Annotated in this window: 105 protein-coding genes, 1 tRNA gene and 1 riboswitch (2 of these 107 only partly in view); of the genes, 56 read left to right on the top strand and 50 right to left on the bottom strand. The window is 58.6% G+C overall.

The annotated features are described in order from the left end of the window. On the bottom strand, positions 1-290 hold the 5' portion of the coding sequence (locus H586_RS0102075) for an MATE family efflux transporter (RefSeq protein WP_011368284.1). Its footprint begins 1,126 nt before the window's first position; 290 of the gene's 1,416 nt are visible here — the first part of the coding sequence; the start codon lies at positions 288-290; the stop codon falls past the left edge of the window. Positions 291-439: 149 nt separating this feature from the next. Between H586_RS0102075 and H586_RS0102080 the strand changes: the two genes are divergently transcribed. Together H586_RS0102080 and H586_RS17810 are read left to right on the top strand one after the other, a co-directional pair. Next, a complete protein-coding gene (locus H586_RS0102080) occupies positions 440-1,108 on the top strand; it encodes a phosphatase PAP2 family protein (RefSeq protein ID WP_011368285.1) in 669 nt (222 codons plus the stop codon). Continuing rightward, a complete protein-coding gene (locus tag H586_RS17810; RefSeq protein ID WP_051363815.1) occupies positions 1,095-3,164 on the top strand; it encodes a glycosyltransferase family 39 protein in 2,070 nt (689 codons plus the stop codon). Before H586_RS0102080 ends, H586_RS17810 begins: the two co-directional genes overlap by 14 nt. A gap of 142 nt (positions 3,165-3,306) precedes the next feature. Here H586_RS17810 and H586_RS17815 read toward each other — a convergent pair whose 3' ends face one another. From H586_RS17815 to rpmB, 4 genes are all read right to left on the bottom strand, one after another. Next, complete coding sequence (locus tag H586_RS17815; protein ID WP_051363816.1) at positions 3,307-4,344, bottom strand: rhomboid family intramembrane serine protease; 1,038 nt, start codon at positions 4,342-4,344, stop codon at positions 3,307-3,309. 3 nt (positions 4,345-4,347) lie between these two features. Further along, positions 4,348-4,923, bottom strand: a complete 576-nt coding sequence (locus tag H586_RS0102100; RefSeq protein ID WP_027181246.1) for an FxsA family protein — start codon at positions 4,921-4,923, stop codon at positions 4,348-4,350. Positions 4,924-5,151: 228 nt separating this feature from the next. Further along, a complete protein-coding gene (locus tag H586_RS17820) occupies positions 5,152-6,042 on the bottom strand; it encodes a DMT family transporter (RefSeq protein ID WP_011368289.1) in 891 nt (296 codons plus the stop codon). A 112-nt stretch (positions 6,043-6,154) separates the two neighbouring features. Then, positions 6,155-6,364, bottom strand: coding sequence for a 50S ribosomal protein L28 (gene rpmB / locus H586_RS0102110; RefSeq protein ID WP_011368290.1), 210 nt, complete (start codon positions 6,362-6,364; stop codon positions 6,155-6,157). Positions 6,365-6,560: 196 nt separating this feature from the next. Between rpmB and H586_RS0102115 the strand changes: the two genes are divergently transcribed. The 22 genes from H586_RS0102115 (at position 6,561) to recQ (ending at position 28,841) form a co-directional block, all read left to right on the top strand. Continuing rightward, on the top strand, positions 6,561-7,100 hold the full coding sequence (locus H586_RS0102115; RefSeq protein WP_011368291.1) for a YceD family protein: 540 nt from the start codon (positions 6,561-6,563) through the stop codon (positions 7,098-7,100). A gap of 60 nt (positions 7,101-7,160) precedes the next feature. Then, positions 7,161-7,343, top strand: coding sequence for a 50S ribosomal protein L32 (rpmF, locus tag H586_RS0102120; protein ID WP_011368292.1), 183 nt, complete (start codon positions 7,161-7,163; stop codon positions 7,341-7,343). Continuing rightward, positions 7,333-8,376 carry a phosphate acyltransferase PlsX gene (plsX, locus tag H586_RS0102125; protein WP_027181247.1) on the top strand — a complete coding sequence of 348 codons (1,044 nt, stop codon included), beginning with the start codon at positions 7,333-7,335 and terminating at the stop codon, positions 8,374-8,376. The genes rpmF and plsX overlap by 11 nt, the downstream gene beginning before the upstream one ends. A 63-nt stretch (positions 8,377-8,439) precedes the next feature. Beyond that, positions 8,440-9,432 carry a beta-ketoacyl-ACP synthase III gene (locus tag H586_RS0102130; RefSeq protein WP_011368294.1) on the top strand — a complete coding sequence of 331 codons (993 nt, stop codon included), beginning with the start codon at positions 8,440-8,442 and terminating at the stop codon, positions 9,430-9,432. 128 nt (positions 9,433-9,560) lie between these two features. Beyond that, positions 9,561-10,304: a 3-oxoacyl-[acyl-carrier-protein] reductase gene (fabG, locus tag H586_RS0102135; protein WP_027181248.1), complete on the top strand. Its 744-nt coding sequence runs from the start codon at positions 9,561-9,563 to the stop codon at positions 10,302-10,304. A 65-nt stretch (positions 10,305-10,369) separates the two neighbouring features. Further along, the gene (gene acpP / locus H586_RS0102140) at positions 10,370-10,600 is read left to right on the top strand and encodes an acyl carrier protein (protein WP_011368296.1); all 231 of its coding nucleotides are present in this window, start codon (positions 10,370-10,372) and stop codon (positions 10,598-10,600) included. Positions 10,601-10,775: 175 nt separating this feature from the next. Then, entirely contained in the window at positions 10,776-12,023 is a 1,248-nt protein-coding gene (gene fabF / locus H586_RS0102150; RefSeq protein WP_027181249.1) for a beta-ketoacyl-ACP synthase II, read from the top strand. Positions 12,024-12,093: 70 nt separating this feature from the next. Continuing rightward, positions 12,094-13,332: a serine hydroxymethyltransferase gene (gene glyA / locus H586_RS0102155; RefSeq protein WP_011368298.1), complete on the top strand. Its 1,239-nt coding sequence runs from the start codon at positions 12,094-12,096 to the stop codon at positions 13,330-13,332. A gap of 98 nt (positions 13,333-13,430) precedes the next feature. Next, positions 13,431-13,898 (top strand): deoxycytidylate deaminase, encoded by a 468-nt coding sequence (locus H586_RS17825; RefSeq protein ID WP_011368299.1) that lies wholly within the window; start codon positions 13,431-13,433, stop codon positions 13,896-13,898. A gap of 2 nt (positions 13,899-13,900) precedes the next feature. Then, positions 13,901-15,022: a bifunctional diaminohydroxyphosphoribosylaminopyrimidine deaminase/5-amino-6-(5-phosphoribosylamino)uracil reductase RibD gene (gene ribD, locus H586_RS0102165; protein ID WP_027181250.1), complete on the top strand. Its 1,122-nt coding sequence runs from the start codon at positions 13,901-13,903 to the stop codon at positions 15,020-15,022. A gap of 5 nt (positions 15,023-15,027) precedes the next feature. Beyond that, positions 15,028-15,702 (top strand): riboflavin synthase, encoded by a 675-nt coding sequence (locus H586_RS0102170; RefSeq protein ID WP_011368301.1) that lies wholly within the window; start codon positions 15,028-15,030, stop codon positions 15,700-15,702. Between the two features lie 72 nt (positions 15,703-15,774). Then, a complete protein-coding gene (locus tag H586_RS0102175) occupies positions 15,775-16,998 on the top strand; it encodes a bifunctional 3,4-dihydroxy-2-butanone-4-phosphate synthase/GTP cyclohydrolase II (protein WP_011368302.1) in 1,224 nt (407 codons plus the stop codon). Between the two features lie 126 nt (positions 16,999-17,124). Beyond that, entirely contained in the window at positions 17,125-17,595 is a 471-nt protein-coding gene (gene ribH / locus H586_RS0102180; protein ID WP_011368303.1) for a 6,7-dimethyl-8-ribityllumazine synthase, read from the top strand. A 3-nt stretch (positions 17,596-17,598) separates the two neighbouring features. Next, the gene (gene nusB, locus H586_RS0102185) at positions 17,599-18,063 is read left to right on the top strand and encodes a transcription antitermination factor NusB (protein ID WP_011368304.1); all 465 of its coding nucleotides are present in this window, start codon (positions 17,599-17,601) and stop codon (positions 18,061-18,063) included. Positions 18,064-18,111: 48 nt separating this feature from the next. Further along, positions 18,112-20,601, top strand: a complete 2,490-nt coding sequence (gene leuS, locus H586_RS0102190) for a leucine--tRNA ligase (RefSeq protein WP_027181251.1) — start codon at positions 18,112-18,114, stop codon at positions 20,599-20,601. Next, positions 20,585-21,142: an LPS assembly lipoprotein LptE gene (lptE, locus tag H586_RS17830; RefSeq protein ID WP_011368306.1), complete on the top strand. Its 558-nt coding sequence runs from the start codon at positions 20,585-20,587 to the stop codon at positions 21,140-21,142. The genes leuS and lptE overlap by 17 nt, the downstream gene beginning before the upstream one ends. A 96-nt stretch (positions 21,143-21,238) precedes the next feature. Continuing rightward, entirely contained in the window at positions 21,239-22,213 is a 975-nt protein-coding gene (locus H586_RS0102200; protein ID WP_027181252.1) for a DNA polymerase III subunit delta, read from the top strand. 136 nt (positions 22,214-22,349) lie between these two features. Further along, positions 22,350-23,027 (top strand): RadC family protein, encoded by a 678-nt coding sequence (radC, locus tag H586_RS0102210; RefSeq protein ID WP_011368309.1) that lies wholly within the window; start codon positions 22,350-22,352, stop codon positions 23,025-23,027. Between the two features lie 40 nt (positions 23,028-23,067). Continuing rightward, entirely contained in the window at positions 23,068-23,343 is a 276-nt protein-coding gene (locus H586_RS0102215) for an acylphosphatase (RefSeq protein ID WP_027181253.1), read from the top strand. A 120-nt stretch (positions 23,344-23,463) separates the two neighbouring features. Beyond that, positions 23,464-25,878, top strand: a complete 2,415-nt coding sequence (lon, locus tag H586_RS17835; RefSeq protein WP_011368311.1) for an endopeptidase La — start codon at positions 23,464-23,466, stop codon at positions 25,876-25,878. A 46-nt stretch (positions 25,879-25,924) separates the two neighbouring features. Then, entirely contained in the window at positions 25,925-26,485 is a 561-nt protein-coding gene (locus H586_RS0102225) for a hypothetical protein (RefSeq protein WP_027181254.1), read from the top strand. A 100-nt stretch (positions 26,486-26,585) separates the two neighbouring features. Next, entirely contained in the window at positions 26,586-28,841 is a 2,256-nt protein-coding gene (recQ, locus tag H586_RS0102230) for a DNA helicase RecQ (RefSeq protein WP_234702924.1), read from the top strand. A gap of 38 nt (positions 28,842-28,879) precedes the next feature. Here recQ and H586_RS17840 read toward each other — a convergent pair whose 3' ends face one another. The 3 genes from H586_RS17840 to H586_RS0102245 all read right to left on the bottom strand — a co-directional run bounded on the left by H586_RS17840 (position 28,880) and on the right by H586_RS0102245 (position 33,114). Next, complete coding sequence (locus H586_RS17840) at positions 28,880-31,477, bottom strand: putative bifunctional diguanylate cyclase/phosphodiesterase (protein WP_051363817.1); 2,598 nt, start codon at positions 31,475-31,477, stop codon at positions 28,880-28,882. A gap of 101 nt (positions 31,478-31,578) precedes the next feature. Next, positions 31,579-32,826, bottom strand: coding sequence for an AI-2E family transporter (locus tag H586_RS0102240; protein ID WP_027181256.1), 1,248 nt, complete (start codon positions 32,824-32,826; stop codon positions 31,579-31,581). A gap of 105 nt (positions 32,827-32,931) precedes the next feature. After that, on the bottom strand, positions 32,932-33,114 hold the full coding sequence (locus H586_RS0102245; RefSeq protein ID WP_027181257.1) for a hypothetical protein: 183 nt from the start codon (positions 33,112-33,114) through the stop codon (positions 32,932-32,934). A gap of 153 nt (positions 33,115-33,267) precedes the next feature. On the opposite strand from H586_RS0102245, the gene H586_RS0102250 reads away from it, so the two are divergent. Both H586_RS0102250 and H586_RS0102260 read left to right on the top strand, forming a co-directional pair. After that, positions 33,268-33,495 carry a hypothetical protein gene (locus H586_RS0102250; protein WP_011368317.1) on the top strand — a complete coding sequence of 76 codons (228 nt, stop codon included), beginning with the start codon at positions 33,268-33,270 and terminating at the stop codon, positions 33,493-33,495. A gap of 177 nt (positions 33,496-33,672) precedes the next feature. Beyond that, positions 33,673-33,876, top strand: coding sequence for a hypothetical protein (locus tag H586_RS0102260; protein WP_011368318.1), 204 nt, complete (start codon positions 33,673-33,675; stop codon positions 33,874-33,876). 63 nt (positions 33,877-33,939) lie between these two features. On the opposite strand, the gene H586_RS0102265 is transcribed toward H586_RS0102260, so the two are convergent. From H586_RS0102265 to H586_RS0102275, 3 genes are all read right to left on the bottom strand, one after another. After that, entirely contained in the window at positions 33,940-34,917 is a 978-nt protein-coding gene (locus tag H586_RS0102265) for a hypothetical protein (protein WP_155891331.1), read from the bottom strand. 235 nt (positions 34,918-35,152) lie between these two features. Continuing rightward, a complete protein-coding gene (gene mazG / locus H586_RS0102270) occupies positions 35,153-35,959 on the bottom strand; it encodes a nucleoside triphosphate pyrophosphohydrolase (protein WP_011368320.1) in 807 nt (268 codons plus the stop codon). A 59-nt stretch (positions 35,960-36,018) separates the two neighbouring features. After that, entirely contained in the window at positions 36,019-36,486 is a 468-nt protein-coding gene (locus H586_RS0102275; protein ID WP_011368321.1) for a CvpA family protein, read from the bottom strand. Positions 36,487-36,772: 286 nt separating this feature from the next. Between H586_RS0102275 and H586_RS0102280 the strand changes: the two genes are divergently transcribed. The 5 genes from H586_RS0102280 (at position 36,773) to H586_RS0102300 (ending at position 41,111) form a co-directional block, all read left to right on the top strand. Further along, positions 36,773-37,969 (top strand): HDOD domain-containing protein, encoded by a 1,197-nt coding sequence (locus tag H586_RS0102280; RefSeq protein WP_034618415.1) that lies wholly within the window; start codon positions 36,773-36,775, stop codon positions 37,967-37,969. Continuing rightward, the gene (locus tag H586_RS0102285) at positions 37,962-38,876 is read left to right on the top strand and encodes a PAS domain-containing protein (RefSeq protein ID WP_011368323.1); all 915 of its coding nucleotides are present in this window, start codon (positions 37,962-37,964) and stop codon (positions 38,874-38,876) included. Before H586_RS0102280 ends, H586_RS0102285 begins: the two co-directional genes overlap by 8 nt. An 80-nt stretch (positions 38,877-38,956) precedes the next feature. Further along, positions 38,957-40,033, top strand: coding sequence for an HD domain-containing phosphohydrolase (locus H586_RS0102290; RefSeq protein ID WP_011368324.1), 1,077 nt, complete (start codon positions 38,957-38,959; stop codon positions 40,031-40,033). Next, positions 40,030-40,254: a MoaD/ThiS family protein gene (locus H586_RS0102295; RefSeq protein ID WP_011368325.1), complete on the top strand. Its 225-nt coding sequence runs from the start codon at positions 40,030-40,032 to the stop codon at positions 40,252-40,254. The genes H586_RS0102290 and H586_RS0102295 overlap by 4 nt, the downstream gene beginning before the upstream one ends. A 2-nt stretch (positions 40,255-40,256) precedes the next feature. Further along, positions 40,257-41,111 (top strand): ThiF family adenylyltransferase, encoded by an 855-nt coding sequence (locus H586_RS0102300; RefSeq protein WP_081701743.1) that lies wholly within the window; start codon positions 40,257-40,259, stop codon positions 41,109-41,111. A 377-nt stretch (positions 41,112-41,488) separates the two neighbouring features. On the opposite strand, the gene H586_RS0102310 is transcribed toward H586_RS0102300, so the two are convergent. Continuing rightward, positions 41,489-43,222: an aldehyde ferredoxin oxidoreductase family protein gene (locus H586_RS0102310; RefSeq protein ID WP_011368327.1), complete on the bottom strand. Its 1,734-nt coding sequence runs from the start codon at positions 43,220-43,222 to the stop codon at positions 41,489-41,491. Positions 43,223-43,468: 246 nt separating this feature from the next. Between H586_RS0102310 and H586_RS17845 the strand changes: the two genes are divergently transcribed. Beyond that, complete coding sequence (locus tag H586_RS17845) at positions 43,469-44,056, top strand: hypothetical protein (RefSeq protein WP_051363818.1); 588 nt, start codon at positions 43,469-43,471, stop codon at positions 44,054-44,056. 83 nt (positions 44,057-44,139) lie between these two features. On the opposite strand, the gene H586_RS0102320 is transcribed toward H586_RS17845, so the two are convergent. Continuing rightward, complete coding sequence (locus tag H586_RS0102320) at positions 44,140-44,703, bottom strand: hypothetical protein (RefSeq protein WP_011368329.1); 564 nt, start codon at positions 44,701-44,703, stop codon at positions 44,140-44,142. Between the two features lie 201 nt (positions 44,704-44,904). On the opposite strand from H586_RS0102320, the gene H586_RS0102330 reads away from it, so the two are divergent. Both H586_RS0102330 and H586_RS0102335 read left to right on the top strand, forming a co-directional pair. Next, positions 44,905-45,231: a hypothetical protein gene (locus H586_RS0102330; protein WP_011368330.1), complete on the top strand. Its 327-nt coding sequence runs from the start codon at positions 44,905-44,907 to the stop codon at positions 45,229-45,231. A gap of 46 nt (positions 45,232-45,277) precedes the next feature. Then, positions 45,278-45,658, top strand: a complete 381-nt coding sequence (locus H586_RS0102335; RefSeq protein WP_011368331.1) for a hypothetical protein — start codon at positions 45,278-45,280, stop codon at positions 45,656-45,658. 294 nt (positions 45,659-45,952) lie between these two features. On the opposite strand, the gene H586_RS0102340 is transcribed toward H586_RS0102335, so the two are convergent. After that, positions 45,953-47,500, bottom strand: a complete 1,548-nt coding sequence (locus H586_RS0102340) for an NAD(P)/FAD-dependent oxidoreductase (protein WP_027181262.1) — start codon at positions 47,498-47,500, stop codon at positions 45,953-45,955. Between the two features lie 463 nt (positions 47,501-47,963). Then, positions 47,964-49,553, bottom strand: a complete 1,590-nt coding sequence (gene murJ / locus H586_RS0102350; RefSeq protein WP_027181264.1) for a murein biosynthesis integral membrane protein MurJ — start codon at positions 49,551-49,553, stop codon at positions 47,964-47,966. Between the two features lie 320 nt (positions 49,554-49,873). Further along, positions 49,874-49,981: riboswitch (SAM riboswitch) on the top strand. A 184-nt stretch (positions 49,982-50,165) separates the two neighbouring features. On the opposite strand from murJ, the gene H586_RS0102355 reads away from it, so the two are divergent. Next, a complete protein-coding gene (locus H586_RS0102355; RefSeq protein ID WP_011368334.1) occupies positions 50,166-50,438 on the top strand; it encodes a hypothetical protein in 273 nt (90 codons plus the stop codon). Positions 50,439-50,535: 97 nt separating this feature from the next. Here H586_RS0102355 and H586_RS0102360 read toward each other — a convergent pair whose 3' ends face one another. The 5 genes from H586_RS0102360 to H586_RS0102385 all read right to left on the bottom strand — a co-directional run bounded on the left by H586_RS0102360 (position 50,536) and on the right by H586_RS0102385 (position 57,557). Continuing rightward, positions 50,536-51,051 (bottom strand): HAD family hydrolase, encoded by a 516-nt coding sequence (locus tag H586_RS0102360; RefSeq protein ID WP_027181265.1) that lies wholly within the window; start codon positions 51,049-51,051, stop codon positions 50,536-50,538. A 589-nt stretch (positions 51,052-51,640) separates the two neighbouring features. Then, a complete protein-coding gene (gene groL / locus H586_RS0102370) occupies positions 51,641-53,287 on the bottom strand; it encodes a chaperonin GroEL (protein WP_011368336.1) in 1,647 nt (548 codons plus the stop codon). A 48-nt stretch (positions 53,288-53,335) separates the two neighbouring features. After that, a complete protein-coding gene (groES, locus tag H586_RS0102375; RefSeq protein ID WP_011368337.1) occupies positions 53,336-53,623 on the bottom strand; it encodes a co-chaperone GroES in 288 nt (95 codons plus the stop codon). Positions 53,624-53,992: 369 nt separating this feature from the next. Beyond that, on the bottom strand, positions 53,993-55,318 hold the full coding sequence (locus tag H586_RS0102380; protein WP_011368338.1) for a Na+/H+ antiporter NhaC family protein: 1,326 nt from the start codon (positions 55,316-55,318) through the stop codon (positions 53,993-53,995). A gap of 301 nt (positions 55,319-55,619) precedes the next feature. Then, on the bottom strand, positions 55,620-57,557 hold the full coding sequence (locus tag H586_RS0102385; protein WP_027181266.1) for an ATP-binding cassette domain-containing protein: 1,938 nt from the start codon (positions 57,555-57,557) through the stop codon (positions 55,620-55,622). Positions 57,558-57,710: 153 nt separating this feature from the next. Here H586_RS0102385 and H586_RS0102390 point away from each other — a divergent pair, with 153 nt between their 5' ends. Next, positions 57,711-58,115, top strand: a complete 405-nt coding sequence (locus H586_RS0102390) for a hypothetical protein (protein WP_027181267.1) — start codon at positions 57,711-57,713, stop codon at positions 58,113-58,115. Positions 58,116-58,219: 104 nt separating this feature from the next. On the opposite strand, the gene H586_RS0102395 is transcribed toward H586_RS0102390, so the two are convergent. Beyond that, positions 58,220-58,711, bottom strand: a complete 492-nt coding sequence (locus tag H586_RS0102395) for a YajQ family cyclic di-GMP-binding protein (protein WP_011368341.1) — start codon at positions 58,709-58,711, stop codon at positions 58,220-58,222. Positions 58,712-58,800: 89 nt separating this feature from the next. Beyond that, entirely contained in the window at positions 58,801-60,228 is a 1,428-nt protein-coding gene (locus H586_RS0102400; protein WP_011368342.1) for a DEAD/DEAH box helicase, read from the bottom strand. Positions 60,229-60,391: 163 nt separating this feature from the next. On the opposite strand from H586_RS0102400, the gene H586_RS0102410 reads away from it, so the two are divergent. Continuing rightward, positions 60,392-61,360, top strand: coding sequence for a phosphotransferase (locus tag H586_RS0102410; RefSeq protein ID WP_027181268.1), 969 nt, complete (start codon positions 60,392-60,394; stop codon positions 61,358-61,360). Positions 61,361-61,463: 103 nt separating this feature from the next. Next, positions 61,464-62,105 carry a peptide-methionine (S)-S-oxide reductase MsrA gene (msrA, locus tag H586_RS0102415; protein WP_027181269.1) on the top strand — a complete coding sequence of 214 codons (642 nt, stop codon included), beginning with the start codon at positions 61,464-61,466 and terminating at the stop codon, positions 62,103-62,105. Positions 62,106-62,323: 218 nt separating this feature from the next. Here msrA and H586_RS0102425 read toward each other — a convergent pair whose 3' ends face one another. The 3 genes from H586_RS0102425 to H586_RS0102450 all read right to left on the bottom strand — a co-directional run bounded on the left by H586_RS0102425 (position 62,324) and on the right by H586_RS0102450 (position 67,926). Next, positions 62,324-63,643 (bottom strand): NYN domain-containing protein, encoded by a 1,320-nt coding sequence (locus H586_RS0102425; protein ID WP_011368346.1) that lies wholly within the window; start codon positions 63,641-63,643, stop codon positions 62,324-62,326. Positions 63,644-64,188: 545 nt separating this feature from the next. Beyond that, positions 64,189-66,969, bottom strand: a complete 2,781-nt coding sequence (gene uvrA / locus H586_RS0102440) for an excinuclease ABC subunit UvrA (RefSeq protein WP_027181272.1) — start codon at positions 66,967-66,969, stop codon at positions 64,189-64,191. A 270-nt stretch (positions 66,970-67,239) separates the two neighbouring features. Next, positions 67,240-67,926 (bottom strand): DUF554 domain-containing protein, encoded by a 687-nt coding sequence (locus H586_RS0102450; protein ID WP_011368348.1) that lies wholly within the window; start codon positions 67,924-67,926, stop codon positions 67,240-67,242. A gap of 371 nt (positions 67,927-68,297) precedes the next feature. Between H586_RS0102450 and H586_RS0102455 the strand changes: the two genes are divergently transcribed. Then, a tRNA-Leu gene (locus tag H586_RS0102455) sits at positions 68,298-68,384 on the top strand. A 153-nt stretch (positions 68,385-68,537) separates the two neighbouring features. Here H586_RS0102455 and H586_RS0102460 read toward each other — a convergent pair. Then, on the bottom strand, positions 68,538-69,434 hold the full coding sequence (locus tag H586_RS0102460) for a LysR family transcriptional regulator (RefSeq protein ID WP_034618416.1): 897 nt from the start codon (positions 69,432-69,434) through the stop codon (positions 68,538-68,540). A 115-nt stretch (positions 69,435-69,549) separates the two neighbouring features. On the opposite strand from H586_RS0102460, the gene H586_RS0102465 reads away from it, so the two are divergent. After that, entirely contained in the window at positions 69,550-70,395 is an 846-nt protein-coding gene (locus H586_RS0102465) for a DUF169 domain-containing protein (RefSeq protein WP_027181274.1), read from the top strand. 67 nt (positions 70,396-70,462) lie between these two features. On the opposite strand, the gene H586_RS0102470 is transcribed toward H586_RS0102465, so the two are convergent. Continuing rightward, on the bottom strand, positions 70,463-70,972 hold the full coding sequence (locus H586_RS0102470; RefSeq protein ID WP_011368361.1) for a DUF2179 domain-containing protein: 510 nt from the start codon (positions 70,970-70,972) through the stop codon (positions 70,463-70,465). 1,082 nt (positions 70,973-72,054) lie between these two features. On the opposite strand from H586_RS0102470, the gene H586_RS0102475 reads away from it, so the two are divergent. Then, positions 72,055-73,800: a SulP family inorganic anion transporter gene (locus tag H586_RS0102475; protein ID WP_027181275.1), complete on the top strand. Its 1,746-nt coding sequence runs from the start codon at positions 72,055-72,057 to the stop codon at positions 73,798-73,800. Positions 73,801-74,029: 229 nt separating this feature from the next. On the opposite strand, the gene H586_RS0102485 is transcribed toward H586_RS0102475, so the two are convergent. The 4 genes from H586_RS0102485 to greA form a co-directional block, all read right to left on the bottom strand. Further along, the gene (locus H586_RS0102485) at positions 74,030-74,809 is read right to left on the bottom strand and encodes a THxN family PEP-CTERM protein (RefSeq protein WP_011368363.1); all 780 of its coding nucleotides are present in this window, start codon (positions 74,807-74,809) and stop codon (positions 74,030-74,032) included. Between the two features lie 468 nt (positions 74,810-75,277). After that, positions 75,278-76,069 (bottom strand): THxN family PEP-CTERM protein, encoded by a 792-nt coding sequence (locus H586_RS19815; protein ID WP_011368364.1) that lies wholly within the window; start codon positions 76,067-76,069, stop codon positions 75,278-75,280. Between the two features lie 273 nt (positions 76,070-76,342). Next, positions 76,343-77,131 (bottom strand): THxN family PEP-CTERM protein, encoded by a 789-nt coding sequence (locus tag H586_RS19820; RefSeq protein WP_081701744.1) that lies wholly within the window; start codon positions 77,129-77,131, stop codon positions 76,343-76,345. A gap of 397 nt (positions 77,132-77,528) precedes the next feature. Continuing rightward, positions 77,529-78,020: a transcription elongation factor GreA gene (greA, locus tag H586_RS0102500; RefSeq protein WP_011368366.1), complete on the bottom strand. Its 492-nt coding sequence runs from the start codon at positions 78,018-78,020 to the stop codon at positions 77,529-77,531. A gap of 331 nt (positions 78,021-78,351) precedes the next feature. On the opposite strand from greA, the gene H586_RS0102505 reads away from it, so the two are divergent. Then, positions 78,352-79,653, top strand: a complete 1,302-nt coding sequence (locus tag H586_RS0102505) for a DUF401 family protein (RefSeq protein WP_011368367.1) — start codon at positions 78,352-78,354, stop codon at positions 79,651-79,653. A gap of 3 nt (positions 79,654-79,656) precedes the next feature. Here H586_RS0102505 and mtgA read toward each other — a convergent pair whose 3' ends face one another. Next, complete coding sequence (gene mtgA, locus H586_RS0102510) at positions 79,657-80,367, bottom strand: monofunctional biosynthetic peptidoglycan transglycosylase (protein WP_011368368.1); 711 nt, start codon at positions 80,365-80,367, stop codon at positions 79,657-79,659. A gap of 510 nt (positions 80,368-80,877) precedes the next feature. On the opposite strand from mtgA, the gene H586_RS0102515 reads away from it, so the two are divergent. From H586_RS0102515 to H586_RS0102530, 4 genes are all read left to right on the top strand, one after another. Continuing rightward, positions 80,878-83,094: a diguanylate cyclase gene (locus tag H586_RS0102515; protein WP_162147939.1), complete on the top strand. Its 2,217-nt coding sequence runs from the start codon at positions 80,878-80,880 to the stop codon at positions 83,092-83,094. Between the two features lie 100 nt (positions 83,095-83,194). After that, positions 83,195-83,416 carry a TraR/DksA family transcriptional regulator gene (locus H586_RS0102520; protein WP_011368370.1) on the top strand — a complete coding sequence of 74 codons (222 nt, stop codon included), beginning with the start codon at positions 83,195-83,197 and terminating at the stop codon, positions 83,414-83,416. Positions 83,417-83,530: 114 nt separating this feature from the next. Beyond that, entirely contained in the window at positions 83,531-84,466 is a 936-nt protein-coding gene (locus H586_RS0102525) for a YitT family protein (RefSeq protein WP_011368371.1), read from the top strand. Positions 84,467-84,498: 32 nt separating this feature from the next. Beyond that, on the top strand, positions 84,499-85,170 hold the full coding sequence (locus H586_RS0102530) for a D-lyxose/D-mannose family sugar isomerase (RefSeq protein WP_011368372.1): 672 nt from the start codon (positions 84,499-84,501) through the stop codon (positions 85,168-85,170). Positions 85,171-85,448: 278 nt separating this feature from the next. Here the strand turns inward: H586_RS0102530 and H586_RS0102540 are convergent, their stop codons facing one another. Further along, entirely contained in the window at positions 85,449-86,351 is a 903-nt protein-coding gene (locus H586_RS0102540) for a carbohydrate kinase family protein (RefSeq protein WP_027181278.1), read from the bottom strand. Between the two features lie 97 nt (positions 86,352-86,448). Between H586_RS0102540 and H586_RS0102545 the strand changes: the two genes are divergently transcribed. Together H586_RS0102545 and H586_RS0102550 are read left to right on the top strand one after the other, a co-directional pair. Beyond that, positions 86,449-87,108, top strand: a complete 660-nt coding sequence (locus tag H586_RS0102545; RefSeq protein ID WP_027181279.1) for an HAD family hydrolase — start codon at positions 86,449-86,451, stop codon at positions 87,106-87,108. Positions 87,109-87,227: 119 nt separating this feature from the next. After that, complete coding sequence (locus H586_RS0102550) at positions 87,228-87,863, top strand: nitroreductase family protein (RefSeq protein WP_027181280.1); 636 nt, start codon at positions 87,228-87,230, stop codon at positions 87,861-87,863. A 395-nt stretch (positions 87,864-88,258) separates the two neighbouring features. On the opposite strand, the gene H586_RS0102560 is transcribed toward H586_RS0102550, so the two are convergent. Next, positions 88,259-89,137, bottom strand: a complete 879-nt coding sequence (locus H586_RS0102560; RefSeq protein ID WP_027181282.1) for a methylenetetrahydrofolate reductase — start codon at positions 89,135-89,137, stop codon at positions 88,259-88,261. A gap of 318 nt (positions 89,138-89,455) precedes the next feature. Between H586_RS0102560 and H586_RS0102565 the strand changes: the two genes are divergently transcribed. Then, positions 89,456-89,698 carry a hypothetical protein gene (locus H586_RS0102565; RefSeq protein WP_011368377.1) on the top strand — a complete coding sequence of 81 codons (243 nt, stop codon included), beginning with the start codon at positions 89,456-89,458 and terminating at the stop codon, positions 89,696-89,698. An 89-nt stretch (positions 89,699-89,787) separates the two neighbouring features. Beyond that, a complete protein-coding gene (locus tag H586_RS17865; RefSeq protein ID WP_155891333.1) occupies positions 89,788-90,888 on the top strand; it encodes a phosphodiester glycosidase family protein in 1,101 nt (366 codons plus the stop codon). Between the two features lie 505 nt (positions 90,889-91,393). On the opposite strand, the gene argH is transcribed toward H586_RS17865, so the two are convergent. The 3 genes from argH to argF all read right to left on the bottom strand — a co-directional run bounded on the left by argH (position 91,394) and on the right by argF (position 95,008). Next, the gene (gene argH / locus H586_RS0102585; RefSeq protein ID WP_027181283.1) at positions 91,394-92,776 is read right to left on the bottom strand and encodes an argininosuccinate lyase; all 1,383 of its coding nucleotides are present in this window, start codon (positions 92,774-92,776) and stop codon (positions 91,394-91,396) included. Between the two features lies 1 nt (position 92,777). Beyond that, positions 92,778-93,980, bottom strand: coding sequence for an argininosuccinate synthase (locus H586_RS0102590; RefSeq protein ID WP_027181284.1), 1,203 nt, complete (start codon positions 93,978-93,980; stop codon positions 92,778-92,780). 125 nt (positions 93,981-94,105) lie between these two features. Then, a complete protein-coding gene (gene argF / locus H586_RS0102595) occupies positions 94,106-95,008 on the bottom strand; it encodes an ornithine carbamoyltransferase (RefSeq protein ID WP_027181285.1) in 903 nt (300 codons plus the stop codon). A gap of 184 nt (positions 95,009-95,192) precedes the next feature. Here argF and H586_RS0102600 point away from each other — a divergent pair, with 184 nt between their 5' ends. The 3 genes from H586_RS0102600 to H586_RS0102615 all read left to right on the top strand — a co-directional run bounded on the left by H586_RS0102600 (position 95,193) and on the right by H586_RS0102615 (position 97,937). Further along, positions 95,193-95,570 carry a response regulator gene (locus H586_RS0102600; RefSeq protein ID WP_027181286.1) on the top strand — a complete coding sequence of 126 codons (378 nt, stop codon included), beginning with the start codon at positions 95,193-95,195 and terminating at the stop codon, positions 95,568-95,570. Positions 95,571-95,758: 188 nt separating this feature from the next. Then, on the top strand, positions 95,759-96,736 hold the full coding sequence (locus H586_RS0102610; protein WP_155891334.1) for a glycosyltransferase: 978 nt from the start codon (positions 95,759-95,761) through the stop codon (positions 96,734-96,736). A gap of 403 nt (positions 96,737-97,139) precedes the next feature. Next, positions 97,140-97,937 (top strand): UPF0280 family protein, encoded by a 798-nt coding sequence (locus tag H586_RS0102615; protein ID WP_027181288.1) that lies wholly within the window; start codon positions 97,140-97,142, stop codon positions 97,935-97,937. 77 nt (positions 97,938-98,014) lie between these two features. Here H586_RS0102615 and H586_RS0102620 read toward each other — a convergent pair whose 3' ends face one another. Beyond that, entirely contained in the window at positions 98,015-98,959 is a 945-nt protein-coding gene (locus H586_RS0102620) for a MerR family transcriptional regulator (protein WP_027181289.1), read from the bottom strand. A 280-nt stretch (positions 98,960-99,239) separates the two neighbouring features. On the opposite strand from H586_RS0102620, the gene H586_RS17870 reads away from it, so the two are divergent. Further along, complete coding sequence (locus H586_RS17870; RefSeq protein ID WP_051363822.1) at positions 99,240-99,869, top strand: TetR family transcriptional regulator; 630 nt, start codon at positions 99,240-99,242, stop codon at positions 99,867-99,869. A gap of 1,282 nt (positions 99,870-101,151) precedes the next feature. Here H586_RS17870 and H586_RS0102635 read toward each other — a convergent pair. From H586_RS0102635 to H586_RS0102690, 11 genes are all read right to left on the bottom strand, one after another. After that, the gene (locus tag H586_RS0102635; RefSeq protein ID WP_027181291.1) at positions 101,152-102,873 is read right to left on the bottom strand and encodes a hypothetical protein; all 1,722 of its coding nucleotides are present in this window, start codon (positions 102,871-102,873) and stop codon (positions 101,152-101,154) included. Between the two features lies 1 nt (position 102,874). After that, positions 102,875-103,306, bottom strand: a complete 432-nt coding sequence (locus tag H586_RS0102640; protein ID WP_011368389.1) for a hypothetical protein — start codon at positions 103,304-103,306, stop codon at positions 102,875-102,877. Continuing rightward, complete coding sequence (locus H586_RS0102645) at positions 103,297-103,893, bottom strand: hypothetical protein (RefSeq protein WP_027181292.1); 597 nt, start codon at positions 103,891-103,893, stop codon at positions 103,297-103,299. The genes H586_RS0102640 and H586_RS0102645 overlap by 10 nt, the downstream gene beginning before the upstream one ends. After that, a complete protein-coding gene (locus H586_RS0102650; protein ID WP_027181293.1) occupies positions 103,893-105,995 on the bottom strand; it encodes a phage tail protein in 2,103 nt (700 codons plus the stop codon). Before H586_RS0102650 ends, H586_RS0102645 begins: the two co-directional genes overlap by 1 nt. Continuing rightward, positions 105,992-106,606, bottom strand: coding sequence for a phage connector family protein (locus H586_RS0102655; protein WP_027181294.1), 615 nt, complete (start codon positions 106,604-106,606; stop codon positions 105,992-105,994). Before H586_RS0102655 ends, H586_RS0102650 begins: the two co-directional genes overlap by 4 nt. 158 nt (positions 106,607-106,764) lie before the next feature. Beyond that, entirely contained in the window at positions 106,765-107,163 is a 399-nt protein-coding gene (locus tag H586_RS0102665; protein WP_011368393.1) for a hypothetical protein, read from the bottom strand. A gap of 53 nt (positions 107,164-107,216) precedes the next feature. Then, a complete protein-coding gene (locus H586_RS0102670; RefSeq protein WP_011368394.1) occupies positions 107,217-108,131 on the bottom strand; it encodes a major capsid protein in 915 nt (304 codons plus the stop codon). Between the two features lie 9 nt (positions 108,132-108,140). Then, positions 108,141-108,809 carry a hypothetical protein gene (locus H586_RS19825; protein WP_051363823.1) on the bottom strand — a complete coding sequence of 223 codons (669 nt, stop codon included), beginning with the start codon at positions 108,807-108,809 and terminating at the stop codon, positions 108,141-108,143. Continuing rightward, entirely contained in the window at positions 108,806-109,270 is a 465-nt protein-coding gene (locus tag H586_RS17880) for a hypothetical protein (RefSeq protein WP_211232552.1), read from the bottom strand. The genes H586_RS19825 and H586_RS17880 overlap by 4 nt, the downstream gene beginning before the upstream one ends. Beyond that, complete coding sequence (locus tag H586_RS0102685) at positions 109,263-110,912, bottom strand: portal protein (RefSeq protein ID WP_027181296.1); 1,650 nt, start codon at positions 110,910-110,912, stop codon at positions 109,263-109,265. Before H586_RS0102685 ends, H586_RS17880 begins: the two co-directional genes overlap by 8 nt. A gap of 2 nt (positions 110,913-110,914) precedes the next feature. Then, the gene (locus H586_RS0102690; RefSeq protein WP_011368398.1) at positions 110,915-111,145 is read right to left on the bottom strand and encodes a hypothetical protein; all 231 of its coding nucleotides are present in this window, start codon (positions 111,143-111,145) and stop codon (positions 110,915-110,917) included. Between the two features lie 308 nt (positions 111,146-111,453). On the opposite strand from H586_RS0102690, the gene H586_RS17885 reads away from it, so the two are divergent. Then, complete coding sequence (locus H586_RS17885; protein WP_051363824.1) at positions 111,454-113,007, top strand: MltF family protein; 1,554 nt, start codon at positions 111,454-111,456, stop codon at positions 113,005-113,007. 512 nt (positions 113,008-113,519) lie between these two features. On the opposite strand, the gene H586_RS0102705 is transcribed toward H586_RS17885, so the two are convergent. Continuing rightward, on the bottom strand, positions 113,520-113,861 hold the full coding sequence (locus tag H586_RS0102705; RefSeq protein ID WP_011368400.1) for a hypothetical protein: 342 nt from the start codon (positions 113,859-113,861) through the stop codon (positions 113,520-113,522). Positions 113,862-114,274: 413 nt separating this feature from the next. Here H586_RS0102705 and H586_RS0102715 point away from each other — a divergent pair, with 413 nt between their 5' ends. After that, on the top strand, positions 114,275-115,343 hold the 5' portion of the coding sequence (locus H586_RS0102715) for a hypothetical protein (RefSeq protein WP_027181297.1). It continues 449 nt past the right edge of the window; the window shows 1,069 of its 1,518 coding nt (coding positions 1-1,069); it begins with the start codon at positions 114,275-114,277; the stop codon falls past the right edge of the window.

Genomic DNA, 115,343 nt, shown 5'->3' on the forward strand with positions numbered 1-115,343 from the left:
CACAAGGCGGCACCCACACGGGCAGGCGCAGCCGACCCGCAGTACTGCGCTATGAAAACGTTGGCATATCCGGCAACGCCTGTAAAAAACAGCAGAAACAGCAGGTTGACAATGGCAGCAGGCAATGCAGCCGCAATGGCGTCCACGGAATAATGGCTCAGAAAAAGCCGGTCGGTGAACTGCATCACAGTGGACGAGGCCATGCTGATAACAAGGGGCAACCCCACGCCGAGCACATCGCGATAGCCGTTGGGCATGCCCCAACGTGCACGCAGGGAAGAAAAGAACATCAGGATACTCCGGAACAGAATTAGATGACTAGTATACGGAAAGGAACTTGAATGTGTAATCACACTCACAGGGCAAGTCAATCACTCGCAACCGCAAAACCGCACCGGCTCAGGCTTCACTTATGGCGTGTTTCAGCCTATAAGGCGGCATGCGTACCAGCCATTCCGCACTTGTATACGCGCTCTGTCTGCTGCCCATGATGATCATGCTGGCAGCCGTGGCACTGTGCATCGGCACCGGTGAGACAGTGACGACGTTTTTCAGAGCTTACAGATACCAGCACCCCGATCTGACGTACTGGCTAACCATACTCACAGACTGGGGCAATCCCTTTTTATATCTGGTGTACGGCACCATCTATGCCCGTGCGGCCAAAGGCTCTGTTCTGGCCGCGCGCAATCCGCAGGAAGCCCGCAGCAGACGCAATTTCGTGCTGGCCTGGATAATAGCCCAGCTGCTGGTGGCGTTTCTGCTTGTGCGCATTTTCAAAATAACCATAGGCAGCCCCCGGCCCAATGCGGACGGCACATTTCAGCCGTTCTCCTTCAACTCCGGGCACAATTCGCTTCCCTCCGGACATACCACTGAAATCGTGGGGTCTGTACTGCCGCTGGCCTGCGCCGCAAAACGGCGCGCCGGAATATTGCTTTCCGCGCTGCTGGCAGTATACGCCGCACTGGTCGGCTTCAGCCGCATATATCTGGGACAGCACCATGCGAGCGATGTTTTTTTCGGCACGCTTACGGGTGCTTTTTCCGCTTTACTCATGCACACCGTCTGGACGCACCTGAACAGGAAAAACAATGACGCAAACTGAAAACACTCCCGATGCCGGTCAGCACGATCTGCACTCACAGACCGTCACGCCCGACGCTTCGACTGAAGCGGCACCGGCCGCACCGCAGCGTACAGTCTGCGAACGCATTCTGGATATTCTGGCTTTTCAGCCCCTTATTCCGCTCACCATTCTTCTGGCGCTGCAGACCGTGTTCATGCTTGACGCACGCGCGCTATGGTATTCCGACGAAGTCCGCTATGCCAACGTGTTCGAACACGTGGTCAATGCCGGTAAATGGATTGTGCTGCACCTGAACGGTGTGCCCTACCCCGACAAACCCCCTGTCTACTTCTGGCTGCTGGAAGGCATCAGGCAGGCTATGCAGGCTGCCGGTATCGCCGGTGACGCTCCGCAGGGCATCGGGCCGCGCCTGTTCTTCAGCGGTGCGGCTGCTTCTGCCCTGTTTTATATCTGGGCCACATACGCACTGGCCCGGCGTGTGGCAGCCGCAGACAAGCGCACGGCTCTGGGAGCCGGACTTGTACTGCTCAGCGTATTCTACTTCATCGGTGTGTCGCACTATTCGCGCATGGACCTGCTCTTCGCCGCACTGATCACGCTCAGCCACATATGCCTTTTCACCGGCTGGAAAAAAGAAAAATCCACTTTCTGGATTGTCTGCGGTTTCGCCTTCGCCGCGCTGGCTACCCTGACCAAAGGCCCTCTGGGGCTTGCCTTTCCGCTTGTCACATCGGTGCTCTTTCTGCTGTGGCGCGGCAAACCGCGGCGGCTGGCAGGTGCAGATGTGGCGGCCGGTGCCGGTGTCATGCTCTTTATCCTGCTGGCCTGGGTCATGGGCGCGTATCTGACGGAACAGCCGGACTTTCTTTACAACATCTTCCATGACCAGATATACCGCAGGGCCACCCATACATGGCACCACTCGCAGCCGTGGTGGCACTATATGGCAACTCTGCCCGCCGCCTGGATGCCGTGGACCCTGCTGCTGCCCGTGCTGCCTTTCGGCTTTCTGCTGAGTAAAAAAGGGGCCCGTGCCGTGGCCGCTTCGCGCACTCCGGAAAAAGAAGGCATGGCCTATCTGTGGATAGCTTTTCTCAGCGGATTCGCCATTCTTTCGGCCGTCAGCATCAAAATCATCATCTACCTGCTGCCTCTTTTCGCTCCCCTGGCGGTGCTTACCGCAGGCGGCATACTGTCCCTTTCACGCGCACGCGCCAAATGGCTCATGCGGCTGATGGCACTGCTGCTGCTGGCGCTGGCCGCAGCGCTGGTCACCCTGCAGCTGGGGCAGATGTTCGGCTGGGAATGGCTGACCAAAGCCGTCCGCTGGCCGCTGGCTCTGGAAGGATTGTGGATTCTTGCCGCAATCAGTGCAGCAGGAGCGGCAATCATGTGGGTTGCGGCGCCTGCCGCCGGCGGGGCCGGTGCGCTGCTGCTGGCAGTGCTGTTCACCACCGTATGGATTCAGCCGCTGGGACTTATCACTGCTCCCTCCATGGATAACGTGATGAGCCCGCGCATGCAGGGTGAGCTTATCGGCAGCTACATAGAAAAAGGCTACACCCCCGTGACCTATAAAGTCTATTCGGGCACTTATACGTTCTACGCCGGTGCCGACCTGCTGGAACTGGACGAATGGGCCGATGTGGATGCCGCCGTGTCAGCCCACCGGAAAACCGTGGTCGCCATGCGCACCAAACACTGGGACACATGGGAAAACAAACCCGCAGACATGCGGGAGGTAAGCCGGCAGTGGATTGTAGATCAGGAATATGTCGTTGCCGTACGCGAGACATCCTCCCCCGACCAAACAGAGGTCTCTGCCCAAACAGAGGTCCCTGCGAAGTCCGGTCAAACCGGTGAGCCTGCTGACCTGCCCGCAGATTCAGCCACCGCGCCGGTTCAGCTTCCCGCTGCCAATGCCACCAACAGTACGGCAACACAGCAATCAGCCATAACGCCCTCTGCCGACATGCCTGCGGACGACGCTCCCCAAGCGGACAGCGCCGCAGAAGAGGGGCATGAGACATCCCCTGCAGATGCTCCCGCGCAGGGCAATGCCACCACCATCTGACAGACGGTGTACAATCCATGAAAAAACACGGCGGCGGAACACAGGTTCCGCCGCCGTTCTGCTGTGCGCGACTGCCGCACAAAAAATTCCGGCATATGATGCAACATACTGCCGGTACAGATGAAAGATAAAACCACAGCCGCTACATATACACAGCCAGAGCGCAGCCCCAGGCGGCGCCTGTCAGCAGCACTGCGGCCAGTCCGCAGCATGTCTGCATCCACCTGCGGCTGACAACGGCGGCCCCCCCGGGATGCAGCAGGCCTCCGCTCAGCCTGCCCGCGGCAAAACCGCACACAAGTCCGGCCACATGTGCTGTAATGTCGGTACGTTCTCCCTCCATGCCCAGCATGGCAAGCAGCCCCAGTCCTGCAGCAATGACCGCAAAAGCCTTCACACGGCCCTGCCTGCCCTCCAGAGCCAGCGTTATGCCGCACAAAGCCCCCACAGCGCCGAAGACACCTGTGGAGGCCCCCATACTCAGATAGTCATAGCCGGAAAACAGAACACTGCAGACATTGCCGGCGGCACCGGCCAGCAGCACAAGCAGCCAGCCCGCACCGGCACCGGTGCGACGGCAGAGCAAAGGCATAAACACACCGCCGGAAACAACATTGCCCAGCAGATGGCCGCTGTCGGCGTGCAGAGTAAGCGCGGTCACAACGCGGAACCACTCGCGGTCCACCAGCACACGCATGCCGTCCAGACGTCCGGCTTCGGCCCATTGTTCCGCAGAAAGCCCGCCAACAGCTGGTAAAAAATGATTGAGCCACGGCCACCAGTGCATACGCACGCCGTGCCAGACGGCCAGACAGAGCAGCACCCAGTAAGTGACTGCCGCAGTTGGAAAAACCGGTGCGGGAAGCGGCACCGCTGCGGCGGGGGTATTTTCATGTTCGGCGCGGAGTATTTCCGCGGCAGCCAGACGCTCATAAAGCAGCGGCACATACAACGCCGCCCCCCATGAACGGTGCTGCAGCCGGTAGGGAATACCCCGCGATGCCAGCACCAGCGGCCATGCCGGAGCTACTCCGGCCCGCACACGCAGTCCGGAAGCCGCCAGCAGAGGCACCACATCGCACCACCAGCGCGAAGCTCCGCGCCGGACCATGCGGTGTCTGCCTGTCCCGGTCGTCCCGCCCCGCAGAATGGTACCTGAACGTCCGGCAGAAATGGCCACAGGCTATTTCCGCCGCGGACCATCCGCATCGCAATCGATGACGCGGGGGTCATCCTGCGAACCGTCCTCCGCGGCTTCACAGTCTATGACAACAGTCCTGCGCGGCTCTTCCTGTGCTTCGGGACCGAACCCGCCGGAATAGTAGGTACGGGAATAAAATGTTCCGCCGCTGCCGAACCCGCCGGAAAACTGCGAGGAGCGGGCTGCCCCGTGCACCTGCACCGAGCTGGCGAAACTCCGCCGCAACCGGCGTGCCAGCGGCGCTCTGGTAAGCGGGAAAAGTAATACAAGTCCCAGCGCATCGGTCATGAGACCCGGTGTTATCAGCAGAATACCGGCCACAAGAATCATCAGGCCCTCAACCATCTCATCAGCAGGCATGACACCTTTATCCAGCGACTGGCGCACCTTGAACATGGTGCTCAGCCCTTCCGTGCGGGCCAGCCATGCACCGGCTATGCCCGTAAGTATGACCAGCAGTATGGTTGAACCGGCACCGATGGCGCTGCCGACCTGAATGAGCAGATACAGCTCGATGAAAGGGATTATGGTAAACAGCAGTAAAAGGCGTAGCAGCATGGTGACCCCTGTTATGGCCTGTTATGGATTGATTGCCGGTTTTCCGGCCATGCACTGGTACTAAGCATTCCGCGACAGTTGTAAAGCGCAGTCATGCTGCGACCGGCAACAGCACGGCAGACCGCACATTGAGTCAAAGTACCGCCCATGGCAAGCGGCCGGTGCGGCACGGCACGGCAGGAACATACAGGGACAAACGGGCACAAAACGAATCACACAGGCCGGACATCACCCCGCAAGGGCTATCATCGCAGCACCGGCCCCCATGACACAGGCACCGGCAGTTCGCCACAGCGTTACCCGCTCGCCGAAAACCAGACGGCCGAAGACAACGGAAATGATCCCGTTGAGCCGCTTGACCGCTATCATATACGCGGCCGCCACCAGCGTGATAGCAAGATAGTGAAAGACAATCTGGCCGAACATGCATACCCCCAGCGCGGCACCGGCAAGAGGCCGTTCACGCAGACAACGCGGACTGACGCGGGTAAAACCGAAGATAAGCAGAAGCATCAAGGTGTTATGAATGGCGAAAAACATGGCCGCGGTGTACATGGGGGTTCCCAGCAGGGCCAGTTTTTTAGATAAGACAGCGGTCAGGCTCCAGATGAAAGCCGCCAGCAGCATAAGCATGCTGCCTTTTTCGCGGTATACCGCGCGGAACGGTTCCAGCAGGGCCGCACCGGCGCCGCAGGTTCTGCCTGAAGCGGCAGGAGCGCGGTTAAGCAGCCAGCTGCCGGCCACAATGCATGCAATACCCGCCACGCCCTGCGCCGGTATCGCCTCACCCAGAATAACGTAGCCGGTGCCCAGCATGAACGCCGGTGTAAATGAAAGAAAAGGAACGGTGAGCGAGATGGGGGACAGCCTGATGGCCCATGTCTGTATAAGAAACGCCGCCATATTGAGGGGCAGCATGACAGCCATGACGCTCCAGAACCCCTGCTGCACCTCGGGTGCATCGGACAGCAGCAGATATCCTGCAAACAGGGGCAGGCTCCAGGCCATGGGCCAGACAATCATCTCGTACGGCGGCCTGTCGCCGAAAAAGCGCTTGAAGAGCACAGCTTCACCCGCAGAAAAAAAGGCAGTGGCCAGAGCCAGAACAAACCACAGCATGACAGGCACCCCCGTTGACTCGGTTCAGTTACACCTTACTTCTTTACGGGCAACGAAAAAAGGCCCGGACAGTATTCTGCCGGGCCTTTTGCGGTCGTATGCGAAACCAACCTTATGCGGTCTTCTTTACCACAGGCTTTACCACAGCACCGGAGCGCAGGCAGCGGGTGCACACGCTGACGGTCTTAATCTGACCGGTAGGCAGCTGATGGCGGGCGCTCTGCAGGTTGGGCATGAAGCGGCGCTTGGTCTTGATGTTGGAGTGGCTCACATTATTGCCGGTCTGGGGCTTTTTGCCGCAGAATTCACATTGCTTTCCCATGACGACTATCCTCCATATATGAAAAACAGAATACGTTTCGCGAGTTTTGGACCCCTCCCGGCGATCCGCTGCTTGCACGCGAGGACGGAACGGCCAAGGAAGGAGGGTTTCTTATAACGACACTTAAAAAAAGGCAACCCTTTTCTTGACAAACAAAGAGATACACATGTAGAAATCGCCTTCCGCGAGGACAATTATGCCTGAATTTTGGATCCTGATAAAAGACATTCCCGCCGGGGGCAAGGAATTTTCCTTCGACGAACCGGCCATCTGGGAAAATCCCATAGCGGAATTTTCCCTGCCCTATGCAATCCGGCGTCCCCTGACTGCGCAGGTCTTTCTGCTTGCCCAGCAGGACGGTGTTCTTGTAAGAGGACGCATCACCGGCCAGATAGCGGTACCCTGTGACCGCTGTGCCGAAGATGCCGTCATCGACATCGACCACCAGTTTGATTCTTTTGAACTGCTGCCCGGCGATGATACAGAAGACACCGGCGACGACGAAACCATTATCGGGCCCGCTCCTGACGGAGCCGGTGCCGGCATGGAAATGGGGCGTTTGCTGTGGGAAGAATTCATTGTATCGCTGCCTGCCAAGCCGCTTTGCGCCTCCGGCTGCAAAGGGCTGTGCCCGGTATGCGGAAAGAATCTCAATGACGGGAAATGCGGCTGCGACACAGAGCAGTACGACCCCCGTCTGGCCGCTTTGCGCGGCCTGAAAGTAACAAAGCACTAAACGCCTTTACGGCTCACTTCCGCGCCGTCCGCGCGGACGACAAAGAAAGAGAGGATAGTCATGGCTGTTCAACAGAACAAAAAATCCAAGTCCAGAAAGGGTATGCGTCGTTCTCACCACCGTGTGGCCGTTCCTTCGGTTGTGTACTGCGCCTGCGGCGAACCCGCACTGCCCCACCGTGTGTGCAACAGCTGCGGCTCCTACAACGGCCGTCAGGTGCTCAGGCAGGACGATGAGCAATAGCGTTCCGGTGATCGCCGTGGACGCCATGGGCGGGGATCACGGTCCCTCCATAGTTGTTCCCGGCGCCGTTCGGGCCGCCCGCGAAAACAGTCTGAAGCTTATCCTGGTAGGCGACAAGGACGCAATCAGCGCGGAACTCAATAGGCTGCCCCTTGACGGGGTGGCCTATGATATTGTGCACGCCAGTCAGGTGGCGGGCATGGAGGAAAAACCCTCCGACATCCTGCGCCGCAAAAAGGATGCCTCCGTACAGGTGGCATGCAGGCTGGTGCGTTCCGGTGATGCAGACGGCATCGTCAGCGCCGGCAACTCCGGTGCCACAGTGGCATGCGGCATGTTCATCATGGGGCGCATTCCCGGTGTGGAGCGTCCGGCACTGGCATCTGTGATGCCCACGGAAAAAAAGCCCTGCGTTCTTCTGGACGTGGGCGCCAACGTGGACTGCAAACCCTATCACCTTTTCCAGTTCGGCCTGATGGCCGAAGCCTTTGCCCGCGACCTGCTGGAAATCGAAACACCCCGCGTGGGTCTTTTGAGTATCGGCGAAGAGGAAGGCAAGGGTAACTCTCAGGTGAAGGAAGCGTACGAATTGCTGCGCGAAGCCAAAAATATCAATTTTGTCGGAAACATAGAAGGGCGCGACCTGTTTACCGGCAATGTTGATGTCGCCGTGTGCGACGGCTTTGTAGGCAACGTTGCGCTGAAGCTGAGCGAAGGGCTTGCCAGCTCGCTTGCCCGTCTGCTCAAGCGCGAACTGCTTACCGGCATCAAAGCCAAGATAGGCACTTTTCTGGCGCGTGACGCGTTCCGGCGCTTTGCCCGCTTTGTGGATTACGCCGAATACGGCGGCGCGCCCCTGCTCGGCTTGCAGGGTATCGCCATCGTGTGCCATGGTGCTTCCAATGAAAAGGCCATCGCTTCTGCCGTAGGCATGGCGGGCACCTTCGTTTCCAAGGGCACCTACCACCACCTTGTGGAGACCATCAGTGCCAACGAAGAGCTGACCAGCTACGGCAAGGCCGTCAAGCAATAACTACCGACCCGTGACGGCGGCGCGTTACCTGCGTCGCCGCTTCATGTTTCACGGACCCTGCCAATGACCACAAAAAGCTACATTCTCGGATTCGGCTCCCACGCGCCGGAGCGGATTCTCACCAACACCGACATGGAAGCGTTCGTGGACACCACGGACGAGTGGATCACCACGCGGACCGGCATAAAGCAGCGCCACATAGCCGCCGAAGGCGAAACGACATCCGACCTTGGCGCAAAAGCCGCGCTGCAGGCTCTGGCAAATGCCGGACTGCATGCCGACGCACTGACCCACATTCTTGTGGCCACCTGTACCCCCGACGCCATGTGCCCCAGCACAGCCTGCCTCATCGAGCACAAGCTCGGTGTTTCCGGCCTGATGGCGCTCGATCTAAACGCCGCCTGTTCCGGCTTTCTGTACGCTCTCAACATGGCACAGGGCATCGTGGCTCTGACCCCCGACGCCAAGGTGCTTGTTGTGGCTGCAGAAGTGCTGAGCAGGCGCATCAACTGGAACGACCGCTCGACATGCGTTCTGTTCGGCGATGGCGCCGGCGCCGTCATCGTGGGCAGTCACCCCAACGAGGGACGTGCCGTGGAAGTGGCAGACAGCCTGCTTTCTTCAGACGGTGCGTTGGGTGATCTTCTGCTCATCAGCGGTGGCGGAACCAGCGTTCCCTACAAACACGGCCAGCCCGTGGGTGACGAATTTTTCGTCCGCATGGAAGGCCGTGAAATATTCAAACACGCCGTGCGCAGCATGGCACGCGTGTGCGAAGAACTGCTTGAGCGCAACGGCATAGCCCGCGAAGACGTGGATATGCTGCTGCCCCATCAGGCAAACCTGCGCATTATCGAAGCGGTGGGAAAAAAACTGGGTATCCCTGCCGATAAAGTATTTGTGAATCTTCAGGAATACGGCAACACTTCCGCTGCATCGGTGCCTCTGGCACTGGCCGATGCGGACAGTAAAAACCTGCTGCCCCCCGGGCGCACGGTACTGCTGACCACATTCGGAGGCGGATTCACATGGGGTGCAGTGCTGCTGCGCACCTGAAAAAGCGTGTATAACCGGTAACCTTCCGGAATATAAGATACTCGCTGCCGAAATTCACAATTGAAGTTACACTGTCTTTACGGTATAAAGCGGTGCCTTCCGGTAAAGAAGAGAAAAAGCGAACCAAAATGAGCGAACTTATCTCCACCGCACTGGTCACGGGCGGCTCACGCGGCATCGGCAAATGCATTGCCGAAACACTGGCCGCGCAAGGTTTTCAGGTACTGCTTACCTATGTGAGCAAACCTGAAGAAGCCGAAACCGTGGCCGAGTCCATCCGCACTGCGGGCGGACAGGCAAGGGCCCTTCGTCTGAATGTGGGCGACCCCGAAGAGGTGGCCGCATTCTTTAAAAACGAAGTGAAGGACAAAGTCCGGCTGGATGTGCTGGTGAACAACGCCGGCATAACCAAAGACGGGCTGCTCATACGCATGAAAGATGAGGACTTTGCACGGGTTATCAGTGTAAACCTGCAGGGCGCCTTTTCATGCAGCCGCGAAGCGGCCAAAATAATGAGCAGACAACGCTGCGGCCGCATCATCAACATCACCTCGGTGGTGGGCCAGATGGGCAACGCCGGACAAGCCAACTACTGCTCCGCCAAGGCCGGTCTTATAGGACTTACCAAGTCCGCCGCCAAGGAGCTTGCAGCGCGCAACATCACCGTAAACGCCGTGGCACCCGGTTTCATAGAGACCGACATGACCAGAGCGCTTGCCGACAATGTGCGCGAACAGTACCTTTCCGCCATTCCGCTGCGCCGTCTCGGCAGTGCACAGGATGTGGCGGATGCCGTGGCCTTTCTTGCTTCTGACAAGGCTGGCTACATTACCGGGCAGGTCATCGCCGTCAACGGCGGTCTGTACACCTAGCCCGCCTGCGGACAGGCCGCTGCCTGCCTGCGCTTCAGCTACAAATAACACCGATTGGAGGGAATATGTCCGTCGAAGAAAAAGTCAAAAAGATCATCATGGACCAGCTCGGCGTTTCCGCCGAAGAAGTAAAGCCCGAAGCTTCCTTTGTGGAAGATCTGGGTGCTGACTCCCTGGACCTGACCGAACTGATCATGGCCATGGAAGAAGAATTCGGTACCGAGATTGATGACGACGACGCTCAGAAAATTCTGAAAGTCAAAGACGCCATCGACTACATCGCTGGCAAGCAATAGTCTTCACTCATCATTCCAAATACATGCAAGCAGGCGTCTTATGACGGAGTCATAAGGCGCTTTGCCCTTTTCTTCCGGCTGCTGCGAAAAAGGCTTTTTTCCGCCCCTGCCACCGGCCAGACCGGACACCGGACGGACGGCTTTTACGCCGCGTTATGCCCACGAGGAACATAGAATGACTGGAAAACGAGTAGTAGTAACCGGACTTGCCGCAATAACCCCGCTTGGCAACAATGTTGAAACCAGCTGGGAAAATCTCATTGCCGGAAAGTCCGGAATCGGGCCCATCACCCGTTTTGATGCCAGCGAATATACATCCCGCGTGGCGGGCGAGGTAAAAGACCTCGACCTGGGCGAGTATATTCCCCCCAAACAGGCACGCCGCATGGACCGCTTTACGCAGTACGCGGTGGCCTGCGCCAAGCAACTCATGAAGCACGCAGAATACACCGTGCCCGAAGAAACGGCCCATCGCGTGGCCTGTCTTCTGGGTGTGGGGCTGGGCGGACTGGAAACCATCGAGCAGTTTCATACCAAACTGGTCGAAGCCGGTCCCAACCGCATCTCCCCCTTCATGATTCCCCAGCTTATCTCCAACATGGCCCCCGGCCAGATTGCCATGGAAATAGGCGCCAAAGGCGGCAACGTTGTGATGACCAGTGCATGCGCATCGGGCACCCACGCCATCGGCTATGCTTTTACCGAGGTAAAAGTGGGCCGCTACGACGCTGTGGTCACCGGCGGTGCCGAATCCACCATCACCCCCATGGGCGTGTCCGGGTTCACAGCACTGCGTGCGCTTTCCACCGCAAGCAACGATGCCCCCGAAAAGGCTTCGCGTCCCTTTGATGCCAACCGTGACGGCTTTGTCATCGGCGAAGGCGCAGGGCTGCTGCTGGTCGAATCGCTTGAGTCCGCCCGGGCCCGCGGGGCAACCATATACGCGGAAATCGTGGGCTTCGGCTCTTCGGACGACGCGTTTCATATGACCGCCCCCCGCGACGACGCCGAAGGCATGGCACGCGCCATGCTGATGGCCATTGAAGAAGCCGGCATCAGCCCCGCTGATGTGGACTGCATCAATGCCCACGGCACCTCGACACAGCTGAACGACAAGAGCGAAACACTGGCACTGAAAAAAGTGTTCGGCGACCACGCGTCCAAGCTGCGCATCAGCGCCAACAAATCGCAGACGGGCCACCTGCTGGGGGCCGCCGGCGGCGTGGAAGGCGTTTTCAGCTGTCTTACCCTTGCAACCGGCACCGTGCCCGGTACCGCAAACTATGAAACCCCCGACGAAGACTGCGACCTCAACTATATGGGTGGCGGTTCCGAGTCGTATCAGGCACAATACGTGCTGAGCAACTCCTTCGGCTTCGGCGGCACCAACGCGTGCATGCTGTTCAAGCGCTGGGAAGGCTAATACCGAATCCCTCCGCCGCGCATCCCCCTGCGGGGTGCGCGGCATAACCACAACGCGGAGAGTGGAAACCATGGACGAACTGCTTATTCAGGATCCGGAAGTCGGTCGCGCCATTGTTCAGGAAGTGGAACGTCAGACCGGCAAGCTGGAACTCATCGCCTCTGAAAACTTTGTGTCCCCCGCAGTCCGCGCCGCACAGGGCAGCGTGCTGACCCATAAATACGCCGAAGGATACCCCGGCAAGCGGTATTACGGCGGTTGCGAATTTGTCGACGTGGCGGAAAACCTCGCCATCGACCGCGCCTGCGAAATATTCGGCGCCCAGTACGCCAACGTCCAGCCCCACTCCGGCAGCCAGGCCAATATGGCCGTATACTTTTCCGCGCTGACTCCCGGCGACACCATTCTGGCCATGGATCTGTCGCACGGCGGACACCTGACCCACGGCAGCCCCGTCAACTTTTCGGGCCGGTTCTACAATGTGGTGTTCTACGGTGTCTCGCGCGAAACCGGCTGCATAGATTATGACAGCGTGGCAGAACTGGCACGCGAGCACCGCCCCGCCATGATTGTGGCCGGTGCCAGCGCCTACTCCCGCATCATCGATTTTGCACGGTTCCGCGCCATAGCCGACGAAGTGGGTTCCCTGCTTATGGTCGACATGGCACACATAGCCGGTCTGGTGGCCGCCGGTCTGCATCCTTCCCCTGTGGGCACGGCGCACTTCACCACCACAACCACGCACAAAACCCTGCGCGGTCCGCGTGGCGGCATGATTCTGTCGGACGAAGAAGCCGCCAAAAAACTGAACAGCCAGATTTTCCCCGGCATTCAGGGCGGCCCGCTCATGCATGTCATCGCCGCCAAGGCTGTGGCCTTCGGCGAAGCGCTGCGTCCCGAATTCGGCGCCTACCAGAAGCAGGTGGTCGCCAACGCCGCCAAACTGGCCGCCACCCTGACCGATGCCGGTTTTGAACTGGTTTCCGGCGGCACCGACAACCACCTGATGCTGGTGGACCTGACAAACAAGGATATCACCGGTAAAGATGCCCAGCATGCGCTTGACCTTGCGGGCATCACCGCCAACAAAAACACGGTGCCTTTTGAAACCCGCTCGCCTTTCGTGACTTCGGGCATCCGGCTGGGTACCCCTGCCCTGACCACCCGCGGCATGAAAGAAGCTGAAATGGTCAAAGTGGCCGGCTGGATAATCGACGCGCTGGGCAATATCGGCAACGAAACCCGTCTGGCGGAAATAAGCCGCGACGTGGAAAAGTTCGCCCGTCAGTTCCCGCTGTTCCACTGGTAACAGCAGACAAAGCAACATTGCAGCGGGGCGGTTTGACAAAACCGCCCCGCTATATTCACTGCTAAAGCCGCACACAGCGCGGCACACGGATATCACGCATGCACAGCAGACTTCCCTGGCCTCATTATTTTATGGACATCACCTATCTTGTGGCCGAGCGTTCCACCTGCACGCGGCGCAAAGTGGGCGCCATCGCGGTCAAGGACAAACGCATTCTGGCCACCGGTTACAACGGTGCGCCCTCCAATGTGGCGCACTGCCTTGATGTGGGCTGCCTGCGCGAAGAGCTGGGAGTGCCTTCCGGCCAGCGGCATGAAATATGCCGTGGCCTGCACGCCGAACAGAACGTGATTATTCAGGCAGCCATCCACGGGGTATCACTGGCCGGTGCGGAAATATACTGCACCACGCAGCCCTGCCTTATCTGCACAAAAATGCTGATAAACTGCGGAGTGACAGCAGTGTATTTCATGGAACCCTATCCGGACCCGCTCTCAGAGGCCATGATGCGCGAAGCCGGAGTGAAATTTGAAGTGCTTGATTATCCTCAGGCCGGACGGAAATAGCCGTGTCACACGATCATCCTTTTTCTTCCTTCATGCTTGAGGCGGTGGCGCTGGCCGAAAAAGGCCGCTGGGCCACATCGCCCAATCCCTGCGTGGGTGCCGTGCTGGTAAAAGACGGGCAGACCGTGGCGCGCGGCTGGCACACGGCCTATGGTAAACCGCATGCCGAAATAGAATGCCTGCGCGATGCCGCCCGACGCGGAGTGAACCCCGCCGAATGCACTCTGGTGGTAACGCTGGAACCATGCAACCACACCGGAAAAACGCCCCCGTGCTCCATAGCCGTGCTGCAGGCCGGTATCCGGCACGTGGTGGTGGGTATGATGGACCCCAACCCCGTGGCACAGGGCGGAGCAAATTTTCTGCGCGAAAACGGAGTCACCGTTGAAACAGGGGTCTGCCGTCAGGAATGCGAAGATGTGGTGGACGACTTCATCACATGGAAAAAAACACCCCTACCCTACACCATCATCAAGCTTGCCTCCACTCTGGACGGCCGCATAGCCACCCGTACAGGGCACTCACGCTGGATAAGCGGCGAAGAATCGCGCCGCCGTGTGCATGAACTGCGCAGACACGCCGATGCCGTCATCGTCGGGGGAGGAACCTTCCGCGCTGACAATCCGCAACTTACCTGCCGGCTGGAAGGAATCCGCCGGCAACCGCTGGCCGTGGTGGTCACCTCGCAGCTGCCCGATGCCGGAGCCTCCATGCACCTGCTGCAGCAACGCCCGCATGAAACAATTTTCTGGACACCCCGCGCAGTGGCGGCTTCCGAAAAGGCCGATGCCCTGCGCGCTCTGGGGGTGCGCGTGACCGGACTGGACCGCAACTGCAAGGGCAGACTGGATCTGCATACCGCCCTTGCGGGCCTGCGCAGCGAATACGACTGCTACCACACCCTGTGCGAAGGCGGCGGCATGCTGGCTCTTTCCATGCTGGAAATGAATGTGGCGCAGGAGCTGGAACTGCATATGGCCCCCAAACTGCTGGCCGACGCACAGGCCAGACCGCTGTTTGACGGCCGCACACCGTCCACCATGGAACAGGCGCTGGGCCTGCGCATCTGTAATGTCGCCCGCAGCGGCGAAGACGTTATCCTGACCTTGCGCCCGAGGAAATAACACCTATGTTTACCGGAATAATCAACGGACAGGGCGAAATCCTGTCGGCAGACAACAGGGGCAGTGAAACCCGTTTCCGCATCCGGCCCCGCTTTGCGCTGACGGACTATGTCACCGGCGAATCCATCGCCGTGAACGGCGTATGTCTTACCGTGGAAACCTATGCTGACAGCTGGTTCAGCGCATACGCATCTGCGGAAACCCTGTCCTGCTCCAACCTTGGAGCCCTGCACACCGGCGCTGCCGTTAATCTGGAGCGCGCGCTTGCAGTGGGCGACAGGCTGGGCGGGCACATTGTCAGCGGACATGTGGACTGTCTGGCCACGGTGCAGTCGGTGCAGCCTGCGGGGCTTTCGCGCGTATACCGGCTCGGCTTTCCGCAGGAATTCGGGATTCAGGTGGTGGATAAAGGCTCCGTAACTCTTGACGGTATCAGCCTTACGGTTAATCATTGCGGGCCGGATTTTCTGGAAGTGAACATCATTCCCGAAACGCAAAAGGTGACAACCATCGCGCACTGGAAGCCCGGAACCCGCGTAAACATGGAAACCGACATCATCGGCAAATATGTTCAGCGCATGCTCACCCCGTGGAGCTCCGCAGACAAAGGCGGCGCAACCGCAGGCGACAGCCGGGCCGGCACTCTGACAATGGACTTTCTGCGCGAACACGGCTTTTAACCGTAAAACGCCGCAAACCGCCGGCGGCACGACCGCCGGAGGATACCGCAACTTACCGAGAGGTTCCCAGATATGCCTATGTGCACGGCCGAAGAGGCCATTGAGGAAATCCGCAGCGGACGGATGCTCATTCTTGTAGACGACGAAGACCGCGAAAATGAAGGCGACCTGACCATTGCAGCCGAGCATGTTACTCCGGAGATCATCAATTTCATGGCCATGCACGGCCGCGGTCTCATATGCCTGGCCATGGCGCCCGAATGGGTGGACAAGCTGCAGCTGCCGCTGATGGCCCGCCGCAACGAATCCAAATTCGGCACCAACTTCACGGTATCCATCGAAGCCCGTCAGGGCGTCACCACCGGTATTTCCGCCAAAGACCGCGCAACGACCATTCTTACGGCAGTGAAAGACGACGTGAAGCCCGAAGACATAGTCACCCCCGGCCACATCTTTCCCCTGCGCGCCCAGAAGGGCGGTGTCATGGTGCGTGCCGGACAGACCGAAGGCAGTGTGGATCTGGCCCGTCTTGCCGGTCTCAAGCCCGCCGCCGTCATTTGCGAGATAATCCGCGACGACGGCGAAATGGCCCGCATGCCTGATCTTGTGGAATTTGCCGAAAAGCACGGCCTGAAGATTGCCACCATACGCGATCTTATCAGGTACCGTATGCAGCCCGGACAACTTTCCGTACAGCGGGTGGCAGAAGCTAAAATGCCTACCAAATACGGTGACTTCACTGTTATCGCCTACGAAAACGACCACGGTGACGAAACCCACCTTGCCATGGTCAAAGGCGACATAAAAAATCAGGACGCCGTGCTTGTGCGCGTGCACTCCGAATGCCTCACCGGCGATGTGCTGGGATCGCTGCGCTGCGACTGCGGCGATCAGCTGGCAGCCGCCATGTGCACCGTGGCAGCCGAAGGCGCAGGCGTTGTGCTGTATATGCGTCAGGAAGGCCGCGGCATCGGACTGGCCAACAAGATCAAGGCTTATGCGCTGCAGGATCAGGGCTACGATACCGTGGAAGCCAACCACAAGCTGGGTTTCAAGGCCGACCTGCGCGACTACGGCATCGGCGCACAGATTCTTGTGGATCTGGGCGTGCGCAAAATGCGCATGATGACCAACAACCCGAAAAAAATCGTGGGCATAGAAGGCTACGGCATTCAGGTGGTCGAACGTGTTCCCATCGAAATGCATGCCTGCGAATTTAACGAAAATTACCTGCGCACCAAAAAGGAAAAGATGGGGCATATGCTGCATCTTTCCGACGAAGGGCAGGAACAGTAACAGCCGGGGCGCCGGCCGCCCCCTCAATTTGTTGATGATGCGCACCCCGTGTTCCGGCACGGGGTGCGACCTGCATATTCCACTTTGCCACGCGGCCCCCGCGCCGCCATCAGGAGACTTTTTACCATGATGCACCTGAAAACCATCGAAGGCCAGTTCGACGCCAAGGGGCTGAAGTTCGCCATCATCGCCACCCGCTTCAATGACTTTGTCGTTGACCGTCTGGTTGGCGGCGCCGTCGACTACCTGACCCGCTGCGGCGGCAGCCGCGAAGACATGACCCTCATCCGTCTGCCCGGCGCATTCGAAATGCCCGTGGCCGCCAAAAAGCTGGCCGCCTCCGGCAAATACGACGGCGTGATCGCTCTGGGTGCCGTCATCCGCGGTGCCACTCCGCACTTTGATTTTGTGGCCAACGAAGCCACCAAAGGCCTTGCACAGGTTGCGCTGGAATCCGGCGTACCCGTGGGATTCGGCCTGCTGACCACCGACACGCTGGAACAGGCCATCGAGCGCGCCGGTTCCAAGGGCGGAAACAAAGGCGTGGAAGCTGCTTCCGCCGTTCTTGAAACGATCCGAGTACTGGAGCAGCTGTAACACATGGCCGCAAAAGGTAACAATTCATCGCGGCGCTCTTCGCGGGCGCTTGCTTTTCAGGTTCTTTACGGGCTTAACTTTTCGCCCGCCAAGGATCTGGCCCAGCTGCAGGAAGCCTACTGTGCATCGCCCGACGTGAGCGACCGCGGAGGCGAAGCGCACCCCGTGGGGTTTGCCTGGGAACTTATCGAAGGCACATGGACCAATCAGAAAGCGCTGGACGAGATCATCACCCGTTTTGCCCAGAACTGGCGCGTGGAGCGCATCGGCAAAATAGAACTGACCATCCTGCGCCTTGCCGTATATGAAATGCTCTACCGCGCCGACGTACCGCCCAAAGTGGCCATCAACGAAGGCATAGAGCTTTCAAAGCAGTTCGGCGACGACAAGTCGCGCAACTTCATCAACGGCATACTGGATGCGGCAGCCAAGGCGCTGGAAGCAGGCACCATCACGTGCAAGTACTGATTCTGAACTCTTACCGCTCAACGACTATACATAAGGAATAGCACGGCTATGAAGTACAATCCTCAGGCCATTGAAGAGAAGTGGCAGCATATTTGGGAAGAAAAGGAGATGTTCCGCAGCGAGCACGGCTCCGACAAGCCCAAATACTACGTGCTTGAGATGTTTCCCTATCCTTCGGGCAACATCCACATGGGGCACGTCCGCAACTACTCCATAGGCGACGTGGTCGCCCGCTTCAAGCGCATGCAGGGCTTCAACGTGCTACACCCCATGGGCTGGGACGCTTTCGGACTGCCTGCCGAAAACGCCGCCATCAAGCACGACACGCACCCCGCCAAATGGACATACTCCAATATCGACAATATGCGCAGCCAGCTTAAAAGGCTGGGCTATTCGTACGACTGGCGCCGCGAACTGGCCACCTGTGATGCGGAATACTACCGCTGGGAACAGCTGTTTTTCCTCAAATTCATGGAAAAAGGCCTGATATACCGCAAAAAGGCACCGCAGAACTGGTGCCCAAAATGCAACACGGTACTGGCCAACGAGCAGGTCATAGACGGGCTGTGCTGGCGTTGTGATTCAGTGGTCGAACAACGTGATCTGGCGCAGTGGTTCCTCAGAATCACCTCCTACGCCGAAGAACTGCTGGCCGACCTTGAAAAACTGACCGGCGGATGGCCCGACCGCGTACTGACCATGCAGCACAACTGGATAGGCAAATCCGTAGGTGCCGAAATCGAATTTGCCGTGGATGGCAGCGATGAAACCGTCAAGGTTTTCACCACCCGCCCCGATACGGTGTTCGGTTCCACATTCATGAGCATTGCTCCTGAACATCCGCTGGTGGAAAAACTCATCACCGGCACCGGGCAGGAAGAGACTGTCAGGGCTTTTGTCACGCGTATACGCAACATGGACCGCATTGAACGCACCGCAGACACGCTGGAAAAAGAAGGCGTGTTCACGGGCGCATACTGCATCAATCCGCTCAGCGGACGCAGAATGCCCATCTATGTGGCCAACTTTGTACTGGCCGAATACGGCACGGGCGCCGTCATGGCCGTGCCCGCGCATGACGAGCGCGACTTTGAATTCGCCCGTAAATACGACCTGCCGATGGAAGTTGTCATCCAGCCCGAAGGCGCGGAACTGACACCTGCAACCATGGAAACCGCCTATACCGGTCAGGGAACCATGGTCGGGTCGGGCCAGTTCAGCGGGCTGCCCAACGAAGAAGGCAAAACCCAAATAGCCGAATGGCTTGAAGCCAACGGCAAAGGCAAACGCACCGTCAACTACCGCCTGCGTGACTGGAATATCTCGCGCCAGCGTTACTGGGGTGCGCCCATTCCCGTGGTCTACTGCGAAAAATGCGGCATTGTGCCCGAAAAAGCAGAAAACCTGCCCGTCCGTCTGCCGCTGGACATAAAGACCCGTTCCGACGGCCGCTCGCCGCTGGGCGAAACTCCGGAATTCTACGAATGCCGGTGCCCTGCATGCGGAGAAAAAGCACGGCGCGAAACCGACACCATGGACACCTTCGTGGAGTCCTCATGGTATTTTGCGCGCTACACGTCGGCCGGTGACAATGAAGCCCCCTTTGATGCGCAGGCACTCAAGTACTGGCTGCCCGTGGACCAGTACATAGGCGGCGTGGAACACGCCATTCTGCACCTGCTGTATGCGCGTTTCTTTATCAAGGCACTGCGCGACTGCGGCTACATGGACCTTGACGAACCTTTCGCCAACCTGCTGACGCAGGGCATGGTGCTGATGGACGGCGCCAAGATGTCAAAGTCAAAGGGCAATGTGGTTGATCCCACTGAAATGATCAGCCGCTACGGTGCCGACACCGTCCGCCTGTTCTGCCTTTTCGCGGCACCGCCCGAACGTGACTTCGACTGGTCCGACTCCGGCATCGAAGGCGCAAGCCGGTTTGTAAACCGCGTGTGGCGGCTGGTGGAAGACCTGCCTGCGGGCATGGCGCCCATGGCCCCCTGCTCCAGCAGCAGCGATGACTGCACCGGCGCGGCCGCAAAGGATATCCGGCAGAAGGAACACGCCACCGTCAAAAAAGCCGGTGCCGACATTCAGAACAGATTCCAGTTCAACACCGCTATTTCTGCCGTGATGGAACTGGTCAACGCGCTGTATCTTACCCGCGACGAACTGGGTGCCGACGAAAAAGGCCGCAGAGTGCTAGGCTCGGCAGTGTCGTCAGTGCTGGCCATGCTGGCGCCCATCACCCCGCATCTGTGCGAAGAACTGTGGGAACAGCTGGGCCACAAGGACATGCTTACCGCAAGACCGTGGCCCCGATACGACGAAGACGCCCTGCTCAGGGACGAGGTGGTCATTCCGGTTTCAGTCAACGGCAAGCTGCGTTCCAAAATGACCGTACCCGCAGGCACCGGCAAGGAAGAGCTTGAAAAGCTTGCTCTTGCAGAAGCCAACGTGGTACGCCATACCGAAGGACTCACCGTCCGCAAGGTAATTGTCATCCCGGGGAAAATGGTCAATGTCGTCGCAAGCTGACAACATACGCGCCCGTACGCGCGGCGCGTCCGCCATACGCACAGCGGTACTGTGCGCCGTGCTGGCCTGTGTGCTTTTTGCGCTGCAGGGCTGCGGCGGCTACCGGCTGGCCGCGGACGAACCTTCCGTGTTCGGCGGACCGCAGGCCACCATCCGCATACGCGAAGTGGTCAACCCCTCGCTGTTTCCGTGGGTCGGTGCCGTCATCCGCGCTGAAATGCGCGACGAGATAACCAACAGGCACATGGCCACATGGAAAGACAACGGCAGAACGGACTACTCCATAGCTGTCATTGTGGATAAAATCACAGTGACCGGACGCGCCACAGATACGGATGATTCCGACCGTCTGTTCAGCGCATCGGTTTCGCTGAAGGCTGCCGTGTATGACGACAACACCAACACCGTTGTCTGGGATTCCGGCTTCACCTCCGTCAGCGAAACCTACCGGACGTTTTCCGGCACAGACCAGCAGGCCGCTTACTCCGCGGTGCGCAAAGCCACGCAGTATGTGGTGGACAGAATGCGACACAGCTTCTAGACCCTTCATACAGCCATCGTATATAACGCCCGGAGACCGATAGGCTCTCCGGGCGTTTTTCAACCACCAACCAGCAAACAGGCACTACCCGCAACCATGGCAAAAGACGGATTCAGTTTCATCGTATGTCCCGACGGGCAGCTTCTGCGCGACCGTATCGAAGGACAGCTTGCGGCACACTCCTCTTCGCACGGTGCATGGGAACGTCACGTCTACTGGGGCGACGAGGGACTGGCCGCTTCGTTCTGGGAACACCTGACCCTGCAGGGGCTATTTGCCACTCCCAAGGCACTGGTTGTCCGCAATGCCCAGAACCTTGCCGCCGCGGACTGGAAGAAGCTCAGCGAGTCACTGCGGCAGGCATCGCCCACGTCATGGGCGTTCATCTGTCTGGAGGTTGCTTTTGAGCGCGGCAAGGCAAAAGTGCCGGCTGCCGTACAAAAAACAGCCTGCTGGAAGTTCGCCGCCGGACAGGGCTGGATTTGGGAATCGCCCGGTCTGGACGAACGCAGCCTGCAGGGATTTGCTTCGGCCTGGGCGCAGAAACGCGGGGTACGCTTTGCTCCCGGCGCTCTGCCGGCCATATGCGCCGCCCTGCCCGCCGATGCCACCGCAGCCCGGAACGAACTGGAAAAACTGGCTCTGGCGGGAGGAGCCGACGGTGTCATAAGCGCCGATACATCGGCACTGGGCGACCATGCGGCCGATCTGGATATTTTCGGATTCATACGGGCTGTTCAGTCCGGCACCCAGCACGACAAAGTATGGCGCAAAGTCATGGGCAGCAGTTCCGCCAACGACGGTCTCGTCTTTCAGTTTCTGGGCATGCTGCAGCGCGAAGCCCGCATGATGTGGCAACTGCTCTCCGGCGAATCCGTCCGCCTGCCCGCGGCGGTGCTCCAGTCCAAAACCCGCACGGCGCAGCAGCTGCGGTACCGCGGAATCATGCGTATGTGGGATCTGGCACTGGAGGCGGAAAAAGGCATAAAGTCGGGTGAGCGCTCTCCCGATCAGGCCATGGAAGCCCTTATCGGTGGCCTGCTGGCGCTTTTTGCACCCCGCAGGCCATAGCATGGCCATCATGACGGTATTTTTCCGCCATGTTTCCTTCCTGTCGCAGGATTTTTCTCTTTTTCAGACGCAAATCACCCTTTTTTACACTGTAAAGCGGCTTTACAGCCTTGCCACCGGCGGGTAACTGCTTATTATGGTCAACGAACCACATTATCATGGTCATCGGCAGCGCCTACGCGAGAAGCTGAAAAAAGACTCCACCCAGCTGGCCGACTATGAAATTCTGGAACTGATTCTGGGTATGGTACTGCGCAGGCAGGACACCAAGCCGCTTGCCAAGCGGCTGCTCGGGCGGTTCGGTTCGCTGCGGGGCGTGCTGGATGCCCGGCCGCAGGAGCTTATGGCGGAAAAAGGGGTAGGTCCGGCCATGGAAAGTTTCTGGCTGCTGCTGCGCGAGTTCATAGCGCGCTATGCCGAAGCCCCCATGAGAGAACGGACACTGCTGGTTTCTTCGCGCGCCGTGGCGGACATGGCCAGAACGCGTCTGGCAGGCTGCCCCCATGAGGAAGTGTGGGTGGCCTACATGGACAGGCAGAACAGACTGCTTGCATGGGAACGCGCCACAAGAGGCACGGTAAACGCATCTGCCATTTACCCGCGCGACCTGATGGAAGCGGCACTGCGCTACAAGGCAAGCGGGCTGATACTGGTGCACAACCACCCCGGCGGCAGTGCACGGCCCTCCGCACCGGATGTGGAAGTGACCAAACTGGTGGCGCGCAGCGCCGCATCGCTGGGCATGACGCTGGTAGACCATGTCATTGTGACCGAGGAAGGGCATTACAGTCTCAAGGAAGACGGGCTTTTCTAAATCCGGCAGCACAGCCGCCGGCACGGACAAAGGACACGCCATGAACCGCATAGCATGTACGGTGCACGGCAGAGTGCAGGGAGTGGGCTTCCGCTACTGGACAAAACGCAAGGCCGCTGCACTGGGCTTGCGCGGCTGGGTGAAAAATGCGCCGGACGGCACGGTGATGCTGGAAGCGGCGGGCGAAGCCGGCGCTCTGGATGTCTTTGCCCGGGCGCTGCACCGCGGGCCTGCCTTCAGCGCCGTAACCCGGGTGGACTGCACCACGGTACAGCTGCCCGCGCAAACGGAACACGATTTTCTGATAACATACTAGGGAACACGCTATGCATCTGCCGCGCCGCGGCAGACCGGCGCAGACGCAACGGGCATTCCCAGCCGCCGGTACAACCGGGAAACGCCGACCCACGGCCCCCGATTAATGGAAGGAGAAGGCATGAGCGACAGAAACGACGCAGAAAGCCTCGACATACACGAAAGCGGAGCTTCCATTGAGGAAGCCGCAGAGCATATGAACGAACTGCTGAATGATTTTCCCGCGGAACTACCGGTGCTTGCCGTCCGCGATATTGTTGTATTCAACTACATGATTCTGCCGCTTTTTGTGGGCAGAGAAAAATCGGTGCAGGCCGTGGATGCGGCGCTTAACGGCAGCCGCTATATGATGATCTGCACCCAGCACGACGAAGCCGTGGACGATCCCACAGGGGATGATCTGCACAAAACAGGCACTGTAGTCATGATCATGCGCATGCTCAAGATGCCTGACGGCCGCCTGAAGGTTCTGGTGCAGGGCATCAGCCGTGCCAAAGTGAAAAACTTTGTTTCTGAAGACCCCTACCTGCTGGCCGAGGTGGAAGCCATAGAAGAGCCGGAAGCAGGTCCCCTTACCGTGGAACAGGAAGCAATGATCCGCTCCGCCCGCGAACAGAGTGAAAAAATTCTTTCTCTGCGCGGTGTGCCCACTGCAGACATCATGGCCGTACTCAACGGCGTTGATGAACCCGGACGCCTTGCCGACCTTATAGCGGCCAACCTGCGCATGAAGGTGGCCGATGCGCAGACCATTCTTGAATGCACCGACCCTGACGAACGGCTCACGCTGGTTAATGAGCAGCTGGTCAAAGAGGTGGAAGTGGCTGCCATGCAGGCAAAAATCCAGAGCATGGCCAAGGAAGGCATGGACAAGGCACAGAAAGACTATTTTCTGCGCGAACAGATGAAAGCCATACGCCGTGAACTGGGTGAAGGTCCGGACGGCGACGAAGACATGGACGAGCTCATCGAGTCGCTTGCCAAGGCCGGTCTGCCCAAAGATGTGCGCAAAGAAGCCGACAAGCAGCTACGCCGTCTTTCGGTCATGCATCCGGAATCTTCAGAAGCCACCGTTGTGCGCACCTATCTGGAGTGGCTTGCGGAACTGCCATGGAAAAAACTCTCGCGCGACCGCATAGATATTCCCAGAGCACAGGCCATTCTGGATGAAGACCATTACGGGCTTGAAAAAGTCAAAGACCGTATTCTGGAATATCTTTCCGTGCGCAAGCTCAATCCCAAGTCCAAAGGCCCCATTCTGTGCTTTTCCGGCCCTCCCGGCGTGGGCAAAACTTCGCTCGGACGGTCCATCGCGCGCGCTCTGGGCCGCAAGTTCCAGCGTATATCACTGGGCGGCATGCGTGACGAAGCTGAAATACGCGGACACCGGCGCACCTATATCGGCGCCATGCCCGGCCGTATCATACAGACCATAAAACAGCTGGGCACGCGCAACCCGGTCATCATGCTGGACGAAATAGACAAGCTCGGCTCCGACTTCCGCGGAGACCCTTCCTCCGCCCTGCTGGAAGTGCTTGATCCTGAACAGAACTTCAGCTTCAGCGACCATTACCTGAACGTGCCCTTCGATCTTTCCAAGGTCATGTTCATATGCACGGCGAACCAGCTGGAAACCATTCCCGCACCGCTGCGCGACCGCATGGAGATCATCCGCATTCCCGGTTACACCATGCAGGAAAAAGCAAAAATAGCCCGCCGCTACCTGCTGCCCAGACAGGCCGGAGAAAACGGTCTGAACGAAGACGACGTTCAGATAGCGGACAACGTGATAACCAAAATCATCGACGAATACACCCGAGAAGCCGGTCTGCGTAATCTTGAACGCGAACTGGGCACCGTGTGCCGCAAACTGGCACGGCGTAAAGCCGAAGGTGAAGACGGCCCGTTCCGCGTTACGGTAAAAGTGCTGGAAAAACTGCTCGGCGCACCGCGGTTCATAGATGAACAGAAAGAACGCGAGCTGCTGCCCGGCGTGGCGCTGGGGCTGGCATGGACTCCATACGGCGGCGAAGTGCTGAACGTGGAAGTAAGCACCATGAAAGGCAAGGGTAAACTTACGCTTACCGGCCAGCTGGGCGACGTGATGAAAGAAAGCGCACAGGCGGCCGTAAGCTATGTCCGCAGCCATGCGGCAGAACTTGACGTGGACCCCGAGTTTTCTTCCAACCTCGACATCCACATTCACGTTCCTGCCGGTGCCACGCCCAAAGACGGCCCTTCTGCCGGTGTCACACTGCTCACGGCGCTCATTTCGGCGCTTACCGGACGTTCGGTCAACAGCGACCTGTGCATGACGGGCGAAATAACCCTGCGCGGAAGGGTGCTGCCCGTGGGCGGCATCAAGGAAAAAATTCTGGCCGCGGTGGCACGGGGACTCAGCCATGCCTTTATTCCGCACCAGAACAAAAAAGACCTTGAAGACATTCCCGCCGACCTGCTGCGCAAAATCAACGTGCATCCGGCCGAACACATCAACGATATCCTGCCGCTGGCTCTGGGGCTGGATAAAAAATAACATCAGACGGGCACGGCACTGCCGTGCCCGTTTTTTCGGCACTGCCATGGATATGAAACAGCTCTCCGACAAGCACCCGCTGTACAGCAGGCTGACGGGACAGGTCATCTGGCTTTTGTTTGAAGAAAACGATGCGCGGCAGGAAGATATAGACGCCTTCATGGATCTGGTTCTGCAGCGCAAAGAGCGTGAGCTGGATACCATGCGCGCACTGCTGGAAAATCCAGCCCTGTATCTGAGGGTGGAACTTCAGGATGTCCCTTGCCTTTCCGGCACCATACAAAGCCGCGATGAGTTATCCGGTGATATGCTGCCGCCCGGCAGCCCCTGTGGCATACAGACGGCTCTGCCTCCGGCCTGCTCCTGCTGCGCCGCGCTGCATGGGCACGTGCTGCCCGCCTCGCATCCGCAGTTGCTGCGCTATATGCCGCCCTACGGTCTGGGCTGCCGGTGCACCCCCCGCGCCATCACGGCGCAGGAAGCAACAGGCGCCCCGCTGTTGACGGCAAAACCGCTTCCTCCGCAAAAACTGCACTGCGATTCCGGCTGGCTGTTCCACATGTGCTGGGCGCAGCACACCGCACGCACAGGCAGCGGCATGCCGTGACCTGCAGCTGCGACGGGCGCCGGAACTGCGGCACTCCTGCGGCGGAACCTCCCGTTTTGCTCTTTGCGCCTGCCGCCGGCAGTGGTACAGTGCGCACGCCATGACGCAACAGACCCATACCACAACAGCTTCATCCATGCTCGACACAGCCCGGGAAATCCTCATCTCCACATACGGATTCCGCGACTTTCAGGGGCTGCAAAAAGATATCATAGAACACACCGCATCCGGCGGCGACGCGCTGGTGCTCATGCCCACAGGCGGCGGCAAGTCACTGTGCTACCAGATTCCCTCCATCATGCGGCAGGGCACCGGTATTGTCATATCGCCGCTTATCGCGCTTATGCAGGATCAGGTGGACAGCCTCACGCAGATGGGAGTAAGCGCGGCTTTTCTTAACTCCAGCCTGTCTCCCGAAAAACAGCGCGAGGTGGAAGCACGCCTGCTGAGCGGCATGCTCGATCTCGTCTATGTAGCGCCCGAACGGCTGGTGCAGCCTGCTTTTCTGGGGCTGCTTGAAAGAATAACACCCGCGCTGTTCGCCATTGACGAGGCGCATTGCGTTTCGCAGTGGGGGCATGATTTCAGGCCGGAATACACACGGCTGACCATTCTGCATGAGCAGTTTCCGCATGTGCCCCGGATAGCTCTTACCGCCACGGCGGACGGGCCCACCAGACGCGACATCATCAGGCATCTGGACCTGCAGGACGCCACTGTTTTTTCTACGGGATTCGACCGCCCCAATATTTCGTACACCATACAGCCCAAAGACAAGCCGCTGGAGCAGCTGCTGCATTTCATCCGCACACGCCACAAAGGACAGTCGGGCATAGTGTACCGGCTGAGCAGAAAAAAAGTTGAAGAAACAGCAGCCTGGCTGTGTGCAAAAGGCATAGAAGCCCTGCCCTATCACGCAGGACTCAACGCCATTCAGCGTCATCACAATCAGGAACGGTTCATGCGCGAAGACGGGCTGGTCATGGTGGCTACCGTGGCCTTCGGCATGGGGGTGGACAAGCCGGATGTACGCTTTGTGGCACACCTTGAGCCGCCAAAAAGTCTGGAAGCCTATCATCAGGAAACCGGACGTGCGGGACGTGACGGCCTGCCCGCCGATGCATGGATGACATACGGTCTGGCCGATGTGGTGCAATTGCGGCGCATGCTGGGCCAAGGCGAAGAAGACAGCCCGCGGCGCATGGTCGAACTGCGCAAGCTGGATGCCATGCTCGCCTTTTGCGAAACAACCGAGTGCCGCCGTAAAGTGCTGCTGGGCTATTTCGGCGAACACGACAGAGAACCCTGCGGAAACTGCGACACCTGTCAGTTTCCTGTAGAGACATGGGACGGCACGGTGGCCGCCCAGAAAGCACTGAGCGCCGTATACCGCACCGGTCAGCGCTTCGGCGCCGCCCACCTGACAGACATACTTACCGGCAAGCTGACCGACCGCATACGCAGCCACGGGCATAACGACCTGAAAACATTCGGCTGCGGCAAAGAACTGGGTGCATCGCAATGGAAAGGCGTGTTCAGACAGCTGGCATGTCTGGGGCTGCTTGCCACCGATGCGGACGGGCACGGCGGCCTGCGTCTGACACCGGAAAGCTGGCAGGTACTGCGCGGAGAACGCATGCTGAGCTTCCGGCGTGACATTCTGGGCCGCTCCGCCACACGTGCACTGGCAAAAACACAGGCCGACGCGGCTCTGCAGAATGCCCTGAACACGGAAGAATCCAGACAGCTGTGGGATACCCTGCGCTCGTTACGGGGCAGGCTGGCACAGGAACGTGACGTGCCGCCCTACGCCGTTTTTGCGGACAGGGCCCTGCTGGAGATGGTCTGCTTCCGGCCGCGCACGCCGGATGACCTGCAATGCATTCACGGCGTCGGCAAAGCCAAGCTGTCCATGTTCGGGCAGGAATTTCTTGATGCGCTGCTCTCGCACGAAGCCGCCTGGGGCAGGCCGGACGATCTGCCCGCACTGCCCGAACGCAGACCGGCTACTGCCGCAAAAAAGGAAAACGGCCTTACCGACACCATACGCGAAACGCTGCAGCTTTTTAACAAGCTGCAGGACATGCAGGCCGTGGCCGAGGCCCGCGCCCTGAAACCGGCCACCATATGCAATCATCTGGTACGGTGCATACGTCATGGCGAGCTGACCACGGAACAGGTGGTGCCCCTGCCCGCGCACGAGCTGGCAGAAATACGGGGAGTGCTGGGTGAAACAGCTTCGCTGGGCGGAGTTACCGCCGCGCACGGCAGACTGAAAGGCCGCTATGATTTTGAAACCCTGCGGCTGGTTCAGGCCGAGCTGTTCATCAGGCGGGGTGACGAGGAAGACTGGTAAGCCTGCCGCGGGTGCGCACAGCCGCCCGCACCGGCGCATCAGCCTGCCATGACGGGAAACACCGCACCGGCCGCATGCATGCGCAGCAGCCGCGACAGCCGCATGGGAGCGGCAAAGTACATGCCCTGCGCCGATGAATACCCCAGTTCGCGCAGCAGTTCGGCATGCTCCGGCAGTTCCACGCCTTCGGCAACGGCTTTCATGCTGAATCCGCTGGCAAGGGTTCTGGCCGACCGCACAATACCGCGCGCCGCCATGTCTGCATCTGAAGCCCTGACAAACGACCCGTCGACCTTGAGCAAAGAGAGCGGATACCTGCGCAGCATGGCCAGCGAGGAATATCCCGAGCCGAAACCGTCCAGAGCCAGACGTATGCCCGCGTCCCTGAGCCGCCACAGCCCTTCGGCCACGGCGGGTGCCGCGTTGACCAGCAGATTTTCCACCAGTTCAAAGATAAATCTGTCCGCCGCCGCCCCTTCTTCCTGCAGTACCCCCAGCAGCACTCCGGGCATCTCCGGCCTGCGCAGGGTTTCGCTGAGCATGTTCACATGCACCGACAGTACAGCCGCCCCCCGTGCTTCCTGCTCCTGCATGGCCAGTTGTGCCCGTGCGGCAAGCCGCAGCACATGAGCATCCAGCGCAGCCTGCAGACCAGCGTGTTCCGCCAGCGGCAAAAAAGCCCCGGGAGCCAGCAGCCCCCGCTCGGGATGATGCCAGCGTACCAGCGCCTCCACGGCGTCCATCCTGCCGGTCTGCAACGAAACAACAGGCTGAAAAAACAACTCCAGCTGTCCGCTGCCCAGCGCTGTCACCAGTTCCTGTTCGCCTTTGCGCATGACGCGCGCGGCCGCGGCGTCGGAAGAACCGGCAATGACATACCTGTTGGACCCCCGCCGCTTGGCTTTGTACATGGCGGAATCCGCCTGCCGCAGCAGATCGCCGCAACCGGAACATTCCTGCCCGCGAAGCACTGCACCTATGCTCACGCCGCAGCGTATCTCGCGCCCGCGCAGCATAAACGGGGATGAAACGGCCTCGGTGATACGCTCGATAACGTGCGTCACCTGCAGAATCTCCGGCACATCATCCAGCAGCACGGCAAATTCGTCACCGCCCAGCCGTGCAAGCGTGTCCACATTGCGCAGGCAGTTGCCAACCCGTTCCGCAAACATGCCCAGCAGTGCGTCGCCGGCATCATGCCCCATGGAATCGTTCACATCCTTGAAACCGTCCATGTCCATGTAGAGCACGGCAAAGCTGTATGACGCGTTACGCTGCGCACGGTTGAACGCACTCTGCAGGCGGTCGAGAAAAAGCGCCCTGTTGGGCAGCCCCGTCAGCACATCATGATAGGCCATGTGCGTCAGACGCTCGTCTTCGCGCTTGTGGTCCGTCACATCCTCTATCTGCACTATGATAAAACGCAGACTGCCGCCTTCGTCCAGTACCCGGCTCACCGTCAGTTTGCACCATATGGGCGGAGCATGCCTGCGCCTGATGGCCGAGGTCATGGTCAGCACCTCGTCCGCACCGCCCTGCAACGCATGAAAAAAGCGGTCCGCCACGGTCACATCGTCGGCGCAGAGGAAATCGGAATAATGCAGGCCCAGCATTTCTGCCGCGGGAATACTGGCAAGGTCGGCAGCGCCTTTGTTCACGCTCTTCACCGTTCCCTGCGGGGTCAGCAGAACAATGCCCAGTCCGGCATGGTCAAACACGGCGCGAAAACGGGTCTCGCTTTCACGCAAGGCTGTTTCGCTCTGGTGGATGCGCTCCACCGTGGCCATGATATTGGCGGCGTTACGCAGAAAACGCGCATCATTCATGCCGAAACGCACAGCGGAGTTGCGCCTGCATGCGGTAAGCACCCCCATTGTTCTGCCGTCCGGCGAACACAGCGGTGCAGCAATGGCGGCATCGGGCAGCGGCACATCGGCAGGCAGTATGCCAGACTCGGCAAGGCGCATCGCGCCGGCTTTGTCCAGCACGACAATATCGCCCTGAGCAAGCACATGGCGTGCAAACGAAGCACCGAAAAGACGGGATGAATAGCGTGCACCGGCACCGTCCGGCGCATGCAGCAGCACGGCCGGCTCGTCACCCTGCGGTGCCAGCCACAACGTGGCACAGCTGCAGTCCAGCCGGTGCATAAGTACGGAAAAAACAGCTTCGAGCCTGTCATGCAGTGCATGAGGCGCAGCATACAACTGTACGGGCAGTTGCCACGACGGACAGACATCGCAACCGGCAGCAGGCGCGTTTTCCTGCTGCATACCTGAAAGTTCGGCCACCACCAGCCCGTGCAACAGCACATGGCCGGACAAGGCGAAAAGCCGCGCCCGGAAAAGCTGCCTGCCGGAAGCAAGCTGAACAGGCAGGCTGCCGCTCCAGCGCTGCCGGCTGCCGTCTGCCACCGATGCAAAAAGAGCCCCGCAGCCGGGAGCAAGGCGGAAAAAATCTGCGGGCAGAGCGCCCGAACCGAGGAGGCCGGACCAGGCGCCATTGGCATACACCAATGCGCCGTCGTGCGAAAAGACACCTGTACCGGCCGGGCTGTGTCCGTAAACGGCAGCCAGAATAGAAAACGTGTCCGCAGAAATCTGCTGCGGGCCGGTTGCATTATTGTTCTGAGTCATGGAATCCCCGGCGTGCCGGGGGGGATGGCACGCCTACCGTCTGTGACGGCACAGTGGAGATAACGCAGAACCCCCCGGCAGGCAAGCCGGCCGGCCACGTTTTATTTCGATTCCAGCGCCCGCTGCTGACGTCTGGCTTCACCGCGCGAAACGGACCGGCTGGACAGCACTTCGCTGAATTCTTCGCCGTAAAGCCGCAGCATGACCATGGTGAATCCCAGAATGAGCGGCCCGTAAAGAACACCGGCCATGCCGAACACCTTTATGCCCCCCATTATGGACATAAAGATAAAAAACGTGGACATGCCTGCACTGCCCCGCATGAAGTACGGACGCAGAAAACTGTCTATGCTGGCCACACCCACGGCGGACCAGACAAACAGAAACAGGCTGGACTGCCATTGCCCCATAAGCAGCAGATACAGACAGGCCGGCATCCAGACCAGACCGGTGCCCACCACGGGAACCAGCGAGGCAAACCCCATGACGGTGCCCCAGAACAGCGCGGGAATACCCACAAGAGCCAGTCCGATGCCCCCGGCAAGCCCCTGCAAAGCCGCCACAAGCAGACCGCCGACCAGCACAGATTTGCTCACGCTGCGCAGGTTAAGCAGAATGGCGTCTTCCTGATCTTCATGCAGCGGGCACATATACTTGACCACCTGCAGCATCTTTTTACCGTCTTTCAACATAAAAAAGACAATCAGCAGCATAAGCAGAAACTGAAAAAACAACGTGAGGGCGTTGCCCAGCAGATAGGTGCCGCCTTCCAGCAGCGTCTGCCCCATCCTGCGTGAAAAGCTGATGAATTCAGCCCGCAGGTCTATCTTGGAAGCATCGATGAACGGCAGATGCTGGTGCACCCATGCCAGATACTGTTCAAGCCTGCCCGCCCCGAAAAGCTGGTCAAAATCGGTATGATTTATCCAGTTGTTGACTGCGGTCACGCTTTGCACCGCCTGCGGAATAAGCCCCGTCACAAAGATGAACAGAGGCAGTGCGATGCAGATGCATAAAAAGAGCAGCACCGCCAGCGAAGCAAGCGTCCGGCTGCGGTGCCCGGTACGCTGCAGCACCTTGTTGTACAGCGGATAACATATGGCCGAAAGCACTATGGCCATGATGAACGTGTGCAGAAAAGGCTCCAGCAGACGATAGCTGAGCGAAAGAGAAAAAAGCAGCAGCAGCACCAGCGAAATGGCGTATACCCTGCTGGCGGGCAACAGCGCCGCGCCGGGTGCGGAGTCCGGCTTTCTGCCGCCGGATGCAGCGCCGGTTACGGCGCCGGATGCGGCGTCAGGCGCTGCGGTGCGTTCTGCCCCCTCACCGGAAACGGGTTCTGCAGTCATCAAATATACCTCGTCATAATGTTAATCAGTAGCACCGGCTGTCGTGCCGCGCAGCAGCGTACGGCACACATGCGCCAGCACGTGTCATATGCAAAAAACAACCTGTCACAGCGCTCCCATGGGCTTGCCTGCCAGACCGCAGTAGCCCTGAGCGTCTTCTCCGCGGCTGTCCTTCTGGCGGTACCGCCACATCATACAGCCGTCTCCCATGCAGCGCTGCACCTGACCTTCCGGCCCCCGCAGCAGGGGGCACACTTTTTCACGGGCTTCCTTCTGGGGTAACAACATGGAGATCTCCTCAGGTTGCAGGGTTGCTGGTGGCGCATACTACACTGCCGCGCCGCACCGGACAACAACTACAACCCCGCAGCATAAAGAATCCCGCCGGATCTGCCGACAAAAAGAGTAACACACCCTCAAAAGAGGGTGGAGAGGTGAACCATGGACGGAAACACTCTCCATCTTTCCGGTGTGCAGGTGGCCCGGGACATGACAGCAGTCTCTCTGGCAGATGCCGCAAAGGACATCAGGCGACGTCATCTGCGCCGTTCGATACTGGAAGACCCCTCTCTGGCGCGGGCACTCGTGGCCATAGAAGCGTCACCGGTATACAACGAGCGGGGGCGTCTGATTCAGGCTGTCACCAGTTCCACGTCCGGAGTGGCATAAAACTACGCGTGCCGCTGTGTATCACGGGCGGCTCTGCCGCCGCGCAGGCGCCGTCCCGCATTTCGCGGGACGGCATTTTTTTTCACTGCGGGCCTAAAGATACCGCCGGACAAGCCGATAAGAAAAGCGTAAACCTGTTGTACACCTTAATGCCGGGCATTCCGGACGGAGGAGCTTATGCGTATCGGTGAAGCGAAAGGCGGTGCCGAGGGAATTGTGAATGTTCTTGAGGCGCAGCGTCAGATGCAGGAACAGCAGCAGCTCAACCCCGACGAACAGAACAACCTGAGCCGGGTGCAGCCCCAGTCGCAAAACGGTGCACAGACCCTTACCGGCGCAGCCGTGCAGGGACTGGGAGAGCACATTGACACCATGGTATGACCGCAAATCGTAACCCCCGCTGCCGTCCGTGACCGCAGCGGGGGTTCTGCACACTGTTACTGCTCATGAAAGAAGACGCATGAGCTCCCGCACCTCTGCCGCGGGATCGAATTCGTCGGCAGACATACCGTTCCCGAAGCTTCCCAGATCGTGCTCCGCAATGCCTGCTCCCGCAGGCAGCTTACGGAACACAGCAACGCTTATGCGTTCAAGCATCTGTACTCCGCGCTGCAGCACGTCTTCATCTTCGGCTGGTGGCCGTATACCCTGCATCATCAGCGTTTCCATGTTGTAACGCCGCAGGCGCAGAGCAAACTCGCGCGCCTCGCGCAGAGAACGGGCAAGCCGCGTATGCCGCGCGGACAAGGCGGCAAAAAGCGCTTCCTTTCCGGACTCCGCATCCTGCAGCCAGTCACCTGCAGATTCAAGCAATTGCGCCCAGACATCCAGTCCCTCATAAAACAGAGGGTCAGACTGCGGCATGCATTCCACATACTGCCGCAGCATTGCACAGCGAAACGGGGTCAAACCGAGACGCAGACGCCGCAGATAAAGGCGCAGCTTTACATTGCCGTTTTCCCCGCGGCTGCCGCAGTCTGCAGCAACAGGGGCGGTAATCCGCTCCAGCCGCAGGCGCCCCACAAGCTTTTCTGTCATTTCCGCAGACAGCACGGCGCATACACTCCACCCCGTGTCTCCGTGCGCTGCCGGGCGACTGATGGTAATGCGCGGTTCACCCAGCCTTGCGCATACCGCCGCAGCAAGGCCGTAAACAGAAAAGCACCCCGCAACAGCACCGCTACGCTGCAGCGCCGCTTCCACCGCCTGCTCCAGCGGCCCGTCGGGAAAACACAGATACTCCAGCAGCGCCTCAGGTTCCGGCACACAACCGGCAGCGTCAGGCCCATGACCGGTCAGCCACGTCTGCGCTTCGTGCAATTCGAGCGAATCGCGCATAAAGGCCAGAGCAGCGCTGTCCAGCATGCGCTCCTCAAGCCACAGTTTCACGCACTGCGCCACCGCCTGTGCGCATGTCTCCATGCCGTCAGCCTCCGGTCCGGGCCTGCATTGCTGCCGGGCACACCCCTGCCCGCAGAACCCGCATTGCAGCCACAGGCCGTTGCGGACAGGACCGGGCAGACACGACGGCACGTCAAAGGCGCCCCCGCCGGAAGCGGAAGCGCCTGAATATCTCCGGATGCAAGGAGCGGTTCCATGGCCGCGCCCCTGCGCCCCGAAAGACGCCCTGCGCGGTGAACACGCCGCACGCCGCCGGTCACCGGCAGGTTTCATGCTGTTTCACCTCATTCCACAGCGCGTCTTTTTCCTCAAAGCTCAGTGCCGGAAAATCAAGACCGCGCTGGCGGCACAACGCTTCCATCGCCTCAAACCGTCTCAGAAAACGGGCATTGGTTCCGGCGATGGCCGCATTGGCTTTAATACCTTTGCGCCTTCCCAGCTCCACCAGCGAAAAAAGGTAATCGCCGAATTCAGCTTCCTGCTGCTCTTTATCACCGTTCTGCAGGGCTTCTTCCCACTCGCGGCGCTCCGAATCAACCTGACGCTCCACGGCACTGTCATCCGGCCAGGTAAAGCCCACACGGGCAGCCTTGGAATGCAGGCGATACGCCTTCAGCAGGGGCGGCAGTCCGGCGGGCAGACTATCGAACACCCCTTTGGGGCGGCCGTCTGCATCACTCTTTTCTCCACGCTTGATGGCTTCCCAGGCTTTGAGCTGTTCTTCCTTGTTGCGGAAGGTGACCTCGTCAAACACATGAGGATGACGGCGCACCATTTTGGCCGCAACATCCGCCACGGCATCTTCAAGCGAAAATCCGGCGCGGTCCTGATACAGGCGGCCGATAAACGCCATCAGAAACATGACGTCTCCCAGCTCTTCACGCACATCCGCGGCATTGCCGGAACGGATGGCGTCCACCAGTTCAAAAGCCTCTTCCAGCACATAGTCGCACAAAGATTCCGGAGTCTGTTCCCTGTCCCACGGGCACCCGTCGGGGCCTATCAGAGTCTCAAGCACCTGAGTCAGTTCATCCAGCGCCGCAGGTGCGGTATTGCTGCTCATTGAAAATCACCGTTTTTTTTAATGCGCTTCCGGCAGACGCCGCAGGTGCGGCCGCACGGCTAGAACGCGTTTTCAGGAATATGTCTGTCGATAAGTTCGGCGGCACGGGCAAGATAGGGCGCCACTCTGGATTCGCGGAGAAACTGCATGTCGGGTACGAATTTGTTCAGCACCGCAAAAATGACCAGGCAGATGATAAGCGCTTTTGCCAGTCCCGCAATGCCGCCGCCCACGCTGTCCAGCAGTCCCCCGCCGGAGGCTTCAAGCAGTTTGCGCAGCCCTACGGCAGCCAGCGTGCACAGCACCATGACGCCCAGAAAAATAAGCACATACGAGACAATTTCAGCCCATCCGGCGGAAACAAACCGCCCCACATACGGCACAGCCTGCATGTAATAGGCATTGGCCAGAAAAAAACCGCCCACAAGCCCAGCAACCGCGGCAACCTCGATCATAAGGCCGCGAAAAAGCCCGCGTATAAGAAAAAAACCACCGATGAGTGCAAAAACAACGTCGAGGATATTCATAGGGGCCCCTGTCGTACTTGCTGAGTTTCACGCACCGGCACCGCGCCGGATGCTCTGGCACGTCTACCAGAATCCGGAAGAAACCGGAAGAATGGAAAAGCACTGCGCATGAAAAATGCCCCTCTTGCCACAACCGGCTGGCTCGGTTACTACGGGTAGATACACTTTCGCGGCGGCGCAGGTGCATGCACAAACACTAACAGTATGCATTGTCTGTAATAACACACTCTATCCGGCCGGTTCAGCAGTCATGAGCAGAGTAAACGTCTCACTACTTCAATCAGGAATGATCCTATCTGAAGACGTAACGGACAGTAACGGCAGAAAACTGCTATGCGCCGGTGATGCAATTACTGAAAAACACCTGCGGATTCTGAAGATATGGGGTGTTGCCGAAGTTGATGTGGAAGGGATTGAACCCGCCGATGCCGCCCGCAGCGCACTGGACGGTCTTGACCCGCTGCGGGTGGAGGCCGCCGCAGCAAGGGCAACGGCCCGGTTTGCCCTGAATGATCTGCAGTACGAACCGGTCTGCATGCTCATGCAGTGTTCCGTTGCCGCGCTGGCAAAAGGCGCGGACCCCGTCGCCCCGCTGCCCGACTATTCGGTGCTTCCTGCTGCGCCCATGCCCTCCGCCCCGCCGGCGCTGGCCGACATGCTGCGCGACGACACGCGGCTGGGTTCGCTTCCGCCGGTATTTCACCGTCTTGTGGATGTGGTCAACGACCCGCGCAGTTCCGCCACAGACATGGCCGAAGTAATTGCCAACGACACAGACCTGAGCGCACGGCTGCTGCGGCTGGTGAACAGTACTTTTTACGGCCTGCGGGCCAAGGTGGACACCATAACCCGCGCTGTTACCATCATCGGCAGCAACCAGCTCGTTTCGCTTGCCATGGGCGCGGTGATGACAACTTTTTTCAAGGGTCTGCCCAACAGCATTGTGGACATGCGCTCTTTCTGGGAGCATTCTGTAGCGTGCGGTGTAGCCGCACGGCTGCTTGCCAGCCTGCACCGCATGCCCAACACCGAACGCTTTTTTGTAGCCGGCCTGCTGCACGACATAGGGCGCCTGGCCGTATACCGGCTGCTGCCGGAGCATTCGCTGTATATGCTGACCGAGTCGCGCCGCAGAGGTATTTCCATGCGGGCCATGGAACGCGAAGTACTGGGGTTCAGCCACGACAGACTGGGCGGCAGGCTGCTGAAGGAATGGCGCTGCCCCGTGTCGCTGGAGCGCAATGTGGCGCTGCACCACACCCCCGGCAGCGGGCACGGCGGTCTGGAGTCGGCCATCATCAATGTGGCCGACATTCTGGCACATACACTGGAATTCGGCACCAGCGGTGAAGTACTTGTCCCACGGCTGGAACAGGCCGTATGGGACGCGCTGGCCCTGCCCGCAGGCACACTGGAACAGGCTGCGGCGCAGATGGATTATCAGGTTCATGAAATTATAAGATTCTTTGAATTGGATGAATAACGAAACGCCATTCAGTCAGGCCAACCTCAAGGCCCGTCTGCGCAGTCTGGAGGAACAGGCCAGATTCACGCTTGATGTTCTGGAAATGGCCTCCACTCTGGGGGACTTTCAGACCAGCATCAACAAGTTGCATGAGCCGTCTTCGCTGCTGCGCGAAGCCATGGAACGCGTGGAGGAACTGGTACGTTTTTCCGCCACTGCCTTCTATCTTGTGGATGAATCGTCATCCGATTTTTCGCTTGCCCTGTGTGCACCCGATACATACGGCGCCATGGTGGACGATGAGCTGGAACATCTGATAGAAACCGGTGTTTTTGCACTGGCCCTGCGCGAAAACAGACCCATCACTGTTTATTCGCGCGACAACAATCACCGCCTTGTGCTGCACGCGCTGGCCACATCCTCGCGCACGCGCGGCATGTTTGTGGGCATTATGCCCCGTTCCGAACGCAACCTTTCGGGTATCCTGCTGTCGCTGCTGTCCATCACGCTCAAGCACTGTGCCAACGCCATAGAAAGTTTCGAGCTGTACCGGCTGTTCCGTGAAAACGAGGCCCTGCAACGTGCCAGGCTGGACCAGCTGCCCGTGGGCATTGTGGATGCCGCACCGGACGGCGCCATTCTTTCCGCCACCGGCGCCCTTATGCAGCAGTTCGGGTTTGCGGCGGAAACCAGCCTCTCTTCACTTACATTGGCAGACCTGCTGTGTCCCGCCTCGCAAAAACAATTACAGGAAGCCATGCAGAACCTGCTGGCATCCGGTGAAACAGGCTCACCGCCGCAGATACCGCACCGGCGCCTGAGTCTTACCAGCCGCGAAACCTCTCAGGGTGCTTTTCCGGTAGTGCTGCATCTCACCTTGCAGCATGACGCCAGCGGCTCCTTCTTCCGCGCTGTTTTAGCCTGACCTCCCTGTCCCGTATTGCGTTATCAGGCAGGCGCATATACCATATTTTCAATTCTGCACCCCTAGCCTGCGACGGACCCATGACCACAGAATCCATTGCCGTTCTTGTGATCGATGACGATCCCGCCATTCTTCAGAATATCGTCTGCTATCTGGAAGACTCTGATTTTATCTGCTTCGGAGCCGCCGACGGTGCCGCCGGTATCGAAACATTTGAAAGAGAAAGGCCTGACGCCGTCATTGTGGACCTGAACATGCCCGGCATGAACGGACGCGATGTCATCGCACGCATCAACGCACAATCGCCCACCACGCCGGTCATCGTGGTTTCCGGCACAGGTGTCATTGATGAAGCGGTCGAATCCATGCGTGTCGGCGCGTGGGACTTTCTTTCAAAGCCCGTGCGCCGCATGGAAGAGCTGGAAAACGCGGTGCGCGCCGGACTGCGCCGTGCCCGCACCATGCGCGAAAGCAATGAATACAAAGAAACGCTGGAGCGCATGGTTAAACGACGCACCCGCGAACTGCAGCTGGCAAACGACCGGACCGAAGCCATTCTGCTTGCCACCGTGCAGTCGCTCAGCACCGTCATCAACCTGAAAGACGCCTATACCGGCACCCACCAGCAGCGTGTGGCGCTGATAGCCCCGGCCATTGCCGAAGAACTGGGCATGGAACAACGCGCGGTGGAAGCCGTGCGGCTGGCGGCACTGCTGCACGATGTGGGAAAAATGGGACTGCCGTCGGAATTTCTTACCAAACCATCGCGGCTGGACGCCAACGAGATGCAGTTTATCCGCCAGCACCCGCAGCTGGGGTATGATATCCTCAAAGACATTCCCTTTGAACTGCCCATACCCGAAATGGTTCTGCAGCACCATGAACGGCTGGACGGCTCGGGGTATCCGCGCGGGCTTGCCGGCGACGACATACTGCCCGAGGCACGCATTCTGGCGGTTGCCGACACCGTGGAAGCCATCTGTTCGCACAGACCATGGCGTCCGGCCCATCCGTTCAGCCATGCGCTGCACGAGCTGACAGCGGGTAAAAACACGCTGTATTGCCCCGATGCAGTGAACAGCTGCATTGACCTGATAACACGGGGCGACCCCCGCCTGACAACTTTCACCGCAACCATCAAGGGACTGCCGTCATGAAGATAGAAGTGAAATGCTTTGCCACGCTGGCCCCGCATACCCCGGCGGAGGGCACCATGGACGTGCCGCCGCAGACATCTGTAAACGACATCATGCGCCAGCTGGGCATAGCGCGTGACGATGTGAAAATAATCTTTATAAACGGCGCTCATGTAGAGCCGGAAGCCCTGCTGAACGAAGGTGACAGGCTCGGACTTTTTCCCGCCGTGGGCGGAGGCTGATCATGACGAGTGCCGATGCCCGTCACGCCGGAGCGCCGCGGGACGACGCTCCTCTGCACACACTTATCATGCAGCACGCTGTCAACGGCAGACTGCGCATGCGGGCGGTGCAGGGCATAGCGCAGGAATGCGGCTGCCATATCCGCCACGTGGAATGTGCTGCACTACTTTCCGGAATCCTGCCGGAACGTTACGCGCGCAACACAAAGCAGTTTTCTCTGGAAGACCAGCGGGCGCTGCTGTTGTCGCGGGTGCTGCTTGTGGGACTGGGGGGACTGGGAGGCCATGTTCTCGATATGCTTGTCAGGCTGGGTGTGGGACACATCACAGCAGCGGACGGAGACGTTTTCGAGCCCAGCAACCTGAACAGACAACTGCTCAGTTCCATGTCACGGGTGGGCACGTCCAAGGCGCAGGCGGCCAGAGACCACGCCCGCAATACCAACCCCGCAACCGAACTCACGGTTGTCGATCACTACGTGGATGCTCTTTCGCTGCCGCCGCTGATGCAGCAATGTCATCTGGTCATCGACGCGCTGGGCGGACTGCAGTCACGTCTTATGCTCCAGAAAGCCGCACAGAACGCCGGAGTGCCGCTGGTAACGGCCGCCGTGGGCGGTTTGACAGGGTATGTGGCCACAGTATTGCCGGACCAGACAGGCCCCGCCGAACTGCTGGGGTCGGGCGGCACCGGTGAACCGGTGGAAGATACGCTGGGCACTCCCGCTCCTGTTGTGGCCTGTGCCGCGGCCCTGCAATGCACAGAAGCGGCAAAAATTCTTACCGGCAAACCGCCGTCGCGCGGTGTACTGTTTTTCGACCTGAACGACAGGACATTTCAGACAGTCATGCTCTGATGAACTGCATACCGGACACCGGCTGGAATGACTTCTGGCCACACCAGAAACCACGTCACAGTCCGCACGCCTTGCTCCCCGCTTTTCCCGGCATACCTCATACGCAGCTGCCGCCCTGCATGTCCGGCTTACCGTACCGCCGCAGGGTAGCGGCAGCCATCCCGCCCTGACGCTTATCCTGCGGCACAACGCCGCACCGGACAATACCGGCAAAACACTGCAACGGAAAAACAACCACGCTGCTGGCGTTCTGGAGCCGGACAGATACAATTTGCGGCCACCTGCCGCCCTGCCCGGCCGGACATGCAGTATGCAGAACGGCAAAAACAAAGGGCCGGCAAAGCCGGCCCCTTGTGTTGTCATCTGTTCTGCGACGTTTACTGCACCTTGGCAGCCTGAAGCTCTTCCACGGAAAAGTCCCAGACCACGCCGTGGGGGTTCAGTTTTTCCTTCATCATGAAGGCGGGCAGCTGGTCATCCGCAGCGGTAAAGCCTGCTGCGGTGTTAAAGCTGATTTCGTCTTTCAGGGTGGCTATACCCAGCGCGCCGAAATCATCGGGAGTGAACTCGATGCCGTGGCGGGCAGAAACCATATCGCAGATGCACTGCACCGCGTCGGCGGTATCCAGAACGGCAAAAGCCACAAACAGGCACAGCCCGAGCGAATCCACCGTGGCGGTGGCAATCTGCAGCGCCTTGGAGGTTTCCACCTGACCTTCCTTGCCCAGCGGGTTCACGTCACCGCCCACCTTGAGCATGTTCTGGCAGATGGCGTAGCCGGCGGTGTGGTCGGCGCCCTGTGTGGTGGTGGCGTAAGTTACACCAACGCCCTTGGCGGCGCGGGGGTCGTATGCGGGCATTGACTGGTTCTTGACGGTGGGCACACGGGTAACCCCGAATGCCTGTGCCGTAAAGCCCACACCGTTGCCGATAATCTTGCCGAGATGGTCTTTTTTGTCGCGGATGCGGTTCACAAGCTCATAAGCGGCTTCGCCGTCGCCCCACGGAATAACTCCGCCGTCCATGGCTATGGCCACGGTGTTGCCTATTTCAATGGTGTCCACACCAAGGTCGTCGCACAGGCGGTCCAGCTTGGCTATCTGGTCGATGTCCTTGATAAGTGCGTTACCGCCGAATGCCCACACCGTTTCGTATTCAAAACCGGAGGTCAGATACTCGCCCTTTTCATCCACGTAGTTCTGCGAGCACTGGATAAGGCAGCCGGCGTGGCAGCCTTCCTTGGTTTTGCCGCCGCGCTTGGAAATGAACTCGGCGATGGTTTCTCCGCTGATGCCTGCCACATGATCACAGCGGCCTTCGCGGAAGTTTTTGGTGGGAAACGCGCCGGCTTCGTTGATGATGTTTACCAGAATAGCAGTTCCGAAGCCGGGCAGACCCTGACCGGTAACCGGGTGGGCGCGCAGAATTTCGGCCCAGCGCTTGGAAGCAGCCTTGAACTTTTCGGGGTCCGCATAGGTGAAGCGCTCTCCGCCGGTGTCGTCCAGCACAACGGCCTTAACTTTTTTAGACCCCATCACAGCGCCCAGACCACCACGGCCGGCGGCACGGGCGGTACGGCCCCACGGGTCGGAAAACTGAATGGAAGCACCAGTCAGACATGCTTCGCCCGCGGGCCCGATAATCATGCCCGAAGCTTTTTTGCCGTACTGTCCGGCAATCATGTCCATGCTTTCGTATGTGCCTTTGCCCACCATATCGGCGGCATCAACAAACTGCACACCGTCTTTGGTGATGATAATGTTGCAGAAAGGTGCATCCGCTTCCGGCTTGTCTTCCAGCACCATAGCAAGAATGTCCAGACGGGCGAGCTTCTGGCAGAAGGTGCCGCCGGAGTTTGATTCCTTGATGGTGCCGGTGAGCGGCGACTTGGCCCCCAGCGAAATACGGCCGGAGTTTGCCGCTGCTGTGCCGGAAAGCAGCCCGATGGCGGCGACAATCTTGTTGTCGGCACTCAGGGCATGGGTATCGGCGGGAACTTCGTCCAGCACCATGCGCGAGGTGAGATTGCGGCCTCCCAGACCGGCGTATTTGCCGGGCTCTTCATAACGGAAGGTCCGCTCTTTAGTGTTGATTCGCAGAATCTTCGGCATTTCATAGCCCCTTAGTTCGAAAGTGTTAGTCCAAGCACACTAATGGTCGGAACAGCCCACAGTTCCGTTTTCCCGTTGCCCCACACAGGGGATATGGGATACCTCTAGGGTTAGCAGAACACTACAACCGCGTGAAATATCATGTCAAAGAGATTATCAAGGCGCACAGGTACTATTAAGTTATTTTTAACCTAAAAGACAGCAAAACAGCCCCGCACAAACCAGAAATAACCAGGAGAAACCAAAATGAACATCGTACTGAGCATTCCGGAGTCAGCAAACAGTTACTGGCGGCAGCTGGGGCAATCCGGTCTGGTGGTAGACGCCCGCATAAACTGTACCGTGCGCGATGTTCTGGAAAAAAGTATCGGTTTTTCAGATGACTACATTGAAAAACGTATTGAGACGGTATTTCTGGACGGACACCCTGTGGACGACATAGACAGCGCTCTTGTACCGGACGGGGCACGCATGGCGCTGGCATCCGCCCTGCCGGGAGCCGCAGGTATAGCCATGCGGCGCAACAGTCCGTATGCGGCGCTGCGGGGCGGCATAACCCATACGCACAGCCGCAACGCTCCGGCAGCGTCAGGCAGCATCGAGCTGGCGCTGTTCAATCTGGTCATGCACGAGCACGCCATACGCATACTGACCGCCGGTGCAAAAGTAAAAACAGACATGCTGGCCGCCATGCTGGAACGCCGCCCCGAAAACAGCGTACGCAGCGTACTGGCAAACGGTGAGCCGCTGACACCGCAGCAGGCCGTACACAAGCTGAACGCACTTGCGGCAGACCGTGTTTACCTGCAACTGGAAGTCACAGGCGGATGCTGAAAAAACGCCGCGGCAGCGTACGAAAAAAGCCGCGGGCGGCAGAACCGGCCCGCGGCATACATGCTGGTTGTTCCGCTGGATGATCAGTCGGCGGAACCGGGTTCATATCCGGGCAGCACCACGGTGGAAGCACTTTTGTCACCGTTGCCCTTGGGACAGTCGGGCAGCAGATAGCAAATTTCACAGCCGCCCTTAAAGGGATGATGGGTCACCACCGCATATCTGCGGGTAAGCGCCGTGACACTGAGGTTATAAGGAATGCCTTCCGCTTCCAGAGCATCCTGAAGGGCCTCTGTGGGTTTGGGGGCCGGAGCACAGCCGGCGTCCTGCACTTCGGGCAGCACGTCCTGAATGGTTGCCATGACAATGGCCTGAGCCAGAGAATTGAACAGGTGCGCATCAGAGGGCGCGGTGTCCCACATGGCATCCACTTCGTTTTCCACGGCTTCGGAAAGCCATGCCACAAGGTATTCTATCTTTCCGGCTTTCACGCGCCGCACAGTCAGTTCTTTGCACCATTTTTCCCAGTTCTCCACCAGACGGTCCATTACCTGACCGCCTATGCGGGTCTCCTGAGCGACGCCCATGAACATTTCAACGTCGAAGTACGGGGTCACTTCAACTGCTTCGCTGGTATATTCAGCCATAATAGGGTCTCCCGAGGCTTGTGTTGTTGCAGGATTCAGAAGGGCGACTTTGCGCGAATAGCGCAGGGCAGTCAAGCCTCAGCCCTGCCGCGGCAGTCTGCAACGCTTTACTTGGCAAAATGAGTGCCGTAGACTATGGATGCCTCCGGATGAAGCGGATGCTCCGGCTGCAGCCGGAACCCCGCGCAGACAGGATACAGCATGAAGCAAGACATCCACCCGCTCATACTGCACAACGTGCCGGAGACCTATCCGCCCGCGCGCCTGTACCTGCTGCCTGTTGTCAGAATTCCCCGCGGTCCTTTCCGCGACCCGCCGTACCTGCCGCAGCCGTATTCACCGCTCACCGCCGACGCAGCCGCCATCACACGCGACACGGTGGCAGACGCGGCGGCAGTGCACGAAGCCGGTTTTGCACAGCGCACCCGACAAGGCCAGCTGCCCGGACATTCCGGCCCGCTCACCCGCCCGGCACCGGCGCCGTCACCCGAACTGTACACAGGCAGACTGGTTGACACATCGTTGTGAACAACGGCATTGCCGTATGCATATTTTTTCACCGCAAGGAGCATCAATGACCCACGACTCGCGTTTTCCCGTCAAAATCCGCTATGAATACAAACAGGACGACAAAACAAGCCTGCAGTATGCCCATGGTGTCTGGGGCGGAATCAATCCGCATGGCGAAATCGAAATGAATTTTTATTCGGAAAGTGACAAAATTCCGGAATGGTCGGAACGCGTTGTCATGCAGGACGGCGCACTGGGGCATGAAATGGTTCCGGCAGAATCCGACAGCAAAACCGTGGTCCGTCATATCCACTCAAAGGTGCTTATCAATTACGATACGGCACGCGCCATCTACGACTGGCTTGATGAAAAACTTTCTGCCCTTGAAATGGAAGAAGATCAGCAAGTTATGTACAGCGCGGGCAAAGGCGGACTGGAGCAGTAACGTGTTGCGGCTTCGCTGAACGCACCGCACGGCGGTATAAGCGCGCCGCGCGGCCCGACACACTTTCTCACCGCCCGCATAAATATAACCGGTTCAGATGCACAAAAAGCGTCCGGAATTTTTCCGGACGCTTTTTTGCGCTGTATCTGCCGTCTGCCCTCGGGACACAGCGGTTACTGCGGACCGCGGAAACAGAGGGTCAGCTCGTCAGCAGACAGCCGTACCGCAATGCCGGACATTCTGCCACTGGCAGCCCGACCGGCACCGACTGGCACCGACTGGCACGGACCGGTCTCAGGCCAGCCGGGCAGCCACTGCCGCAGCCACTTTTTCGCCATCCATGGCGGCAGAAACTATACCGCCGGCATAGCCTGCGCCTTCTCCGCACGGAAAAAGTCCGCGCACTGCGGGGTGCTCCAGTGTCTGTCCGTCACGGAGTATCCGCACAGGAGAGCTGGTCCGCGACTCCACCGCCAGCACTTTGGCCTCTGCGGAATCATAGCCTTTGTATCTGCGGCCCAGTTCGGGCAAAGCCGCCCGCAGACGCGCGGCAACGAACTCAGGCAGCAGATCATGCAACGGTGCGGAATATATACCCGGAATGTACGATGTGGGCGGTAACACTTCAGAAACCACTCCCCGTACGAAATCGGGTACGCACTGTGCCGGAGCCTTCTGTGTCACTCCGTCGCCGCAGGCGAACACCGCTTTTTCCGCTGCCGCCTGAAACGCCAGAGCCTGCAGCGGATCGTCCGACGTACACATATCTTCCAGCCGCAGTTCCACCACCAGCCCCGCATTGGCAAAAGGCGCGTTACGCGATGCCAGACTCATGCCGTTAAGCACCAGTTCACCGGGTGCTGTGGAAGCCGGAACCACAAACCCGCCGGGGCACATGCAGAACGAAAAAACGCCGCGCCCCGATGCCTGCGTGGTTATACGGTAACTGGCGGCAGGCAGGGCCGGATGGCGGGGAGTATGGTGATAAAAAATTTCGTCGATGAGCGGCTGCGGGTGTTCGATGCGCACCCCCATGGCAAAGGGCTTGGCTTCCATGGCTATGTTTCTGGCTGCCAGCAGATGAAAAACATCACGCGCAGAATGCCCCGTGGCCAGAATCACGGCATCGGCATAAACAGCTTCACCGCCGGAAAGCCGGACGCCGGTCACACGGTCACCGGACAGCAGCAGGTCAGCCACATGCGCGCCAAAATGGACTTCACCGCCGCAGTCCTGCACGGCTGCACGCATTGCACGCACTATTCCGGGCAGAACATTGGATCCCAGATGCGGGTGTGCGTCTATGCGGATGTCGGGCGAAGCGCCGAACTGCACCAGCAGATCCAGCACGCGGGCCACATTGCCCCGTTTGGTGGCCCGGGTGTACAGCTTGCCGTCCGAATAGGTGCCCGCCCCCCCCTCGCCGAAGCAGTAGTTGGAATGAGGATCAATCAACCCTTCGGTGTAGATCTTTTTCAAATCCTTGCGGCGGGCATTCACATCCTTGCCGCGTTCAAGCACCACAGGCTTTATGCCATGCTCCAGCAGCGAAAGTGCGGCAAAATATCCGGCAGGACCGGCCCCCACCACAATAACGCGTTTTGCGCCCGGCGGGGCGGGACAAAAAACCTCCGCCGCAGCATCAGGCAGATCTGTGCCCACCTCGACCTGAAAGGTAAACCGCGGGCGGCGCGGACGGGCATCCACCGAACGACGGCGCACACGGATCATGACCGCTGCATCATCAGGCAGACCTGCCTTTTTCAATGCCGCGGCGCGCAGAGCGCCTTGTACATGAACCAGATCCGGATCGAGGGACACTTCAAAAAAAGCTGATTTCATATTGTATTCCTGCCGCTGAAAAAAACATGGAAGCCACCGGTGCACTGCGGAATGTGACGCCACCGGAAAGGCATTCTGAAAGCACATGACCGGCATACCGGATTATATGACACAGGTACTGATCCGTTTTTGTAACGGAAAGCTGCCGGACCGTCTGCATTGCCGGCTGTGCAGCGGTTGCGCACCTCGGCGCGCAACCGTAATCCCGCGACGGGTCAAACGGGAGGCACCCTATATACATATGCAGCCGCAGAGTCAAAGCCTGCGCCCCGCCGCAGAGGATTGCGCCGCGGGCGAATCGTCCCGCGCGCGACATCTCCGGCCTGTATCAGCCGGCCCCTGACAATTTGCACCATGACACTCTGGCCCCCTGACACTCTGCGCCAAGGTATGCAGCCCGCAAACACGCGGCCTGAACAGATTGCCGGAATAAAAGTTGCCGGGCAGGCCGAAAGTGGCGCGTTCAGGCGCGGCGCAGCACCCTGCGCAAAATGCCGGTCACCATCTGCAATGCTTCCGGCGCCACAAAACGCGCTACCCCCAGAAAAACCGCCCCAAAGGCCAGCCCGCTGAAAATCAGCCGCACAAACGCCTCCAGCAGGGGGCTGCCGGACAAAGACTGTGCCCACGGCAACACCACAGGGCCGTATATCATGGCACACCAGCCTGCGGCGCAGGCCGGCACGCACGCGGCACCGGTGCGCAGAGCCGTCTGCCCCAGTCCGGCGAACGCGGCACAGCCGTTCCTGCGCATCCATACCGTGCTCAAAGCCAGCGTGTACAACCCCACAGACAACCCTCCGGCAAGTGCCACCCCCACAGCCCCGCCCAGCGGGCCGTCCCAGCGGGCCAGCAGCCAGTACAGCGGCAGACCGCATGCTGTGGCCAGTGTACCGGTCACAGCGGGTGTCACCGTGTCCTGCCGGGCATAAAAAGCCCTGCCCACCACCTGCTGAATACCCCACAGCGGCACGGCGGCCAGCATGACCATCAGCAAAGGCGCCGAAGCCTGCGTCTGTGCGGCAGTAAAGCTGCCCTGCTGAAAAATCAGTCGCATGGTCGGTTCCGCGGCTATAATCATCCACGCTGTAACCGGCAGAATGACAAGCAGCGTATTACGCAGCGCAGCCGAAAGTGTCTGCGAAAAACGTGCTTCATCACCACCGGCGGCCAGACTGGCCAGAAAAGGATACGAGGCAACGCCTGCTGCCTGCGCCACAACCCCCACCGGAACCAGCATTATGCGCCGCGCGTAGTTAAGCAGACTTACGGCACCCTCTCCGGCCATCGAGCCGAAAATACGGACAAACTGCTCGTCCAGAACCACCACGGACTGCCCTATCATCAAAGGCAGTGCCAGCAGGGCAAACCGCAGCACGCTGCCATGGCGCAGCACGGCATACAGACGCAATCCGCCTGCCCGTACAGCCCATACGGGCAGGGCAAAACTGCCCAGCGCGGCACCGGCAAGCACCCCCCAGCAGAATCCTTCCATACCCGAGCGGATGCCTGCAAGCCCGCCTAGAATTATACAGGCATTATACACCAGCGGGGTAAGCGCAGGAACAGCAAACTGCCGCCGCATGTAGAGCATGGCGGTAAAACAGCTGCCTGCCAGAAAAAAAACCTGAGCGGGCAGTATAATGCGCAGAAAATATGCCAGCCGCCGTGCAGACTCCGCATCAAAACCCGGTGCGGCCAGCGCCGCAAGCCACGGGGCGGCCAGCCACGCCACCCCCGTAAGCAACGCGGCAAAAAGCGTTATCCAGCCGGTGACAGCCGAAAAAAAACGCCAGCCGTCCTGCTCGTCATGCTCAAAACGGGCTGCCAGCAGCGGAATAAGCGTGATGGAAAAATACCCGCCGGCCAGCAGGTAGTTAAGAAAATCCGGAACCACAAACGATGCGAAGTAGATATCCGACTCCAGACTGGCGCCATGAAAATAGGAAATAACTTTATCGCGTATAAGTCCCATGAACCGTGAAAGAAAAATGCTGCCGGCCATAATGGCCGCGGCCAGCCCCATCCGCTGTCTGCCTGATAATATACTCATGCGTTTGCTGCGCCTTATGCTGACAATGCTTATTAGGGGGAACAACACGGCCCGCCCGCAGCGGTTATGCCGCACCCCGCCACGTACCGCAAGCGCACTGCCACGTGATTGTTCCGTTGCGGCACCGTGTCATGAACGCGGCAAAGCCGCAGACAGGTGCCGGACGACATTGTCACAACATGCCGACTGGTTACACAACTATATAAAGTAACGCTCTCTTTGCGGCAGTGTTTCTTATCACAACTACTACTCTTTACACAAAAATCAGCTTTTCCGGATTTAGTGCTTGACTTTTTTATTCACTTTTGAAAAAAAAAGACAACTCATGAAGAGGACGAGAGGGGTCTGGCCCGATGACCGTCCGGCAACCTGCCCGCAAGGCAAGGTGCCAAAGCCAGCCACGGTGAGATGCCGCGGTGCCATGAGGTCGACAGCTGCGACCGGTACCGTTCTGCCTCTCACCATTGTGAGAGGTTTTTTTATGCAGAGCCTTTGCTCGGCAGTGGGTGGATTTACGGAGTTTGCACGCCCACACAAAAAACAATGATGCTAAAATCCGGAAGCAATGCTTCCCGTGGTCCGCGCCGGAGCGGACACAGCAGGAGAAAACACATGAAGGATTATCTCGGACAGGCTTCAGGCAGCAACGCGCAGGGTGTTGTATACTTTTTGTACCACGATAACTGCGCCGAACAGATGCCCCGCACATATTCCGACCCTCTGGAACTGCTGGGAGACATGACCCTGCTGCGCCTTTCGGAAGAACAGAAAGCCGCCCTGCGTACCATCCTTCATCGGGAAATTGCAGAAAACGGTGCAGAAGCTGTCTGGCGCTCGCGTGCGTATCGCAAGAACATCATTCATTCTTTCGGCAGAATCGTCTAGCACAAGAGCGCTGTACATACGCCAAAGGCGAAGGGCCGGCAGGAAGGTGCTGCCGGCCCTTGTCCATACTCCCGAAAAACATCCCCGCACAACGGTTTCAGACGCACTCCGGACTGTCAAAGCCCATATCTGCCAGCAACGCAGGCAGTTCGCGGAAATCGTGCATCGTTCTCACCAACTCCGCCTCCCTGCGCTCTTCAGTACGCCGGTTAAACCATACTCCGCGTATGCCCAGCTGGTTGGCCCCCCAGATATCCGCCATATAGTCATCGCCCACCATCACCACGCAGCCGGCATCCAGCTTCAGGTCGCGCAGCACATGACTCCAGAATCCGGCCTGCGGCTTGGGGCGGCCGATAAAGCGATAGGTGTAGATTCTGTCCAGCACCTGCCCCAGTCCCATGGTGTCCAGAGAAGCCCGCACCTCATGTTCTTCCGATTCCGCGGCATTGGAAGCAAGCCCCGTTGTCCAGCACGGTGCCAGACTCATGACCACTTCACGGGCATGCGGTGTGGCAGGCACGCCGGACCACCCTTTCTCCCTGCCCAAATACCACGGCATGCTCTCCATCAGCGTACCGCCCCAGTCAAACAGCAGCGCTCGTTTATGCATTGTCGCCTCCTCGGCTTTCAGTGCCCGCGTCGGGGCATCGCGTCAAGCCTGCGGCAGTCATGATGTCTGCACGGCAGGACACGGCACAGCGGGGGCTCCGGCATACCATAACGGAAAGCATGGGCGTGAAGATGCGGCGGCAGCCGCCCCCTGCCCTTCAGATAGCCGCATCAGAAGATCACCATCGTCACGTCTGCCCGGAATGCACCGACTGCCCATAATGCCCTGACTGCACTGACGGTTCTGGCTGCCTGAGCGAAACAGGACAGAAGCCCCGCCCCGGCACGCCCCTGAAAATCCGCACAGGGTCGATACCCGCGTGGCACCCCATGAGTACGCCCACGAGTACACCCCACGATTCCCCCCCACGATTACCCCCCATGATCTGGCCGCTGCATTGCAGCATACGGGCAGCGCACACCGGCACTGACTTTCAGGTGGTGGCAGGGCATGCCGCGGGCGCGGGCAGACAGGACGACAGGTAAGAAAGTCAGGCAGCAGAAACAACAAAAGCGCACAGTGAACGCAAAAAAAGGGCCGGAGTAAACTCCGGCCCTGAAGGTTCGGTTGGTGCGACCAGTCGTAGCGACTAGTACATGCCGCCCATACCGCCCATGCCGCCCATGCCGCCCATGGCGGGAGCAGCGGGAGCGTCTTCTTTGGGCTTTTCTGCAATGGCGCACTCGGTGGTGAGCAGCAGAGAAGCAACGGAAGCGGCGTTCTGCAGAGCGATACGGCTTACCTTTTTGGGGTCGATAACGCCGGCGGCGATGAGGTCTTCGAACTCACCGGTGGCAGCGTTAAAGCCGAAAGCGTCTTTGCCTTCCTTCACCTTTTCGCAGATGATGGAGCCTTCGAAACCGGCGTTGGCAGCAATCTGACGCAGGGGCTCTTCGATTGCGCGGCGGATGATGGTGACACCTGCTGCTTCGTCGTCATCAGCGGGCTTCACGTCGTCCAGCACCTTGCAGCAACGGACCAGAGCGGTACCGCCACCGGGGACGATGCCTTCTTCCACTGCAGCGCGGGTAGCGTTCAGAGCGTCTTCCACGCGGTCTTTCTTTTCCTTCATTTCGGTTTCGGTAGCTGCGCCCACATTGATCACGGCAACACCGCCGACGATCTTTGCCAGACGTTCCTGCAGCTTTTCACGATCGTAATCGGAGGAAGTTTCTTCGATCTGAGCGCGGATCATTTTCACGCGGGCCTTGATGGCTTCGCTTTCACCGGCGCCGTCAACGATGGTGGTGTTTTCTTTGTCCACCACGATGCGCTTTGCGTTACCCAGATCGGCAACGGTGGCGTTTTCAAGCTTGATGCCCATTTCTTCGGAGATCACACGGCCGCCGGTAAGGGTGGCGATGTCTTCGAGCATGGCCTTGCGGCGTTCGCCGAAGCCGGGAGCCTTGACGGCCACAACCTGCAGGGTGCCGCGCAGCTTGTTCACAACCAGAGTGGCCAGAGCTTCGCCGTCCACATCTTCAGCGATGATCACGAGCGGACGGTTCATCTTGGCAACCTGCTCAAGCACGGGCAGCATGTCTTTCATGCTGGAAATCTTCTTCTCGTTGATGAGAATCAGAGGCTCGTCCATTTCGCAGACCATCTTTTCAGGATCGGTCACGAAGTAGGGGGACAGGTAGCCGCGGTCGAACTGCATGCCTTCCACGACTTCGAGAGTGGTTTCGAGGCCTTTGGCTTCTTCAACGGTGATAACGCCTTCCTTGCCCACTTTGCTCATGGCTTCGGCAATGATGTTGCCGATGGTGGTGTCGGAGTTGGCGGAAATGGTGCCGACCTGAGCAATTTCCTTCTGGTCGCGGGTGGGCTTTGCAAGGTTGCCCAGTTCCTTCACCAGAGCTTCAACGGCCTTGTCCACGCCACGCTTGATGGCCATGGGGTTACGGCCTGCGGCCACCAGCTTTACGCCTTCTTTGTAGATGGCCTGAGCCAGAATGGTTGCAGTGGTGGTGCCGTCACCGGCGATGTCGGAGGTTTTGGAAGCAACTTCCTTAACCATCTGAGCGCCCATGTTTTCGAACTTGTCTTCCAGCTCGATTTCCTTGGCTACGGAAACACCGTCCTTGGTGATGACGGGTGCGCCGAAGGACTTTTCGATGACAACGTTACGGCCTTTGGGGCCGAGGGTCACCTTGACAGCGTTGGCCAGTTTGTCCACGCCGCGGGCCAGTCTTTCACGGGCCTTGGTATCAAAAACGATTTCTTTGGAAGCCATATTTCTTCTCCTCCTGAAAGGATAGGACTAAGTCAGTGGGAAAGTCAGTTACTGAATGATAGCCAGAATGTCGTCTTCACGCATGACCAGATGGTCAACGCCGTCCAGCTTCACTTCGGTGCCTGCGTACTTGTTGAACAGCACCACGTCGCCGGTCTTCACGGTCATGGCAATTACCTTGCCGTCGTCTGCGGTCTTGCCGGGGCCGACTGCGATCACTTCACCACGGGAAGGCTTTTCCTTCGCGGTGTCGGGAATGTACAGGCCGCCTGCGGTCTTTTCTTCGGACTCAAGGCGCTTAACCAGCACACGATCGTTCAAAGGCTTCAGGTTCATACTCTCCTAACCTCCAGATTATTTAACTCTTTTTGCCCTTTTTTAGCACTCTCTTCACGCGAGTGCCAAAGGAAAGCAGCACATTCACCCACGCACCTGCGGGGGCAGACACGTTAAAAAGCGGCCGGGCAGCCGCGGATGAAGCACCGCATGTTATTCCAATTACCGCAACATGCAGCGGTGCTTAGCTGCAGGGATAATAATCCCCGTTTCCGGTTTGAAAAGGGGTAAATTGCATTTTTTTTGCGGGCACAGCCCCTCAAAGATGTTAACACTCTGTTTTTCAAAATTATTTTTTTATATTTTCCATAAAAAAATGCCACCCCCGGCGGGGGGTGGCACATACATATTCAGGAACAATTCCTGATATTAAGATTTAATCCGGGGCCTGCCCGTCATGATGGCCAGCAGCCCCACAACGGCAAGAATAAAGCAGTAGTAGTTACCGCCGACAACTTCCAGCGGCGATATGCCCGCTATGGAACCGGCAAGCAGCACCTGCGCCGCGTACGGCATGATTCCCTGAAAAACACAGGAGAAAATATCAAGTATGCTTGCGCTGCGGCGGGGGTCTATGCCGTTCTTGTCGGCAATCTCTTTTGCCAGACCGCCGGAAAGAATGATGGCCACGGTGTTGTTTGCCGTGCAGGCATCCGCCACCGAGACAAGCCCCGCAATGCTCAACTCGCCGGTACGGGCCTGATTGTCGCTGCGCGAGCGTGCAGTAAGCGCATCTATACGGCCCAGCAGCCACTTGATACCGCCCTGTACTCTGATCAGTTCGCCCAGACCGCCGATCAGCATGGAAAGAACCATGATTTCCTGCATTCCCTTGAAGCCGTTAAAAATGTCCTGCGAAAATCCTATCAGCGAATATTCCGGCATTGTCAGCAGCCCCACAGCGCCCGTAAACACGATGCCGCACGCCAGCACCACAAAGACGTTTACCCCGGCCACGGCCATGCCCAGAATAACCATATAGGGAAGCGCTTTGATAACGCTGTAATCACCGGAAACAGTCACCGCGCCGTCGGCACCCAGCAGGGCGAATCCGGCCACTGCCAGCACGGCCGCGGGCAGGGCTATGTACAGGTTTACACGGAATTTATCTTTCATCTCGCAGCCCTGCGTACGCGTGGCGGCGATGGTGGTATCAGAAATCATGGAAAGGTTGTCGCCGAACATGGCGCCGCCCAGCACAGCGCCCATAAGCAGCGGCAGGCCGATGGTTGTCTGTTCGCCCACGCCCACGGCAATAGGGGCAATGGCGGCTATGGTGCCCATGGATGTGCCCATGGCAGTGGAGACAAAAGCCCCGATAAGAAACAGGCCGGGCAGCACAAAGGCCGGCGGCACAAGATCAAGCCCGAGATTGACCGTGGAACTGACGCCGCCGATGGCCGTGGCCACCGAAGCAAAGGCACCGGCAAGCAGATAGATGAGGCACATGGTTATGATGTTGCCGTCACCCACGCCGCTGATGAAAACCCCGAGCTGCTTGTCCAGACGCTGGCCGCCGCGCAGTTTGCCCAGCAGCAGGCTGAAGGCGATGGCAGGCAGTATGGCTACGGCGGCGGACAGCTGGTAAAAAGCCATTTTCGTGCCGTTGGCCGTCAGCACGGCACCGGTGCCGATAAACAGCGCAAGAAAAAACACAAGCGGCAGCAGGGCCGAAAAAGACGGTTTACTGTTCAAGGTGGTATCCTCCCCCGTTCAGGAATGGCAGCGCGGCAGCCCCTTCACTGCTGCTCGCCGGTCGGCGCAACCGGAGCGCTGGCACGATGATGACACACGCCGTGAATCACTATATCAAACTAAGTTGATAAACTGATATATGAGCACTGCCCCCCTGTCAATGAAAAAGCCGCTCCGGAACACCGGAACGGCCACAGGTGATTTTTTGATACAAAAGCAATGGCAATGCGTCATGGCGCATGCGCGCACGGGTGGATGTCAGAACTATGCTCCTGCCCGTGCCGCCCGCGCAGCAGAACCGTTACTGACCGGGCATGCCGCGCAGGTCGGCGGCACGCTGTTCCGCCTCTTCCCAGCGGGTCAGCAGTTCCATGAGTTCTTCTTCAATGGCGGGCAGCCTTGCGGAAAGCACGGCAAAGCGCTCTGGATTGCCGGTATACAATGCAGGGTCTGACAGTTCGGCTTCCGCCGCCGCCTGCTCTTTTTCCAGCGCTTCCATGCGGAGCGGCAGTTCCTGCAGTTCTTCTTCCAGCTGTTTCAGTTCGCGCTGTTCATTAAACGTCAGCTTGCGCGGTTTTTCCTGCTGCCGCTCCGTTCTGGACTGTCGGGAGGCTGCAGGCTTTTCTTCCTGCACCGGCTGCGGGCGCTGCCGCAGCCAGTCATCGTAGCCGCCCACATATTCATTCACGCACCCGCCGCCCTCGAATGCCAGCGTAGAGGTCACCACATTGTTCAGAAAAGCTCTGTCGTGGCTGACGATGAGCACGGTACCCGAATATTCACCCAGCAGTTCCTCCAGCAGCTCCAGCGTTTCCATGTCCAGATCGTTGGTGGGTTCGTCCATCACCAGCAGGTTGGAAGGACGCGCAAACAATCTTGCCAGCAGCAACCTGTTGCGCTCGCCACCCGAAAGCACTTTTACCGGCAGCATGGTCCGCTCCGGTTCAAAAAGAAATTCTTTCAGATACCCCACAACGTGCTTGCGCACGCCGTTGATCTCCAGGGTGTCGTTACCGCCTGCCACGCTTTCGCGTACGCTGGCCTCATCATCCAGAACATTGCGCAGCTGGTCAAAATAGGCGATTTCCAGTCTGGTGCCGTGCCGGATGCTGCCGCAGTCCGGCTTCAGATCGCCCAGCAGCAGCCGCAGCAGCGTTGTCTTACCCGCTCCGTTGGGGCCGATGATGCCCACTTTGTCGCCTCTGGTAACCAGCACCGAGGCATCGCGGATGACCGGCGCCGTGCCTGCCGGAGCGTCGGGCCAGGTGTAGGATATGCCGTCAGCCTCGATAACCAGCTTGCCGCTGCGTTCAGCCTCCTGCATCTGCATGGTCACGGTGCCCTGCCGCTCGCGGCGCTTTCTCCGCTCGTCCCGCATGGCCTGCAGTGCGCGTACACGCCCCATGTTTCTGGTACGCCGGGCCTTTATGCCCTGCCGGATCCACACTTCTTCCTGCGCCAGCTTTTTATCAAAGTTGGCCCATTCCTTTTCCTCTATTTCCAGCTGGGCCTGTTTGCGCTCCAGAAAGGTGTCATAATCACAGCTCCAGTCGGCCATGCGGCCCCTGTCCAGCTCGATGATGCGTTTTGCCACCCTGCGCAGAAAGGCCCTGTCGTGTGTCACAAACACAAGCGCTCTGGCCCTGCGCAGCAGAAAATCTTCAAGCCATGCTATGGAACTGATGTCCAGATGGTTTGTGGGTTCGTCCAGCAGCAGCAGGTCCGGATCGCTGACCAGTGCGCGTGCCAGCATGGCACGGCGTTTCATCCCGCCAGAAAGACACGAAAAATCGGCATACGGATCAAGCTGAAGGTGGTTGAGCGCGCTCATGATGTCGCCATGCCGCTCCCAGCCGGAGGCAGCATCCACCGCGGCCTGAGCGGCAGAAACCATGCCGTCGTCGTCCGCGGTTCCGGTCTGGCGCATGGCCCCGTGAAATGCGGCCAGCGCCCTGCCTTCTTCGCCCAGCCCCCCGCATACCACGGAATAGACATCGCCCGTGATATCCTGCGGCACGTCCTGTGCCAGAAAGGCCGTACGCACCCCCTGTCCGCGCACGATCTGCCCCGAGTCAGGCTGCATCACACCGGCAAGCAGCTTGAGAAAGGTGGACTTGCCCTGTCCGTTGCGCCCCATAAGGCAAACCCGTTCGCCCTGCTCTATCTGCACAGTCACCTGTTCGAGCAGTTGCGGGCCGTAAAGATTCAATGAAACATCGCGTACGCTGATAAGCGCCATACTATCTCCTTGCGCGGCATGCGCGGGCAGGTTGTAGCGCGTGCGGCCCTCCGGGGCAAGCGCACCTGCCTGTGCAGCGTTGCTAACGCTTGCCGCACATGCGGCGAACGATTACGATTACTCCGTGAACCCATCAACCAGAGGAAGGACGCCATGAACACCAGCGATAACGGATCAACGCGCCCGCGGCATCCCGTAGACGCCCTGTCGACTTTTCTTGAAGATACGGCTCGGCAGATACGCCGGCTGGAGCAACAAGCGGAACACGCGCTGCACGAAAAAAACGATCAGCAGGAGTATCGCAGGCTGCTGGCCGAAAAAACCACAGTGCTCAGCGAACTGCCCGCTCTGGCGGAAGCCCGCGTGGCGGCCCTGCCCGACTCCGTCGCCGGAGCCGTACGGGAACGGCTGGAACGTTTTGCCCAGAGTGCTTCCAACGCGCTGCGCATCGGCTCCATTTTTTACATGTCTGCACTGCTGTATCCGGAACACCACAAGGAAGGCGACAAAAACGATCTTGAACGCTACGCCGACGAAGTACGTGATATCCGCTACTGAGACGGCAGCAGCCAAAAACGGCGCGGCCCCTGCATACACAGCCGGCCGCGCCGTTTATCGCCTTACCTTGCCTCCGCACCGGCGCGGATGCAGCATGTGCAGTGCTATGAACGCATGTTGATAAACTGGAGAGGCACTCCGAAATCGTCATCGCGCAGCAGCTGTATCACATCCTGCAGATCGTCTATTTTTTTACCGGTCACACGCACCTGATCATCCTGAATGGCGGCCTGCACCTTCAGTTTGCTTGCCTTGATTTTCTTTACTATCTTCTGGGCGGTTTCTTTGGAAATACCGTCCTTTACAGCAACACTGCGTTTGACCATGCCCTTTGAGGCTGCCTCAACCTTGCCGAAATCCAGAAACTTGGGATCGACTTTGCGGCGCACACAGTTTGCCAGCAGCATTTCCTGCACGGCACGCATCTTCATGTCATCCGAAGCAAGAATGCTGATGGACGCCCCGCCCTTGTCAAAGCTCAGTTCCGTATTGGACCCGCGGAAATCGTAGCGCGTGTCCACTTCCTTCTTCACGTTGTTGACCACGTTGTCCACTTCCTGCAGGTCAACCTTGCTTACCACGTCAAAAGACGGCATGGCGTTCCTCCCTTATGCTGATGCGCCGCGTTCCTGTCAGGCCGCGGCGTTGTTCTTTTTTTACTGTTGATTGTGCTTCCGGCGCCGGTTCAGGCACCACCGCGTCTTTTGCGGATAATCACCGGCGGCTGGGGTTTCATCACATACTGCCCCGGTTTAGGCTTAAGCGGCGCGGGAGCTTCTCTGGGGACAATACGGAACGCAGGCTTCACCGGCTGCCCGTCCTGATGCATGTCACCCCCGTGCCCCGCATGCGAAGCGACCTTTCTGGCGGCCGCCATCTGTTCGCGCGCTGCATCTTCAAGCAGGCGGCGCACGCGCTGCACACGCTGCGGGCGGGGTTCGCGGCGCAGGCGGGCCGGACGTGCGGCCTCCGTGCGCTGCAACGCGCTGTAGTCAAAGCCTTCCGCGTGCCAACGCGACAACGCACCGCCAAGCACCCGTTCCAGCGTGCGCACCTGCGGTTCATCTTCCTGCGTCACAAAGGTCAGCGCCACTCCGGAATTACTGGCTCTGCCGGTGCGCCCTGCCCTGTGCACGCAGGCTTCTACCGAAGGCGGAAAATCGTAATTGATCACGTACCCCACCTGCGAGACATCTATACCCCGCGCGGCGATATCCGTGGCCACCATAACGCGGAAAGTCCCCCTGCGAAAACCTTCCAGCGCGGCTCTGCGACGCCCCTGCGAAAGGTTGCCCTGCAGGCAGGTCGCCTCTATGCCCGATTTGACCAGCTGCTGCCACAGGCGGCGTGCACCGTGTCTTGTGCGCACAAAAACCAGCACGGAATCGCGGGCAAAAGCACGCAGAACATATTTGAGCAGCGGAGTTTTAAGATGTTTGGGCACCGGACACAGGCTGTGCCGCACCGTGGGGGCTATGGCGCAGGTGTCAAGCTCTATGCGCACAGGCTGCCGCAGACATTCCTCCGCCAGCTCGCGCAGCGGCGCCGGCATGGTTGCAGAAAACAGCATGGTCTGTTTCCGGACGCGGGTGCAATGCAGAATTTCGCGCACATCGGACAGAAAGCCCATGTCAAACATCATATCGGCTTCATCCAGCACAAGCATGTCCACATGAGACAGATCGGCATGACCTCTGCGTACGTGGTCCAGAAGTCTGCCGGGACAGGCCAGCACAATGTCCACTCCGGTACGCAGCTGCACGGTCTGAGCGTGCATGCCCACACCGCCGTACACAGTGGCAGAACGCAACCGGCAGAAACGGGCCAGAGTTTTCACTTCTTCATGAATCTGCGCCACCAGCTCGCGCGTAGGGGCCACAACCAGCGCACGCAAGGTGCCGCGGGCACTTTCGCCCTGCAAAAGAAGACGGTGCAGCAGCGGCAGCACAAAGGCCGCGGTCTTCCCTGTTCCCGTTGCCGCCAGTCCCAGTATGTCCTGACCTGCCAGCGCGGGCGGCAAGGCTTTTTCCTGTATCGGCGTAGGGTTGACAAAACCTCTGGCCGACACCGCTTCAATCAGCGCAGGATGCAGGGAAAAACGGGCAAAGCTCACAGCAGCTCCTGTTTTGACATGATCAAGTTCATGAGCGGAAGACCGGCAGCATACCCCGTCGGGCCTCCGGACGCAACGCACCACGTCTGCGGTTCTTTTTTCTGGACACCCGCCGCAACGCAGGGCACTGTGGGCACGCTGGAACCTCCGGCAGGAAAATATCATGAACGACATCCTGAACCAGTGGAATATCACTGCCGCACGCATAGCGGACGAACATGCCATACCGGGCAGTCCGGAACGCTGCATAGAACGCACCGTCATAGAAGACACCCTCGGCAGACTGTGGCTGCTTGAACGTCTGGCAGCCGCGCAGGCACCGCACAGAGAATCCGTGGCCGCACTGCTGCATTCTCTGCATGCGGCTGGAACATGTGCCGTGCACAGTCCGGCTGCGCTGGCGGCAGGCAGAAAAAACGCTCCGTCATTCATAGCCCGCGTCCGCGGTGCCGCATGGCAGCTCAGTCCGTTCATCACCGGCAGTCCTCTGCCCAGACCTGAATACATTGACCACGCATGGCGCGGAGAGGCAGCCGCGGCCTTCATACATGGTCTGCAGACTGCAGGTAAGCAGTCAGAATCCGTCATGGCGGCGCCCACTCCTCCGTTATCCGCCTACATCGATTCGCTGATGCAAACCATGGCCGCCCGCCATCCCCGGTGCCACCGCTCGCTGGCGGAACCTGCCCGGCACGCCGCCGCGGCGGCTGCACGTCCGGTGCGGCCCGCGCTGGCCCACGGCGACCTGCATCCGGTGAACATCATATGGAATACGCGGCCACAGGCAGATGCCCCCTGTGTGCAGGCCATCGCCGGTGTTATAGACTGGGAATTCTGCGGTCTCAAGGACGTGCTGTACGATGTGTCAAACTGTGCCGGCTGCGCTGGTTTCGAGCACCCGAGCGCTCTGGAAAAAGATTTTGTGCTGGCGCTGATGGCCGGTCTGCTGCGCAACAATGTGCTTTCCGCCGAAGAAATAAAAAGCCTGCCTGCCCATATGGTAGCCCTGCGCTTTGCATGGGTAAGCGAATGGCTGCGCCGTAACGACATGGAAATGCTGCACATGGAAACAGAATACCTGAACATTCTGCTGGATAACGGAGCAAGGCTGGGCAGGCTGTGGGCAGGCTAGCATCTGCCTGTGCAGGCGTGCAAAAAACAACCTCGTGTGGTACATACGGGTACCCTCTGACCACACAAGGCAGAATTTTGCCGCCGCAACCGCAGGAGGACTCATGCTCCGTCATTTCCCGGGAATAATACTGGCTGCCGCACTCATCATCATACCGCTCACGACGCTGTACGCCACAGCAAAACTGCCGCCCGGCAAGCTGCCGGACTCTCCGCCGGAGGGGCTGGCGTATGCCACATTTGCCGGCGGATGCTTCTGGTGCATGGAACCGCCCTTTGACCGGACTCCCGGAGTGCTTGAAACAATTTCAGGCTATACCGGCGGCCACACGGAACATCCGAGCTATGAACAGGTTTCCGCAGGCGGCACAGGACACTACGAAGCGCTGCGTGTGGTCTTTGATCCGCGTCAGGTCAGCTATGACACACTGCTGACCATTTTCTGGCGTAACATAGACCCTTATGATGCATCGGGCCAGTTCTGCGACAGAGGCGATCAATACCGGTCCGCCGTTTTCTGGCACGACGACGGGCAGAAAGAAGCAGCCCTGCGTTCCGTGGCGCACGGTCTGCAGGACGGCAGCCTTGACAAAGCCCCCGCCACTGAAATCCTGCCCGCACAGGATTTCTGGCAGGCCGAAGACTACCATCAGGACTACTACCGCAAGAACCCCGTGCGTTATAAGTTCTACCGCTTCAGCTGCGGACGCGACCAGCGGCTGGAAGAACTGCACGACAAACGCTGAGCGACAAAAAAAGCAGGCCGGAGAGATATGCCTCCGGCCTGCGTCTGTTACGATGGCAGCTGCGGCGATTCCGCACGCAGCGTGCAAAACGTCGGCAACAGCAGCAGACTGTGTCCTGCGCCGCTCACACCGGACCCGATGGACGCAGCAACGCGGCAGCATTCAGCCGCCGGTCGCCGCTGAAAACCGTAAATACTCCAGTCGTCGCACCGGAACGGCTACTCGTCATAATACTCCGCACGTTCCGCACACGCCGCGTCACGGTCTTCAGCATCTTCATCCGCCCACATATCTCCGGCTGCGCATTTGGGATACAGCCACGACATAAGCAGGTACTCTTCATTACGGTTCAGTTTCCAGTCAGCCAGACTGAGCAGGTCGTATGCATTGCGGATGGCGGACTTGGCCATTTCCTTCACGCTTTCGGGCGAATGTTCGCCGAACCGGTACCCCCCGCGGGCAATGCCCACCAGCAGCCAGTTGACATGTGAGCGTGCCACGGGCAGCCCCTTGCGGACACAACGGTCACGCACATTGCGCGATGTCTGCGTCAGCGAGAAGGCATTTTCCTCCAGTTCATCGGCAATACAGTGCAGCAGGCCCATGAAATGCTCGGGCATCAGTACGGGGTGGTCTGTCTTGCGATGTACCTTTTGCGCAAAATCATAAAGATCCGGATATTTGCTCCTGAACGCGGCGATATTTTCGTCTTCATCCGGCGGTTCGTGTCGCTGCGGGTCGTACAGATAGCCGGGCACCTGCTGTGAATGCGTGTATTCCGTCAGATTCATGCGTTCAAGAAACGGCATGAATTTACCCAATCCCATCCATTCATGGTCCAGTCCCAGCTCTTTACGCACCAGATAGGCCAGAACCGCCAACGGTACGGGTTTGGGCTGCTTCTGCATATAGTTACGCACCACCTGAGCTCCGCGCCGCACCATCTCATCCACATCAGCCGGGCGCACCACTCTGGCCGGATAGCTTTCCGGCTCGGCATCGCGCAGGGCTTCGCCGATAAACATATCTTCGCGTATGCGCCAGGCACTGGCGGCCGCATACGCCGGCGATGTGAACCCCACCGAGAGCACCAGCGTTTTGCGCGCATGTTCGCGCAAGCGTATAAGCAGCGGGGTAAAATCGGCATCGCCGGACAGAATGATGAACTCATCAAAATAGGTGGGGTGCGACAGAGCATCCAGAGCATCTATGACCAGATGGATGTCCGCGCTGGTCTTACCCTGTTTCGTCAGGGGAGGACAGTCTGTGACGCTGAAGGCATTACGAACAAAATGCGGCCTGAAATCTTGAAATATCTGCGGATTAAGATAACAGCACCGTTTAAGTATGCGCCGCCGCACGCCATCGCCATGCAGCATACGCAGCGCATGGTGCTCCAGCCAGCGCATCCAGCGCTGCGGGTCGGTGGCAAAAAGATACCCGTACTGGGGGTCCTGTTCTGCAAGGCGGGTGTAAATGTTATCAAAGTCAACAAACAAAGCACTGTAAACTTCTTTAATACTACCAGATGTTTTCATCGACACTCCAGACAAATAAAAAATAAGCAAGCAACATACATAAGCGGGGGCGTATGCTTATATCAAAGCATATACACCGGGCAAGCGTAAAACAGATACATACCATAGCAGTGTTCCGCCGTCATGACAAACATATCTGCGATACCGCCTGTATCTGCCGGTGGCACCACTGCCCGCGGCTTATGCTGACTGCCGCTCCGCATTCCCGCAACCGGCAGCCTTGTACAGCAATCATGGCCGCAGTGCATCCGGCGCTGTAAGCAACCGCACGCTGACAACATTACTGCAGTGCAACCCGTTATAAAATGATCGGACACTCTCATACAGAATTTCCGCCCCCGCCGGACTGCCATATTATATCATATGCAGCCTGCCCTGCAGCGCGCACTCTGCACGGCAGGCTTTCTTCAGCTGTTTTTTACACACAGCCCGCACGCTGCAATGCAATCCACCCGCGCGTCCCTTTTCTGCAGCACACAAAAAAGCGCCGCAGCGGAATTTCCGCTGCGGCGCCGGATTACGCCGGAACACAGACAGGCGGGCCGCTAGCGCCCTGCCGCCTTGACCGCCACGGCCTCGTGCTTCAAAAAACTTCCTGTAACAGAAGCCGGATCGGCCATGATTTCTTCGGGAGTACCGCTGGAAACAATACGCCCTCCGTATTCACCCCCGCCCGGCCCCAGATCGATGACAGTGTCCGCCGCCATGATGACATCGGTGTTATGCTCGATGACAACCACCGTGGCACCTCTGTCCACCAGCTGATGCAGCACCCGGATAAGTTTGCCGACCTCGTGCATGTGCAGACCTGTTGTCGGTTCGTCAAGAATATACAGCGTGCCGGGCAGACTGCGTTTGCCCAGTTCCCGCGAAATCTTGATCCGCTGGGCCTCGCCGCCGGACAACGTGGTGGCAGGCTGCCCCAGCCGCAGATATTCAAGCCCCACATCCTCAAGCACGGCAAGCCGTCTTTCAAGCGCAGGGTAATTTTCAAAAAACGCCTTTGCCTGACGCACAGTCATGCCCAGCACATCGGCAATGTTCATACCCTTGTAACGGACTTCAAGCGTTTCATGGTTATAGCGCTTGCCACCGCATACATCGCAGGTCACATAGATATCGGGCAGAAAATGCATCTCCACACGTATCTGCCCGTCGCCGCCGCAGGCTTCGCACCGCCCGCCGCGCACGTTGAAGCTGAACCGCCCCGGTTTGTAACCGCGTTTGCGGGCATCGGGCGTCATGGCAAAAATATTGCGGATTTCATCAAATATCTTTGTGTAGGTGGCGGGGTTGGAGCGTGGAGTACGCCCGATGGGCGTCTGGTCGATGGCCACCAGCCGTTCGATGTTCTCCAGCCCGTCTATGCCCCGTATCTGCCCGGGGCTGTCCACTTTGATGGACTGATGCAGTGCGATATGCTTGTACAGCGAATCAACCACAAGCGAGCTTTTGCCCGATCCGGAAGGACCGGTGACGCAGGTAAGCGCCCCCAGAGGAATTTCACAATCGATATCCTGCAGATTGTTGGTGGTCACCCCGCGCAGGACAATGCTGCCGCTGCCCTGCCGCCGCTTTTCCGGCAGCGGGATGGTCATCTCGCCCCGCAGATAGCGGGCCGTCAGCGAATCCGAATCGCTCAGCAACGACTTCACACTGCCGTTGAACACTATTTCGCCGCCGAGCATTCCCGAACCGGGGCCCAGTTCCACCACCGTGTCGGCTTCCAGAATGGTGGCTTCGTCGTGTTCCACCACAAGTACGGTATTGCCCCTCTTCTGCAGGCTGCGCAGCGTACGGATGAGCCGCTCATTATCCTTGGGGTGCAGGCCGATGGAGGGTTCGTCCAGCACATAGGTAACCCCCACAAGACCGGATCCCAGCTGCGAAGCCAGCCTGATGCGCTGAGCTTCTCCGCCGGACAGCGTGGACATGTTGCGGCCCAGCGAAATATAATCAAGCCCCACATTCTCCATGAACCCGAGGCGGTGAGTCAGTTCCTTGAGCAGCGGCTCGGCAATGACCGCCTGCGATTGTCTGAAATCACGCCCGCGCAGCCATTCAAGCGCACGGGTTATGGACAATGAGCAGAACTGCGAAATATTCAGATCGTCCACTCGGACGGCCAGTGCTTCCGGTTTCAGCCGCGCGCCGTCACATGCCGGACACGGATGCGACTGCCGGTACCGCGAAAGTTCGTCACGCCACTGGCTGCCCAGCTGCATTCCCCTTTCCAGCAGCAGAACCACTCCCGGCCAGCCGGTCTCCTTTTCTCCGTGAAACAAGGCATTCCACGCCTTTTCGGAATACTCGCGAAACGGCGTGTCGGCAGCAAACCCCAGTTCTTTGCCCAGCGCTTCAAGAGCAGGTTTGTACCGCTCGAATACTTTAGGATTTTTCCACGGCAGCAGGCCGCCGGACGCAAGCGACAGGCCCTTGTTGGGGGCGAGAAGATTGGGCTCGAAATAATCGATGCTGCCTATACCGGAACACCGCGGACACGCCCCTTGCGGGCTGTTGAATGAAAAAAGCTGCGGGCTGAGCGGCGGCAGGCTGAGCTTGCAGGTGGGGCACACAGATTCGGTGCTGTGCACCTGTTCTGCCCCGCCGGGAATACTGACGATAAGTCGCCCCTCGCCAAAACGCAGAGCCAGTTCCACAGAATCCGCAAGGCGTCCCCGTATGCCGTCTTTAAGCACCAGCCGGTCCACCACCAGATCAATGGAATGCTTTTTGTTTTTTTCAAGAGCCGGCACCTCGTCCAGCGTCATAACTTCGCCGTTCAGCCGGACACGCACAAAGCCTTGTGCTTTCAGCCTTTTAAGCCTGTCTGCATGCGTTCCCTTCTGGTGTTCCACCAAAGGCGCCATGACCATGAACTTGGTGCCCTGCTCCATGGACAGAATATCGGCGATGATCTCGTCCGCGGCACGCGCGGCAATGGGCTTGCCGCACTTGGGGCAATACATCATGCCCAGCCGGGCATAAAAAACACGCAGAAAGTCGTACACCTCGGTCACTGTTCCTACTGTGGAACGCGGGTTACGCGAAGTGGACTGCTGTTCCAGCGATATGGCCGGAGACAACCCCTCGATCTTATCCACATCAGGCTTGTCCATCTGGGGCAGAAACTGACGCGCATAGGCGGAAAGCGATTCCACATAACGCCGCTGCCCTTCGGCATAGACAAGGTCGAACGCAAGGGTGGATTTGCCCGAACCGGACGGACCGCAGACTACGACCAGTTCGTCTCTGGGAATATCCAGCGTCAGGTTTTTCAGGTTGTGCTGACGGGCACCTTCTATATGAATGCAGGGTTTGCTCATGAATTCTCCGTGTGCGCATTAAGCGGCGCCCTGAGAATATTCCGGCGCCGGACGCTTAATGATAATGCCTTACAATAGAAGAGCAAGGGATGAATGTTTTTTATTTGTGTCCGCCATCAAAAGCCCGCACCACAGGGACTCCGGCCTGTCCCGTGCCGGTGCACCGCATCGGACGGCACGCAAAAAACTGTACAGCGCGCAGAAAGACACGGGCGCGCAATACGCGCGCCCGTGAGCATAGCAGAAAGTTCAGCCGCCGCACCAGCGGCGCTACATGAAAAAGTAGGAAAGAACGCCTGCGTAAACCAGCGAGGGCAACAGGTTGGAAAGAGGGATGCGCTTGACGTCCAGAAGACCCAGCGCAATGCCCAGAATCATCAGGCCCCCGGTTGCAATAATCTCATTCATCATTGCCGGAGTGAGCATGGGCTGGAGCACACCCGCAAACAGGGTGAGCGCCCCCTGATAAAGAAAAACGGGAACGGCGGAAAATAAAACGCCGGAACCGAAACTGGCCGCCAGCGGTACAGAGGCAAAGCAATCCAGAATGGACTTGGTGTACAGCAGTGTCCGGTCTCCGCGCAGTGCCTCGTCAAACGGCCCCAGTATGGCCATGGAGCCGATGACAAAAAGCAGCGTGGCAGAAACAAACCCGTCAACAAAACGTAAATTGTTTGATTTCAGGCGCTTTTTAAGACGCTCGCCCAGACTGTTCAGTCCCCGTTCAATCTGAAGCAGTTCTCCCGTGATGCCACCCAGAAGAATACTGAACACCAGAATCAGAGGGTTCTGGGTTTTCAGCGCCATCTGCATGCCGATAACCAGCGTCGCCAGCCCCAGACCACAGAAAACAATGTACCGCACCCTCTCGGGCAGACGGTTTCCCAGCAGCATGCCGGCGCAGCTGCCCAGCACTATGGCAATAAGGTTAACCAGCGAACCAGTAGGAAAAACCACGTCGAGCCCCCGCAGTTAAAAATGGCACATTCAGCCTGCCCGCATGCAGAATCAACGAGTTCTGATAGCGCAAACCATCGGGGAAATAAACAGGAAATCCCTGCAGCCGCGGCGGACAACCGCAGAAGCCCTTTCCACGACAAGCCATGCGGCAAACAAACCGGCCCCGGTCTGATGCCGCACCGTTTCGGTTTTATATCACCTTTTGCACAGCTATAAGACAACAACATGTTATTCTTATCCTTTCCACAGCGCGAGCCGCGTCTCCGGCCCTGAAACCGAATCACATACAACACGCGTTCCCTGCCTTTTTTACCATCCGGTTATTGACAGCTGCATGCTCTCCATCCTATTAGAACCGTCTCGCATTTGCCGGGATGGTGGAATTGGTAGACGCAGCGGACTCAAAATCCGCCGGTGGCAACACCTTGCGAGTTCGAGTCTCGCTCCCGGTACCAGAAATGAAATAAGGCACTTACAGTCAAAAACTGTAGGTGCCTTTTTCTGTTCCACGGAGTAAAACAGCAACATTGCCATTTTGCCCCGCATTTTTATGGAAGACAGTCACATCAACTGCAGATCCGGCAGACATATCTGCCGGCTGTCAGCGGCTATGGCGCAAACTGCGCCAGTACGTGGTCGACAAACAGGCGCACCCGCATGGGGAGCTGTCTTGATCCCATCACCAGATTCACATCATGAACAAACCCGCCGCTCCAGTCGGGAAGCAGGCGTACAAGCCGCCCCGCCTTTTCATCCGGCCGGGCGCGCTCTTTACGCAGCAGGGCCACTCCGTGACCGGCCAGCAGAAAATCGCGGCACATCTCTACAGAGCTGAAACTGTATCGGGGCACAACATCCACAGTCACCTGCCGGCTGCCATTGTGCATGGGCCACCGCCCGCCGAAACGCTGCAGCACAATGCAGGGCATGCGATGCAGGTCGTCGGGGTCGCGGGGCATCGGATAGCGTTCAAGCAATAAAGGCGAGGCATACAGAAAAGGTTCTATGGTCAGCAGCTTGCGTGTGACCAGAGCAGGCGCAATGGCGTTTCCGGTAACAAAAGCCACATCAAAGGGGGCGGTGCGCATATCCACGGGATGGTCCTGAAACGTCAGCTCAAGACTGATGTCCGGCCATCTGGCTGCAAAATCAAGAAGCACTTTTTTAAGCAGTCCGTCGTAAAGATCAAGAAACATGCATACCCGCACCAGTCCGGAAGGCTTTTGCATATTCAGCACCACAGAATCATACGCCTTCTGCACTTCTTCCAGCACAAAACCGCAGCGGTCCAGCAGGTACGCACCGTTGTCCGTCAATTCGACATTACGCGTATCGCGGTAAAAAAGCAGAACCCCCATACGCTTTTCCAGCAATTTGATACGCCTTGAAAGCGTGGAAACACCTATACCCAGCGCCTCAGCTGCCTTGGAAAAACTTTTCTGCCGGGCCACTTCCACCAGCAACGGCACGTCGTTCAAAAAGTCCTGCACTATTATGCCCACCATCGGAAAAGAGTTTTCTGCAAGCGTTGTTTATTTTATCCATGAGCATGGTATGAAAGGGCATACTGAAAAGCAATCATCTCCGGAGCCAACTTTCACAATAAAACAAGGAGACGATATGACGATGCAACCGGTACTCGACGGCACAGCCACCTTCATGGAACATCTCGGTCTGAATGAAGAGCCTCTGGGAGTATATTACTCTGATGATAAGCCGGAGAATGCGTTCGGCCCTAAAACGGGTGTTCCCATTTCGCGCGAACTGGAAGAAAGCGGAAAGCTGGATATGCGGGAAGTTATGAAGTCGTTCACCTGTGTCATGGGCAGCATATGGCTGGCCAGAAAAAAGCACGGCGCGGCTTTCATCTCGCAGACAGAGTACGGCTGTCCGGGCGGAGTGTATTACTGCGCCATGCTTCAGCCTCATCTGCGGTTCATTGAGCACTATGTTTCCACGGGGTTTGAAGGCACCCCGCTGCAGGGGGAGCGGTATATGCCCGACCCCGACGCCATGCGCAACTTCATTCTTCGTGTGGCACCACGCAAAGCTCCTGCCCGCTACTGCATATTCAAACCGCTGTCGCTGTTCAGTGCTCAAGAAAAACCTGAGTTCATCATATTCTTTGCCCGCCCTGAAGTGCTGACCGGCCTGTTCACACAGACTGTTTTCACCACAGGCGATATGGATTGCGTGGCCTCACCTTTCGGCGCAGGCTGCACCAACATACTCGGATGGCCCTTGTACTATAAAGAAAAAGGCATCGAAAAAGCAGTCATCGGCGGATTTGATCCTTCAGCACGAAAATTTATGAAAACAGATGAGCTGACATTCACCGTTCCGCTGAGCTTATACGAAAAGATGCTGGCTGCGCTTCCGGAGTCCATGTTTACCCATGAGACAGACTGGAAAAACGTCCGCAAAAAAGTAGCCCGCAGTGCAAAAGCATGGGGCGAAGAAGAGTAGAACACGGGTCTTGCCCGCAAACGCGCTATATCCGTGCAGGCCTGCACCACAGTGGTGCAGGCCTGCATCAACCGCCCACGGTATAGGTTTTTCTTATATCATCAACCACCATATAACATTCAGGGTCCACATTGCGGGCAATGCGGGCCACTTCCCCGGCCTGACGTCTGCGCACCTGCACAAACAGCAGATTTACAACACCATCCCGCCCCTGTCCGTCAAAAACCGTCACGCGAAAACCGGCATCGCGCAGCGTGCAGGCAACCGGCCCACCTTCGCGTGTAAACACGCGCACCACCTGTTCGCCAATCTTAAACACCCCCTCCAGCGTGATGCCTGCATAAGTTCCCGACGCAAACCCCAAGGCAAACGCCAGAGATGTCACCGGATCGCTGACCGCACCGATGACGCGTGAAACGGCATACACCCAGATAACGGCTTCGAAAAACGCCACGCTGAACGCCAGCAGACGGCGGCCGCGTATAATCATTACATGTCTGATGGTGCCCAGACATACATCGCACAGACGTGCGATGAAAACAGCCAGCGCAGTCAGCAGACTTGCTGCGGTAATCATATTCACTCCTTCTGCCTGCATTCTCGGCCGCACAAAACCCCGCTGCCTGAAATGCAGCCGGAATGCATAACGCTCTGCAATGTACATAGAAAAACAAAAAGGAAAAAGACGAGAAGTCTTTTCGCGGGCAAAAGACTTAATCTGCATGATATCATCAGGCAACAATCATGGCAACACCGCGCAATGTTTTATCCCGAAACCGGTATAAAACTCTGTGTAACATTCCTTGAACGTCTGAAACTGTCACCATCGTGAATCACTTTTAAAAACAAAAAAAGTGTGTGTTGATTATTTTTTATGAAAGCTAGCAAGATATTTTTCATATTATATATCGATATCAAATCAACAGAAACACCCTAATGACTACATATCGTTTTATCATATGCTGCCAGTCTTTTTGCAAAGCAGAACATGTCATACAAATGATACAACCAAGACTTTGCGTTAATCATCTGCAATGCATAAGTGCCCGCCATCCATAAAGCACACAGCCATAACCACCGTCATCTCCTTCTCCATGGTACTGTCCTCCAGCCGGGCATGCTACCCGCACAAACAGCACAATGTCTGAATCCGGTCCGGCCCGTACAAAACCGCCCCTCTGAGTGCAGCGCATGTCCCGCCATGCGGCACAACCATGCCAGACTCTCATCACCAAACCTGTTCAGCACGTAATGGCAGTTTGCGCCTCATCTGCCCTGACTGCCCCCTTTTTCATGCCCGAAATAAAAACGTTCCACGACCACAACAGGCAGTACACAACAACAGCAACAAAGCGTCAATACAATGCACTTTGCACAATTCTTACCATACAACACATGTACAACAACCTAAAACCATATCATAACGAATCTAAAAGAACTTATGTATGCAAATGCACACCAAAAACAAAATCTCCCTCAGTATTATGAAGCCACACTCCACGACAAGAAACCGTACGTTAAAAAAATCACAATCAAAAAAAGAGTCTTCACCTTGAACATCAAAACTTTAAAAACTTGTCCCACTATTGCCACAACATAAAAAGAGGAGTAGACATGCCAGCCTCTGCGTTCATCGCATATCATTTCAGGAGGCCTTAAATGCATTCTCAAAATGTGGCCTCGGACAGGGAAGGGTTCCTGCCCAAGGCCATTTCTGTTCTCCGTCAGGGATATTCCCGCCAGAACTTCCTGCGCGACCTCGGCTCCGGTGCCACCGTGGGCATAGTCGCCCTGCCGCTGGCCATGGCGTTTGCCATCGCTTCCGGCACCACGCCCGAAAAAGGACTTTTTACCGCCATCGTCGCAGGCTTTCTTATCTCTGCGCTGGGCGGCAGCCGCTATCAGATAGGCGGCCCCACGGGTGCGTTTGTCGTCATCATTTTCAACATCATCTCCAGACACGGTTTTGACGGCCTGCTGCTGACCACCATAATGGCCGGAATCATCCTTATTATTTTCGGTGTGTTGCGACTCGGAACCCTGATCACATTCATTCCCTATCCTGTGACCACCGGCTTTACCGCAGGCATCGCACTGCTCATATTTTCATCACAGATAAACGATTTTCTGGGCATGCGGCTTGATGTGATACCCCCGGACTTTATCGGAAAATGGCAGGCATACTTCGGACATGCTGGTGCCATTGATCCGGTAACCGCAGCTGCCGCCCTGCTGACGCTGGGTATCATCATCGGCGTACGGCAGTTTGTTCCCCGCATTCCCGCTCCGGTTGCGGCCGTGGCAGCCGTATCAGTGCTAGCAGCCGCGTGCGGCGCGCCTGTGGAAACAATCGGCAGCAGATTCGGCGGCATACCGCAGACACTGCCGTCATTTGCCCTGCCCGACTTTTCATGGGCGCAAGTACGCATACTGCTGCCCGACGCGCTTACCGTGGCACTGCTGGCCGGCATTGAATCGTTGTTGTCGTGCGTGGTGGCCGACGGCATGACAGGCAGCCGGCACAACGCCAACACTGAACTGGTAGCACAGGGCACGGCAAACATCGCATCCGCACTTTTCGGCGGCATTCCCGCCACAGGCGCCATTGCCAGAACAGCCACAAACATCAGATCGGGCGCTTTCTCGCCTGTCTCGGGCATGATTCACTCTGCGGTACTGGTACTGTTTGTACTGCTGCTGGCTCCGGCCGCGGGGTACATTCCGCTGGCATGCCTCGCCGCCGTACTTGTTGTGGTGGCGTGGGACATGAGCGAAATTCACAAATTCATGCGCCTGCTGCGCGCCCCGAAGCCTGATGTGCTGGTCATGTGCCTTACATTCGGACTTACAGTGGCCGTCGACCTTACCGTGGCCGTCAATGTGGGAGTTGTTCTGGCTTCTTTGCTCTTCATGCAGCGCATGAGCAAAGTCACGCGCATCCGCGAATCAGATGGCGAGCCTGCCGCCGAGACATGGGCTGAAGAAGAACCCGTAAGTGATGTCCCGCAGGGGGTGCGCATCTATGAAATTGACGGGCCATTCTTCTTCGGTGTGGCTGATAGGTTTAAAAGCGTTCTTGATATCATGGAAAAATCACCGGCCGTCTTTATATTGCGCCTGCGCAAAGTGCCCACAGTAGACTCCACGGCCATCAACGCTCTGGAACTGCTGCATGCCCGCTGCAAAGCCAACGGAACAGTGCTGCTGCTTTCCGGCCTGCGCAAGGCCCCGCTGCAGGAATTACAGCGGCTCGGAACACTGGACATTATCGGCCGCCGCAACATTATGCCGGACATAAACGCAGCCCTTGAACGGGCACGCGCCATCACCGGCACACATGACAGGACACGCAGGCAGCCGGACCGCCACAGCTCATCCGGCCGCACCGCTTCTTCCCTTTCCTGACAATAATAAAGCGCTCCTTAGGGGGCGCTTTATTATTACAGTCCGCCCCGCGGCATCCGGCAGCATATCTCTGTGCACTGCACTCGCCGGCATAAGACCTCCGGCACGCCTGCAGGATGCCCGCCCGCAAGCACAACAGCATTTTTCCGGCGGGAATGCACTGCGCAAAAAAAGCAGGCCCTGTTTCCAGAGCCTGCCGTTTGCTGTCCGATATACGCGCTGAATAATGTTACGCGTTTTTCTTTTTCATGCGGGAATAAACCCCGAGAGCAAGTATGCCCATACCCATGAGGCCCAGAGTGGCAGGTTCGGGCGCAGGAGTGGGTTGCTGACGATGGCTGATGGAAAAATACGAATCCACGGAGGTTTTAGAATTTTCCGGTGTAAGCCAGCCATAGTAGGTTATGCTTTTGTCCAGCTTCAGTGCTTCGACATACGAATCGGGTATGATGCCGTAGCTGCTGCTGAAATCCAGCGTATACCACTCACCGTCGTATTCAAACCCTTCTGTTGTCACCCCGGGATTGGTCAGGATGAACACATCGCTGGTAAGTCCGCCGTTGTTAGGTGTTTCGTAAAAGTCAAATTCAAGAAAGGTGGTAAGAGCTTTTTTCTCTCCATAATACGGATCCAGAGCCCACAGAGCCAGTTCGGCTTTCACCCTGCCGGAGGTCAGAGTATCAGTTGTCACGGGCATGTTGGTATGGGTCATGGTGGTTGCATAGGCAGCATCACCATCAGTATCAACATTTCCCCATGTATAACTTGTCAGTTTGATGCTGCTGCGCTTTTCCCAAGAACCCCAGCTGAGATCTGTGTAGGCTCTTTCACCATCAATCTTCTGGCGCCCCCAGTAACCCACGTTTCCGTTACGGCCGGACATTTCCCAGTCGGTGAAACCGATATGGTATGAGTATTGCCAGCTGTTGACCACAGCTGCAGACGCAGCAGATGCCACAAGAATACCCGCCGCAAAGACGGCGCACGCAAAAAGAGCACGAATTTTCATGAGCTGATTCCCCCCAGCTTTTAGTAGCCACCCGTTGCAGGCGGCATATCTGACAAGCAATCGCCGTGCCTGTATATTTTTTCCATATAGCGTCAACAGGTTACCACTATGTACTACATCGGAAAACCCATCGGAAACTGTAATACTTTTCGACACCTTCGCATGCATTATACCACAAATTGACAGCCGGGCAATACCTGAGACTTGTTGGTCAGGCAGTGGCGGTGACAGCCCGGCACCGCCTGCGGGAAAAAGTACGCGCGTTACAGCCTGCACCGGCCTTACGGGCTTCTTACAGCACTGCCCCCGCCTGTCACCACACATAACGCCTGCTGTTCCGGAAAAAACGGCATCAAACGCACACCGCATTGTACCGGTGTATCTCCATGGTTTCGCGCACATGGCAGCAGCATAAAAAAAGGCAGGCTCTGCCATCAGAGCCTGCCGGTATGCGGTGCGACAGGTTCATCAGGAACGCTTCGCAACATTTCTTTTCATACGGGAATACACGCCAAGAGCCACCAGCCCCAGCCCCATGAGCCCGAGCGTTGCAGGCTCCGGCGCAGGTGTGGGTTGCGGCCGATGCGTGATGGTAAAGCTGGTGTCCACCGTAGTGTCTGCATTTTCAGGAGTCAGCCAGCCGTAGTACGTGATGGATGTGTCCAGCCCCAGAGCTTCGATGTAGGACTCGGGGATGACACCGTAACTGCTGCCGAAATCAAGCGTGTACCACTCTCCGCCGTATTCGAAGCCTTCGGTGGTCACCCCGGGGTTGGTCAGAATGAACACGTCATCAGTAAGCAGCCCGTTATTGGGGGTCTCATAAAATGCAAATTCCAGAGCCGTGGACAACGCTATTTCTGAGCCATGGTACGGATCAAGAGCTCTCAGTTCGAGCATGGCCTTGACGGTACCGGATACCAGCGACCCGCCGTAAGTGGGCGAGTTGCTGTGCGTCATGGACATGGCATGCGCGGCATCACCGTTGGTGTGCACAATACCGCTGGTTCCGCTGTCCAGCGAGATTCCGCTCCAGCCGTTCCAGTTATCGCCCCAGTACAGATTCTTGTAGGCCTTCTCGCCATCTATCCAGGTTTTTCCCCACTTAGAAGGTCTGGTCCAGCGGTCGGACATTTTCCAGTCGGTAAAACCGGCGTTGTAGGTGTAGCCCCACGAAGTAACCACGGCAGCAGAAGCAACGGCCGCAAAAAGAAGATTGAAAACAAGAATACCAGTTATTGTAACAATACGAGTGTGCATAACAGCTTCCTTACACAAATAGTAATGAGTTCTTTCCTCGGTAGAGGCACACTGGTTAAGCAAACAGCGTTCCATGCAATCTAACACAATCTAATCTAACATGTTAGGCAAAACCCTACCCATGATTGACTGTATTTTAACTGTAAATAAATCCGACACCAGTTATAACTACCGACATCACCCCCGACAGGAGCAGACACTCATTCCGGATTTTGTGCACAAAAAAAGCGGCCCGCAGGCGGACCGCTTGGCAGATTCAGCACTTGCAGCAACTCAGCTTTTTTTGCGGCGCTGCCACAGAGCGTATCCGCCCATGGCCAGCATACCCAGTCCCATAAGCCCCATTGTTGCGGGCTCCGGAGCATGCGCGGGCTGGGGCATCACATGCGAAATTGAAAAGCTGGTGTCCACCACGGTACTGTCAAATTCCGAGGTAACCCATCCATAATATGTAAGTCCCGTATCCAGCCCGATCCGCTGAATGTAATATTCCGGAATAACGCCGAAGCTCCCGCCGAAGTCCAGCGTGTACCACTCACCGTCATACTCAAAACCTTCAAAGGTGACCTGCGGATTGTTCAAAATAAACACATCGCGGCTCATTCCTTCAAATATGGACTTTTCATAAAAGCTGAAATCAAGTTCGGTGGAAAGCGTTGCAGGCTCACCCGCCACAGGCTCCAGCGCCTGAAGTTCAAGTACGGCTTTCACCGTGCCGGAGACAAGCGCGCTTGTTGTCCATCTGTTGTAGTGCGTCATGGTCATGGCTGCGGCAGGCGCACCGCCTGTGTTCACCACACCGGAAACAGGTGCGTTGAGTTCAATGCGGGACTGAAACAAGGGAAGCAGGCTGGAGCCCCACCAGAGGGTATGGTAGCCGGTCTCGCCGTTCAGATTGACCGGTCCCTTCACCCCGCCGGAGTCTCCGGACTGTGCCCATGTCCAGTCCACAAAACCGGCATCATAAGAATACTGCCAGGAAGTTACCACCCCGGCCGATGCTGACGAAACAAAGATAAGCGTCACAACAAGCACCATTGCAATCCGACAGACAGTTTTCATGATTCACTCCTGTTACCCTGTACTCTAACGCTACCAAGCCTTCGATATAACAGAAGCAATAGCGGTTCCAAATCGACAATACAAAATTAAAACAACATGTTAACATTGGAATCGGCAAAGAACAAAAAAATGTAAAAAAAAACGACACATCTTATAATATAAAATAGCCCTTACATTACAGACTGATAACAAACTGAGAAGATAAAGACAGCTGTCGATTATAATTACACCAGTAAAAATACCTGACACTGCCCTGCCTGTACCCGCAGCAAAAACAAAAAGCCCCCGCCGCAAAAACGGCAGGGGCTTACAGAGCTTGTCTTGGCTGTCTGGTGTCACCGGAGGTACTGGCCGCCCGGTGGCGCCGACAGGAGCACATCCAGACTGGCCTGTAAAACTATTCGAGGGTGATGACAGGGCCGTTGAAGCTTACAGAAACGATTTCGTAATGTATTTTTCCTCTCGGGGCGTCCACCACAACTTCGTCGCCTTCCTCTTTGCCCAGAACAGCTTTGGCAACAGGAGAAAGAACCGAGATGCTGCCTTTCACATAGTCAGTCTCGTCGGGACCCACCAGAGTATACACCCGCATTTCACCGGTTTCGAGGTCTTCCAGCTCTATGGTGGCACCATAGGTCACACGCTCGCCGCCAAGCGTTCTCATATCAATGACATTGAAGCGGGCCATGCGGGATTCGATGTTGCCGATACGCGCTTCAAGCATGCCCTGACGCTCACGGGCGGCATCATAGCCTGCGTTTTCGCTCAGGTCGCCTTCTTCGCGTGCTTCCTTGATGGCCTGAATCACTGCGGGACGTTCCTGCTTCAGCCTTTCAAGATCTCGTTTAACCAGTTCAAAGCCTTCAACTGAAATCGGGATGCTGCTCATGTTTGATTCCTTGACATTTCTCGATAGTTTTTTGCCAACGACAATAAGAAAAAACGCCACGCGGCCCATGGGTCGCGAGGCTGTTCGACACTGTCCGAAACAGGTGTTGGCAACCTGAGGGGTAGAACAGAGTTCACCGGAGGTCAAGCCCCGTTCGCAAAATATTTCCTCTAACAGTAAACCGTTTTTCCTGTTTGCGCAGGCAATTCATGGCTGTTCAGGGCATATGATTCATGTTACGTCACAGCCGTAACCGTCGCTTTTTGCAACACGCCTGCGTGCAGCGGCCCGGAGCCGCGCCGCTGACCTTCCACACATGAGGCAAACCGCCGTGACCGGCCCGGACTCGTTATTGCCGCTTATCAAGCTGGCTGCCGCTTTCATCATCATGCTGCTCGCCATCCGCTTCAGGGTGAATCTGGGACTTTCCATTATCAGCGGCGGTGCCGCCGTAGGGCTGTTTTTCGGTCTGGCTCCTGATATGTGGCTGCCCACGGTATTCACGGGGCTGACCAGCCCGCAGACCCTCATGCTGGCGGCCATAGTGCTGCTTATCCTGCTGCTCAGCGATGTTCTGGAAAAATCAGGCCAGACCCTGCGTCTTATGGATGCGCTGTCCGGCTATCTGAAAAACCCGCGCCTGCGGCTGGTTTTCTTCCCCATGCTTATAGGACTGCTGCCCATGCCGGGCGGTGCTGTTTTTTCGGCCCCCATGATAGGTGCCGTGGCCAGCCGCATGCAGGTTTCAAAAGACACGCTGGCTGCGCTCAACTACTGGTACCGGCATGTATGGGAAACATGGTGGCCGCTGTATCCGGGCATCATTCTGGCGGCATCGCTCTCGGGCATTCCCATAACCACCATCTGCGCCTTCGGTTTGCCGGGCATGGCAATCATGCTGGCCGCAGGATGGTTTTTCATGCTGAGACCGGCGGTACTTTCTCTTCCGCCTGCCACGGTGCAGACAGACAGTACCGTGACGGCAAGCACGCCGAAAGCGGTTCTGCGTCAGGGGCTGCCTTTGCTGGTGGCCATCGGCGGTTCTGTGCTGCTTGAAACGGTACTGGCTTTTTCAGCGCAGGGCATTCCTTTTGAATCAGGCGTCATTGCCGCACTGGCTGCAGGCATACTGACTGCAGCCGTACAGAATAAAGGCAGCGCCGGTATTCTGGCGGCATCGCTGCGCCACAGACATCTGTGGCAGATGGTGCTCGTCATTGCCGCCATATTTGTTTTCAAGGAGATGCTGAACACCACAGGGGCGGTACATCAGCTGGCACAGCTGGCAGGCGGACGCACAGCCCTTACGGTAAGCTGTATTTTCATGCCTTTTATTGTCGGGGCGGTATCGGGCATTACCATGGCCTATGTGGGGGCCACATTTCCTCTTATCGTGTCACTGGCCGTTCAGGCCGGTCTGCAGGATTCTCTGACAGCCTATGTCATGCTGGCCATATTTTCCGGATTCACCGGCATCATGGCAACGCCGCTGCATGTCTGCTTTGTGCTCACGTGCCAGTATTTTCACTGCACCCTGAGCAAAGCGTGGCGCCATGTGGCACTGCCCTGCCTGCTGCTGTTCTGCAGCGGACTTGTATACCATGGCCTGCTGCTTTTATGGCTCAAGCCCTGAACCTCAGCGCCACGAACGCCGCTGCATGCGCCGCAGGATGACTCTGCTTTTGGCTGTGACATAACCGGAATCCGAAACCGGAGAATACCGCCGCGGCGCCGGAAGCACTGATGCCAGACGGGCGCTTTGCGCCGGTGAGAGCGCCGCCGGTTCGACACCGAAAAAATGTCGTGAAGCCGCATTGATTCCGTAGATGCCGTCGCCCCATTCTATGACATTCAGGTAAATTTCCAGTATACGCCGTTTTGACAGCGTGGCTTCAAGCCGCCATGTAAGCAGGGCTTCTTTCAGCTTGCGGCTCAGGGTTCTGTCGGGTGACAGATACAGATTTTTGGCAAGCTGCTGAGAAATGGAGCTGCCCCCCGCGGCAAGCCGCCCCTCCCGCAGGTTGCGCAGAAAAGCCTGACGCATGCCTTCCGTATCAAACCCCTCATGATCCCAGAAGCGGTCATCTTCGGCTATGGTCACAGCCCGTACCAGCCACGGAGAAATCTGCCCCAGAGGTACCCACCGCAGCTTGGGAACCGGACGCTCCGCCAGCGACTCTCTGAACCTCATGTATTCGGTTGCTGCGGGATTTTCTTTTTTCAGCACGGCAACATCCGGCCAGAAAGCGAAACGCAGCACATCGGCGGCCATCACCGGCAGCACCACCAGCGCAGCCAGCACAAACGTTTTCAGCACACGGCGAACTGTCACCCCCGCATCACCCATACACGCTCCTGCATAAAAGGCGTTGCACACGCACACGGCGTAGCGTACTTTCCCTGTAGTATAGCATAGTTTTGAATATACGCCACCATCAGCCATCCGGACGCAAAAAAAAGCCCCGGTTGAGGACGGGGCTTTTCTGCGGCACCTTCGTGACCGGGATTATGACACTCAGGATGCGCGTTGCAGCACCGGAGGAGGATCCGCGCTGCCGGTAATATGGATGACAGGATCGCGTCGGGCTGCGCTGTCCGGACAAGGCGGAAGCGCAGCCGGCACAGTTGCTTCACAATCCGGCTGTCACGCTTTCGTTATATGGCATATCAACACACCAAAGCAACAAAAAAGAAAGTCAAACTTTCATTTTTTTTCATTTTCACACATTCAAGCCCTGTTATAGTTCACAAACGAAAAACAGCGCTTACTTGTGCCGGAAACTAATCATTTTCCGGAAGCCGGCACACGGCTAGTATCATGACAGCACTGCTTCCATTCCAGATGCGGCTATTTTTTATGAAAAAACACTTTTTTCCGGTAATCATGGGGCTGGTCAGCCTCATCGCCTTTGTGGCAGCCATGGCGGGGTTCGATTTCACCACCGCCTCGGAATACGCTGCGCAGTTCAGCCGGCAGCAGGCTCTGCAGGTGCGCGTGGCAACCAACGCCATAGAAGACCAGCTGGACATGATTTCCGCATCCGGCGCATCACTTGCTGGGCATGCCCGCTTTGCCATCGACTACGGTGCCACATATCAGGCAAAGCTGCTCAGCGCGCACATCACAAGACAGCCGAACATCCTTGCCTATGTTCTTATGGATACCCCGCACAGCCTTAAAAGCGTGGAGCTGGCTTCCGTCCCGCTTTCCATGGAAGCCGCGGCATACGCGCAGGAATGGATAACGCAAAACTGGAGCAACGCCCCCGAACAACTGGCCGGCAACCTGCTCAAAGCTCCCCTGCACATCACCCCCGAACACCAGCTTGCAGGACTGCTTTATCCTTTTTCGGACGGCAAAAAGCTGCTGGGCATGTCTGCCACGGTTGTCAGCCTGACACGGATAATCAAGCGGTATGTGGCCGACCTGCATGTGGACAACATAGGGCAAGGCTACCTGCTGGCGGATGACGGCACACTGCTTTTCGACCCTGACAGCAACAACATCGGCAAAAACATATTTACCCATATCTATGAAAACGCACCGGAACGGATGCATGTTTTCCGGGAAGTGCTGGCAGCCAGATCCGGCAGCGGCATCTTTGACTTTCCCGACACGGAAAACAGCAAAGCCCAGCAGATGCTGCTGGCGTGGGACACGGTCGATTTCGCAGGACGCAGGCTCAAGGTCTGTCTGGCCGTATCGGGCGATACCGTCAACGAGGTAATGCAGCGTCAGGCCCGCTGGCGCATCGCCGCGGGGGTACTGTTTCTGGTGGGGCTGGTGCTGGCAAGCACACTCATCATCTACCGGTCGGGGCTTGCCAAAGTGCGGGAAAATGAAGAGCGCCTGCAGATGGCTCTTACCGGCAATCAGGACGGGCTGTGGGACTGGAACATACCGGACGGCAGAGTTTACTATTCTCGCCGCTGGAAAGAAATAATGGGACTTGAAACCGACCAGCAGCTGTCATCGCCCGAAGAATGGTCATCGCGCATTCACCGCGCCGACAAAGAAGAGGTGACAGCCCACCTGCAGGAGCATCTGCGGGGCGGTGTCCCTTACTTTCAGACAGAGCACCGTGCGGTGCGCGCCGACGGGGCTGTCATCTGGGTGCTGGAACGCGGAGCCGTCATAAGCCACGACCGCGAAGGGAAACCCGCCCGTCTGGTAGGCACCACCACCGATGTAACAGCGCGGCGGCAGGCCATGATGGAACGCGACATGCTGTTCCGCAACTCCATAGACCTGCTGGCCATCACGGATGTTGAAGGCAACATACTTGAAGCCAATCCGGCATGGGAAAACATGCTGGGCTGGACCGCTGAAGAGCTGCGCCTGCCGCCCTGTTTCGATTATGTGCACCCCGATGATGTACCCAAGGCTGCGGAAAATTTTGCTTTGCTGATGAAAGGCATTCCCGTACGGGCGCATGAAGGCCGTTTTTTAAAAAAAGAAGGCAGCTGGATTTGGCTTTCGTGGAACGTGCTGCCCGACATGCAGCACCGGCGCATCTATGTAACCGCACGTGACATCAGCAGGCAGAAGGCACACGAGCGCAGGCTACATGAACAGGCATCCACGGACGAGTTGACAGGCATATTCAACCGACGCCGCGTGCTGGACATCGGCAAAGCCGAAGTGGCCCGTTCACGGCGCTTCGGACGCCCGCTGGCATGCCTCATGATAGACATAGACCACTTTAAACAGATCAATGACACATACGGACACGTGGCGGGTGATGCCGTGCTGCGGGGGGTCACGGCCACGCTTTCGGCCGGCCTGCGCCAGAGCGATACGCTGGGCCGGCTGGGGGGCGAAGAGTTCATTGTCTTCATGCCCGAAACAGATGCCGAGGGGGCAATGCATACAGCGGAAAGGCTGCGGCAGGCCGTGGAACAGAGTTCGGTGCTGATGGACGGCGAAGGAGCCAGTCCCGGCATTACCGTCAGTCTGGGCGTAACCGTGCTGGCGCCGGAAACGGCATCGCTGGATGCATTCATTGCTGCCGCCGATGCAGCCCTGTACCGTGCCAAGGAAAACGGAAGAAACAGAGTCGAATTTCAGAGATGAACGCAGCCCGCACTGCACTTTTATCTTGACGTTGGCGCTGTAATATGATGCTAGGCTTTTTTTAAATTGATATCCCCCCGGATATGCCAAGGAGAACCACATGCCCGATATGTTCGATCAGGCCAGCGATCTGGAAACGCGGGAGCGTGAAGCCGCCATTTCCATGGCCCGCAGCAGACTGTCCGGCGGTCCCGGTCCGGAATGGATCGACGGCCGTCCTCACTGCCGCGAGTGCGGAGAAGAAATTCCTGCCGCACGTATCAATGCCCTGCCCAACTGCAGCCTGTGCCGCGATTGTCAGCAGGAAATGGAAAATAACTGATTCACAGACGACAATACCGCTGCGCCCTGAGGCTTTTCAGAATGCTCTGTTTTTAAAAGCGCCTTGCCCGATCATTGCATTTCCTGTATTGCCAATATTCTGAAGTCCGTTATCATGGATTTTGGCACACAGCGGGGAACAATGCTCAGCAAACGTTCGCACCATGTGCGACCAGGCATCCTGACAAGGCTTATGCGTAACAGAGATTTTTTCTATTCGGTTGTATGGAACCTGCTGCTCATCACAGCAGGTTCCTGTATTTTTGCGGTTTCTCTCAAAAGTCTGGCCACGCCTCAGCAATTTGTACCGGGCGGGGTTTTCGGCTTTGCTTCGCTTATCTATTACAAAACGGGATGGCTGGACACAGGTACGCTCAACCTGCTTCTGAATATTCCCATTTTTCTTTTCGGGTATTTCAAAATCAGCAAGCGTTTTGTGCTGTACAGCCTGTACGCAACAGTACTCACATCGGTACTGTTTTCGCTGACAAACTTCACCATTCCCATTCATAACCAGCTGTATGCAGCCGTGGCCGCGGGTGCGCTCAGCGGTTTCGGTGCCGGCATAGTGCTGCGCTCGGTGGGGTCCAACGGCGGCATGGACATCGTATCCATCCACCTGATGCAGAAGTATAATATCGGCGTGGGCAAGACGTCGTTTGCCTACAACCTTGTGCTGTACCTCATCACGGCCACGTATATGAATCCCGATGTGGTGGTGGCATCCATCATCATGGTTTTCATCACATCGGCCACGGTGGAATACACGCTGTCGCTTTTCAACCAGCGCAAGGTTGTCTTCATCATTTCGCAGGACGCTGAAGCCATCTCCAACCGCATAATGAAAGAACTGCACCGCGGGGCAACCATACTCAAAGGGTACGGCGCCTACACCCGCACAGAACGCAATGTTCTGATGAGCGTGATAAACAACATCCAGCTGAAAAAACTTGAAGAAATAGTTTTCACAACCGACCCGAACGCGTTGTTCATCGTGGAAAACACGTTTTCGGTAATCGGAACCGGATTCGGCCAGCGCAAACGCTACTAGCCGCAATCCTGACGACCAATACGGAGTTGAGCATGAAACGCAGTGAAATCAACGCTCTGATAAAAGATACCAAAATATTCTTTGACGCTCTGGGGTTCCGCCTGCCCCGCTGGGCCGGATGGAAGCCCGCGGAATGGAAAGGCAAAGGCGGGCTGGAAGTGGTGCAGAACATGCTGGGCTGGGACATAACCGACTATGGTGCCGGCGACTTTGAAAAAAAAGGACTGATTCTTTTCACCATCCGCAACGGTAACCATGCAGCGGGACATCCCAAGCGCTATGCCGAAAAAATCATGGTGGTCCGCGAAGGACAAGTCTGCCCCATGCATTTTCACTGGTCCAAGACAGAAGATATCATCAACCGCGGCGGAGGCAATCTGGTTATCGAACTGTACAACTCCGACAAGGACGAACAGCTTGCCGATACCCCGGTCACTGTACTCATCGACGGCATTCCGCAGACTGTTCCGGCAGGGGGCACTGTCATCCTTGAACCGGGTGAATCAATCTTTCTGCCGCAGGGCATGTACCACCGGTTTTACGGTCAGCAGGGGCGCGGCAAAGTGCTGGTGGGTGAAGTGAGTTCGGTCAACGATGACAACACCGATAACCGTTTTCTGCACAGCATGCCGCGTTTTCCGCAGATAGAAGAAGATGAGGAGCCTGTGCACCTGCTGGTAACCGACTATCCCGCATGGGTGTAGCCTGCATTTACAGCCCTGCAGAACCTCATGTACTGCCCGTCGTCACAGGCCGCTCCCGCAAGAGAGCGGCCTTTTTTATCCGCATCTCCGCCGGATAAAAAGCAGACGCAGCGTAATGCATGCCAAAGCCGCAGCGACCGGCGAAAAAGCACCCCTTTGCATCTTCCGCTGCGCGGGCACAGTGCGGGCCGCCCGATGCTCCGGCGTGTGGAGAGCAGGCAGCCTGCGGCGGGCAGGCTTATTTTTTACGTATAGGGCAGAAAAGGCGCGGAAAATTATCAGGGCAGCAGACGCAATGCTGCAGGCATCGGCGGCATGGCCCCGTGCGCACCGCACACATACGCGGCCACACTGGCTGCACGGGCATGTATCTGCTCCGGCGGCAGGCCGCACAGCCATCCCAGCGCCAGCGCGGCGGTAAAGGCGTCTCCCGCCCCCACGGTATCCGCCACCTCCACCATTTCGCCGGCATGCTCGTGGCAACTTTCGCCGGTCATCAGCACGCTGCCCTGTGCACCGAGGGTCAGCGCCGCGGCCTGCAGCCCGAAACGGGTCACCAGAGCATGCAGCGCCGCACGGCGCGCAGCTGCATCGCGCAGCACATCCGCCACGCCCAGAGCAGGGGCCAGCACGTCCAGTTCTTCTTCATTAAGCTTAAACACATCAGCCAGCTGCAATGAATCCTGCACCACTTCAGGGCTGTAAAAATTCTGCCTCAGGTTACAGTCAAACACCCGCAGCACAGCAGCATCAGCCGCCTGCAGAAACGACCGGACAGCCGCACGTCCGGCCGGAGTGCGCTGACACAGCGTGCCGAAGCAGATACATGCGGCCCCGCCTGCCAGAGTGTCCTCAGCGCGGGCGGCAGGCAGAAAATCCCATGCCACATCATCGGGAAAAACATATGAAGCCGTCCCCTGTGCGGAAAGCAGAACATCCACACGTCCGGTGGGATGCAGCGGGTCAACGCTGATACGGCTTACATCCAGCCCCTGTTCCGCAAGCAGACGGCACGCCCTGCGCCCCGCATCATCATCGCCCACGCGCGAGACAATCATACCCTGCCCGCCCAGTGCATTAAAATGATAGGCAAAATTAGCCGGAGCCCCCCCCAGCTGCGGCCCGTCGGGCAGCATATCCCACAGCACTTCTCCCAGTCCCACGCCAAGCGGTCTGCGCATTGTCGGTCTCCTCCCTCGGCATAACGGTCTCTTGCCGCATGCGCAGAATATGCGATAGGGTCAGTATCATCAATACTCTCAGCCCCAAGGAGCACCCATGCCTCAGGCGGTTATTTTCGATATGGACGGTGTCCTGCTTGATTCCGAACCCATGCACATGCAGGTGCAGGACAATATGGCTGCCGAACTGGGATTCAAAATGACCAGGGCAGAACATCTCGCTTTTGTAGGCATTTCTCCCCTTGCCACATGGGAACAGCTGTGTGCCAGACACGGCCTGCCGCAGAATCCGCAGGAACTGGCGGAGGAACAGGGCCGCCGGTATCTTGCCCAAGCGCTGGAAAAAGCAGTCCCGCGCTCCGGACTGCTGCCCCTGCTGGACTATCTGCAGGCCAGAGACAAGCCGCTGGCCGTGGCATCATCCAATCAGCGCGAAACAGTTGATGCGGTACTGGGCAAGCTGGGAGTGCGCGACTTTTTCCGGGCGGTAGTGACAGGAAGTGATGCAGAACGCAGCAAACCGTGGCCGGATATATTTCTGAAAGCCGCCCGTCTGCTCCGCGTACTGCCCGCAGACTGCCTTGTCATCGAAGATGCCGCCACAGGCGTTGCCGCCGCGCGTTCTGCCGGCATGCGCTGCATCGGACTCTGCGTGCCCGATGCCCCCTTTCAGGACCTGTCATCAGCAGACATCACGGTCTCTTCTCTCGACGAGATCATTCCCCTGCTGGAAAACAAAAGCTGCCGCTGCGGCTGAGAAGCCCAGAAAATTCACCTGCCCTCTGTTCATCAGGCCGCCGGTGCGTTACACTGACAGCTAACCGTATAAAATGCGCCATACAGGGCCGTCACCGGCGGCACCATAAGGAGACGCTTATGAACTTTACCGATATTCTTGCAAAACGCCGCTCTGTAAACTTTTTTGATCCTGAAGCCGAAGTCAGCGACGCCCAGATACGACGCATCATAGAAAAAGCAGCGCTGACGCCTTCCAGCTTCAACCTGCAACCCTGGAATGTCATGATTTTCCGGGATTCTGCCGACAAACACACGCTGCGCAAGCTGTCCATGGATCAGCCCAAGGTTTCTGAAGCCCCCGTGGTGCTGGCCATACTGGGCGACCGCAACGGCTGGCAGGAAGGGCACCCCGTGGTGGAACGCAACTTTAAAGAAATGGTTGCCGCTGGCGGTATGAAGCCGGAACAGCACAACTGGTTCATCAACGCCTGCAAGGGACTGTACGGTAAAAATGAAGAAACAGCACAGGCGTTCGCCCTGAAGAATGCAGGATTCTTTGCCATGTCACTGATGTACGCCGCTGCCGATGAAGGACTGGACACACACCCCATGGACGGTTTCGACCACGACGGGGTCCGCAGTGCGTTCAATATACCTGACAGGTTCTGGATTCCCCTGCTGTTGTGCGTAGGCCACTTTGACAGCAGCAAGACCCTGCTGCCCCCCAAATGGCGCAAAAGCTACGAAGATATCGTGGTCAGCTTCGGCGACTGATAACTGCGGTAGCTGAAGCCCCCGTAAACACCCTACTGCAACCGGTGCGGGCCGGAAAAATGCCCAACCGGAAAAAAATCGAAGTCGGAGAAATATCCGGGCCGGAAAATATCCGGCCCGTTTTTGTGCTTCCGCTGCGCACACAGCGGCCGACAGGGCCGGACAGCACCGCCCGCAGGAGGCAACTGAGCCGGACAGCCCCTTTTTTCTTCGCCCCGCCGGACGTTCATCCGGCGCGCGGTTCCGGCAGCGGGCCCATGTGCAGCGCCTGCACATGCCCCTGTCAGCAGAGCACAAAAAATCCGGCTCCGTTTTAAAAACGGAACCGGATTTCATTTCAGCTGTACCAGAACAGCCCGCTGAAGGAACAAAGGAACAGCGGCACAAAGCATGTTTTATCGCAACGGGCCTGCCATTTCGGCTATACGCAGGCAGGTTTCCGCCTGATTCAGTGTATACAGGTGCACACCGGGTGCCCCGCCGTCCACCAGCCGCCGGATCATATCCGCGGCGAACTTTGTGCCCAGTTCTTTCACGGCGGCCGCCCCGCCCTTGGCGTCGGCCTCTTCCAGCTGCAGATAAAATCTGCCGGGAATATTGGCTCCGCACAACGAAAGAATACGCCTCACCGACTCGAGAGACTGGATAGGCAGAATACCGGGCAGAACAGGACTGGTCACCCCCATGGCCCGCAACTGGGCCACAAAATGAAAATATTCGCGTACATCAAACAGCAGCTGGCAGACAATGAAATCGCTGCCCGCGTCAATTTTCGCCTTTGTCCAGTGCAGATCCTCTGCAAAGCTGGCAGACTCCGGATGCGCGGTGGGATATCCGGCAACACCCACACACATTTCCGGAAACTCGGCGTTCACAAACTCCACAAGGTCGGAAGCATGTCTGAACTCGCCGTCGTCCCAGCTGAAACCGGCATCAGCCGGAGCATCTCCGCGCAGGGCAAGCACATTGTCCACGCCGATATCTCTCAGCTGACTGACAAAGCCGCGTATCTTATCTTTGGTGGCGCCCACGCAGGTCAGGTGCGGCATGGGTTCCAGATCAAGGTCCTGCTTGAACCGGCGGGTAATCTCGAACGTGTTGTCCTGCGTGCCCCCGCCCGCGCCATAAGTCACGGAGCAGAACACAGGGTTCAGAGCCATCAGCCTGCCGACGTTGGCAAAAAATTTCGGCCACATCTCCGGATTTTTCGGAGGAAAATATTCCAGAGAATAAAACGGGCCGTCATGCTGTCCGATCAGGTCTTTGATTTTCACGTCTGAATCCTTGTTACTGCGCAGATGCGCCGTTGCTGTTGTATGCTGCCACGTTACGCCGGCGGGATGCATAGTGCGTCCCTCATGAACGAACGATATATCAAGATAGCCTTATATGTCAATATCGACCTATTGTAATATTTACTTTACCCCCGCGCAGGGTGGACAATCATGCCACATCAGCGTAGCTGAAACAGCGCAAAGCACATAGGCGGCGCGTGTTGCCCCGTACAGGGTAACGCCACCCCGCACGCCGTGCAAGGCGCATGGCGCCCCTGATGCGGCGCGTTTTTTTCAGATTAATCACGGAGAAAATCTATGTTCTGGTGGCAATGGTCTGTTCTTCTGGTTGCGGCGGTGCTTGCTGCCATAGGCTTTCTGTGTCCCCCGCGCGGTGCGGCCGGTCAGGTGCTGCGCATTATTCTGGCATGGATACTGCCCTATACGCTCATCACCGTAGCGTTCTGTACAGGTTACATTCAGTCCATGTGGATGGCCGCCCCGTATCTGGCTGTTGCCTACGGGCTGTACATCAGCTTTGTGCGCAAGCACTTCGGCTGAGCCGCAGCCGGCTGCACACCTCTCTGTATCCGGCGCCATTGCTTCCGGCAGCGCTTTGCCCTATGGTGCATGGCATTTCCGGAGACAACATGCCGCGTTTTCAACTCCCCCGCCGCAGGGCCGCATCACCGCATAAAGACAGCCCCCCGGCCGGAAAGCACCTGCTGCTCCGGCTGGCCGTACTGCTTTGTGCGGTTTTTTTCGTACCTGCCGGAGCCTGCGCGTCCGGAAACGCCACTGCGGGCAGCAACATCAGCCGGATGGCTACCAACGGCACAACCGGCACCCCTCTGCATTGGATTTCAGTAGCGCAGGGACTGGAACTGGCGGAATCCTCTGCTGTTTTCCGCGACACAAGCGGTACAGTGGCCCTGCTGCGCATCGACCCCCGCCACTATAGTCTGCAGCTGTACACCATATCGGAACAGGGGGGACCGCCGCAGACACCTTCTGAATGGGCGGCGCTGTACAACCTTGATGCCGTAATCAATGCCAGCATGTTTCTGCCGGACGGTTCCACAAGCACAGGATACATGCGCAACGGCACCGCCGCCAACAACAGCCGCATAAACCAGCGGTTCGGCTCTTTTCTGGTGTTCTCCCCTCTACCCCCGCATGCTGCGGCAAGCGACGGGCAGCCCCCCGCAGGCGGGACACAGCCTGACCCGTATGCGCCTGCCGCCGCACATACCACCGCAGCGCGGAATACCCCGAATGATGCGGGCAGTGACAATCAGCAACTTCCCGCTGCGGATGTGCTCGACAGATACGCCGACGACTGGCAGACCCTGCTGCCGCGCTACCGCAGCGTTGTACAGAATTTCCGGATGATAAGCGCCGACAGAAAACCTCTCTGGCCGGAAGAGGGGGACAGCTTCAGCATTGCCGCCATCGGCAAGGATACACAGGGACGCATTCTGTTCATTCACAGCCGGGCGCAGACCACGGTACGCGAACTTTCCGAATATCTTCTGAATATCTGTCCTTCACTGGGGGCCACCATGTATGTGGAAGGCGGCGCGCAGGCAGCACTGCACCTGAGTACCCCGGCCCTGACCCGCAGCTGGGTCGGCCGTGCAGGCAGCAGTTTCTGGTATTCCGCCACCGGACAATGGCCGCTGCCCAACATCATCGGCATACGCAAACGCAGTGCACAACTGCGCCCCGCAGCCACTTCCCGCTCCCGCTGACATACGGGCAGACAGCAGGGGTGTGCGCCTTGCCGCCGCATGCTCCGGTGTCCGGCACAGCTTTTCCGCCGGTCGCGCATCCGCCCGAGCAGCCCCCTGCCCGGCTATCGCCAGATATCGCCAGATATCTACACTGACATCTGCGCAGCATCTGTACTGATATCTGCCCGAATATGCGCGGCTATCTGCACCGCTATCTGTACAGATGCGGCGCAGGTCTTTGCTGCGGTGCACGCACACCTGCCCCGCGCCTTCACCGGAAAGATAATGACATGCGCCATCTGATGCCGCGCCGCACATCTGCGGAATCCCCGCCTTGCGGCAGACAGCAGCCTGCCTCATTGCCGCCGCAGGCTCTTTCCGGTACCCCGCAGCAGTGCTGCAGCCTTTTGCAGAGCTGAACTCTCCCCTTCCGGTCCCTTCTGCTCACCGTCAAATGCGCATACAAAAAGGCCGCCCGCATGCGGACGGCCTGTCACATACATTAATGCAGCGCCGGAACTGCTCAGTTGGAAAGCCATTGCTGCAAAGCAGCCAGCTGAGCCGCCACCGATGCCGGTCCGGTGCCGCCGTGTGTGCAGCGGCGTTCCACAGCGGCACGGTAATCCAGCACGGCGAAGACATCTTCGCCGATCAGGTCCGATACCGAATGGAATTCCTCAAGGGTAAGGTCTTCAAGCCCTTTGCCCCTGTCTTCTGCCAGCGCCACGGCATTGCCGGTGATATGGTGCGCGTCGCGGAAGGGCACTCCTTTACCGACCAGATAATCGGCAAGTTCGGTGGCATTGAGAAAACCCGCCCGAAGCGCATTTTCCATGCGCCGCGTGTTGAAGCGCAGTGCTTCTACCATGCCGGCCATTATTTCCAGCGAAGCCGAAACCGTCCGGTCCGTGTCGATGAAAGGCTCTTTGTCTTCCTGCAGGTCACGGTTGTACGTCATGGGCAGCCCCTTGAGCGTGGTCAGCAGCGACATGAGCCCGCCGTAGACACGACCGGTCTTGCCGCGCATTATTTCCGCCACATCGGGATTCTTTTTCTGCGGCATGATGCTGGAACCGGTGGCATAGGCATCAGGCAGAAATATGTACCCGAAGTTGGGATTGGCCCAGAGGATTATCTCTTCACACAGGCGCGACATATGCGCCATGATCAGCGAACCGCAGAACTGTGCTTCCAGCGCGAAGTCCCTGTCGGAAACGGCATCCATGGAGTTGTTGAACACACCGTACATGTCCAGTTCGGCGGCAACGGACTGCGGATCAAGCGGATACGTCGTACCGGCCAGTGCCGCAGCCCCCAGCGGGCATATGCGCACACGCCGGTCGCAGCCTTCCAGCCGGTCGTAATCCCGCCGCAACATCCATGCGTAGGCAAGCAGATGCTGGGCAAGACTGACAGGCTGAGCCGCCTGCAGATGCGTGCAACCGGGCAGCAGCGTGTCTTTGTGTTCATGCGCCTGAGCAGTCAGCGCGGCAATGACACCCCGTACCAGATTCTTCCATACGCGGATTCTGTCCGAAACAAACAGCCGGAAATCAAGGGCCACCTGATCGTTGCGGCTGCGGCCGGTATGCAGGCGTCTTCCGGCGTCGCCCACCAGTTCGGTAAGGCGGCTTTCAATGTTCATGTGCACGTCTTCCATCTCGGTACGCCACACAAACTCACCGGATTCAATCTCTTTGCGTATCTGTTCCAGCCCTTCGGTTATACGTCCGGCATCCCCGGCGGAAATGACTCCCTGCCGCGCCAGCATACGGGCATGAGCCTTGGAACCGGCGATATCCTGAGCGTACAACGCGCGGTCGTACGAAACGGACTCGGTGTATTCCTCCACCAATCCGGCGGTGCGCTCACGAAAACGCCCGCCCCACAGCTTGCCCGCAGTCATGTCAGCTTCTCCTGCCGTAACCCTGAATGCGCAGACTGTTCAGGCGGATAAAGCCGGCGGCGTCTGCCTGATTGTAAACTTCATCTTCCTCAAAGGTCGCAAGATCCATACGGTACAGTGAATACGGCGACTTGCGGCCCACGGGCACGACATTGCCTTTATACAGCTTCACGCGCACTGTTCCGGTCACGTTTTCCTGTGTCTTGTCTACCAGAGCCTGCAGGGCTTCGCGCTCCGGCGAGTACCAGAAACCGTTGTACACGGCCGCGGCGTAGCGGGGTATCAGGCTGTCGCGCAGATGCAGGGCTTCACGGTCAAGGCATATGCCTTCGAGGTCGCGGTGTGCCGCATGCAGCACGGTGCCGCCGGGGGTTTCATACACACCGCGCGACTTCATGCCCACAAAACGGTTTTCCACCATGTCCAGACGTCCCACACCGTGCCTGCCGCCAAGTGTGTTCAGCGTTTTGATGATGGCGGCAGGCGACATGGCCTGACCGTTGATTGCCACGGCGTTGCCTTTTTCAAAATCGATGGTGATGTATTCCGGCTCGTCAGGAGCCTGCTCTACCGGTACTGCCATGATATAACTGCCCGGTCCCGGCTCGTTCCACGGGTCTTCCAGTTCGCCGCCTTCAAAGCTGCAGTGCAGCATGTTTCTGTCCATGCTGTACAGTTTGCGGTTACCGGCAGAAATAACGGGAATATCATTTTCTGCAGCAAAGTTGAGCAGGTCGGTACGGGAGCGGAAATCCCATTCGCGCCACGGAGCAATGACCTTGAGCGACGGGTCAAGTGCGGCGGAAGCCAGCTCGAACCGCACCTGATCGTTGCCTTTGCCGGTGGCACCGTGGGCCACTGCCTGTGCTCCTTCCGCGTGGGCTATTTCCACCAGACGGCGGGTAATGAGCGGACGGGCGATGGAAGTGCCCAGCAGATAGCGGCCTTCGTAAATGGCGCAGGCACGCATCATGGGAAAAATGAAATCGCGGGCGAACTCTTCGCGCAGGTCTTCCACATAGGCTCTGGTGGCCCCTGTGCGCAGCGCTTTTTCATCCACGCCGTCCAGATCTTCCTCCTGCCCCAGATCGGCAGTCAGCGTCACCACTTCGCAATCATATGTCTTGGCAATCCACTTCAGGATGACCGACGTATCCAGCCCGCCGGAATAGGCAAGCACAACCTTTTTGATTTCTTTACCCATGATATATCCTCAGCTCTTTTATTTCCCGCCGGACGCGCGAAGCGCCCTTACTGAAAACGGGGCGCCCCGCGCCCCGTGGTGGTACAACCGTCATCTGCGCAGCAACGGGCGGCGCAGGTTCAGCCCTAGCCTTCCATCACCCACTCGATAAGGGCTTTCTGCATGTGCAGGCGGTTTTCCGCCTGATCCCAGACAATGGAAGCAGGGCTTTCAAAAACATCTTCCGTCACTTCTTCACCGCGGTGCGCGGGCAGACAGTGCATGAATCGGGCATCGGGCGCAGCCTTTGCCATCAGCGCGTCATCCACGCAGAAACCTGCAAATGCCTTTTCGCGCTTTTTCTGTTCTTCTTCCTGCCCCATGGAGGCCCATACATCGGTATTCACATAATGAGCGCCGTCCACGGCCATGGCAGGATCATGCGTGAGAAAAATTTTAGCACCGGCCTGCATGGCAAGCGCCAGCAGGTTTCTGTCGGGTTCGTAGCCTTCGGGGAATGCCATGAACAGCTCGAATTTGAAGAAAATCGCGGCTTCGATCCATGAGTTGGCCATGTTGTTGCCGTCACCCACCCATGCCACACGCACTTTTTCCAGATCAGGGGTGCGCTCGTATATGGTCAGCATGTCGCTCATCACCTGACAGGGGTGCCCTTCGTCCGTCAGCGCATTGATAACAGGAATGCTGCCGTATTCAACGAGTTCGTCTATTTTTTCCTGTCCGAATGTCCTTACGATCATCAGATCGTTGTATCTGGACAGAACGCGGGCTGTATCACGCAGGGGTTCGGAACGGCCCAGCTGACTTTCGGCCGGAGTCATGAAAATGGTCTTGCCGCCCAGCTGATGCACGGCCGTTTCAAAAGACACGCGCGTGCGGGTAGATGCCTTTTCAAACAGCATGATGGCGCTTTTGCCTTGCAGCAGCGTGCTCCTGTGGCGGGAATCTTTCATTTCCTTGGCGCGGCGCAGTACGTCCCATGCCGCCTGATATCCGAGATCCCGAATTTGCGTAAAGTGCTTCGTCATGGCCAGTTCCTTTGTATGAATACTGCTGCGTTCAGGTGTCAGCCCTCAGCCGAAGAGAAACATTTAGGGCCAAAACCAAGGATTTGTAAAGTAAAGTCCGCCCGTCTTTTGGCACAGGTTCCTCTTGCGCACTATTGCAATCTGTGTGAAGAGTTTTTTGTCGCAAAGTTCGGAGGTTTGACGCATGGCGACCATACTTATCGCCGACGACGATCCGGTAACCCGGACCACGTTGTCCATAATGCTAGAGGACGAGGACCACGAGGTATACGAAGCTGCTGACAGCGCCGAAACGCTGGATCTGCTGGAAACAACCGAGCCTCATGTGGTTTTCATGGACATGGTGCTGCCCGACTGCGAAGCCGGAGAAGGCATCACCAAAGTGCGCCGGGCCGCCCCGGCCGTAACCATCATCGCCATGACAGGCCAGCCCGACACGGCCAGATTTTCGGCCATGGCCCGTGATGCAGGATGCAAGGAGTGTCTTATCAAGCCCTTTGAAAAAAACAGGGTGCTTGCCCTGACCCGCAAGGTGCTTGCCGCACGCGGTCACAAAGTCTGACCGCACTCCACCGCAATCAGCTCTTGCCTTTTTGTCCTGTACCTGAGCGGCCTTGTCTGTTTCTGAAAGGCCGCCACGGTTTTTTGCGTCTTCAGCACAACAATGCCGCAAGAGTGCCGCAACAGTTTCATACATGAGCATTCCCTGTATTGACCTGTACAGTGAAGTATGCTCAAAGTCCGCCCATCATGCATACCCAATTTTCCAGCACCCGTCGCGAAAACGCCTCGCGCCGCGATGTCAGCATACTCATTCCCGCTTACAAACCCGACTGGTTCGCCGAGTGTCTCGAAAGTGCGCTGGCCCAGACATGGCCTGTAAAAGAAATCATCATTTCCGATGACTGTCCCACCGACGACATACGGCAGATAGTCACCCGCTACGAAGCTGACCCGCGCATACGCTACGCCCGCAATGCCGGTCCGAAAGGTCCGTGCGGCAACTATCTCAACCTTGCACGGCTCAGCGATGCGCGCTGGTTCAAATTTCTCGATGACGACGATGCGCTGCTGCCTGACGGGCTGGAGCGGCTCATGCATCATGCCAAGGGCAGAACTTCTGTCGTTACCGGTGCATGCCAACTGGTGGATGCGCACGGCGACGCAGGCATGATGCCCGTAGATTCGCCCGAATCGGTAAACGGCCGCAGGCATTTTATCCGGTGCAGCCGCCGCCCGCCCGAAGGCCTGTTCTCGCGCATGCTTTTCCGGGCCGATGTGGTGCAGTCCGTTCTGGATGAAGACCTGCCGCAGTCGCTCATCAGTCTGGACGAAATGCTGGGCCTCATCGCTGCATTTTACGGCGATCCGGCCTATGAACATGCTCCTGTATGCCGTTACCGGCTGTCGCCTGCAGGCTATTCTCGCCTGACCACGCCGCAGGTGCTGCTGGACGACATGGCCTGTGTGACAGTGCCCTTCCGCATGGCGGCGGAACGCAAGTTTCTGCTGCCCAAAGAGCTGGGAGAATGGCGTACCGGCATGTTGACGCAATACACGCGCCGCAGCCTGCACAAGTATCTCGACAGCGGCGATCTTGCCGGAATGAAAGAATTTCTGCGACTCATGCGCCAGCGCTTCGGCACCGGCGACACATTGCGCTGCTGCGCGGCTTCCGGCCTGTTGCGGGCTGCGGCCAGCCGTTTTCTGCTGCGCCGCAGCCGGTAACCGCAGCGGACATTTCCCTTTGCGCGGACTGTGTCGGAACATCTGAATACACGGCAGGCAACGCGCAGGACGTACAGCACCGCCTGAGAAACAGCCGGTTTCATCTGGCCGTATCCGGTCCGCCGGAAATAGCCAGCCCGGAAAAAGTGCCCGCTGAGCGCAGACAACGGCGCGGACAACGGCGCGAACCACAAAGCCCCCTTTAGCCTGCAGGCCGCGCTTACCGGTCTGCAGCTTTTGCGCTATCGTCCGGCTTTTTTCAGCCTGCCCGGCGCCTGTGCAGCGCCTCCTTCATCCGGCTGCCGGTGTCTGCATGTCCGGAGTACCTGATTCCACGCCCCGCGGACATTCTGCACAGGGCATCCCTCTTGTCCGCAGCGCTGCCGCAGCGTATACAGCAGACATGACATCTTTCGCTTCTTCCCACGCAATCCATTCAAGCCCGCTGCGGCACTACCGCCGCCAGCACGCTGCGCGTCAGAACCATGTTTCGTTTCAGGTAGTTGTTGATGAAAGCGATCTATGGATAACTGCCCCGTGCAATATGCACGACCTCGCTGCTGCCACGGTACGGCAGCTGCGCGGCAGCATACACGCATGGTCGGCCCTGCATCCGGAGTTTGCCCACAGTCTGACGCCCGTTGCGCCCGCTGCGGAAGCGCCGCCGGTGATCCGGCGCATGATCCGCGGAGCACAGGTGGCCGGTGTGGGGCCCATGGCCGCCGTGGCCGGCACCATAGCCCAGATGGTGGCCGAAACCCTGCACGCGGAACTGCGTACCCGCAACAGCGGCGGCACACCTGACAACCATGACGTGCTGGTGGAAAACGGCGGGGATATATTCATGATCTCTGCGCAGGACCGCACGGTAGGCCTGCTGCCCGATCCTGCTTCATCGGCGGTTATCGGCTTTGCCGTTCCGGCAGAAGCCATGCCGCTGTCCGTCTGTTCTTCATCGGCCACCATAGGGCATTCGCTCAGTCTGGGCCACGGAGAACTGGCCAGTGTGGCTGCGGCTGATGCCGCCGTGGCCGACGCAGCCGCCACGGCATTCTGCAACATGCTGCGCACCGCAGACGATGTGCAGCGCGTCACCGCCCGTGCCGAAACTCTGAAACAACACGGAGTGCGGGCGGTATTTGTCCAGTGCTGCGGCAAAATAGGCATATGGGGCGACCTTGAACTGACCGCCGTGGCATAAACACAATACGGCGCGCTCCTGCCGGAACGCGCCGCACCGTTTGTGTGGCGGACAGCCGCCGGAATATGCAGACAGGCTCAGCCTTCCAGCCCGTCTTTGATGCTTTTGAAAAGAGCGAGAAGAAAATTATCCGGCACATCCTCACCGTCAATACACAGACTGCAGAGCTGGGTTACGGTGTTGCCGCTGGGGGTGGTGGTGCGCACCACGCGCAGCTCGTGCCTGTGCTGCTGAGTACCCGCCGCATCCCGCGAATGGATGACAAGCAGCCACTGGCCATTGCTGTACTGCCATTCCATGCCCTGCACTTTCTGCGAACCGGCGTTACGCTCAATAAGCTGTATCAGCATGGCCAGCGTAAAAGGCTTGCCCCTGCCGACCACACCGATATATTCGCCCCCGCGGTGTATGACCAGCGGTCTGCCCAGAAACGAAGCAGGCGGGCGCGGCGCGGCACCGCCGCTACGGCCCGAGGATGCCCCGCGGGCGGAACCTTCTGTCCGGTCTCCTGCCGCACGGTACGCACCGCCGGCGCGCAGAATTTCCATTTCCTGTTCCAGCCTGCGTATGGTCTCTTCATACCGCGCAGCCTGTTCGTCACGCTCATGGCGCAGGGCTGACAGTTCGTCACGCAGTGCGCCTATCTCCTGCCGGAATCCCGCCTGTGCTTCAAGCAGGCCCGACATTTTTTCCAGCACTCCGGAAAGTTCCTGCACAAAACCTGCTGACGCGCCGTCAAACCCTGCCGCCCCTGCCCCCGACAGACCGGCATGGTGCACACCGGCGTAGCCGTCACGTTCCGAAAGATGCGCCTCAATCTCTTCCGCCGACAGGTTACGCTCAAACATTTCCCTGATCTCCTTAAAAAGAGTAACGGCCTCGGGCGGATATTTTACTCTCCGCCCTTTTCCTCCGGCAGTGGGAATAAAACGGGCAAACCTGTCCTTGTAGTAGACAATGCTTGATGGCGGCACATCCAGACGGCGCCCGATTTCGCGCAAGCTCAATAGTTCTCTGGCCATGACTACTCAGATGTTGTTCATTAACTGATCACTTACTATAACCACATCATATATATGCCAGTCAAGGATTGTTCATAACTATCATGTACTAAAAAACAACTGAACAACATTAAATATAAAAAATAATACTTCTAATATCATAGTGTTAAGTCGTATAAAACATCATATAAGCAACAATTGAACTAACATTACGGCTATCATCCGCGGGGTCTGCCGACCACTGGAAAGTCATAGCAATTCCTGATAAAATATATTCACCGACACTAACAAAGGGATGTACATGGCTCGAAAAACCAAAGAAGAAGCTGAAAAAACCCGTCAGCTTCTGCTGGATTGCGCACTGACGGTATTCCTGCGCAAAGGTTACTCCGCAACTACTCTGAACGACATTGCAGAAGAAGCAAACCTGACAAGGGGCGCTGTCTACTGGCATTTTAAAAATAAAGTAGACGTTTTTTCCGCCGTCATGGACAAAGCGTTCGACCCCATTTCAAGGCTGGTCCGCCATATTCTTGAGCGGGGCGGAGACCCCATGTTTGTGCTGACAGAAGTGCTGCAGCACTGGATGCTTAAGCTGGCAGTGGACGACACCATGCAGAAGGCGCTGGAGCTGGTGATGACCAAAACCGAGCACAGCGAAGAACTGTCCGAACACCACGAAAGGGTCATCCGGCAGGATCATGATTTCATACGTAATCTGGAAAGCGTCTTCCGGCGCGGCATAGCGGAGGGGCTGTTCCGCAGCGATCTTGATCCGGCAGTGTGTGCGGCCACCTTCATGGCATTGTGTTCCGGTCTTGCCAGACTGAACATCAACCATCCCAGCGAACTGGACATGGCAAAGCACTGCACCATGGTTTCAGATATCTTTTTTTCCGGAGTCAAGGCGCCCTCCACCCGCTCCGAGTAATTTTGTACTGCCCTTCATTGCTGTCACTCAGGCGGTACGGTTTGCACGCAAGCCGTACCGCCTGTCTTTTTCCGTTCCGCCGCACCGACCGGCGCCATACAGCGCACCGCCTTTACGGGCACCTCGCCGGTCCGCCGACGTGCCCCTGTCCATAAGCCGCCCTGCCGTGCCCCGCAGCACCACGACGGCCTTTCAGACACGTCCTCACTGCCTCATGGTGCATGCAGAAATCCGTACGCATTGCCGGAACACCCGATAAGGAAACGCATCCGGCAGCAGCGTCACCGCAAGCAGCTTTCCCGGCATGAAACAGGCCTGTACGCCTGAACGCCCATGGAAACACGCGACACCGGCACCGGCAATGACAACGGCCACGCGGTCAAGCTTTTACATAAGGCCGGCAGTCAGAAAAAGCCGGACACGGCAGACGGGCAGCAGACGGGCAGCAGACGGGCAGCAGACGGGCAGCAGACGGGCAGCAGACGGGCAGCAGACGGGCAGCACCAAAAAAGAAAAGGCCCCGCCTGCCGGGAAGAGCGGCTGGGCAGACGGGGCGGGGGAAGTATCCGGCCTGCCCGGGAAGGGAGGAGGCGCGGAATATTCCGGACAGGAAGGTGTGACGGAGAATTTCTTGTCCGGAATACACGGCGGTGAACACTGTGAAGGGGGTCATCCGCCATGTGTAAAGTCATATTTACATTTTTGTCGCATAGTGTAAAGGCCTGCACATGAAAAAAGGTGGAAACTTTACATTTTACGTCTATCAGCACCTTACAGGCCATATTTTTTAGGAGGAACAAGACCATCGGTGCTGTACCGGCTGCCGGAACACGCCCAGCACGCAGCCAACAAGCCGTACAAACTGACTATTCAAACAATTTTTCACCCAATTTCCGCCGGATGGCGTGCATCGTGTCGGGCAGATACTGTTTTTCCTTTTTTGTCAACAATATGTCAGGGTGCCATTCCGTGCCGCCTTGCACAGTTCAAAGGCGCACCGCGTGCAGCACACCGCGCAGTCCGTGCTCCGCAGCCGGACTGCATAACGCAGGGACGGACGGCGGCCTGCACGTTGCCCGCTAACAGGAAAAAGCCGGAGCTTGCGGGATGCCGCAATCCGCAACGGCATTCAACGGCAGCGTGACTGCCGCAACACTCAGGCGGAACACTCAGCCGGAAAACTCAGCCGGAAAACTCAAGCGGACCACACGCGCCGCAGCGGCAAAAAAAACAGCGGGGAGCAGATGCTCCCCGCAAATATCCGGACAAAGGATTTCCGCCGTCAGCCGCCCACCGCAGGAGTGCCGAAAAACGCCCCCGCAAGCGGATCTCGCGTACTGCGTCGCTGACGACCGGTTTTGCGGACAGATCCGGCGTCCTGCACATTTCCTGTTGCCCCGCCGCCGGTGTGCCCCGCTTTTCCGGATGCAGCCATATGAAGTCTGCCGTCAGCCTCTTCCGTCATTTCCGCCAAGGCGTCATGCCTGCCGCCGATCAGTTCGCCGGTGGAGTCAGCAGGTATTCGTCTGCCGGGGCCATACGCTGCAGTGCCCCGTTGAGCGCCCGCCCCTCCATCTGCAGATACCGCCACGCCCGTGTCAGGTAACATTCCGGAAGATACGCCGGCAGCCTGCGCTCTGTCAGCGGGGCGCAACAGTTCACGCCCCAGCCGCGCAGCATCAGTATAGGACGGATTATCCAGAGCATTCAACGCCTCTTCAACCATGCGCAGCTGCTCAGCCCCACGCGCCGCCGCGGCAGACATGTTCAGACCGGCCGCACTGACGGCGGCACGCAACCGCCCTCTTGCCGCAGGTTCCTCTCCGCGGGTCAGGGCTTCACGTTCCTGCCGCAGTATCCCGAATTCCCTGTCCGACAGCCTGTGGCGCAAAGCCCAGATATCCGTCTGCGGTGTCAGGGCAAGACGCGCGGTGTAAAAGGCATCCCAGTCAGTTTCCAGTCTGCCGTGCTCCGCCCTGCGGGCAGCTGCGGCAGACAGCATATCCCGCAGTTCCTCCGGCGCGTCATACACGGCGGCTGCGCGTCCGGCGGCGTCCGCCGCGCCGGAGAAACGCTCCCAGACAGCTTCCACCTGCCCTTCGCGTTCCTGCTGCTGTCTGCGCTGCTGTTCCCGCCGCATGTCCCCTGCCATACTGCGGGCCATATCCTCCGCCCGGGTTGCCTTGCTGTCCGGTGCAAGGTGCTCCGGCGGCACACCGCGCTGCACATATCCGCGGGCCAGTTCGTGTGCTCTGGTCACATCCGCGGCAAAGTCCATTTCATGCCGCAGCCGCTGCATATCATCCGGTTCCAGCGCGTCTGTATGCCGCGCCAGCCATTTTTCCGCATTTCTAAGTGCCGCAGGGTCGGGAACACCGGTCAGCAGCTCGCCGCCGAAGGCCATATGGCGGGCCGCCTGCGCACAGGCGGCGGAAACAGCCCGCGCGGCCGCGTTCCGGCTGTCATCAGGGTCCAGACCTGCCAGCGCACCGCCCGCAAGCATTGTCCGGCGCACCTGTCCTACCCGTTCTTCCAGCAGCAGGTCACGTTCTTCCGTCGCTTTTGCCCGTGCCAGCACGCTGATATCCTGCAGCAGCCCGTCAACACGCCGCTGCACGGTCTCGTCCGCCAGCACACGGCGGCGCTCATTCAGTGCGCTGTGCCTCTGCTCTGTAAACAACGCCGCTGAAGGATACAGAATCTCATCCAGAGCACCGCGGGCAGCTGACGGCACAGCGGACCGGGCGGCAGCCACGGCTCTGTGCAGGGCATGCTCGCGCGGCGCATCGCCTTCCTCTGACGTGGCCGCACGCAAGGCCGCCTCGGCGTCCGTCGCCGCAAGCAGTACCTGCAGGGTGGTATCCGCGTCCGGGAAGCCACCGCCGGTCTCGCCCGCGCCGGAATCCTCAGGACGCCGCATACTTTCCGCTGCGTCTGAGGTTCCGGTGTCCGCCATGCTTTGTGCCGCACGGGTCAAGGAAGCATCCACGGTCAGTCCGCCCATATCAGCGCCCTCCGCCCAGCAGCGAACCTATGCCGCGGGCCAGCCCGAACAACGAATCATCGCTGCGCGAACGCCGCTGCAAAGACTGTCCGTAAGCCTGACTGCGGTACTGCCATGCACGCTGCCGCCCTTCGTACAGCGCCTCACGGGCCTGTTCCTCAAACAGAGCCTCGTCGCTCAACAACAGGTCCAGCGCGCTTCCCTCATCCACCCGTACCCCCTGCGAGGCCAGCAGTGCACGGCTGCGCCCCTGCTGCACTTCCCCCTTGCTGCGGATACTGTCAGCCCTGCGGGCCGCCTCCTGTTCTTCTGTCCGCGCCCGCTGCTCCATCATCTGCTGCTGATGCCGGTAGTATCCCTCATCGGCCCGGCTGCCGCTAACCAGCGTGCTGCCCACCAGCGCCGCCCCGACCACATTTTCCACTACGCACATATATCCTCCCTGCCGCTGTGACGTATAAAAGCAATCCACCGGCACGCAGGGGGAAGCAGCCCCCCGTGCAGCTGCGTCTGCCGGAAACCCGTCCGCCGCATCCAGCGTCCGGCTGTACGGTTCTGGCTGTCCACCGCATTCACCAGCAGCGGATAACGCCGGTGAAACGCCTCAAGCCAGCATAGTGCATGGCGCAGTATGCCGCGCGAACAAGCCCCCACCTGTGCCGTTGCCACCAGCCACGGCATACCGGCCCTGACGCCGTCCACCTCTGCCAGCCCCGCAATACCGAAAACAGCCACGGGGCGGCACCGGAATACCGGCCCGTGTCCGGCGTCCGCCCCTTCTCCCTGCCGCGTCTTTCTGTGCATGACCACCCATACGTCATCGCTGGCACGCACGCTGGCCAGCACCGCACCTGCGACGCTCAGTCCTGTCATGGCCCTCGCTTCCCGTGCGTCCTGCCGGCGCATACGCGCCGTCACATACCGGATATGACGCGGCTGCGCCCTGCGCACCACCAGCTCCTGCGTTACCGCTCCCCCCCTGCCGTGACACACCATCCGTTCCGCCATACGACGCATCATCACCACTCCCCCAGTTCCAGCTGCGCGGTTACGGCAAGCACCGTAAGCGGCAGCGGGTCTTCCTGCCGCAGCACAATATGCGTACGCCCGCTGTGCAGACTTTCCACGGCTATGTCTTTTTCTCCGCTGAAAAGCGGCAGCGCCCTGCCGGCTTTGTCCGAGGCCATGCGGAACAGCACTTCTGACAGGGCTGTTCCCTGCGCACCTGCCCGTAACCCCATGGACTCGTGCAGTTCCACGCGCACCCGCGTCACCCTGCGTCTGCGGCCCTGACTGGAACCATCTCCCGTCATCACCTCAAAAGCCGTGGGTACAAGCTCGCTCACATACCCGAGCCCCACATGGACATGCCCTGCGGGAGTATCCAGTTCCACCGTGCCGCCATGCACCTTGCGCGGCGGATGCACCCATCCGTCGCAAAGAATCTGCACCGTCCGGCCTTCCAGATGATCAAGCCCCCGGACGGCTGATACCGGTTCACCCACGCGGCTGAGCCCCGCATCCACATAAAACGCGGCGGCCGTGTCCGTGCCGCGCAGCACGGTTTCCAGCCGCTCGATGCTGCGCACCTCTTCCTGCCGTGTGCCGTTTTCATCATGCAGCACCCGCACACGACGCACCGAAAGCCACACTTCATCACCGTCATCGCCGGGAATGGCTGTGACCGCCTCCACAAACCCGTCCGTATCATGCCGGTGCCAGCCGACAACTTCATGTTCACGCAGAAAAGTCATGGCAGCCAGCGTACCGTCTGACAGCGCACACCAGACCACCGAAGCGGGTGACTGCTGGTAGCACCACGAAACAATGCGCCGTCCGCGCATGAGGTGCTCGGCAAGAATGGTCAGATCTCCGGCATCATATCCGTCCGATTCCAATGCGTAACGGAATTCACGGACAGTGCGTCCGTCGCGCTGCACAAACAGAATGCTCTGTCCGATGACCAGCGGCATGAGACCTGCGGAACCGTGCATGGTGTCCCGGCGCAGCTGTGCGTCCACCGGTGTCAGCGGAGCGTCCCCCGAACCGGAAAGCTGCCATTCGCCACCCGCCGTGCCCACCAGAAGACGACGGGCCGGCATCATCCAGCGGATGCGGTTCACCCTGTCGGCGGCAATGGTCACCGTCACGGCGTCATCATCACGCAGCGGGCTGGATATGTTCATGCTTTCATAGTTGGCCGACTGGCTGCACCAGATGGTCTGAGGCTTTTCGTCTGTTCCGGCAAAACACAGCCGCTGCTGATAGAACTGCACACACCCCGGCCAGCGCCCTTCACCATCAAAGGGATTGCGATACTCCGGCGGCCCCTGACCGAAATCAGGCTCCGCACCGCGGTCTTCGTATGCCGGTACACCGGCGGCCTTGCCTATGTAGCCGTAGCTTCCGCCTCCGGCGATGCTCTTGTACACGCAATAGGCCCCCGCGCCTTCCACCGGCTGCCAGGTCAGACGCACCATGTCGCGTACATTCAGACTGGCCGCAGCGGTCACGTTCACCGCTTCGGACGGCAGACTCTCCTCTCCGCCATCCGGTGCCACGGCTGTCACAACATATGCGTATTCACGCTCGGCAGCGCCTCCGGCAGCGGCCGTCAGCCCCTGCGGAGCAGGCAGGCCCGCCCCGAATTCCAGCAGCGTTATGCGCCAGTCGTTATGAGCATGGCGCGCCAGCTTGCGGGGGGCGCACTGCCTGCATACCAGATACATGACATCGGCAGACTGGCAGTACTGCAGCGACTGCAGCGCGTCACCTTTCCACGGAGTTTCCACACATACGGGGCTGCCGTCGGCGCTTACCACCAGACCGTCATCTTTCCACACCCGCATGACGCCTTCCCCCAGCTCCAGCACGTAAGCCTGTTCCTGACTGAAGACAAAAGGCACCAGACGCACCGCAGCAGAACCCGCCGGCTGCAGGGACAGCCCCGTGCCCATATGACGCATTCCCGGTCTGCGCACCGCGGCGCCATGGGGGTACACCGTCATGTTACGCAGCGTTCTGCACCCCGCCGTATACCGCTGCTGGTCAATGCGCGAAGAAAGCAGAGGGGACAGCTCGCCGCCGTTGAAACTGTTGCGCGTCAGGGTGATGCGGCTCATATCCACCTCGCCCGCAGCCAGCCTTCATACTCCTGCGGGTCGGCATGTCCTTCACCCGCATCGGCTGTTCTGGCTGTATCCAGCGCTTTGTCCGCACCGTCACGCAAGCCAGCATACAGTCTGGTACTGCCCGTCAGTGCCACGGCCATGTCCGCGGCCAGCTTGCGGGCCAGCGCCTCTGCAAACAGTGCGGGAAAACAGGCCGTCTCCGTCACGCGCACCGTCATCACCGCGCGGGCGGGACTGGCATCGGTATACAGTATGCCGCCCTCCACCACCTCGAATGTGCGTATGCCGGTTTCATCATCCGCCACGGCTGCTCCTCCCTGCAGCACACCGGCACCATGCTGCAGCACTCTGCGCACCCGCAGACAGTCCTGCGGCAGCCTGTAGGCATGCAGAAATCCGAAAGGCGGCTCCTGAGCCACCTGCGGCAGCACGGCATAACGGGTGGCAAAATTCCAGTGATGCGCCTCCAGCAGTTCGTCCCGTACTTCCGGGTAATACTGGGCGCACAACCTCGCCCCGCGCGATTCCTGCGATAACGAGGCGATTTCCTCGGCCCCGATATAGCGCAGAGCCTTGTTGCATATGCTGACTTCAGACGGCATGAGGCATCTCCTGTTCCGTATCCGCATCTGCGGACACTGCTTTTTCTGCGATAACTGCGTCTGCCGGGCGGCACGCCTGCAACAGCGCACCGCAGAGACGCGGCGCAAGAGGTATCACCTTTTTGCGCCGCGCCCGGTTACCGGCCGCTCCGCCGCCGTCAGCGGGGAATGAAATCCATAAAGACATCCACAGTGCCCTGCGCCGCAGGGTCATCGGTACCCAGTACGGCGCACACATACCGCGCCGTGTCGGAAGGCACGGGCAGGCGGGCAAGAACATCGCCCGGAGCGGCCTGCAGTCCTTCGGGGTATCTGCGGGCAAACGATACCGGCATGGGGGTAAGGGCATCCTCGCTGTCCCCGTGTTCCAGCTGCAGCGTCAGCTGCTTTTGCGCGCCCACCCGCACGGAAGAGACAGCGCGGACAAGCACTTCCGCTGCGCCGCACATGGACCCCGCGCGCGAAACGCCCCCGTTGCCCGTTGCTGTGCCGTCCGCAGGCAGCGTCTGTCCCGATGCCAGAAATTCACCATTGATGCGAAGGGTATGATTGTACATTGTCATGCTCCGTTGATGCGGCGCGCAGCCCGCACAGAGCTGCGCGCCGCCGGTTATACGCTCAGAGATTTTTCGGTGCCGTCTTCAAAGTTGTAGGAAGTGACAATCTCGATGCCGTTCCAGTGAGTGATGCGTCTGTCCATGTCGCGCCCTGCGGGGTCGACCTGCAATGCACCGCCCTTGTAGCGCTGGAGCAGGTTCTTGGCTTTTTCGTGCATAAAAAGGAACGTACTGCCCGGAGTGGCCCGCACATCTGCCAGCAGGTCATCGATCATATCTGCTGTGGGCACATGCTCGGCGCTGGCATTGACCACGGCAGCCACGCTGTGCCGGTTGGCAATCTGCACGCCCAGATAGGCTTTCAGGCGCATTCCGTACACCAGCACACCCTGATATGCGCCGGAAGCTGCTTTATACAGCTCACCGCCGTTGACGGGCCGGGTGTCGAGAACCGCCCCCTGACGGAAACAGCGGGGGCTGTACAGACCGCAGGTTTCACCGGGCACAAAGCGCACCGCCACAATACTGTAGCAGTTGTCGGCAGCCGAACCGGCGGAAACGGCTCTGCCGTGATCCAGCGCCCACGCGCGGAAGTTGTCGTACAGAATCCTGCGCTCGGCAGACATGCCCGAACGCCTGACAACTCTGGGCAATTTGCGGGCGAAATACTTTTCCCTGCCGCCGAACATGTTGGCCATATCTTCGGGGCACTCTATCTCGCCGCCCAGAATGGCCAGATCCACCTTGCGCAGTTCGCCCGTGACATCCACGGGAGGCAGCGGGGCGTTCATCTGCACCCAGCCAGCGCCCTGCACCTCATCCACCGATTCGTACATGTTCCACAGATCGTGGCTTGCCTCTTCAAAGGGAATGATGCCCAGAACAGGGGCCTCTTCCGTAAGATCGTCCACCTGCTTCGGTTGTCTGCTGGCGTACAGGCCGGCCAGTTCCTTCAGTGTCTTGCCCATTATCCGCTCCTATCGTGTTCTGAAGACTTCGCGGCGCAGAAAGTCTTCGGTGCTCATGGGGCCGCTTCCGCCACCTGCGGGCATGGCTGCGCCCACCGCGTCCTCGCCCAGCATCTCGCCCACATGGGCCATCATTTCCACAAATGCCGGATGGTTACCCCATCCAGACTCCACCAGAGGCGTCAATCTGCCCCGCATACGCCCGTCCAGCGAGACCAGCGCCCTGCGCGCACCGGCAAGACGCTCGTCATAGTTCTGCCCGAACACCTCGCTGCGCAGCACATGTTCGCAGTCCGCACGGCCCTGAGCCGTTTCACGCATGAGCCGCGACACATAAAAATCCGCTGCACGCTGTGCCTGAGCGGGAGAAAGCCCCGCCTCGGCGCAGAACCCCTTGAACTCATCCAGCAGCCCGCCGCTGACAGGCACTTCCTGCGGCAGGGTGATGGCATATTCCTCCACCGTGCGCTGTACCTGTGCCGTGCCTTGCTGGGTCTGCGGCGCTCCGCCGGTTTGCTGCACCTGAGGCGATGCGGCGCTGTGCACCGGAGTCTCCGTGACAATACGCGCCTGCACGGTGCCCCCTGCCGCGGCATCGCCCTCTTTGCCCTGCGTCATCACCTGAGCAGGAGCGTGTTCCTGCGGCGCCATGCGCGCCGCGCCCGGCAAGTTGTTCATACTTTTTCCCCTTCGTGTGCGGGGCAGACGGGCCCATGCCCGCCGTTCCCTTCTGTTTTGCCGGTTATCCGGCCTGTGTTACGCGCCGCCGCCCAGTTGCGTGCCCCTTCAATCTGCAGACGCACATGGCTGGCCGGATCTGCCAGCGCCACATCAGCCATACGGTCGCGGGCGTAATCAAACAGCGCCGCCAGAGCGGGCAGTGCCTGACCGGTGCCGGAAATACGCTGCGAGGCACACGCCGCATCCAGCCAGTGACGCACAACGCGCAGCCCGCTGCCGCACGGCATGCGCAGCACCGCGGCCAGATCGTCAAGATACGCCAGCATCCGCCCCTCGCTGCGGGCCGCCTCCTTTCTTGCCAGCGCAAACTCATCGGCCATAAGGTCCGTCAGACATTGTTCATCCATGCCCAGCAGCCCTTCCAGCATCCCGTCCTGTGCGTGTCCTCCCTCATGCATAGTGTCTCTCCATGACCGCCGCGGCTCTGGCTCCGGCCCTGCGTCCGGCCTCTCTGCCGGCTTCCAGCCCCGCACTTTCCAACAGTGCACGACCGGCCTGTTCTGCCTGCTTCAGAGCACGCTCCCTGCGCAGCAGCTGCACATCTTCATCGGAGCGCACAATACCCGCCGGAGCACCCGCAATGGACGCCAGCTCATCCACGGCCTGATCGAAATCGATTTTATCGAGCACCTCGGGAGCCATGGCCGCAAACCGCGACACGTCTCCTGCCAGCTGCCGCACCCCCTGTGCCGCCGACAGACGCTGAGCCTGCGCAAGGGCGGAAACGTATTCCACTTTCAGGTCACGGCCGGCCAGCACATCCGGTGCCGGCGGCAGTCTGCCCGCCCGCGCCAGCAGGCCGAACGCCCTGCCGATAAGCGGATCAAGGATGTCGGTCTGATGCCGCTCCACCACCGGCCCCAGAAGCAGCAGCTTTTCCTGACTGCGTTCCATTATTTCCGCGGCAGTCACATTGGATCGCGACTCACCGGCAAAAAGCAGAAACATTTCTGTGAACAACCCTTCGCGGATACTGCGGCGCACGTCCTCTATCTTGTAGGTCACGGCCTGAATGTCCGGCCGGATCTGATACAGCGGCGAAAGCGCGTCAGGCTGGGCCGGATTTACATAGTTCTGCGCACCGGGAATCAGATTCAGCCGCTGCTTGAAGCCCGTGGGTACACGCATGGGCGGATTGACCACCTTGTGCACGGCCAGCAGCTGGCTGCGCGCCATTTCCTGCAGCATCTTGACATCGGGCAGCACATCCATGACCGGTGAATGCCCGTACAGCTGTCCGCCGTTGACTTCCCAGCGGGCGCACAGATGCGGAAACTCCGCATAGCCGGAAACATGCAGCAGCCGGCGAGGCTCCTGAGCCTCCCATGTGAGCGACTCGTACGGTTTGTTAAGGCTGTCCTGCCTGCGCGGGTCGCGTCTGGCCCGCGGCCGGACCAGCTGCACCAGCGCCACAGGCGCATAAGGCTGCGCCGCGGCAAGGCGGCGCACGGTGCGTGACAGCCTGTCGCTGCCGTATTTCTGCGCAGCCTGCGCCGCTGTCATGCTGAAACGCCGCACCACGGTATCCACTCTGCCCGCGGCATCGCAGGCCCATGCAAAATCGCCGTGCGGCACAACGCAGAAACGCATCACCCGCTGCGGGTCGGCCTCCATATACATATCCGCGCTGCCGTACGCGGCCAGTGCCGTAAACAGGGCATGCGAATTCTGATAAAAATTCGACCCCGCAAGAGCCGCGTACAATGCCGCTTCCACGTCATCCAGCCAGCGGCGCACCTCGGCGGATTCCATAAGCCCCCTGTCTGCAAGGCGCAGCCGGAACCACGGTCTGGCAGGCGGTGTCAGCCCGCCCTGAAGCCCTGCCGCCAGCACCCGCAGGGCACGGGTTGCCGTGGCATCGATGATGCGCTGTCCGCGGCGTCCCTCCGGACGGGCCGTGCCCTCCTGCCATGATCCACCGCCATATCCGGCGCCGGTCACATAATCGGCCACTTCGCGCCAGCGGCTGTCCCACTCCCCCCGCTGCGACTCGATGTACGCCGCTGCACCGCGGGCTTCTTCCAGCGTGCTTATGCTCATGGTCATTGTCCCAGCAGTGTTTTGGACTGCACACCCGCCGGTGAGCTGTCACCCAGTGCTCCGGTGAGCAATGTCGCTCCGGCCCCGCGTGCCTGAAGAGCGGCACGCCTGTCCTGCTCGCGTGTGGTCCGCTGCTGTTGCGCATCACCGGTTTCCACCGGCATCGGCGGTTCCGGCGGCAGCGGCGCAGACGGCACGGAAGCTCCCTTGCCTATTCCTCCGCCTCCTCCCATACGAACCTCCCTGTGTTTTGTGTTGCGGCATGACTGCCCGGCGGCACCGGCGCCGCCACGCATGAAGGCACCCTATACGGTGCTTTACCGCCGCAACGGCTGCAGAGGGGTTGCAGAGGGGTATGAAAACCCTGCCGGAACTGTAGGGGCAGCCTTGACCGCAGACGGTGCGGGGCGGCGGACAGCCCCTGTACAGCAGACTGCGCGGCGCTGCGGACGAGACTGGACAAGTGTCAATGAATGCCGCATGATAGCCTTACCGCACACAACCTGTTTTTTTCGCGCCGCCGCCCGCACCCTGTGGTGCCATGCCGCGCAAACACGGGAGCCGTACTCTGAAAACCCGCGCGCTGTACGCCATTACCGGCATCGCCGTTTGCGTCCTGCTGGCCGCTCTGGTCTTTTTTGCAGTACGCCATCTGCCGGAACCTGCCGCCCCGCTGCCCGGACAACAGACGGAAAACGGCCGCCAGTTACGGCGCCGCCTGCTTGAGCAGGGTATTTTCAAACCGTTCACCGGCGATATCGACGCCATCAGACGACGCAAAGTGCTGCGCATGCTGGTGCCGTACAACCGCACAGACTATTTTCTGGACGGCGCCGCCCAGCGCGGCCTTGCCTACGACACCGGCACCGCTTTCGCCGGCTGGCTAAACAAACGGCTGGGACTTACCGGCACACGCCGCATCTCGCTGCTGTTTATTCCGGCAGCCCCCGACGATATGCTGCGCATGCTGCGCGAAGGACAGGGGGATATGATCGGCTACGAATGCCTTGTGCCCGGAACACTGCCCGACGACGTGACCGCAGCCGGACCGTGGTCGCGCACCGCACAGGTTGTGGTGGTCTCGCGGCAGTCCGTGCCCCCCCTGCAATCCCTTGCGGAGCTCTCCGGAAAAACTGTGTATGTGCTGAAAAACAGTGCTGTCGCACAAATTCTGGACGCCACAGCGCGCACTATGACAACCACGGGGATTCCTGTGCGCGGCATGGCGGTGGAAGGCGGACTGACGCAGGAAGACCTGCTGGACATGGTGAGCGGCGGCAGCATAGCCTTTGCCGCGGCAGAAGCGGATAAAGCAGCGCTGTGGGCGCGCGTGCTGCCCGACCTGCAGGTACACGCCAACGCCCCCCTGACAACGAACGCCACCCGCGCATGGCTGCTGCGCAGTGACACGCCGCAGCTGAACACCCTGTGCAACGAATTCATACGGCAGTACAGACGCACCACCGACTATGCATGGCTGCGGCAGAAATACTTCAGCCGCACCACATATGTGGCGGATGGCGGCCGTTCGCAGGAACTTGCCAGACTGGAGGCCACTCTGCCGCTGTTCATAAAGTACGGCGAGCAGTACGATTTTGCCCCGCTGCTGCTGGCTGCGCAGGGGTATCAGGAATCGCGCCTGAACCAGCAGGCACGCAGTCACAAGGGGGCTGTGGGCATCATGCAGCTGCTGCCGGCTACGGCTGCCGCCAGCCCTGTGGGCATCACCGATATTTCAACACCGGAAAACAACATCCATGCCGGAGTGAAGTACCTTGCCCATCTGCGCGACACCTATTTCGATTCCGAAGGCATAAACTATCTGGACCGGATGCTGCTTTCGTTCGCCGCATACAACGCGGGGCCCGGCAATATCCGCAAGGCGCGGCGAGCCACAGCGCAGATGGAACTGAACCCCGATGTATGGCGCAATAACGTGGAAAAAGGCGTCGCTGCCACCATCGGACAGGAACCTGTACGCTATGTACGCAATATAATAACTTATTATATTGTTTTTCAGCTGGTGCGCGAACATCGCCACATCCGCGATGCGGCTCTGCAGCAGCTGGATATCGCGCCGCACTTCACCCGCTGATCCGTGCCGCGCCGTGCCTCCTGCTGCAGCTGCTCCAAACGGCGCGCACCGCTCAAAAAATATCGCTTAAATCAAGACTGTTACGGCATGGCTGCCGCAATCTAATTAAATATAATAGGCCTTGCCCGCGGCACTGGGCATGATGGCTTTGTTGCCTGTTCCGGGTATGAAGAAATATACCGGACAAATGGTCTCCCCCAGCCATATGTCCGCGACAGCCCGGAAAAAAGGGCGTGTCCCGGCAACATTACGGAAAGCCGTCCGGCTTGCCGCACTCCTTGCGCCCCGCCAACTCCCGCTGGCGGGGCGCTCTGCCGTATGCAAAACAGCGGGCCGCCCGTTGCTTCATCGCAAAGGGCGGCCCGCTGTTTCTGATGCTGTGCCAAAAAATTATGCAACCGGTCATCATAGCCGCAACGTGCCGTTCAAACCGGCCCCCCGTCCCCGGGCCGCAGCCACGCCTGCAAAGCCCTGCCCGTCCGGGGCGGTTCGCAATTTGCGCCGCTGCGTAGTTACGACCGCTGAAAACGACGCGCCGGCCCTGTTCCCTCAGATACGGCGCCGCAGCCTTCTTCCGCTGTTCCGCGGCCTGCGGCGGTAACGGGCTGGCAAAGTACGGAAGGCAGGCGGGGTTTATCAGAAAGAAACACGCTGAGTGGAAAATAACCGTTATCGGCAGCTGCGGATTGCACCTCTGTGTCGTCCTGAGCGTCTGCTTCTGCCTGACAGATAAATGAGGGGCACGGACCGTTCCAGACTCCGGCAGCTTCCGCGGCGCTTCTTTCCGCCGTTCCGCCTTCGGGCTGTCCGGCATGTTCACCGGCCGGATATTCTTTGCGCGTCAAACGTTCCATACTCAGTCTCCAGATCAGGCTTTATTTTCCGCATACAGCGATTTTTCAGAAAAACCGGACGGAACACGGTCACAGCATCCCGCCCGGAAAACCATCGACACCGCACAACCCGCACAACCGCCGCTGTCTGCGCAGGCGCGACTGCGCAACCGGAAGCATCCGGCGATTCTCAGTGCATATTCGATATAGCGGAGCCTCAGTCAAACGGAATCATTCATTTTGCACCATCTGTCAACATATCCGCGCAGGCCGGTCCGTAATTATAATGCCCCGCACCTGTCCATGACCGGTCAAGCCCCCCGCCTGCCCTCCGGTATAATGCCGCAACAACGCCGCAACGCAGCCCCCGTCTGCCGCTGCCGTGCCCGTGCTGTAATTGCAGGGGCCATGCAACATACACAAAGGAAGGAAGGATGCCCTATTCATCAAAAGAAGAGGCCGCGCAAGGCTGGGCAGACATCATTGCCCGTGCCCGCAGCTGCAGCGCAAGCGCCGCCCGCGAAGCCGTTGCCCAGCTGGGCAGACGCGATCTTTTTTTTCTGCTCACGCGGCTTCTGGGAAGAGAGGAGATGTTCAACGACTGGTGCTTTGCCCGTTGTGCCGAAGTGCAGCGGCAGCCGGACGGAATGCTCGACCTGTGGGCGCGCGAACACTACAAAAGCACCATCATCACGTTCGGGCAGAGCATCAGAGACATCCTTAACGATCCGGAAATAACCATCGGAATATTTTCGCATTCCCGCCCTGTGGCAAAAGGATTTCTGGCACAGATCAAACATGAGTTCGAACAGAACCACGCGCTGAAAACCCTGTATCCCGATGTGCTGTACAGCGACCCCAAAAGGCAGTCTCCGCGCTGGTCGCTGGACGGAGGTCTGGTGGTGCGCCGCAGCACCAACCCGAAAGAAGCCACCGTGGAAGCCTGGGGACTGGTGGACGGACAGCCTACGGGCAAGCACTTCCGCCTGCTGGTATACGACGATGTGGTGACGCGCGAGTCTGTCACCTCGCCGGAAATGATTGCCAAGGTCACGGAATGCTGGGCGCTCTCTCTTAATCTGGGTGCGCGGGGCGGCGCATGCCGCACCATAGGCACCCGCTATCATTACAACGACACATACAAAACCATGATGGACAGAAAGGCAGCCGAGCCGCGTATCCATGCTGCCACGGCAGACGGCACGCCTGACGGCCCTTCTGTATTTCTGCCGCAGAATGAACTGGCAGACAAACGCAGACGCATGGGGCCTTTTGTTTTCGGCTGCCAGATGCTGCAAAACCCCGTCGCCGACAGAATGCAGGGATTCAGGGAAGAATGGCTGCGCTGGTGGCAGCCCGGGGCGGCAAGCTGGCAGGCCATGAACCGGTATATTCTGGTGGACCCCGCCGCAAGCCGCAAGGAACAGGCCGACTGGACGGTGATGCTGGTTGTCGGGCTGGGGGCGGACGGCAACTATTACCTGATAGACGGCATACGTGACC

The organism is Oleidesulfovibrio alaskensis DSM 16109, assembly GCF_000482745.1.
GTDB classification, from domain to species: domain Bacteria; phylum Desulfobacterota; class Desulfovibrionia; order Desulfovibrionales; family Desulfovibrionaceae; genus Oleidesulfovibrio; species Oleidesulfovibrio alaskensis.

What these genes read in the sequence shown, in the direction of transcription:
- nusB (WP_011368304.1), top strand. Translation starts at nt 17,599, where the DNA reads ATGGCCGCAAAAGGTAACAATTCATCGCGGCGCTCTTCGCGGGCGCTT.
- H586_RS0102475 (WP_027181275.1), top strand. Translation starts at nt 72,055, where the DNA reads ATGCATTCTCAAAATGTGGCCTCGGACAGGGAAGGGTTCCTGCCCAAG.
- H586_RS0102515 (WP_162147939.1), top strand. Translation starts at nt 80,878, where the DNA reads ATGAAAAAACACTTTTTTCCGGTAATCATGGGGCTGGTCAGCCTCATC.
- H586_RS17840 (WP_051363817.1), bottom strand. Translation starts at nt 31,477, where the DNA reads ATGACTCAGAACAATAATGCAACCGGCCCGCAGCAGATTTCTGCGGAC.
- H586_RS0102600 (WP_027181286.1), top strand. Translation starts at nt 95,193, where the DNA reads ATGGCGACCATACTTATCGCCGACGACGATCCGGTAACCCGGACCACG.
- H586_RS0102100 (WP_027181246.1), bottom strand. Translation starts at nt 4,923, where the DNA reads ATGCTGCTACGCCTTTTACTGCTGTTTACCATAATCCCTTTCATCGAG.
- H586_RS0102655 (WP_027181294.1), bottom strand. Translation starts at nt 106,606, where the DNA reads ATGCCGTCTGAAGTCAGCATATGCAACAAGGCTCTGCGCTATATCGGG.
- H586_RS17870 (WP_051363822.1), top strand. Translation starts at nt 99,240, where the DNA reads ATGGCTCGAAAAACCAAAGAAGAAGCTGAAAAAACCCGTCAGCTTCTG.
- H586_RS0102240 (WP_027181256.1), bottom strand. Translation starts at nt 32,826, where the DNA reads ATGACTGCAGAACCCGTTTCCGGTGAGGGGGCAGAACGCACCGCAGCG.
- groL (WP_011368336.1), bottom strand. Translation starts at nt 53,287, where the DNA reads ATGGCTTCCAAAGAAATCGTTTTTGATACCAAGGCCCGTGAAAGACTG.
- ribH (WP_011368303.1), top strand. Translation starts at nt 17,125, where the DNA reads ATGATGCACCTGAAAACCATCGAAGGCCAGTTCGACGCCAAGGGGCTG.
- H586_RS0102260 (WP_011368318.1), top strand. Translation starts at nt 33,673, where the DNA reads ATGCGTATCGGTGAAGCGAAAGGCGGTGCCGAGGGAATTGTGAATGTT.
- H586_RS0102685 (WP_027181296.1), bottom strand. Translation starts at nt 110,912, where the DNA reads ATGAGCATAAGCACGCTGGAAGAAGCCCGCGGTGCAGCGGCGTACATC.
- rpmB (WP_011368290.1), bottom strand. Translation starts at nt 6,364, where the DNA reads ATGGGAAAGCAATGTGAATTCTGCGGCAAAAAGCCCCAGACCGGCAAT.
- H586_RS0102285 (WP_011368323.1), top strand. Translation starts at nt 37,962, where the DNA reads ATGAATAACGAAACGCCATTCAGTCAGGCCAACCTCAAGGCCCGTCTG.
- H586_RS0102485 (WP_011368363.1), bottom strand. Translation starts at nt 74,809, where the DNA reads ATGAAAATTCGTGCTCTTTTTGCGTGCGCCGTCTTTGCGGCGGGTATT.
- H586_RS0102650 (WP_027181293.1), bottom strand. Translation starts at nt 105,995, where the DNA reads ATGAGCCGCATCACCCTGACGCGCAACAGTTTCAACGGCGGCGAGCTG.
- H586_RS0102550 (WP_027181280.1), top strand. Translation starts at nt 87,228, where the DNA reads ATGAACTTTACCGATATTCTTGCAAAACGCCGCTCTGTAAACTTTTTT.
- H586_RS17845 (WP_051363818.1), top strand. Translation starts at nt 43,469, where the DNA reads ATGAACATCGTACTGAGCATTCCGGAGTCAGCAAACAGTTACTGGCGG.
- H586_RS0102385 (WP_027181266.1), bottom strand. Translation starts at nt 57,557, where the DNA reads ATGGCGCTTATCAGCGTACGCGATGTTTCATTGAATCTTTACGGCCCG.
- lon (WP_011368311.1), top strand. Translation starts at nt 23,464, where the DNA reads ATGAGCGACAGAAACGACGCAGAAAGCCTCGACATACACGAAAGCGGA.
- H586_RS17810 (WP_051363815.1), top strand. Translation starts at nt 1,095, where the DNA reads ATGACGCAAACTGAAAACACTCCCGATGCCGGTCAGCACGATCTGCAC.
- H586_RS0102645 (WP_027181292.1), bottom strand. Translation starts at nt 103,893, where the DNA reads ATGATGCGTCGTATGGCGGAACGGATGGTGTGTCACGGCAGGGGGGGA.
- glyA (WP_011368298.1), top strand. Translation starts at nt 12,094, where the DNA reads ATGGACGAACTGCTTATTCAGGATCCGGAAGTCGGTCGCGCCATTGTT.
- leuS (WP_027181251.1), top strand. Translation starts at nt 18,112, where the DNA reads ATGAAGTACAATCCTCAGGCCATTGAAGAGAAGTGGCAGCATATTTGG.
- H586_RS0102540 (WP_027181278.1), bottom strand. Translation starts at nt 86,351, where the DNA reads ATGCGCAGACCGCTTGGCGTGGGACTGGGAGAAGTGCTGTGGGATATG.
- H586_RS0102330 (WP_011368330.1), top strand. Translation starts at nt 44,905, where the DNA reads ATGAAGCAAGACATCCACCCGCTCATACTGCACAACGTGCCGGAGACC.
- H586_RS0102390 (WP_027181267.1), top strand. Translation starts at nt 57,711, where the DNA reads ATGAACACCAGCGATAACGGATCAACGCGCCCGCGGCATCCCGTAGAC.
- H586_RS0102670 (WP_011368394.1), bottom strand. Translation starts at nt 108,131, where the DNA reads ATGGGCAAGACACTGAAGGAACTGGCCGGCCTGTACGCCAGCAGACAA.
- acpP (WP_011368296.1), top strand. Translation starts at nt 10,370, where the DNA reads ATGTCCGTCGAAGAAAAAGTCAAAAAGATCATCATGGACCAGCTCGGC.
- uvrA (WP_027181272.1), bottom strand. Translation starts at nt 66,969, where the DNA reads ATGAGCAAACCCTGCATTCATATAGAAGGTGCCCGTCAGCACAACCTG.
- H586_RS0102530 (WP_011368372.1), top strand. Translation starts at nt 84,499, where the DNA reads ATGAAACGCAGTGAAATCAACGCTCTGATAAAAGATACCAAAATATTC.
- fabG (WP_027181248.1), top strand. Translation starts at nt 9,561, where the DNA reads ATGAGCGAACTTATCTCCACCGCACTGGTCACGGGCGGCTCACGCGGC.
- H586_RS17865 (WP_155891333.1), top strand. Translation starts at nt 89,788, where the DNA reads ATGCCGCGTTTTCAACTCCCCCGCCGCAGGGCCGCATCACCGCATAAA.
- H586_RS0102225 (WP_027181254.1), top strand. Translation starts at nt 25,925, where the DNA reads ATGGATATGAAACAGCTCTCCGACAAGCACCCGCTGTACAGCAGGCTG.
- H586_RS17825 (WP_011368299.1), top strand. Translation starts at nt 13,431, where the DNA reads ATGCACAGCAGACTTCCCTGGCCTCATTATTTTATGGACATCACCTAT.
- radC (WP_011368309.1), top strand. Translation starts at nt 22,350, where the DNA reads ATGGTCAACGAACCACATTATCATGGTCATCGGCAGCGCCTACGCGAG.
- H586_RS0102080 (WP_011368285.1), top strand. Translation starts at nt 440, where the DNA reads ATGCGTACCAGCCATTCCGCACTTGTATACGCGCTCTGTCTGCTGCCC.
- H586_RS0102250 (WP_011368317.1), top strand. Translation starts at nt 33,268, where the DNA reads ATGGACGGAAACACTCTCCATCTTTCCGGTGTGCAGGTGGCCCGGGAC.
- H586_RS0102200 (WP_027181252.1), top strand. Translation starts at nt 21,239, where the DNA reads ATGGCAAAAGACGGATTCAGTTTCATCGTATGTCCCGACGGGCAGCTT.
- H586_RS0102245 (WP_027181257.1), bottom strand. Translation starts at nt 33,114, where the DNA reads ATGTTGTTACCCCAGAAGGAAGCCCGTGAAAAAGTGTGCCCCCTGCTG.
- fabF (WP_027181249.1), top strand. Translation starts at nt 10,776, where the DNA reads ATGACTGGAAAACGAGTAGTAGTAACCGGACTTGCCGCAATAACCCCG.
- H586_RS0102565 (WP_011368377.1), top strand. Translation starts at nt 89,456, where the DNA reads ATGTTCTGGTGGCAATGGTCTGTTCTTCTGGTTGCGGCGGTGCTTGCT.
- H586_RS0102175 (WP_011368302.1), top strand. Translation starts at nt 15,775, where the DNA reads ATGCCTATGTGCACGGCCGAAGAGGCCATTGAGGAAATCCGCAGCGGA.
- H586_RS0102665 (WP_011368393.1), bottom strand. Translation starts at nt 107,163, where the DNA reads ATGTACAATCATACCCTTCGCATCAATGGTGAATTTCTGGCATCGGGA.
- H586_RS0102360 (WP_027181265.1), bottom strand. Translation starts at nt 51,051, where the DNA reads ATGCATAAACGAGCGCTGCTGTTTGACTGGGGCGGTACGCTGATGGAG.
- rpmF (WP_011368292.1), top strand. Translation starts at nt 7,161, where the DNA reads ATGGCTGTTCAACAGAACAAAAAATCCAAGTCCAGAAAGGGTATGCGT.
- H586_RS0102290 (WP_011368324.1), top strand. Translation starts at nt 38,957, where the DNA reads ATGACCACAGAATCCATTGCCGTTCTTGTGATCGATGACGATCCCGCC.
- H586_RS0102690 (WP_011368398.1), bottom strand. Translation starts at nt 111,145, where the DNA reads ATGGGAGGAGGCGGAGGAATAGGCAAGGGAGCTTCCGTGCCGTCTGCG.
- H586_RS0102525 (WP_011368371.1), top strand. Translation starts at nt 83,531, where the DNA reads ATGGATTTTGGCACACAGCGGGGAACAATGCTCAGCAAACGTTCGCAC.
- H586_RS0102460 (WP_034618416.1), bottom strand. Translation starts at nt 69,434, where the DNA reads ATGGTGGGCATAATAGTGCAGGACTTTTTGAACGACGTGCCGTTGCTG.
- argH (WP_027181283.1), bottom strand. Translation starts at nt 92,776, where the DNA reads ATGACTGCGGGCAAGCTGTGGGGCGGGCGTTTTCGTGAGCGCACCGCC.
- H586_RS0102425 (WP_011368346.1), bottom strand. Translation starts at nt 63,643, where the DNA reads ATGAAAACATCTGGTAGTATTAAAGAAGTTTACAGTGCTTTGTTTGTT.
- H586_RS0102615 (WP_027181288.1), top strand. Translation starts at nt 97,140, where the DNA reads ATGACATCTTTCGCTTCTTCCCACGCAATCCATTCAAGCCCGCTGCGG.
- greA (WP_011368366.1), bottom strand. Translation starts at nt 78,020, where the DNA reads ATGAGCAGCATCCCGATTTCAGTTGAAGGCTTTGAACTGGTTAAACGA.
- H586_RS0102590 (WP_027181284.1), bottom strand. Translation starts at nt 93,980, where the DNA reads ATGGGTAAAGAAATCAAAAAGGTTGTGCTTGCCTATTCCGGCGGGCTG.
- groES (WP_011368337.1), bottom strand. Translation starts at nt 53,623, where the DNA reads ATGAACCTGAAGCCTTTGAACGATCGTGTGCTGGTTAAGCGCCTTGAG.
- H586_RS19815 (WP_011368364.1), bottom strand. Translation starts at nt 76,069, where the DNA reads ATGCACACTCGTATTGTTACAATAACTGGTATTCTTGTTTTCAATCTT.
- H586_RS0102170 (WP_011368301.1), top strand. Translation starts at nt 15,028, where the DNA reads ATGTTTACCGGAATAATCAACGGACAGGGCGAAATCCTGTCGGCAGAC.
- H586_RS17820 (WP_011368289.1), bottom strand. Translation starts at nt 6,042, where the DNA reads ATGCTGTGGTTTGTTCTGGCTCTGGCCACTGCCTTTTTTTCTGCGGGT.
- mazG (WP_011368320.1), bottom strand. Translation starts at nt 35,959, where the DNA reads ATGAGCAGCAATACCGCACCTGCGGCGCTGGATGAACTGACTCAGGTG.
- H586_RS0102470 (WP_011368361.1), bottom strand. Translation starts at nt 70,972, where the DNA reads ATGATTACCGCAGCAAGTCTGCTGACTGCGCTGGCTGTTTTCATCGCA.
- H586_RS0102355 (WP_011368334.1), top strand. Translation starts at nt 50,166, where the DNA reads ATGAAGGATTATCTCGGACAGGCTTCAGGCAGCAACGCGCAGGGTGTT.
- H586_RS0102280 (WP_034618415.1), top strand. Translation starts at nt 36,773, where the DNA reads ATGATCCTATCTGAAGACGTAACGGACAGTAACGGCAGAAAACTGCTA.
- mtgA (WP_011368368.1), bottom strand. Translation starts at nt 80,367, where the DNA reads ATGGGTGATGCGGGGGTGACAGTTCGCCGTGTGCTGAAAACGTTTGTG.
- plsX (WP_027181247.1), top strand. Translation starts at nt 7,333, where the DNA reads ATGAGCAATAGCGTTCCGGTGATCGCCGTGGACGCCATGGGCGGGGAT.
- H586_RS0102635 (WP_027181291.1), bottom strand. Translation starts at nt 102,873, where the DNA reads ATGGGCGGACTGACCGTGGATGCTTCCTTGACCCGTGCGGCACAAAGC.
- H586_RS0102215 (WP_027181253.1), top strand. Translation starts at nt 23,068, where the DNA reads ATGAACCGCATAGCATGTACGGTGCACGGCAGAGTGCAGGGAGTGGGC.
- H586_RS0102265 (WP_155891331.1), bottom strand. Translation starts at nt 34,917, where the DNA reads ATGGAGACATGCGCACAGGCGGTGGCGCAGTGCGTGAAACTGTGGCTT.
- H586_RS0102130 (WP_011368294.1), top strand. Translation starts at nt 8,440, where the DNA reads ATGACCACAAAAAGCTACATTCTCGGATTCGGCTCCCACGCGCCGGAG.
- msrA (WP_027181269.1), top strand. Translation starts at nt 61,464, where the DNA reads ATGCTCCGTCATTTCCCGGGAATAATACTGGCTGCCGCACTCATCATC.
- H586_RS0102115 (WP_011368291.1), top strand. Translation starts at nt 6,561, where the DNA reads ATGCCTGAATTTTGGATCCTGATAAAAGACATTCCCGCCGGGGGCAAG.
- lptE (WP_011368306.1), top strand. Translation starts at nt 20,585, where the DNA reads ATGTCGTCGCAAGCTGACAACATACGCGCCCGTACGCGCGGCGCGTCC.
- H586_RS0102295 (WP_011368325.1), top strand. Translation starts at nt 40,030, where the DNA reads ATGAAGATAGAAGTGAAATGCTTTGCCACGCTGGCCCCGCATACCCCG.
- H586_RS0102705 (WP_011368400.1), bottom strand. Translation starts at nt 113,861, where the DNA reads ATGGAACGTTTGACGCGCAAAGAATATCCGGCCGGTGAACATGCCGGA.
- H586_RS0102610 (WP_155891334.1), top strand. Translation starts at nt 95,759, where the DNA reads ATGCATACCCAATTTTCCAGCACCCGTCGCGAAAACGCCTCGCGCCGC.
- H586_RS17885 (WP_051363824.1), top strand. Translation starts at nt 111,454, where the DNA reads ATGCCGCGCAAACACGGGAGCCGTACTCTGAAAACCCGCGCGCTGTAC.
- H586_RS17880 (WP_211232552.1), bottom strand. Translation starts at nt 109,270, where the DNA reads ATGCATGAGGGAGGACACGCACAGGACGGGATGCTGGAAGGGCTGCTG.
- murJ (WP_027181264.1), bottom strand. Translation starts at nt 49,553, where the DNA reads ATGAGTATATTATCAGGCAGACAGCGGATGGGGCTGGCCGCGGCCATT.
- H586_RS19820 (WP_081701744.1), bottom strand. Translation starts at nt 77,131, where the DNA reads ATGAAAACTGTCTGTCGGATTGCAATGGTGCTTGTTGTGACGCTTATC.
- H586_RS19825 (WP_051363823.1), bottom strand. Translation starts at nt 108,809, where the DNA reads ATGAACAACTTGCCGGGCGCGGCGCGCATGGCGCCGCAGGAACACGCT.
- H586_RS0102340 (WP_027181262.1), bottom strand. Translation starts at nt 47,500, where the DNA reads ATGAAATCAGCTTTTTTTGAAGTGTCCCTCGATCCGGATCTGGTTCAT.
- H586_RS0102275 (WP_011368321.1), bottom strand. Translation starts at nt 36,486, where the DNA reads ATGAATATCCTCGACGTTGTTTTTGCACTCATCGGTGGTTTTTTTCTT.
- H586_RS0102320 (WP_011368329.1), bottom strand. Translation starts at nt 44,703, where the DNA reads ATGGCTGAATATACCAGCGAAGCAGTTGAAGTGACCCCGTACTTCGAC.
- H586_RS0102640 (WP_011368389.1), bottom strand. Translation starts at nt 103,306, where the DNA reads ATGTGCGTAGTGGAAAATGTGGTCGGGGCGGCGCTGGTGGGCAGCACG.
- H586_RS0102465 (WP_027181274.1), top strand. Translation starts at nt 69,550, where the DNA reads ATGACGATGCAACCGGTACTCGACGGCACAGCCACCTTCATGGAACAT.
- H586_RS0102520 (WP_011368370.1), top strand. Translation starts at nt 83,195, where the DNA reads ATGCCCGATATGTTCGATCAGGCCAGCGATCTGGAAACGCGGGAGCGT.
- recQ (WP_234702924.1), top strand. Translation starts at nt 26,586, where the DNA reads ATGACGCAACAGACCCATACCACAACAGCTTCATCCATGCTCGACACA.
- argF (WP_027181285.1), bottom strand. Translation starts at nt 95,008, where the DNA reads ATGACGAAGCACTTTACGCAAATTCGGGATCTCGGATATCAGGCGGCA.
- H586_RS0102310 (WP_011368327.1), bottom strand. Translation starts at nt 43,222, where the DNA reads ATGCCGAAGATTCTGCGAATCAACACTAAAGAGCGGACCTTCCGTTAT.
- H586_RS0102335 (WP_011368331.1), top strand. Translation starts at nt 45,278, where the DNA reads ATGACCCACGACTCGCGTTTTCCCGTCAAAATCCGCTATGAATACAAA.
- H586_RS0102300 (WP_081701743.1), top strand. Translation starts at nt 40,257, where the DNA reads ATGACGAGTGCCGATGCCCGTCACGCCGGAGCGCCGCGGGACGACGCT.
- H586_RS0102410 (WP_027181268.1), top strand. Translation starts at nt 60,392, where the DNA reads ATGAACGACATCCTGAACCAGTGGAATATCACTGCCGCACGCATAGCG.
- H586_RS0102620 (WP_027181289.1), bottom strand. Translation starts at nt 98,959, where the DNA reads ATGGCCAGAGAACTATTGAGCTTGCGCGAAATCGGGCGCCGTCTGGAT.
- H586_RS0102395 (WP_011368341.1), bottom strand. Translation starts at nt 58,711, where the DNA reads ATGCCGTCTTTTGACGTGGTAAGCAAGGTTGACCTGCAGGAAGTGGAC.
- H586_RS0102545 (WP_027181279.1), top strand. Translation starts at nt 86,449, where the DNA reads ATGCCTCAGGCGGTTATTTTCGATATGGACGGTGTCCTGCTTGATTCC.